The organism is Rubripirellula amarantea, assembly GCF_007859865.1.
GTDB lineage: Bacteria > Planctomycetota > Planctomycetia > Pirellulales > Pirellulaceae > Rubripirellula > Rubripirellula amarantea.
Genome location: NZ_SJPI01000001.1, coordinates 2,306,858 through 2,422,200 on the forward strand (window position 1 = coordinate 2,306,858; position 115,343 = coordinate 2,422,200).

80 protein-coding genes and 1 riboswitch (2 of these 81 running past the window's edge) are annotated in these 115,343 nt (G+C 53.6%); of the genes, 38 read left to right on the forward strand and 42 right to left on the reverse strand.

All coding sequences use genetic code 11. The features are described 5' to 3' along the window. The 5 genes from Pla22_RS08415 to truB form a co-directional block, all read right to left on the reverse strand. A protein-coding gene (locus tag Pla22_RS08415; protein ID WP_146514219.1) for a type II and III secretion system protein family protein crosses the window boundary here: on the reverse strand, positions 1-157 show its 5' end (the start). 1,433 nt of this gene lie to the left of the window's left edge; only the first 157 of its 1,590 coding nucleotides appear in the window; the start codon lies at positions 155-157; its stop codon lies off the left edge, out of view. 207 nt (positions 158-364) lie between these two features. Next, positions 365-1,450 (reverse strand): Flp pilus assembly protein CpaB, encoded by a 1,086-nt coding sequence (gene cpaB / locus Pla22_RS08420; protein WP_146514220.1) that lies wholly within the window; start codon positions 1,448-1,450, stop codon positions 365-367. Between the two features lie 339 nt (positions 1,451-1,789). Continuing rightward, a complete protein-coding gene (locus tag Pla22_RS08425; protein WP_146514221.1) occupies positions 1,790-2,356 on the reverse strand; it encodes an A24 family peptidase in 567 nt (188 codons plus the stop codon). Between the two features lie 441 nt (positions 2,357-2,797). Beyond that, positions 2,798-2,977: a Flp family type IVb pilin gene (locus Pla22_RS08430; RefSeq protein WP_146514222.1), complete on the reverse strand. Its 180-nt coding sequence runs from the start codon at positions 2,975-2,977 to the stop codon at positions 2,798-2,800. 159 nt (positions 2,978-3,136) lie between these two features. Continuing rightward, positions 3,137-3,235: riboswitch (cyclic di-GMP riboswitch) on the reverse strand. Positions 3,236-3,540: 305 nt separating this feature from the next. Next, the gene (truB, locus tag Pla22_RS08435) at positions 3,541-4,557 is read right to left on the reverse strand and encodes a tRNA pseudouridine(55) synthase TruB (protein WP_261343134.1); all 1,017 of its coding nucleotides are present in this window, start codon (positions 4,555-4,557) and stop codon (positions 3,541-3,543) included. A 241-nt stretch (positions 4,558-4,798) separates the two neighbouring features. On the opposite strand from truB, the gene Pla22_RS08440 reads away from it, so the two are divergent. Both Pla22_RS08440 and Pla22_RS08445 read left to right on the forward strand, forming a co-directional pair. Continuing rightward, entirely contained in the window at positions 4,799-5,335 is a 537-nt protein-coding gene (locus Pla22_RS08440; RefSeq protein WP_146514224.1) for an NUDIX hydrolase, read from the forward strand. Further along, positions 5,335-6,024 carry an MIP/aquaporin family protein gene (locus Pla22_RS08445; protein ID WP_146514225.1) on the forward strand — a complete coding sequence of 230 codons (690 nt, stop codon included), beginning with the start codon at positions 5,335-5,337 and terminating at the stop codon, positions 6,022-6,024. The genes Pla22_RS08440 and Pla22_RS08445 overlap by 1 nt, the downstream gene beginning before the upstream one ends. On the opposite strand, the gene Pla22_RS08450 is transcribed toward Pla22_RS08445, so the two are convergent. Then, positions 6,008-6,364, reverse strand: coding sequence for a nucleotide pyrophosphohydrolase (locus Pla22_RS08450; protein WP_146514226.1), 357 nt, complete (start codon positions 6,362-6,364; stop codon positions 6,008-6,010). The two genes, Pla22_RS08445 and Pla22_RS08450, sit on opposite strands and share 17 nt — an antisense overlap. Continuing rightward, complete coding sequence (locus tag Pla22_RS08455) at positions 6,361-7,617, reverse strand: FG-GAP repeat domain-containing protein (RefSeq protein ID WP_146514227.1); 1,257 nt, start codon at positions 7,615-7,617, stop codon at positions 6,361-6,363. The genes Pla22_RS08450 and Pla22_RS08455 overlap by 4 nt, the downstream gene beginning before the upstream one ends. A 322-nt stretch (positions 7,618-7,939) precedes the next feature. Between Pla22_RS08455 and Pla22_RS08460 the strand changes: the two genes are divergently transcribed. The 3 genes from Pla22_RS08460 (at position 7,940) to Pla22_RS08470 (ending at position 10,295) form a co-directional block, all read left to right on the forward strand. Next, positions 7,940-8,533, forward strand: coding sequence for a MaoC family dehydratase (locus Pla22_RS08460; RefSeq protein WP_242631881.1), 594 nt, complete (start codon positions 7,940-7,942; stop codon positions 8,531-8,533). A gap of 39 nt (positions 8,534-8,572) precedes the next feature. Beyond that, the gene (locus Pla22_RS08465; RefSeq protein WP_146514228.1) at positions 8,573-9,529 is read left to right on the forward strand and encodes a hypothetical protein; all 957 of its coding nucleotides are present in this window, start codon (positions 8,573-8,575) and stop codon (positions 9,527-9,529) included. Between the two features lie 178 nt (positions 9,530-9,707). Continuing rightward, complete coding sequence (locus Pla22_RS08470) at positions 9,708-10,295, forward strand: cytochrome c oxidase subunit 3 (RefSeq protein ID WP_146514229.1); 588 nt, start codon at positions 9,708-9,710, stop codon at positions 10,293-10,295. An 18-nt stretch (positions 10,296-10,313) separates the two neighbouring features. Here the strand turns inward: Pla22_RS08470 and eda are convergent, their stop codons facing one another. The 3 genes from eda to Pla22_RS08485 form a co-directional block, all read right to left on the reverse strand. After that, the gene (gene eda / locus Pla22_RS08475) at positions 10,314-10,982 is read right to left on the reverse strand and encodes a bifunctional 4-hydroxy-2-oxoglutarate aldolase/2-dehydro-3-deoxy-phosphogluconate aldolase (RefSeq protein ID WP_146514230.1); all 669 of its coding nucleotides are present in this window, start codon (positions 10,980-10,982) and stop codon (positions 10,314-10,316) included. Positions 10,983-11,084: 102 nt separating this feature from the next. Beyond that, on the reverse strand, positions 11,085-12,371 hold the full coding sequence (locus tag Pla22_RS08480; RefSeq protein WP_146514231.1) for a nickel pincer cofactor-dependent isomerase, group 22: 1,287 nt from the start codon (positions 12,369-12,371) through the stop codon (positions 11,085-11,087). Beyond that, positions 12,368-14,173: a DUF1570 domain-containing protein gene (locus Pla22_RS08485; RefSeq protein WP_146514232.1), complete on the reverse strand. Its 1,806-nt coding sequence runs from the start codon at positions 14,171-14,173 to the stop codon at positions 12,368-12,370. Before Pla22_RS08485 ends, Pla22_RS08480 begins: the two co-directional genes overlap by 4 nt. 451 nt (positions 14,174-14,624) lie before the next feature. Between Pla22_RS08485 and rpe the strand changes: the two genes are divergently transcribed. Together rpe and Pla22_RS08495 are read left to right on the forward strand one after the other, a co-directional pair. Further along, the gene (gene rpe / locus Pla22_RS08490; protein WP_146514233.1) at positions 14,625-15,323 is read left to right on the forward strand and encodes a ribulose-phosphate 3-epimerase; all 699 of its coding nucleotides are present in this window, start codon (positions 14,625-14,627) and stop codon (positions 15,321-15,323) included. Then, positions 15,320-15,904 (forward strand): histidine phosphatase family protein, encoded by a 585-nt coding sequence (locus Pla22_RS08495; protein WP_146514234.1) that lies wholly within the window; start codon positions 15,320-15,322, stop codon positions 15,902-15,904. The genes rpe and Pla22_RS08495 overlap by 4 nt, the downstream gene beginning before the upstream one ends. A 158-nt stretch (positions 15,905-16,062) precedes the next feature. Here the strand turns inward: Pla22_RS08495 and wbaP are convergent, their stop codons facing one another. Beyond that, entirely contained in the window at positions 16,063-17,694 is a 1,632-nt protein-coding gene (gene wbaP / locus Pla22_RS08500; protein ID WP_146514235.1) for an undecaprenyl-phosphate galactose phosphotransferase WbaP, read from the reverse strand. Between the two features lie 555 nt (positions 17,695-18,249). Here wbaP and Pla22_RS08505 point away from each other — a divergent pair. Then, positions 18,250-20,067 (forward strand): right-handed parallel beta-helix repeat-containing protein, encoded by a 1,818-nt coding sequence (locus Pla22_RS08505; protein ID WP_146514236.1) that lies wholly within the window; start codon positions 18,250-18,252, stop codon positions 20,065-20,067. A 93-nt stretch (positions 20,068-20,160) separates the two neighbouring features. Here the strand turns inward: Pla22_RS08505 and Pla22_RS08510 are convergent, their stop codons facing one another. Then, positions 20,161-21,552 carry a lipopolysaccharide biosynthesis protein gene (locus Pla22_RS08510; RefSeq protein WP_146514237.1) on the reverse strand — a complete coding sequence of 464 codons (1,392 nt, stop codon included), beginning with the start codon at positions 21,550-21,552 and terminating at the stop codon, positions 20,161-20,163. Between the two features lie 262 nt (positions 21,553-21,814). Here Pla22_RS08510 and Pla22_RS08515 point away from each other — a divergent pair, with 262 nt between their 5' ends. Next, positions 21,815-24,253 (forward strand): polysaccharide biosynthesis tyrosine autokinase, encoded by a 2,439-nt coding sequence (locus Pla22_RS08515; protein WP_146514238.1) that lies wholly within the window; start codon positions 21,815-21,817, stop codon positions 24,251-24,253. On the opposite strand, the gene Pla22_RS08520 is transcribed toward Pla22_RS08515, so the two are convergent. Both Pla22_RS08520 and Pla22_RS08525 read right to left on the reverse strand, forming a co-directional pair. Then, a complete protein-coding gene (locus Pla22_RS08520) occupies positions 24,246-25,499 on the reverse strand; it encodes a hypothetical protein (protein WP_146514239.1) in 1,254 nt (417 codons plus the stop codon). The two genes, Pla22_RS08515 and Pla22_RS08520, sit on opposite strands and share 8 nt — an antisense overlap. Further along, positions 25,499-26,410: a sulfotransferase domain-containing protein gene (locus tag Pla22_RS08525; protein WP_146514240.1), complete on the reverse strand. Its 912-nt coding sequence runs from the start codon at positions 26,408-26,410 to the stop codon at positions 25,499-25,501. The genes Pla22_RS08520 and Pla22_RS08525 overlap by 1 nt, the downstream gene beginning before the upstream one ends. Positions 26,411-26,819: 409 nt before the next feature. Between Pla22_RS08525 and Pla22_RS08530 the strand changes: the two genes are divergently transcribed. Continuing rightward, positions 26,820-28,001, forward strand: coding sequence for a glycosyltransferase family 4 protein (locus Pla22_RS08530; RefSeq protein WP_165440565.1), 1,182 nt, complete (start codon positions 26,820-26,822; stop codon positions 27,999-28,001). A 306-nt stretch (positions 28,002-28,307) separates the two neighbouring features. On the opposite strand, the gene Pla22_RS08535 is transcribed toward Pla22_RS08530, so the two are convergent. Next, entirely contained in the window at positions 28,308-28,982 is a 675-nt protein-coding gene (locus Pla22_RS08535) for a PEP-CTERM sorting domain-containing protein (protein ID WP_165440566.1), read from the reverse strand. A gap of 436 nt (positions 28,983-29,418) precedes the next feature. On the opposite strand from Pla22_RS08535, the gene Pla22_RS08540 reads away from it, so the two are divergent. From Pla22_RS08540 to Pla22_RS08560, 5 genes are all read left to right on the forward strand, one after another. Further along, entirely contained in the window at positions 29,419-31,092 is a 1,674-nt protein-coding gene (locus Pla22_RS08540; RefSeq protein WP_146514243.1) for a DUF1549 domain-containing protein, read from the forward strand. A gap of 149 nt (positions 31,093-31,241) precedes the next feature. Next, the gene (locus tag Pla22_RS08545; protein WP_390620248.1) at positions 31,242-32,486 is read left to right on the forward strand and encodes a DUF1501 domain-containing protein; all 1,245 of its coding nucleotides are present in this window, start codon (positions 31,242-31,244) and stop codon (positions 32,484-32,486) included. Positions 32,487-32,498: 12 nt separating this feature from the next. After that, entirely contained in the window at positions 32,499-33,062 is a 564-nt protein-coding gene (locus tag Pla22_RS08550; protein WP_242631882.1) for an RNA polymerase sigma factor, read from the forward strand. A 6-nt stretch (positions 33,063-33,068) separates the two neighbouring features. Then, positions 33,069-35,045, forward strand: coding sequence for a hypothetical protein (locus tag Pla22_RS08555; protein WP_146514245.1), 1,977 nt, complete (start codon positions 33,069-33,071; stop codon positions 35,043-35,045). 185 nt (positions 35,046-35,230) lie between these two features. After that, positions 35,231-36,094, forward strand: a complete 864-nt coding sequence (locus Pla22_RS08560) for a glycosyltransferase family 2 protein (protein WP_146514246.1) — start codon at positions 35,231-35,233, stop codon at positions 36,092-36,094. Positions 36,095-36,153: 59 nt separating this feature from the next. Here Pla22_RS08560 and Pla22_RS08565 read toward each other — a convergent pair whose 3' ends face one another. The 3 genes from Pla22_RS08565 to Pla22_RS08575 all read right to left on the reverse strand — a co-directional run bounded on the left by Pla22_RS08565 (position 36,154) and on the right by Pla22_RS08575 (position 39,117). Further along, complete coding sequence (locus Pla22_RS08565) at positions 36,154-36,702, reverse strand: hypothetical protein (protein WP_146514247.1); 549 nt, start codon at positions 36,700-36,702, stop codon at positions 36,154-36,156. 251 nt (positions 36,703-36,953) lie between these two features. After that, entirely contained in the window at positions 36,954-38,258 is a 1,305-nt protein-coding gene (locus Pla22_RS08570; RefSeq protein WP_146514248.1) for a lactate racemase domain-containing protein, read from the reverse strand. Between the two features lie 79 nt (positions 38,259-38,337). Beyond that, a complete protein-coding gene (locus Pla22_RS08575; RefSeq protein ID WP_146515321.1) occupies positions 38,338-39,117 on the reverse strand; it encodes a LamG domain-containing protein in 780 nt (259 codons plus the stop codon). Between the two features lie 210 nt (positions 39,118-39,327). On the opposite strand from Pla22_RS08575, the gene Pla22_RS08580 reads away from it, so the two are divergent. Further along, a complete protein-coding gene (locus tag Pla22_RS08580) occupies positions 39,328-40,701 on the forward strand; it encodes a hypothetical protein (protein ID WP_146514249.1) in 1,374 nt (457 codons plus the stop codon). 59 nt (positions 40,702-40,760) lie between these two features. On the opposite strand, the gene Pla22_RS08585 is transcribed toward Pla22_RS08580, so the two are convergent. After that, entirely contained in the window at positions 40,761-42,302 is a 1,542-nt protein-coding gene (locus tag Pla22_RS08585) for a Do family serine endopeptidase (RefSeq protein ID WP_146514250.1), read from the reverse strand. Positions 42,303-42,560: 258 nt separating this feature from the next. On the opposite strand from Pla22_RS08585, the gene Pla22_RS08590 reads away from it, so the two are divergent. Next, complete coding sequence (locus Pla22_RS08590; protein WP_146514251.1) at positions 42,561-43,241, forward strand: lysophospholipid acyltransferase family protein; 681 nt, start codon at positions 42,561-42,563, stop codon at positions 43,239-43,241. 168 nt (positions 43,242-43,409) lie between these two features. Continuing rightward, the gene (locus tag Pla22_RS08595; protein ID WP_146514252.1) at positions 43,410-45,959 is read left to right on the forward strand and encodes a DUF3656 domain-containing U32 family peptidase; all 2,550 of its coding nucleotides are present in this window, start codon (positions 43,410-43,412) and stop codon (positions 45,957-45,959) included. 10 nt (positions 45,960-45,969) lie between these two features. Here the strand turns inward: Pla22_RS08595 and Pla22_RS08600 are convergent, their stop codons facing one another. From Pla22_RS08600 to Pla22_RS08615, 4 genes are all read right to left on the reverse strand, one after another. After that, a complete protein-coding gene (locus Pla22_RS08600; protein WP_146514253.1) occupies positions 45,970-47,970 on the reverse strand; it encodes a GGDEF/EAL domain-containing response regulator in 2,001 nt (666 codons plus the stop codon). Between the two features lie 5 nt (positions 47,971-47,975). After that, positions 47,976-49,253 (reverse strand): sensor histidine kinase, encoded by a 1,278-nt coding sequence (locus Pla22_RS08605; protein WP_146514254.1) that lies wholly within the window; start codon positions 49,251-49,253, stop codon positions 47,976-47,978. A gap of 185 nt (positions 49,254-49,438) precedes the next feature. Beyond that, positions 49,439-51,718, reverse strand: coding sequence for a serine/threonine-protein kinase (locus Pla22_RS08610; protein WP_146514255.1), 2,280 nt, complete (start codon positions 51,716-51,718; stop codon positions 49,439-49,441). A gap of 17 nt (positions 51,719-51,735) precedes the next feature. Then, complete coding sequence (locus Pla22_RS08615) at positions 51,736-52,353, reverse strand: sigma-70 family RNA polymerase sigma factor (protein ID WP_146514256.1); 618 nt, start codon at positions 52,351-52,353, stop codon at positions 51,736-51,738. A 209-nt stretch (positions 52,354-52,562) separates the two neighbouring features. Here Pla22_RS08615 and Pla22_RS08620 point away from each other — a divergent pair, with 209 nt between their 5' ends. Beyond that, a complete protein-coding gene (locus Pla22_RS08620) occupies positions 52,563-53,348 on the forward strand; it encodes a TlpA family protein disulfide reductase (RefSeq protein ID WP_146514257.1) in 786 nt (261 codons plus the stop codon). Here the strand turns inward: Pla22_RS08620 and Pla22_RS08625 are convergent. Beyond that, positions 53,345-54,541, reverse strand: a complete 1,197-nt coding sequence (locus Pla22_RS08625) for a glycosyltransferase (RefSeq protein WP_242631883.1) — start codon at positions 54,539-54,541, stop codon at positions 53,345-53,347. The genes Pla22_RS08620 and Pla22_RS08625 overlap by 4 nt on opposite strands. Beyond that, a complete protein-coding gene (locus tag Pla22_RS08630) occupies positions 54,538-55,713 on the reverse strand; it encodes an endonuclease/exonuclease/phosphatase family protein (protein WP_146514258.1) in 1,176 nt (391 codons plus the stop codon). The genes Pla22_RS08625 and Pla22_RS08630 overlap by 4 nt, the downstream gene beginning before the upstream one ends. Before the next feature lie 82 nt (positions 55,714-55,795). Here Pla22_RS08630 and treZ point away from each other — a divergent pair, with 82 nt between their 5' ends. Further along, on the forward strand, positions 55,796-57,610 hold the full coding sequence (gene treZ, locus Pla22_RS08635) for a malto-oligosyltrehalose trehalohydrolase (RefSeq protein ID WP_146514259.1): 1,815 nt from the start codon (positions 55,796-55,798) through the stop codon (positions 57,608-57,610). Here the strand turns inward: treZ and Pla22_RS08640 are convergent. Both Pla22_RS08640 and Pla22_RS08645 read right to left on the reverse strand, forming a co-directional pair. Beyond that, positions 57,607-58,065: a superoxide dismutase [Ni] gene (locus Pla22_RS08640; RefSeq protein WP_146514260.1), complete on the reverse strand. Its 459-nt coding sequence runs from the start codon at positions 58,063-58,065 to the stop codon at positions 57,607-57,609. The genes treZ and Pla22_RS08640 overlap by 4 nt on opposite strands. A 150-nt stretch (positions 58,066-58,215) precedes the next feature. Further along, complete coding sequence (locus Pla22_RS08645; RefSeq protein ID WP_146514261.1) at positions 58,216-59,451, reverse strand: DUF1559 domain-containing protein; 1,236 nt, start codon at positions 59,449-59,451, stop codon at positions 58,216-58,218. Between the two features lie 371 nt (positions 59,452-59,822). Between Pla22_RS08645 and Pla22_RS08650 the strand changes: the two genes are divergently transcribed. Further along, positions 59,823-60,821 carry an adenosine kinase gene (locus Pla22_RS08650; protein WP_146514262.1) on the forward strand — a complete coding sequence of 333 codons (999 nt, stop codon included), beginning with the start codon at positions 59,823-59,825 and terminating at the stop codon, positions 60,819-60,821. Positions 60,822-60,944: 123 nt separating this feature from the next. Here the strand turns inward: Pla22_RS08650 and Pla22_RS08655 are convergent, their stop codons facing one another. Beyond that, entirely contained in the window at positions 60,945-62,771 is a 1,827-nt protein-coding gene (locus Pla22_RS08655) for a phospho-sugar mutase (RefSeq protein WP_146514263.1), read from the reverse strand. Between the two features lie 185 nt (positions 62,772-62,956). Between Pla22_RS08655 and glmM the strand changes: the two genes are divergently transcribed. The 7 genes from glmM to tyrS all read left to right on the forward strand — a co-directional run bounded on the left by glmM (position 62,957) and on the right by tyrS (position 71,671). Then, a complete protein-coding gene (gene glmM, locus Pla22_RS08660) occupies positions 62,957-64,297 on the forward strand; it encodes a phosphoglucosamine mutase (RefSeq protein WP_146514264.1) in 1,341 nt (446 codons plus the stop codon). 141 nt (positions 64,298-64,438) lie between these two features. After that, the gene (locus Pla22_RS08665) at positions 64,439-65,542 is read left to right on the forward strand and encodes a hypothetical protein (protein WP_146514265.1); all 1,104 of its coding nucleotides are present in this window, start codon (positions 64,439-64,441) and stop codon (positions 65,540-65,542) included. A gap of 37 nt (positions 65,543-65,579) precedes the next feature. Beyond that, positions 65,580-66,419 carry a glycosyltransferase family 2 protein gene (locus Pla22_RS08670; RefSeq protein ID WP_146514266.1) on the forward strand — a complete coding sequence of 280 codons (840 nt, stop codon included), beginning with the start codon at positions 65,580-65,582 and terminating at the stop codon, positions 66,417-66,419. Between the two features lie 277 nt (positions 66,420-66,696). Next, positions 66,697-67,905, forward strand: a complete 1,209-nt coding sequence (locus Pla22_RS08675) for a type IV pilus twitching motility protein PilT (RefSeq protein ID WP_146514267.1) — start codon at positions 66,697-66,699, stop codon at positions 67,903-67,905. Positions 67,906-68,225: 320 nt separating this feature from the next. Further along, positions 68,226-69,557 (forward strand): ATPase, T2SS/T4P/T4SS family, encoded by a 1,332-nt coding sequence (locus tag Pla22_RS08680; protein ID WP_146514268.1) that lies wholly within the window; start codon positions 68,226-68,228, stop codon positions 69,555-69,557. A 39-nt stretch (positions 69,558-69,596) separates the two neighbouring features. Continuing rightward, on the forward strand, positions 69,597-70,334 hold the full coding sequence (ispD, locus tag Pla22_RS08685) for a 2-C-methyl-D-erythritol 4-phosphate cytidylyltransferase (protein ID WP_242631884.1): 738 nt from the start codon (positions 69,597-69,599) through the stop codon (positions 70,332-70,334). 35 nt (positions 70,335-70,369) lie between these two features. Continuing rightward, on the forward strand, positions 70,370-71,671 hold the full coding sequence (gene tyrS / locus Pla22_RS08690) for a tyrosine--tRNA ligase (protein ID WP_146514269.1): 1,302 nt from the start codon (positions 70,370-70,372) through the stop codon (positions 71,669-71,671). A gap of 11 nt (positions 71,672-71,682) precedes the next feature. On the opposite strand, the gene Pla22_RS08695 is transcribed toward tyrS, so the two are convergent. Then, positions 71,683-73,080 (reverse strand): DUF58 domain-containing protein, encoded by a 1,398-nt coding sequence (locus Pla22_RS08695; RefSeq protein ID WP_242631885.1) that lies wholly within the window; start codon positions 73,078-73,080, stop codon positions 71,683-71,685. Between the two features lie 11 nt (positions 73,081-73,091). Next, the gene (locus Pla22_RS08700; RefSeq protein ID WP_146515324.1) at positions 73,092-74,033 is read right to left on the reverse strand and encodes an AAA family ATPase; all 942 of its coding nucleotides are present in this window, start codon (positions 74,031-74,033) and stop codon (positions 73,092-73,094) included. A gap of 231 nt (positions 74,034-74,264) precedes the next feature. On the opposite strand from Pla22_RS08700, the gene Pla22_RS08705 reads away from it, so the two are divergent. Continuing rightward, the gene (locus Pla22_RS08705) at positions 74,265-74,684 is read left to right on the forward strand and encodes a response regulator (RefSeq protein ID WP_242631886.1); all 420 of its coding nucleotides are present in this window, start codon (positions 74,265-74,267) and stop codon (positions 74,682-74,684) included. Positions 74,685-74,718: 34 nt separating this feature from the next. On the opposite strand, the gene Pla22_RS08710 is transcribed toward Pla22_RS08705, so the two are convergent. Further along, positions 74,719-76,278, reverse strand: a complete 1,560-nt coding sequence (locus tag Pla22_RS08710; protein ID WP_165440567.1) for a Mur ligase family protein — start codon at positions 76,276-76,278, stop codon at positions 74,719-74,721. Positions 76,279-76,523: 245 nt separating this feature from the next. After that, a complete protein-coding gene (locus tag Pla22_RS08715) occupies positions 76,524-77,459 on the reverse strand; it encodes a uracil-DNA glycosylase (RefSeq protein ID WP_146514272.1) in 936 nt (311 codons plus the stop codon). A 187-nt stretch (positions 77,460-77,646) separates the two neighbouring features. Between Pla22_RS08715 and der the strand changes: the two genes are divergently transcribed. After that, positions 77,647-78,993 (forward strand): ribosome biogenesis GTPase Der, encoded by a 1,347-nt coding sequence (der, locus tag Pla22_RS08720; protein WP_146514273.1) that lies wholly within the window; start codon positions 77,647-77,649, stop codon positions 78,991-78,993. A gap of 65 nt (positions 78,994-79,058) precedes the next feature. On the opposite strand, the gene Pla22_RS08725 is transcribed toward der, so the two are convergent. After that, positions 79,059-80,270 (reverse strand): amidohydrolase family protein, encoded by a 1,212-nt coding sequence (locus tag Pla22_RS08725; RefSeq protein ID WP_146514274.1) that lies wholly within the window; start codon positions 80,268-80,270, stop codon positions 79,059-79,061. On the opposite strand from Pla22_RS08725, the gene Pla22_RS08730 reads away from it, so the two are divergent. Beyond that, positions 80,269-80,877 (forward strand): DNA-3-methyladenine glycosylase, encoded by a 609-nt coding sequence (locus Pla22_RS08730; protein WP_146514275.1) that lies wholly within the window; start codon positions 80,269-80,271, stop codon positions 80,875-80,877. The two genes, Pla22_RS08725 and Pla22_RS08730, sit on opposite strands and share 2 nt — an antisense overlap. A 33-nt stretch (positions 80,878-80,910) precedes the next feature. On the opposite strand, the gene Pla22_RS08735 is transcribed toward Pla22_RS08730, so the two are convergent. After that, positions 80,911-81,918, reverse strand: coding sequence for a hypothetical protein (locus Pla22_RS08735; protein ID WP_165440568.1), 1,008 nt, complete (start codon positions 81,916-81,918; stop codon positions 80,911-80,913). Between the two features lie 272 nt (positions 81,919-82,190). Here Pla22_RS08735 and Pla22_RS25190 point away from each other — a divergent pair, with 272 nt between their 5' ends. Further along, the gene (locus tag Pla22_RS25190; RefSeq protein ID WP_165440569.1) at positions 82,191-83,045 is read left to right on the forward strand and encodes a hypothetical protein; all 855 of its coding nucleotides are present in this window, start codon (positions 82,191-82,193) and stop codon (positions 83,043-83,045) included. 101 nt (positions 83,046-83,146) lie between these two features. Here the strand turns inward: Pla22_RS25190 and Pla22_RS08745 are convergent, their stop codons facing one another. Beyond that, positions 83,147-84,472 (reverse strand): 3-deoxy-D-manno-octulosonic acid transferase, encoded by a 1,326-nt coding sequence (locus Pla22_RS08745; RefSeq protein ID WP_146514277.1) that lies wholly within the window; start codon positions 84,470-84,472, stop codon positions 83,147-83,149. 31 nt (positions 84,473-84,503) lie between these two features. Further along, complete coding sequence (locus Pla22_RS08750; RefSeq protein WP_146514278.1) at positions 84,504-88,208, reverse strand: preprotein translocase subunit SecA; 3,705 nt, start codon at positions 88,206-88,208, stop codon at positions 84,504-84,506. Between the two features lie 658 nt (positions 88,209-88,866). On the opposite strand from Pla22_RS08750, the gene Pla22_RS08755 reads away from it, so the two are divergent. From Pla22_RS08755 to Pla22_RS08765, 3 genes are all read left to right on the forward strand, one after another. After that, positions 88,867-92,001 carry a hypothetical protein gene (locus Pla22_RS08755; RefSeq protein ID WP_146514279.1) on the forward strand — a complete coding sequence of 1,045 codons (3,135 nt, stop codon included), beginning with the start codon at positions 88,867-88,869 and terminating at the stop codon, positions 91,999-92,001. A 470-nt stretch (positions 92,002-92,471) separates the two neighbouring features. Next, a complete protein-coding gene (locus Pla22_RS08760) occupies positions 92,472-97,613 on the forward strand; it encodes a DUF1549 domain-containing protein (RefSeq protein ID WP_242631887.1) in 5,142 nt (1,713 codons plus the stop codon). Between the two features lie 101 nt (positions 97,614-97,714). Next, complete coding sequence (locus Pla22_RS08765; RefSeq protein WP_146514280.1) at positions 97,715-99,184, forward strand: DUF1501 domain-containing protein; 1,470 nt, start codon at positions 97,715-97,717, stop codon at positions 99,182-99,184. Positions 99,185-99,311: 127 nt separating this feature from the next. Here Pla22_RS08765 and Pla22_RS08770 read toward each other — a convergent pair whose 3' ends face one another. Further along, positions 99,312-99,959 carry an RNA polymerase sigma factor gene (locus Pla22_RS08770; protein WP_146514281.1) on the reverse strand — a complete coding sequence of 216 codons (648 nt, stop codon included), beginning with the start codon at positions 99,957-99,959 and terminating at the stop codon, positions 99,312-99,314. Positions 99,960-100,208: 249 nt separating this feature from the next. On the opposite strand from Pla22_RS08770, the gene Pla22_RS08775 reads away from it, so the two are divergent. Beyond that, complete coding sequence (locus tag Pla22_RS08775) at positions 100,209-101,336, forward strand: hypothetical protein (protein WP_146514282.1); 1,128 nt, start codon at positions 100,209-100,211, stop codon at positions 101,334-101,336. A 45-nt stretch (positions 101,337-101,381) separates the two neighbouring features. Here Pla22_RS08775 and Pla22_RS08780 read toward each other — a convergent pair whose 3' ends face one another. Together Pla22_RS08780 and Pla22_RS08785 are read right to left on the reverse strand one after the other, a co-directional pair. Further along, positions 101,382-103,991, reverse strand: a complete 2,610-nt coding sequence (locus tag Pla22_RS08780) for a hypothetical protein (RefSeq protein WP_146514283.1) — start codon at positions 103,989-103,991, stop codon at positions 101,382-101,384. Between the two features lie 107 nt (positions 103,992-104,098). Then, positions 104,099-105,175, reverse strand: a complete 1,077-nt coding sequence (locus tag Pla22_RS08785; protein WP_242631888.1) for a TIGR03032 family protein — start codon at positions 105,173-105,175, stop codon at positions 104,099-104,101. A gap of 164 nt (positions 105,176-105,339) precedes the next feature. On the opposite strand from Pla22_RS08785, the gene Pla22_RS08790 reads away from it, so the two are divergent. Next, positions 105,340-106,287 (forward strand): sugar phosphate isomerase/epimerase family protein, encoded by a 948-nt coding sequence (locus tag Pla22_RS08790; protein ID WP_146514285.1) that lies wholly within the window; start codon positions 105,340-105,342, stop codon positions 106,285-106,287. 52 nt (positions 106,288-106,339) lie between these two features. On the opposite strand, the gene Pla22_RS08795 is transcribed toward Pla22_RS08790, so the two are convergent. Then, a complete protein-coding gene (locus Pla22_RS08795) occupies positions 106,340-107,347 on the reverse strand; it encodes a ThuA domain-containing protein (protein ID WP_146514286.1) in 1,008 nt (335 codons plus the stop codon). A gap of 48 nt (positions 107,348-107,395) precedes the next feature. Next, the gene (locus Pla22_RS08800; protein WP_146514287.1) at positions 107,396-109,915 is read right to left on the reverse strand and encodes a c-type cytochrome; all 2,520 of its coding nucleotides are present in this window, start codon (positions 109,913-109,915) and stop codon (positions 107,396-107,398) included. A gap of 349 nt (positions 109,916-110,264) precedes the next feature. Between Pla22_RS08800 and Pla22_RS08805 the strand changes: the two genes are divergently transcribed. Beyond that, the gene (locus Pla22_RS08805; RefSeq protein WP_146514288.1) at positions 110,265-113,792 is read left to right on the forward strand and encodes a hypothetical protein; all 3,528 of its coding nucleotides are present in this window, start codon (positions 110,265-110,267) and stop codon (positions 113,790-113,792) included. Positions 113,793-113,941: 149 nt separating this feature from the next. On the opposite strand, the gene Pla22_RS08810 is transcribed toward Pla22_RS08805, so the two are convergent. Further along, positions 113,942-115,343 carry the 3' portion of a glycoside hydrolase family 16 protein gene (locus Pla22_RS08810; RefSeq protein ID WP_146514289.1) on the reverse strand. 347 nt of this gene lie beyond the right edge of the window, so 1,402 of the gene's 1,749 nt are visible here — the last part of the coding sequence; its start codon lies off the right edge, out of view; the stop codon is at positions 113,942-113,944.

Below are 115,343 nucleotides of genomic sequence, written 5' to 3' on the forward strand. Positions count from 1 at the left end.
CAACAGTCTGCGAAATACTGCGGTTGACCGCTGACTCCGCTGACGTGAGTTGGACCGGTTGCTGTTGCGCCGAGGCTGAATTGGGAGTGATCCCAGCGGTGCCTAATAGCAACAGTGCCGAGGCTGCCAACGAGATCTTAAAACGAGATGTTTCCATCGCAAATGCATCCTTGCGTGACCGATGACGTTCCCAAGCCTACGAAGGCTTGAGGCAGCTTCTCATTCGCTCATCGACGACAATCCATTGTCTAGACGAGCGAATCAGTCCGTGCGGGTAAAAACAGTAGTGTAAAAGTCGTGAACGTTAGATGTGAGTGACGTGGCTGCCGATGAGGCCGCCTTCTTCTTGCACTCAAACCTTGAATTAGTAGCTTGATTGACGCGGTTGTTCGTTGATCGAACCACTGCGCTCAGGTGGTGGTTGAAACAGAGGGCTGTCTTCGCCATTGAGGTAGCTGTACTCGCCTTCATCCTTCGTGTCACGCGGTTGGGATCGCGACGTTGAACTATCAGTACTGGACGAATTCATGGACCCAGTGTCATCGCCGCCAACTTCGCCGATCTTAACCGGCAGTTTTCCGGGGACGATCCAGTACTCGACCATGCGGCCTTCCACCATCTTGATCATGGAGAAGCCATCTTCCTCTTCTTTTTTCTCTTCCTTCGGCTTCGGCATCATGGTGACGCGTGAGCGATTTCGCGAAGCGTCTTTGTCTCGTTTTGCCTGGTTCGCCGCTTGCTGCTGGGCTTCGCGATAGTCGTCAAGCCATCCCAGGAATTCCGCAGCGGCTTGATTCGAGCCATCTTCGGTGCTGTAGTCGGCGTCGCTTCCCAAGGCCAATTGGATCTTGCCGAGTTCGCCGGCGTAGGCCCAAGCTTGTTGGTCTTTCTTGTGAATCAGAAGCTGGATGTTTTGAATTCGTTTGGGCCGGTCATCGCCAGCTCGTCGTTCGGTATCACCATCAAGGGCGTAGACTCGAACGCCCATCAGCACGGTCTTCAGCATGCTTTGCGGAACCAGTTCGCTCTTTTCAAAGAACGCCAACACGTCCACCCGGTCGCCTGGTTGAATCAAGTTGGCGATGCTGACGTCGGATGCCTTCATTGCAACCACACTGAAGTTCTTAGGAACCGTAGTCCAGTTGTCGTCCATTAACTTCAGCGGCATGATCGGTTCGCCGGTATAGAAGCGTTGCTTCGCGTATTTCTCTTCGAGTCCTTCAAAGTCACCGGTGGAACCTTCGGGGATCTTGTCGATCGGCCATTGTTCCAAGCGGACTTTCTCGGGCGTGATTTCTTCGCCGATATCAATCGCCACGGACGCCACGAAAATTTCGGCGACCTGCTGATCGGCTTCGCCACCTGTGTTCGCGGTCAGGATTTGATTGGCGACCACGGTGACGATGGTGCCAACAAACAGCGCGATGAGGAGAAAAGCTGACTTTTTCATAGCGATCCAGGAGCCTTAAAGGCACGAGGTAAGGAGAGTCGGGTAAATTCGGAAGTTCCGAATGTCAAAACGAGGCGACTCAACATGGATGTTCGGTGGTTGGATGCTTCTCACTGCACCCCACACGATCCCGGGGGAATGACCATTACGATCATTCAAGTTCGCGCAGGCTCGGTAGCCTACGCAGTCGCTAAGGTTTGACAGGGACTTTGTCGTCCGAGCGTTGATAGGTTCCCCATCGGTTGGCTGCACTCACTTTGACGACGAAAAAAAGGGTGGCCAAGAAATCATTTCCGGACCACCCCCGCATTATTCGTTGATGACTGATTAGTCAGCCGCTTACATCAGCATGCCAGCCAAGGCGAAGTAGGCGATGGAGCCGATAGCCATTGGGATTCCGTAAGGCAGCAAGTACATGTTTGGCTTGCGTTCACGAGCGATCTCGGCGAGCTTCTTCGGTTGGCGAACATCTTTCCATTCGGCCAAGATTCGGTGAGCCATCGCGAAGTGATGTTCCCAGTTACCGCTCTTCCAGATCATGTAAGCCGCCATGACACCGCCGACAACGGCTGTCGCTGCGAAAGCATACAGTGTGATCACGGTGCCAAGCCAAGCTCCGACACCAGCGAGCAGTTTCACATCGCCAGCGCCCATGCCGCCTACGTTGCGAAGCACAAGCAACAGCATCATGCCGACTACGGTTCCAGCAAGACTGAACAACAAACCGTCGGAGCCGAAGCCACCTTGAACGGTCCAGTGAATCCAGCCCGAGATAATGAATGGGAAGGTCAGCCAGTTTGGCACCTTCAAGATTTTGCCGTCGATGACAGCGGCCACGACCAATACGATCGAAACGAACCAGACGACCCAGGTTTCAGCGGCGATGGATGCAGTGGATTGAAACATGATTGTTCCCCGTGATGTTTTGTTAATGCGGTAGGTTGGTGCTGCGCGAGACAACGCTTCCGTGGTCGGTAGGCAGCGGGTGGGAGGCGACGCGAGCGTGTGCGATGCTCTGCGAAGCCGGTTGGGTAGGTGGGGACGGTTTCAACAGGTTGTTGATAGGTCGCCAAGGTTGCCGGAATGAATTCAGCGGCGAGGTTATCGAGGTCCGATCATCCAATTGAGAATCGCGAATACCAAAGTCACGACACAGCAGGACAATTGCCACGCATAGGCAGCGGCGTCAACTGGTAGCAGAGGGTAATTCATAGTGCGAAATCCTAGACATGACGATCAACCGATGTTCACAGCGTCAGCACGCATCCCATGGAAGAGATGCGTGCCAAGACGCATAGAACGTTTGTAGGAAACGATGGCAGGCCTGCCAGCATTTCCAGATCGCAATTAGTTGGTGGCGATCTTGTCAGCAACTTCTTGGAACTTGGCGTTGGCGTTTTGGCCAACCAAGCTGATCGTTCCAAGACAGAAGATAACGATCAGAGCAAGCATAACTGCGTACTCAACTGCAGTTGGGCCATCTTCTTCTTTAAGGAATTCTACGACGCTGGTTGCGAAATTCTTCATGTGTCTCTCTCCGGAGTGAGATGCACGCCTAGGGCGTGCGATGACTAAGGTAGTGGGGCAGTTCTACATGAACCAACTCCCGGCTTAGGCAGCCCGTCTTTCGACTTTCGTCCGACTAGCCTTGGCTGATCAACAACGAGAACTCGTCGTTAACCGTTCCGTGGCAGCCCGGCTATCCTGAGGTTCTCACCAAACGGTGTTACCCACGGATCCGTAGCTTTGCGCCCCGTTTTCTCAAACGGTTTGCCTTTGTCTTGGAAAGCAAGGCTGACCGAACGATCTGGCCAACGGTTGTCACACCACTGGAAGAACACTCGGCAGCAGATCGAACACCGATCCGCTCACTTCTACAGGAAACCTATGACATTCCTAAGCAGAGTCAAAAAACTCCGGCCGAGGAAACCTTAACGATCAGCGAAACTATCCACCTGTGCCGTTTCTGACGGTTACGCAGGGGGTTGGGCCGTTTTTCAAATCAGAAGTCAATCTTTCAATCCAGTTGCTCGGCCCTTTTAACGACAAGCGTAGAGCGACGTCTGTCACCGGAGATCGACGTTGGCGGCTTAACGATCATCGTCCTTAGCGTCCAAATGTGGACGTTGTTCCTTACTTGGCCACTGGTCTGACCTTGGGAAAACACGAAACGGCCACCATGCTCCTTCGCGACGTTTGACAATCGCCAGCAACTCGTTCTGCCAAATGGCAGCCACCTCGGTTTCGTCCATTACCGTATCCAGGCTTGCTGGCCTCGAATCACCAGCCCGAGTGTCCGAATCATAATGCTGGTTCGACGGCAACTCACCCACGATCTCGAGGCCATGCAATAGCCGCACTGCATCGCCATCATTTACCGTTAGCTTGGGCAACGTCGCGGCCCCCTCGACCGCCAGTTTTAGTTTCGTGCGAGGATCACACTGTCGGATTTCTTCCACGCTCAATGCATCTTCTTCCGAAAATACCCCAATCCGATAGCGACGCAGGTACTTCATCACGCCTACCGAGCCAACGGCCTTAGCTAGGTCCATACCAAGGGTGCGGATGTACGTTCCCGATCCGCACACAATATCCAGATCCACTTCGGGAAATTCGTATCGCGTTACCTCGAACCGGTAAACGTCGACATCCCGCGAGGGCATCTTCACTTCTTCGCCAGCTCGGATGCGTTGGTAAGCTCGCCGACCATCGACTCGGATGGCCGAGTGCGCGGGGGGGATCTGGGATATACGTCCCGTCAGATCGCGGGCAGCCGATTCGAGCTGGGCAAGCGAGGGAACCGGCAGATCAGGTCGCGAGATCACCTCGCCCTCTAAATCACCCGAAACACTTGTCTGTCCCAACAAGAACGTGGATCGGTAGTGTTTTCTTTGTTCCTGAACATAGGGAACCAATCGCACCGCTCGGCCAACCCCAAGTACCATGACCCCTTCGGCCAACGGATCAAGTGTCCCCGCGTGGCCGAGTTTGATTTTTGGTTCGTTGCTATCCCTAGTCTCGCGGAATCGTTTTGCCACAATGTTGACAAGATCGCGAGAAGTCATCCCCACCGGTTTGTTGCAATTTAGGAATCCGAACGCGGTCACTGAGTTACTAAGGGGTCATTTGGTGGCGGCTGAACGGCAACTAGGTCAATTTTCAACCATCGAAATGCCGGGCTCAATCAAAGGCGCTTGGATCAAGAGTACGAGTAGGACGATTCGTTCATCGACGGTCTCTTGATCGGTGGTGCTGAATTGGCCTGCGAATGCCTGACATTTTGACGGCCCTTTGACATCCTCGATAGACCCTTCACTTCAAACCATCCAACCAGTAGCTGGCACGACCATGAAACCAGAATCCGAAGAGATCGTTTTGCGAGGTGAGCGATTCGATGTGTATCGCATGACACTCGCCGGAAGCGACGGGCAATCCTACCAACGCGAAGTGATTCGACATCCTGGCGCGGTTGTCTTGCTGCCGCTCATCGATGCCGATACCGTGGTCATGATCAATAACGGCCGACCCACGGTGGGGGAAACGTTATTGGAACTGCCCGCCGGAACTCGCGACCCCAACGAGTCGCCCGACGTCACGGCGCATCGAGAGTTGATCGAGGAAACCGGTTATCGCGCCGGATCCATCGAGTGCATCGCTGAATTTTTCTCGGCGCCCGGCATCAGTGACGAACTAATGTCGCTGTATGTCGCTCGCGACTTGACGCAAGGTCAGCATGCCCGCGAGGCCGTTGAGCAAATCGAGAATCGCGTAGTGCACCGAGACGAAGTCGCTCGACTTTTGCACGATGGGGAAATTCGTGACGGCAAAACTTTGATCGGACTCTATGCCTTTCTCTACTCGCCTCGTTTGAACCCAACAACGTAATGAAGACACCACTTATCAATCGTTCGTTGGCCGAATTCCTTAGCACTTACTGCTTGGTGCTGATCGGTTGTGGTGCGATGGTCGTCAATGGCGAAACGCAGGCGCTCACTCACGTGGGCGTGGCGACGGTGTGGGGGTTAATTGTGATGGTGATGATCTACGCGGTTGGACCAGTCAGCGGTGCGCACATGAATCCCGCCGTTACCATCGCGTTCACTGTCGCCAGGCGTTTGCCGCTCAAAGACGCGATTGCCTATGTGCCGTCGCAGTGTGCCGGCGCGATCGCCGGTGCAGCGTCACTAGCGATCGTTTTTGGTAGCCAGGCGTCATTCCTGGGCGCCACGCTAGTCCAACTCGAATTGACGCCACAGGCCGGCTTTGCAATCGAAGCAATGATGACGGCAATTTTGATGTTTGTCGTGATGGGCGTTTCCACAGGTGCCAAAGAAGAAACGATTACCGCTGGCCTTGCCGTGGGGGCCACGATCGCGATGGAAGCCTTCGTCGCCGGACCCTTGACCAATGCGTCCATGAATCCAGCGCGAAGTTTGGGGCCCGCGATCGTGTCGGGAATGACCACTGATCTATGGCTCTACATCGCGGCACCCATCGCCGGCGCGTTGATCGGTTGCGGCCTGCACCGGTTAATCAAACCTGGCTCAACAGACTTAACTATTCTTGAAGTTTAGGATTGTCACGGTGACGTGTTAAGTCTCGTCGGGTCTTCTTTTCTAAATTGCGTTTGAGCGCTTCGGAAAGATCGATGCCTGACTGGTTGGCCAAGCAAATCGTAACGAACATAACGTCGGCAAGTTCGTCGCTGAGTTCACCTAGCGTTGAACCTTCGCGTGTGGATTGCTCACCGACGGTTCGCGACAAAATGCGAGCGACCTCACCAACCTCTTCGACCAATTGCGCCAAGTTGGTGAGTTCCCCAAAGTAACGCACGCCAATCGTTTGGATCCAATCATCCACGATTGCTTGAGCTTGACGAACGGTTAGATCCTGGGTGGGGTCTGTTTTGCTCATCGAGACCGAATCAGGTAAGTGCCACTCTTGCCAGCAACTGCGATGTCCGCTCGGCCGTCGCCGTTGAAATCTTCAGTTACGATCTGCAGCCCAACACCAACGTGTCCTTCGTCAATGGTGTACCGAGTGAACTTATTGGTGGATGGATCCCATTGATAGTAGTAAAGGCATGGCATGTCCATTCCTCCGGGGTCATTGCCGTTGTGGGCAAAGTAGCGTTTGCCGGCGATCAAGTCCGGGCGTTGGTCGCCATCGATGTCGGCCCAAGCAAGTGAGTGAGGTTGGCTAAAGCTGCTGTCAATTTCATGTTCAGTCCAACTGATTTTACCAGTCTCATCAGCCCCATCATTTTGCCACCAATACAAACCGTAGTCGTGGCCATTGCCAATCACCAAGTCATGGTCGCCGTCTTCGTCGAGATCGACGACTAACATCGGCAGACTCGAATGAAGATCCCAATCGGGATGAAACGCCCATGGTTGCGTCCACGGTTGTGAAGCTGGTTGCTCGTACCACCCCTGTCCAACCAAGACGTCATATCTGCCGTCGCCACTGATATCGCCAACGGCGAGCCCGTGGCCATTCCCCTTGGGTCCAAGTTCGTGGCCCACCATTTTGTAGGCAGCCGGTTTTGATGCATCGGCTTGGCTTGGTTTCGCTGAAGCACCAGATGAACTTCCATCCGACGCACCTCCATCCGATTTGGCTTCACCGGATTCGATCGGCTCCAGTCGCCAAACCATCATGGGCACGTCTTTGGTCCAGCTATTGACGATCCATTCCGGTCGGCCATCGCCATCGACATCTTCTAACAGTTGCCCTTCGTTCGTTTTTCTTTCGGTATCGACAAGCACATGCTTGGGCCAGAGTTGCCCCAATCGCAAGCCTTCGTCGCCTGGATTCTCGAACCAATGCACTTCGGAACCCATGAAAGATCCTGCGATCACATCGAGGCGTCCGTCTTGATTGATATCCATCACGTAGTCGCCGTTGCTTTCGACGTAGCCGTTCCAGTCCTCGATCAATCGCAGCGGTCGCGGAGCCCAGTCGCCACCGCGAAACCATGATCGGCCAGCGACCAAGTCCGTGATTCCGTCGCCGTCAACATCGCCAGCGGCAATGCCTTCGTTGGAATCGAGCGCCAACAACTTGATCTCAAAGGAACAAGGTTTGCACGTATCCTTGGGTCCAGAGCTGCCATCGGCATGTGATTCCTGCGACCCCGCCTGAGGCTCTTGGGCACAGATTGGCATGCTCATTAGGGCGGGAAATGTCAAAAAAACTAGGAAAATCGTGTTTTTCATTTCGAGAAGTCTCGGTGGCGGGCGGTGGTGGGTAATTATTCTGGTGGGGCTAGAAAAGCAAACGGGGATGGGAGCAACGATTGCGGGGCGAGCGTTGCCAGCAACGTCAACCCGATCGGATTAACGATTCGCTTGAGGTCTTAGTTTTTAACTTTCACGAGGAAGTGATCTTTTGATTATCGAGTAAACCGGGCATGATGTCCGCGCAAACTATTCGCAAGTGAGTTTGGTTTGTCTCTCACAAGACTGCACTATATCCGTTGAGATCGCCTTGGAAATTTCGCAGACACCCGTTTCATCGAGAACTCATTCTCCGCTCGCCTCTACCGAAACCGGCGGTTCCGATGCGGCTCAGGTCCAGCCATTGTATCTGGAGGACATGAACGTTGGTGACCGCTGGATGAGTGAAAGTCGCGAGATTACCGCCGACGATGTTGCCGACTTCGCTATTTTAACCGGCGATAACGATCCGCTGCACACCGAGGCTGGGGCTAGTTCGCCCTTCGGTGAACCCGTCGCTCACGGATTGTTGGGTTTGAGCGTCCTTGCGGGGCTGAGCTCTCAGAAACCTAAAGTCGCAACGTTGGCCTTGGTCAGTATTGCCGAGTGGCAGTTTGAAGCTCCTATTTTCTTTGGTGACGTTGTCCGCGTTTGCACAGAGATTGAAGAAATTGGTCAACATGGTCGACGAGCCGGGCGTGTGACGTGGGTGCGATCGCTAATCAATCAACATGGACGCGTTGTTCAACGTGGCCGGTTCGTTTCTCTGGTTTCTACCCGAGCTCGAGCTCGGCGATTGTCAAACATTGAGAACGAGGCACCGACCGACGACACCTCTTCGCGTGGAACGCTTCCTGCAAGGTAAGTCCGAAGTCGCCGGGCCATACGCCGCCTCGTTCAAATCATGTTTATCATCGCCACCGACGAAGCGGGCTACGGACCCAAGCTTGGTCCGCTCGTCATCGCGGCCTCGACTTGGCAAGTTCAGCTGCCATCAAATCAGCCCAATGACGAAGCGGCTTTGTCCTTGGCGTTTGCCCCGCTCACGCAACCGGTAGCGATCGGCAAACTCAAAGTCCGAATCGACGATTCCAAAGCCATCTTCAAATCCGGTAGCGGGTTGGATGGATTGCACGCCATTGTTTGCGCAAGCCACATGGCTTGCGGGAAACGTTTTGGCAGCGGACGCGAGATGATCGAGTACGTTGCGGATACCGACTTCGAAGAAATTTTCGCCACGCCTTGGCTCAATCGCGATTGTTCGAGCCCGTTATTGGATGACGCCTCAACCGCCAACGCTATTGCCCAGTGGCAATCCACCGGTTGCCTTTTGTTAGATGTGAAAGCGCGAGTCATTACGGCCAAACGGTTTAATCAATTTTGCAACGAAGGAGCCAACAAGGCAGATTTGCTCTCTCGGTCTACTTTGCAACTAGTCCGCAACTCGGTTGAGGCTACCTCGGAAACGGACATTCGAGTGTTTTGCGATCGGCACGGCGGTCGGCGATACTACGCAGGTGTCATTGCGCACATTTTTCATGAGGGTAGTGTCGCTGTTGTATCGGAATCGCAATCAGAGAGTGTCTATCGTTGCGATTGGCAAGGAAAACAAATTCGCTTGGCTTTCACCGTAAAGGGTGACCGTTTCACTCCTGTGGCAATGTCGTCACTGCACGCCAAGTATCTGCGAGAACGAATGATGGCGTCTTTCAATCTTTACTTCGCGGAAAACTATGTCGGCGAGAGTCCTCTGAAGCCAACGGCCGGTTATCCCGTGGACGCGGATCGTTTCCTCACTCAAACAGCAGCACTACGCCAGCAGTTGAAGATCATTGATCTGGACCTCGTGCGGCAACGGTAAGGAAGTCGCTTACGAAGCGATCCGGTTGCGAAAGCCAGGGGCTCGGAACGCTCTGCTTACTATTGGGCTCATTCGCATCGCATTCTTGCGGGCGTCAGTCCAATTCGAAAGCCTCATTAACGTGGATTCCCAAGACGATACAATGATTCAACTACCGTCACTCCTCGTCTGATTAATCATGTCCACCTACAGGCTTCCCGACGATCGACGATTTCAGCTAGGTGGAGCGTTGTTCTTAGGATCACTGTTCGTTTTCTTCGTCAGCAGTATTCTGCTCTATGGGTTCTACGCGTATTCCCGACGCGATGATCCTCAAAGCAGTGCAACGTTGCCGAGCAGCTTTTTGATCAGCACGGTCTGTTTGTTGGTCATCAGCATTCTGGTTCATCTGGCCACACGAGCGGTTCGTCGCGATCGAATGAACGCAACTTGCGGACTGCTGGCCGTTAGCGGTCTTGCTGCAACTATCTTCATGGGAGTGCAGTTCTTTGCCATGAGCGAAATGCTCGGTGGGCCAGCGATGCGAGAGGGAACTGGGAAAGGGGTTGCCGGCATGGTGGCCGTTCTGGCTTTCCTGCATGCACTGCACGTTGCTGGCGGAGTCATCTCGCTAGGAATCGTCTCGGTACGTTCCTGGCAGGGCAAGTACGATCATGAACGTCATTGGCCGGTCGACTTCGCTGCGCAGTATTGGCACTTTCTTGATGGCGTGTGGCTATGCATGCTCGCAGCATTCTGGTTCACGACGGGCGGGTTCGCCTGGTAGCGGCGTTTGATTCAAGACTTACTGTTTTGAGCTCAAATCTTTCAAAATGCTCGTTACTTCCGTCGCGTTATCAATCACGGCGGACCAGTTCTGATTTTGAATGATTCGTCGCGGAGCAATCCATTCGCCGGCAATGCAAAGCACATCGTCGTGGCTTAAGTAGCGTCGCAGGTGCATCAATGACATCCCGCCACCGATCATGAACTTCACGCCCAGGTGACTGTACGCATCTCGGATTGAGCGGAAGTAGTCGATTCCGCCGATAGGCTCCATCGGAAACAAATGCAGATGGCGGCACCCTAACGAGACGGCGGATTGGATCTCGCTGGGAGTCATCACCCCTGGAATGAACGGGAAGTTCAGATGATCTGCTGCTTCGATGACCGCTCTGTCGGTTCCAAAGGATGAACCGTAAGAAGCCCCCGCCTCTTTCGCTTGACGAAGCTGATCTTCAAAGACCACTCCTGCGGCCCCTACCAAGCATTCCGGAACATTGGCGCGAAGCTTCGCAATCGCTTCAGACGCGGCTTTGGATTGAAAGGAAACCTCTATCGCTTTGATCCCGCAGGCGAGCAAAGCTTTTCCAAGCGGAATCGCATCGTCGGGACGGTCGATCGTGACCATCGCCGTTACCTTCGTGTCGGACAGCCGTTCTTCAAGGTCAGTAGGAAATACAAATGTGCTCATGGCAATCGATAGCAGGAAAAAACAGGCCGTGGAACACCAGCGAGTTTAGAGATATGCGAACTCGGACCGAAGTCACGAAGGACTTTGCGAATCAGGGATGCCTTAGTCTAGCAGTCTCGCATCACCTTCGTCGTTGAACGAAAGAGGATAAAGAGGCGTGATCGGATCCAGTTGACTGGACTGTTGAGCCTGTTCCAACAAAGCTTCGCTGCAGATCATTTCGCCAAGTGACAGTGTGTCTCGAATCGACACCCATTTGATTTCGCTTGGTGGCCTTGAGTTCATCTGAGATACCGCGGCTTCGAAAACTTCCAGGTCACTGTCGAACGTGAGCGGAATGCGACCGGCGGTGACATGATCGCTGGTAATGCAGTTGATTCGAGTCTTGTTTTCGTCCAGTTCATTCACGACACGACGATGGCAGTATTCTGCGATTCCGATGCCGGCCGCGTTACCCGCCGTCTTGGGACTCAACGACCGGACATAGATCTGTTTAACCTTGGGCCATTCGTTCGCGTCGGCGATGTTGTCGTTTGACTTTCGTCCGATCACATTGGTGTCCATTCCGGTACCGCTGATTTCTTTGCCAATTCGATCGATGATTAGCAGGTCGATTTCGTCGAATGGCAGCCGAGGCATTTGCATGGTTGCCATCGCTAAGAGTTCCGGTTCTCTTGCGAGCCAGTCTTTGCCCGCGACCGCCTCGACGTGCGAAGTTTGGTCGGCGGCATCCTCGATGACGGCTAAACCCATCAGGATTGGCAATTCACGAACAATGTGTTTGACAATGGGGACCGCCATGTTTTCCAGACGGTAGTGATAGCGACCCATCACTTCGTGGTAGGCACTCGCACCGGCTTGTTTCCCCAGACCAATCAACAACATTTTGACCAGTCCGCTTTGCAGAGTTCCGGTTATCCGCGTATGTGGCTTAACTCGGTTGACGACGATGATTTGGTCCGCATTCGCCGCAAACTCGTCGAAGCGAATATCGAAGCCTTCGTCCGTTTGTCCCAGCGAGATGGTTTCCATCGACGAATGGATCTCGCAGTTCATCGTTTGTGGGTTGATGCTAAGCGAGTTCAGTATTTCCGTTTGTCCTTGGGCCGTTGCCCCGCCATGGCTCCCCATCGCCGGAACGATAAACGGAGTTCCGCCAGCGGCAACGACGCAATCGACAACTTGGCGAACAATCTGGGGCAAATTCGCGATTCCGCGGCTACCTACCGCTATCGCGACCCGTTGCCCTGGCTTGATAGCTTCAAGTAATTGCGATTGTTCGATGGTGTCGGCAACTGATTTTGGGACGTCAGGTAATGGCCGCTCAAACAAGTCTTGACGAACGCGAAAGACTTTTGGGAATCGAATCGTTGCATCCGAGGTGTTCATTGCGGCTCTCGCAGTTCCAAAGGATTGATCGCCAATCTAGGCCGCAGTTCCTTCAGCCGAGTGAGCCCTTGATGGCTGACGCTTGTCCGTTGCACGTCAACGCTTTCTAGCTTCTTCATCTTTGCAATTTTTTCGATTGAATCATCGGTGACTTTGGATCCTGTTAGCCATAGCGTTTCGATTGGCGCATCATCATTGATGGCTCGCACCGTTTCGTCTCCGATCCTTGTCCAGCTTAGGTCGAGTTCGTGAAGGTTGTTAAGCTTGGTCAGCCATGAAGCGACGGCGTCATCGATTTGAGTGGCTTCCAAATTAAGCTGTTCGAGTTCAGCAGGACGCGGAGCTAAACGCATCACCGCCGCCGAGTCAATCTTCGATCGTGACAGGTCGAGCCATTGCAGATGATCGAGTCTTTCGAGCGTTCGCAGACCGGATGATGTTATCTCGCAACCAGCAAAACAAATTTGTCGAAGGCTTCGTTGCGATGGATTTCGAATCAAGTGATCGTCATCCACCGACAAGAATGATTGCATCGCATCAGGGTCATGGACCAGTGGCGAGGCTTCAGCCCGGGGCTCAGCAAAGTCAGTTCTTAGTTGGTAAAGCGTGGCCAATTGATCGTAGATCCATTGACGAGTGTCTTGATCGCCTCCATCGAGCAAGCGATGGGTGTTGGCGATCGCGTGCGCGTACCACCTTGGCAGGTCCGTTCGCATCTGAGCCGTTTCGCGGCTATCACGACGCAGTTCAGCCATTGGCATCCGATCGCCACTGGCGAGAATCCGATAGCGGGCAAATTGTAGTCTTGGCGAATCCCAACCTCCGAGCGTGACACACCCGTTGATGCTTACCATCGATTCAAAGTAGCCAGCAATTCCCTCCACTAACCAGAAGTCCTGATCGTTGCCTGGGGAATTCGCTGACTTATTGGTCGTCGCTTCACGAAAGAGTTGATGAACGACCTCATGTCGGAGCGTTGCAAGCACCTCATCCGAATTGCCCGGGTCATTCGCTGACAACTTCGGAGCAAACAGGAACGTTATTTTTCTTTCGTCGTTATAAAATCCCGTCGATCGTTCGATGCCTGGGATATCAACTCTGAGCGACTGGGCATATTCCGTTGCATCTCGAAACAAAACGACCTTCATGCGTTTCTTTGTGGTGACTCGCTTATTGATCGTTCGTAAGTAGTCGGTGATAGATTGCACGTTGTCAGGGGACGCTAGTTCCGAACCGGGAAATGCATCGAAGTGTGATGAGACTTGCGGTGCGGCTTCCCAAAAAGGAAAGCACAACTGAGTCCATACCCAGTAACACTGCTCAAGCGTCTCGGCGACTTGTGTGCTGGTTTCGCGGTCACCTCGGCTGTAAATCACAAAGTGATTGGACTGGATTTCGGCGTAAGAACCTCGCTTCCATTTCAATTCGGCGGGCGCTGAGCGTCCGCGACGAATGTCGAGACGATAGTTTTGATTCGGATCCCGATCGTTAGTCGCGAAACCGAAGTATCGCCGTATGTCTTTGTCATCGGGGGCGTGGTAGTGGGATCGCCATAACATCATGTACCGATGCCATGCCGAACCTTTTCCCGCGTGAGGGAACGAAGCAAGCAATTCGTCCGGGGTGGCATAGGAGGGCAAGGGAGTCGCCGGAGCAGTGTCAGTTTCGCCCTCGACTGACTGCGGAATAAAACAAAGTACTCGGTCGCCGCGGGTGGGTTGCGAAGCGACGATGACAGTCGGTTGCCCAAGGACAAAGAGCAAGCCAATCGCGACAATCACGGTTTGAACAGACAATGGCATGAATCACGAGAGAGTATTGGTCAAGCTTGCGAAATAGCGAGAATCAAGGACTGCTATCTAGTAGTAGCGTACGCACTTTTGTTCGTGCGCGACGTGTTTGCGACGCTCATAACTTCACATTGATTCGTTATGGTCGTGGTAACCGGTCGAATCGCGTTAAGCCGTTGGTGGTCATTTGTTTAGTTGCGATAATTTCGGAAGGTTTTAGTGGCGAATTGGTCGCCCTTGTGACCGGGTTTCGTGCACGAGTATGTAGGAATTGCCGGTAAAATCGGTTCTCTAACCCCCTGAAGGTGCTGTCGTGTTATGGATCTGAGCGATTGACAACAGTGCCCTGAGGCAGCCAATCTGAGCGTCTGAAATGGATGCCCGCGCAGGTGATTTTGATTTGGCAGTGATGCCACGATTGAAATTCGGCGTCGGGCTTTTTTGACTCAATGAGATTCAATGCATGTCGAGAGCTTCACTCGAAGCGATACGTTCAGCGACACCGGCAGTTTTGCCGAGTCTGCTGTTGTGCGATTTTGGAGACCTCAAGGGCGAAGTTGCTCGGCTGGCTGACGCTGGTACGAAGGTTTTGCACCTTGACGTCATGGATGGCCACTTCGTTCCTAATATGACCTACGCGATGCCAATCGTCGAAGGGCTGCGGCGTCACACGGACATGCCTTTGGATGTCCATTTGATGATCAGCGATCCATTGGCCTATGCCAAAGCGATGGTGGACGCGGGCGCGGACATGCTGACGTTTCATGTCGAAGCAGTCAAAGACGCCGCCGCGGTCGCTCAAGAGATCTCAGATCTCGGCGTCAATGTCGGGATCGCTTTAAATCCTGAAACGCCTTTGGCATTGCTTCGTGAATCGTTGCCGCACGTCGACATGGTTTTGGTGATGAGCGTCGAAGCGGGATTCGGCGGCCAGAAATTCAATCCAGTAGCGTTGGAAAAGCTGCAGGTCCTTCGTAAGGAATTTCCAGACCTTCTGCTTCAAATTGATGGTGGAATTGACACCAGCACGATTGGACCTGCTCGCGAGGCAGGTTGTGACCTGTTTGTCGTAGGGTCGGCTATTTTCAAGAAGGACGATTACAAGGCCGCGATCGCAGAACTAGATGACGCGATTGCCAAAGCAGAAGGAACTGCATCATGATTGCGCTAAAATCACTCGCCAATGCACCGGTGCTGTTGATCCGTCCTGGTTGCACCGAATTCGACGAGCAGCGTCGCATCAAAGGGTCGCTTGATATGCCCCTTAGTGAAGCCGGTCATCGTCAAGTCGAATCCATGACTGGCATGATCAGCGACTTTAGGCCCAAGATCATCTACACCGCACCTTGTGAGTCGGCTGTTCAAACTGCCGAACGCTTGGCGAAGGTTGGGCGATCCAAGGTAAAGATCGTCGACGCTCTTCGAAACGTCGACCATGGACTATGGCACGGCAAGCTGATCGAAGAGCTTAAGCGGAACAATCCCAAGCTCTATCGGCGTGGGCAAGAGTCACCTGATGATATTTGTCCGCCCGGTGGCGAATCATTCTTGGACGCTCGATTGCGCATTGAAAAAGCTGTTCGCAAACTGCTGAAGAAGTCAGGCGGTCAGTTGGTGGCAATTGTTGTCCCAGACCCACTCGCGCAGATTGTTCAGAACCTGCTCAGCGGCGAAGACATGTTTGACCTTTGGCAGGCCGAAACCGACTCGGGTCGCTGGGATCTTATCGAACCGGTGACCTAAGATCTCCGGCATCTCAACAAGAGGATCCATCGGCATCGCCGAAGTTCGAGTGGTCGCGGATGGCACCCAGGTCCTTAGACGCGACGAGGTCCATCGGCGAACGTTACGTAGCGAAGGATCGCGTAGTCGAACTTCGTATAGCCAGACGCTACGTACGTTTAGTAGGCACCTTCTCGCATCAGAAGTGTCCGCACGGTTCGCAATGCAATGTAGGCGTCTAGCCAGATTGACCAGTTAGTCACGTAGTAGCAATCCAGATGTACCCTCTGGTTATAGCTGGTGTCGTTCCGCCCGCTGACCTGCCAAAGACCTGTGATTCCTGGCGTGACTCGTAGGTAGAACGAGTACATGTCGCCGTAACGAGCCACTTCGCTTTGCACGATCGGGCGTGGACCCACCAAGCTCATTTCACCAACCAGGACATTCCACAACTGAGGCAACTCATCCAGGCTCGACTTACGAAGAAAGCCTCCTATACCGGGAATGATGCGTGGGTCGTTCTTCAGCTTTTGGTCCTCGATCCACTCATGGCGGGCATCGGGGTTCGATTCCAAATAGTCGTCTAAGACACGATCTGCGTTCACCACCATCGTTCGCAATTTCCACGCTTTGAAACGCCGGCCACCCCGCCCAATTCGCGTGTGGCCATAAAACGCAGGTCCCGGGCTGTTTTTCTTGATTAGCACCACGAACAGGGCAATTAATGGCGAAAGAAGAAGCAGCGCGAGTGCGGCAATGATGGTGTCCGCGAACAACTTGAACAATCTCGCGAAGGGCCGACGTAAGTGATCGGTAATGTGGACTCCGAGTACGCCCGCGCAGTCTTTGGAGTGCGACCACAGCGAAGGAATTAGCAACGGCGACGGAAGCACAATCAGGTTTCCAATGCGCGAGCAACATCGCATCACATCATCCATTTGAATTTCTTCGCCGTTTGCTGGTGCGACAACACCCCAACGAAGGTCGTAGTTGACGGAAAGCTGTCCCACATCTTGCAACGTCCCAAGCAACGGAACGTCTGAATTCGTAGCCGCGAAATGACTGGTAGCGAAAGTGTCTGTTGGTTCGGCTTGGTGATTCCCTGGTTCATCAGATTGGGGTCTTTGCAGGTCTATCACACCGATGGGTCGGAAGCCTCGGCCAGCAGCACGTCGATAGTACGAATAAATCGCTCGGGCTCGGCTGCCACTTCCAATGATTAACCCCCGTTCACCCCACCACGCGCAGCGTCCGAGGTGATACCGACCGAGTGACCGAGCCAGTGGCAACACCACCGCTGCGACCGCCGTGCAGGCAAGACCGACAATTGCCTCTCCCAGGCTCAGGTTGGCTACCAAGCGGTTTGACAGCAGGATTAACAGAAACGCCATCGTTGATGATCGCACCAACTGGCGAACTTCGAGGACCGGTGACATCATCGTTCCCGGAAACAACCCCAACAATTGGCCAATTCCCACGTAGGCAATCAACACTGCTATCGCCTGAACCCACATTCGACTGTGAGCGGGAACACCGATCGCAACGAGCAATGTCGTTGCGATAGAGATACTAAGCAAGATCGCCAAGCAATCAATGATGACCAGCGGAATCACCGTGTTAAGCAATTGCTGCTGTGATGATCGAACTGGGAATTTCGGAAGCGGTCCGGCGAATGACGAACGAGATGGCTCGATCGCAGTTTCATCTTTGGTCCAGCCGACGGACTCGCGAGCGTGTAACGGATGTTTTGCGGGAGGAGCAAAATGCTCGATAACGTCCGCTGAAACAACACCTACTGGAATCTGAGACATAGGATGGTCGTGGGGAATGCCGGTCTTGAGACGAAGCGATTCACAAGAGCACAGCGATGTCAGAGCACCTAGTCACTCCGACACACCTGAAGCTTCCCATGGCAATCGCAAAATGCAGAATCACAAAGAAAGCCGCCATGGACATGACGCAAGGACGTCGTAGCCCATCTTCCTATTAGCGGAATAGTAATCGTACGGCGGAACCAAGCAATTCCGATTTTGCTGTAAATTTCATGTCGGCAAACTATGCGGCTTTGTCATCTACTAAGGTCAGGATTCCAAGCCATCGCGGCGATAAAAATTTCAATAAGCCGTTTGGGAAATTGCCCCCCACTTAACGTCCGTTTCTTTGCTCGGGTGTAAGCAAAATGTATTTTTCTGCGTGCAATGGCAGCGATTCAGACGCTACGCGGAACTAGCGATGGATCCGACGACCCGAATGCGATTTCATCGCTCGTATTTGCCGTTACCACGCCGTTCGTTGAGCATGGCTACAGATCGAATGCACACTTGTGGGCTGTGGTACTCTCGTGGTTGTGACTTTTCGATCCCACGATGAGTGCTGCAAATATGTTCAATAGAAGGTTTGGTTTTTTACGGACTTGCCTTGGGCCGGTTGCCGCGGTCGCGATTGCAGGCTTGGCTCAGTCGCAGAATCTTGAGCTTTCTCAATCTTATGCGGATCGCACGCTTTCCGATGGTCAGCATGAAGACTACATCGCTAGGGTTGGAGTGGACGCCGTTTCACCGGCATGGCCCGTCCACGATGACGATGACGTTGTTATCCGATCTGCGTTAGTCAAACCTGCCGAAACGATCACAGTGGTTCGTCGTCCACCTGTATCGCAAATAGGCAAATCAGAATTCCCGGGTCCAAGTGAGACGCAAAGTGGTGACCTCGATCGTGATTACAACTTGACTCGCGAGATCCAACAATGGTTTCAAATGGCGAGCGAAGGAAACCTCCGAAACATCTGTTTACCTGCGAATCGGAACTACCACCTTCGACCTAAGCAACCAGGCGGACGCCATCTGTTGATTGAGGGGTTACGCGACTGCGTTGTTGATCTGAACGGTTCCACTCTTTTTTTCAGCAGTGTCGGTCCAGGACTTGTCCTGAAAGACTGTCAACGTGTTCTCATTCGCGGTGGCGAAATCCAGGGAGCATCCACGTTGGCTACGATCGCTCAGGTAGTGAAAAACCATAACGGCTCAGGTAGGTCGCTGAAGGTCTTGCCTGAGTTCGTCAATGCACTGCAAGCAGACTTTCCTGATGGCAAAGTTCCGTTATGGACTATTGCAGCGATTCAAAAACAAACGGGGAGTAGTCCAGGATGGCGATTGTCTCAGCCTGTTTATCAAGACTGGTTCGTGAATCGAAGGACACGTCAGTGGGTGTTTAATGCCGAAACGCAGTCGTTCGTACCCACGAAGTTTCACTCAGTTGATGCGTCCTTGTTATTGGACGACTACGTGATGTTGGTGCATCACAACAACGAAGGCCATGCCATCATGCTCGACAATCGAGATGGGCAGGGACTAGAAGACATCACCTTTGAAGATATGACGTTTCGCAACATCCCCGGCATGATGATCGCGGGTGAACTCAACCGAGGGCTTCATTTGCGTCGGGTTCAAACACAATTGCGGTCCAATGGTTCACCAGGGCTTCTTTCGGTCGCGTCGGATACTGTTCACATCAATTCGGTTCGCGGCGACATCATCATCGAGGATTGCAGTTTCAACGCTAGCTTCGATGACAAGATAAACATCAAGTCGAATTATTGGCGAATCGCTGAAGTCGCTGGCAATGAAGTGACGGTTCATCCGGCTGGACGACCAGTCAGTGTCAAATCTTGGGGAAAGAAGAACGATCGAATCTTGGTCGTGGGCGATGATCTAGAAGAGATTTCGCAGTCCCGTTTGGTTGTTGATTCCGAGCGACTCAAAGGTAAGCAGCATCTGCTGCGGTTGGATAAATTCGATGCATCATTGAAGGCGGGGCAGTTAATTTTCAATGCCGACACTGCGGGCGGAAGAGTAGTGATTCAGAACAACCGGTTCTTGTCCACGCGGGCGCAGGGTGTGTTGGTGCAAACGAGTCACGTGTTAATCCGAGGCAATATCTTTGACGAAATTGCGGGACCGGCAATCTCGGTTCGATTTGGGCTGAACGACTGGTACGAGTCGATTGCACCGAGCAATATCGTCATCGAGCAAAATCGTTTCGGAGCGGTTGGGTTCGACCGCGATAAGGCAAACGCTGCGATCGAGATCAAACAAAAAGGAAGCGGCGGTAGCCCGGTTTCCATCATCAGCAACGTTCGAATACGCGATAACGAGCTGCTTTCACCGCCTGTTGATGGCCAGTAGCTATAGCGGATTATCGCCGTAGTGCTCTGGTGCCCCGGTGCTCTGGTGCTCTGGTGCTCTGGTGCTCTGGTGCTCCGGTCCAAGCCAGAGCCATCACTGCGACGCTTGGGCGTGGTTTCGCATGTCAAAGATCCAAAAACCTAGTCGCTTCTTCACAGCGCTTACTGCTAGCGCGTTTTGCAAAGTAAGGGCGATCGCGGTAGCCGCCGCGGCGCCTGGTGCGCCCCATTGCCAAGTCAGCACAGCAGAAAGCAGCACCGCCGTCGTCGCAGAAAGAAAGCAGATGTGTCGAAGTGTCCGTTCGTCGTCGCTCATGGTCATTAGTTGATTGACCGCACCGGTGATAACGTTGATGTACTGACCGATTGCATAAATCACAAGGATCATTGCTCCACCGGTGAAGTTGCTTCCAAACACCCCCATGATTTTTTCCGACAAGATCAATACAGCGATTAGCAGTGCCGTCCCCAGACCCACCAGAAGCCTCGAGCATCGGGCAACCGAGTTGCGAAGTTCGTCCACTCGGTTGGCTGCCCAATGCTTTCGGAACTTAGGCGCGAATGTAAACGCCACGACGATCAGCAGGAAGTTGATCAGGTTGCCAGCCCGCTGCGCGACGTTAAGCTCAGCCAAGTCCGATGGGATCAAAATCGCACCGGCGACAATGATGGGTGCCCAGTTCATCACTAGTTGAAAGCCATTGAGAGACCAAAGATCGATGCAGACGCGCCGCACGTCACGGTCTCGGAAAAACGCAAATGGTGATGGTCGGGCGAACTGGTTCTGATCAGGCTTCACTGGGCCATTAGAGGCTGGTGGAAATCGCATGGGGCGAAAGTAAGCGAGCCAAACAAGCAGTGAAATCGCGGCGGTGATGACGGTGGCCAGCGTGTGCAGTTGAATCACCGTCGCGACGGTCTTCGTTTCAACCGTGAACAACATCAGCACGGTCAGGCTTGGGATCGCGATGTGAGAAAAAGTGATGGACGTCGCTAGCTTTCCGGTTCCGTGAAGATGCGAGGCAACGGCTAAGCTCACGCCTGCGAACGAGGCCGCAGCAGCGAGCCAAGCGGCCTTTCCAGAAAGCACGACCACTTCATTTGAAAAGAAAAAATCGAGGCAAAGTGCAATGGCTAGCACGACACTCGCCGTGACCGCGAGTGTGCACAGGTTCATGCGTATGAGGCCCTGTCCCAACATTGCTGACTGTTGGTTGTCATCAGATCCGGCCAACTGACGCATCGCATAGACAGAAGTCCCTAGCAACAGAAGCGGCGAAATTACAGTGAACAACGTGAGGTAGAATAGAAACTCACCGGATTCACTCTTGGGTAAGTGATGCGTCACAGCCAACGCTAGAGCCACTTGGCTAATCGCCCCTAAACCGCGAGACATGGCTGTTCTCGCCAACGGTATCGCGTTTTCAAGTCGCGGCATCAAGCAACCTTTGAAGCCAAGGATCTGTTGTGAGGATCGTTCAGACATCGACGATCCCGGTTTGCAAACCGAGATGCGCTTTCAACGATCACTCCCGTGTTTTTCATCAGCAGATGCTAATCCAATTGCGAATTGGGTTCACGACGGAAGTAACGATTTTCGACTGAGTCCAAAATCTCTCCCTTGCTATAGCCTAAGGGACGGTTGTTTGCTTTCGACAAAGACATAGTGGAGTTTGTTTGACGTTCTTCGATCGGGATATCAAACTGCAGTTCGCAATGGCAGATCCCTCCCAAGATGGACGTCCAAAATGAACTCTTCCAATGGCCCTTCGAGCAAGGGTATGACGTCACGGCTTTCTAAAGTTGAAGCAGCCAAGGCCCACTATGCTGATGAATCCCCTGCGACAGCACCGCAGTCAAGACGAGGAGCATCGTATTACGGGTACGGGTATGAGCAACCGAAGTGGGGCGAAACCATCAACCCACTTTCGATAGTAAGACGTCGATGGAAATGGATCGCTGGATTTGCGTGCCTGGGGATTTTGGCAACTGCGATTTATCTTAGCCAGACACCTCCGACGTTTCGAAGTCAAGCAAAGATTCTGGTCAATCCCAATCGCGTCGAAGTCGGGGATTCTGACACGAGTAACGATGTTGTAGACGAGGACGTTCTGGCCAATCACGTCGAGCTGATCCGAAGTCGCAGGACTATCGAATCGGCCCTCAATCAAGCCGGTTTGATTGCTGAACCTTCGATTGTTGCCAAGGCTGAACCACCTGAAGATACGGTGACCTACGTCGCCAGCAACTTGCGCATCGACCGTGGTGGATTGGGGGCGGCTAAGAAGGCACGGAGTTTGACCGTCACATTTGACCACAGCGATCCAGTTGTCGCGCAGCAAGTGCTGCAGGCGGTGATTGACCAATACCTTCAGACGTTGTCTCAGAAGGTCGACGAGATTCTCGAACGATCTCATCGTGTAGTTTTGGACACCCAGCAGCAACTCGCTGCTAAAATCGGCGAATTAGAACAACGGCAGAAGCTTGCGCGCGACCAAGCTCCCATTTTGTTCGACGGCAGCAACACGACGAACGTTTACGAGGAAAGATATCGATCGCTGCAGTCCGAATTGGTTAGCGCGGATCTTGAAGTATCAAAACTTCGTTCGCGTTTGGAGCAGGTCAATAGCACCATCGAGCAGATTGCGGCCTCGGATCGTAAGTCTGATCACATCGATAAACTTGCACTCATTGATGTTGAAAGTTTGCAGCGAATGGGCGTGTTTACGGACATGCAACGAGATGCGGCCAGTTCCACCGAAGCACGAGCTGAGCTGCCTGGTGAAGTGGAGCGAGCTCGAATCGAGATTAGTCAGGTTCTAGAACTCAGTTCCGAGCGGCAACGGTTAGTTTCGGTTTTCGGTTCAAAGCACCCCAAAGTTGCGGACATCGAAAAGCAGATCACGTTGACCAAGCAATTTTTGTTCGATCAAGCTAAACGCGAAGAGGATTCAAGTCAGGCTTCGTCGCCAACGCTCGATCCCGAAGCGATGCTGAAGGCGTATGTCGGGTTTTTAAGAAATGACTTGGCATCGCATTTAGAACGCAAAACCGAGCTGCAGCGTCTGGTTGAGCTTGCCGAAGAACAGGCAAGGGAGTTCGTCGCCTTTGAACGTTCCGATCGGTTATTGCAGAACGAGATTGATCGTCAGCGGGCTTTGTTTGATGGAGTCATGGAACGCGTGGTGAACATGAACTCAGCAGGCGATACCGCCAGTTTTACTCAGGAGATACTCGAAGACCCTCGCGTAGGCGAATTAGTGTGGCCCAAGCCGCTACTGTGTTTGGCACTGGGGCTACTGGGAGGCGTCTTGGTGGGATCTGGTGTGGGCGTGTCGCGGGAATTCATGGATCAACGATTTGCATCGGTTGAGCAATTTGAAACGGCGCTAGGCTTACAAGCATTCGGCGTGATTGATGATCTTAGCGGTATCGAATTGTCCACGTCCCCGAAGGCGACGGGCAACGCCAAGGGATCACGAGAAACGTTTCGTTTGACTCGAACCATCTTGGCTCAATCTATTCAATCGCGTGGCATTCATTCGATGGGGATCACCAGCCCGACCCCAGGTGACGGGAAATCAACGATGGTGTCGCACCTGTCGACTTCATTCATTCGATCGGGAATGCGAGTTTTGCTGATTGATGCTGACCTGCGACGTCCCACCATTCATAAGCTTTTTGGTTTGCCGAATGAACTCGGCTTGTCACAATTTATCTCTGGAAGTGCAACGCTTGACGAGGTGATTCAGAGTACGAAATCGGACGACTTCAAAGTCATCACTTCCGGAGAGATCAGTCTCGATTCGCCCGAGTGGCTGCAAACTGCGGCTCTTGAGGAGTTGCTGCGTCAAACGGAAGACTTCGATTTGGTGTTGTTCGACCTGCCGCCTGTCTTGGCGGTTTCGGACGCGGCGGTCGTACTTCCACGTCTCGACGCGTCGCTCTTGGTATCTCGCGTCGCAACCAACAAACGCCATCAGGTCATCAACGCGGCAAAACGAATTGATGCCGCCGGTGGGCAATGGATTGGTGCGTTGTTAAATATCGTGCAGGCGCCTAAGGAGTTCCACGAGCAAGGTTATGGTTACCAATCTGATAGCTACCGATCGCGGATTCCGGTGAAGTCTCAACCGTCGAAGATGGCAGCGATACGCTCGTTTGCTGCCGAAGAGTCGGTCATCTAAGTTCCGGCCGTTCTTGGATAAACCGCTGGGATAGCATGCGAAGTGGGATGGCCAGTAAGGCGGGCATCATCACGATGGCGAGCTTGTCGATAGACTCAACATAGTTGCCCGCCAACGAAGCAAACCAAGTGATGCTAATCAAGTAGCACCAGTAGGATTGCGGATCACGCATCCGCCTGAGCCACTGATCGAGCAAGCCGAGCACAATGCCGTAGCCCACTGCAACGATCGCAAGGCCCCACCATCTGCCCGCGATCCAGGCTGTACCGGGGACCGTCGATCCAAACCCAACACCACGGCTGTATTCTTCGGCAAAGTAGTAGTTCATGAAGGTGTCCCGCGAGCCTCGAACGAGAACACTCGGTTTGCTTTCGCCTTCGTAGGTGTTCTGAATCAAAGTGAAGTTTGAAAAACCGTCGAAGTTTCTTCGTTCGAATACCTCAGCAGCCCCACGTCCCAAATCAACGTCCTGGTCAAACTTAACAGAATTGAGCAGTCGATCAGCGAACGCGATCACTGCGATGCAAAGGATGGCTGCACTCACATTCGTCGGCGTGAACAACCGCCTGCGGTCCGTGGACAAGTAGACGACTGCGGACATTAGCGGAAGTAGAAAGCGGCCTCTAGCACCCGTCATCATCACCGGGGCACCGAAGAAAACCAATACCGCAGCGGCGACGAAGTATCGTTTCCGCCTCAATGACTCGCCAAGCATAAAGGCGAACCCATAGGCACCAAAATACATTAGCGAGGTCAACACTTTACCGCTGGTGGTTTTTACCAACTCCGAACGCATCATGTCGCTCGAAAGATTTTGCTGGCCCAGGTAGATCACCGCCCCTGTTCCGACGATCAGGCAAATGAGAGCGTAGAGTTGGTCGCTGGTTGACAACGCGCGATCCATTTCCAGTTCGACCGTGCGATCTTGCGTTGTTGTTCCTAGGGACTGAACCAGTAGCGCCACCATCATGGTGATGCTTAAGAAGACGATTAGCGCGATTTGCGACTGAACAGCAAACTGCAAGCGAGTCTGTTGATCGTACTGCTCAAGTCCAACCAAAAAACCGTCGGAGGCTAAAAAGTAGACCTGTGGAATACCGAACCATCCGCCGTAAAAGACTGCAACCCAGGCGATCGGATGAAACCACTTGCTTCTGTACTGCGTGCGAATTGAAGTCAGCACACCGGAAACCATGGCTAGTCCTGCCGCTTGGACTAGAAGCAGAACAATGAACCAAGCCAACATCAGGACTGGTGTCCATTGACTTCGCAATCTTTGCCAATCCAGCCGTCCCCGATCTGCTGTTCAAGCCATTCTTGCTGTGGACGGAAATCGAACTGTTGAACCATTTCTTTGGCCTTGGAACGCAGGTCCGCATCGGCATTCTGTCGGTAAAGCCACTTGTTGTTGCGCACGAGCTTGCGAAGGCTGCGGGGTGTCAGTAGCCGAAAATGTTTAGTCAGGAATGCGATCACGCGGTTCCTTGGGATTGCTGAACCATAGACACGTCGATTCACTTGTTGCTCAACCCAGTCTTCCGTCAACCAATCTGGGTCGTCGTTAATAAACTTCGCAATCACGTCGCGGAACCATTTTGCGTCCCGAATTGGAAACGGCACTACGGCAAGAAAATCGGGGTTAGCAGACAACCACCGTTGTGTGTGGACGTCGTAAAGCGAGTAGCTTTCGGCATCCTCGGCTACCTGTCCCGACAGTTCGGTGTCACTGGAATCATCATTGTTGATCCAGAATCGACCTCGTCCGACGCTGTGTAATAAGTCCGATGCGGCTCGATCATAAGGATCTCGCACGAAGATGAGCACGCGAACACTGTTAGCCAAGTTTGAAAGGCGCTCGGGGCCTTCGTGGCAATTCAGGTACGAGGGAGCAATTTCGATTGGTCGCTTGCAATCGGACTGAAAAAGCTTTGCATACCAAGAAACGCCACGATGATACTCGCGATCAAGAAAGAACGTTTCCTTAACGCCGACCGGGAACCGTTCAGGCATTTGTTCACGCAATATCGCATCCAACCAAGTCGTGCCGCACTTCGGCGATCCCACGCAAACAGCGAGCGAATCAAATCTCCTCTCTGAGGTTTGAGCACCATCGGTTTGGCCGATGGGACACTCAGACGCAGTTGTCACGATGTTCATGACGCGGTTCCTTTGGCTCGATTGCAGGTCTTAACTAGTCCCAAAATAGACGACCCAAGTGTTTTGTCATCTAGGTTTGGGCTTCAAATCCTCAGCAGCGATGTCAGGGGATACCAAACTGACAATCAAGCGTTGATAGGGGCAGTCCATTTTCCAACGCTCAACGAATTATTTTCACGAATGGTAAAACGTTTTCAGACGACGAACGCGAAGCACAGCTCGACACGCTTGTGTTTCTCGCTCGATGCAAAGAAAAGTTTGCACGCAGCGGTAGCGAGACTGACCTTACCGGCAAGATGTCGTCGTCGATCGTTCCAACATCAGATTTGCGAAGTAGTTCACGATTCCATTTAGCAAAATCACGTCTAACATTTTGAAAATACAGTCTATGTGGTATTGGAGAATTCGTATGACAACGATTTGCCACATCGTAGAATCCTTCGCCTACGGAACGGCGAAAAGCGTTAATCAGCTTTGCAGATTCCTGGCGGACGATGCATGTGTTCAGGTTTATTATGGTAATCGACAAGGAACCGAATTGGATCTTGTGGATTGCGATCCGCGAGTGACTTGGGTTCCGTTACCGGGGATCGGTAAGACGGCGCACCTTCAAAACGTTTCCTTCCTCGCCCGTCGGTTGAGACGTGGGGTGGACGTTGTTCATGGGCATAGTGCCTACGGTGGCATGTATGCCAAGATTCTGCACCGGAGTACATCGGCGAGGGTTGTTTACTCGCCCAGGGGTTATGCCTTTCTTCGACGTGACTTCAAGGCATTGACTCGCCAACTGTTTTGCGCGATGGAGCGAATGACGGCGGATCATTGCCTTACGATTGGGTGCGGGCGGTTTGAATCGACGTTGGCTCATCAACTCGGTGGGTTTGCTCTTCAGATCAACAACGGATTTAGCGTCCATGATCCTGAGCCTGTGGATCGACTGGACAACGTTGTCGTTGGCGCGGGCCGAGTCTGTTTTCAGAAAGGATACGACCATTTTCTTGATGTCGCGCGTCGAATGCCACACGTATCGTTTCTTTGGGTGGGCGATGCCGAAGACGGTGAGCCGATGGCAAAGTTGCCTGTGCCTGATAACGTTCGCCGCGTTGGGTACATGCCACATTCGGAATTGCTCGACGTGATCCGGCGTAGTCGATGTGTCTTTCTGCCCTCGCGTTGGGAAGGTCTTTCTCGCTTTCTCATTGAGAGCATTGGATATGCTAAAGCGATTGTCACCAGTCAGTTTGGCGGTAACTTGGATTGTCTTGATGGTCATCCTGACAAACAAGATCTAATGCGTTTTCGCAATGGATTTGCAGCCAACTCCGTTGACGGTTGGTGCACGGCGATTGACGAGATGATGTCACACGACACGATGGTGGACGATATGCAACAGTCGAGTCATCAACTCGCAAGCGAGCACTTTGACATCGACAAGATTGCAGTTCAGTGGCAACGGCTTTATCACGAGCTTGCCAGTGGCTATTCGCTCCATTCCATGGTCAATTGCTGGAACGCGCCGTCGGACGATCCACGGTTTCGATGGGAATCCAAAGAATCTCAACCGCAGACTTCGCCGTCCGTGTCAGTTTGAACATGTTGAGTGAACACATCCTTGATGCATTCCCAAAGCAGATCCTCACACTGCCAAAAAGTAATTGTGGTAAACCCCTGAGAGTTCTCTCGTGGTTTGCCGCATGTGCACGACGTGATTGTTAAGCAAGCTGAGATTCGGCTGGCTGTTGATGCGAGACCCAACCAAATCAAAAGTAAGCTTTCCATCTGGCATTGGTGCGCGGACACAATGCAACGCCGTTAGTTAGCACACGCCCGCGTGAAGGTTTTCACCAACGATCGAACTTTTGTTTTGCTGAGAACTCGGGCTTAATTGCCGACGTACTTACTTTTTGCTCGATCGCTTGCGACGAAAGCGATAGACCGCATATCCCAACGGAAGTAGCGCCAGCGAGGTGCTTGGCTCGGGGACTGCTGACACTCGGAAGTTCAACGTGTAGCTAGACGATGGCCCGGTTTCTTGCAGGTAGACGGTGTAGTTGCCTGCATCAAGCGAGTTTTCTGATCCAATCAAGAGATCAAACAAATTCGTTCCGCTATCGGGATCACTTAACGCATCGTCTACATCATCAGGCTCTCCGATCGTTCCCCATGTCGACATGTTCGCCGTTAGGTTCGCGGACGTGACCGTTGTGTTGATTTGGGTAGACGAGTACTGAAATGTGTTCTGATCGTCGATTGCCATGAAGATCAGGTTCGAGGAACTCGTGAAGCTTCGCAAGAATATTTCGTTGATGCGCGTGCCAGCCGCTACTTCAAATGAAAAAATATCGGCACCTTGAAAGTCGACCCACGTCCCCATGAAATCCTGGCCGACCTGCGTAACGGTTCCTTGGACGGTGTTGTTACCGATTTCTAAGGTTCCAAGATTGGTGGGAACTAAGTGGTTTGATGAAAGCTCATTCCCACCGGATTCCATAAACGTAACTGGCGCAGCAAGTAAGGGTGACCCGCTAAGAACGGCGACGCAGATAGCCGAGACGAGAAACAAGGACCGCATGATTGGTGTCCAGACAGTTATAGATAAGGAAAACGCCCGATCAAGCAGCATACTTCAGTAGATATGTCGTATCTACCAGTTCTATGAGGGGGCAAAGGCACAGGGGAAGGCATAGGCGAAGGCACAGAGCGGTGGCACAGAGCGGTGGCACCAGAGCGGTGGCACAGAGCGGTGGCACCAGAGCGGTGGCACAAGGCAATCGGAATCGAGCGACGGGCCTAGTAAGTAGCCAGGACCGGCCAATAACGCTACGTACATGCGAAGTTTGTCAACTGCGTGTGTTTTTGAGATCAAACTTGGTTCCAGAGGGCTCGGTCGAATAGAATCGGGGTGTCAACACTTCCTTAGGGTACGCATGGTTCCTTGGGGTACGAATGGCCGTTGAAAGCGTTCTAATTGCATGCTCACCGCCCTATCTATGGATTTCCGTATCGTTATGCCGCGAACTCCTCTTTCTCTAGTCGCTCTTTTCGCCATCTGGGTGGTTTCGCTGGTTTCACCGCACTCTGCGTTGTCTCAGCCGCCTCGCCAGCATCCTGTCGTTGCAATGATCGACGAAAAAATCGAGCAGGGTTGGACCGACTTTGAAGTTCGGCCCGCTGCCGAGGCTGACGACCTAACTTGGTGCCGACGGGTGTTTTTGGATGTGATCGGAAGAATTCCGACAGTCGATGAGCTTAAGGAATTTGCGTCGGATCGAAGTGCGGACAAGCGGGCGATCTTGGTGGATCGTTTGCTCAACGACGATCGCTACACCGAGGAGTATGCGGGGCACTGGGCGACCATTTGGTCGAATCTTTTGATCGGCCGAGGTGACAACGATCGCCGATCGATGGTGAACCACGATGGCATGCAGAAGTACCTGCGTGATAGCTTCGCCAGCAACAAGCCCTACGACGTTATGGTTCGCGAGTTGGTGACTGCGACCGGTTCGTGCAAGCCTGGTACACCTGGGTTCAATGGTGCCGCCAATTTTCTGATTAATAAAGTCAACGAAGAGAATGCGGTCTTGGCGACCAGCAGCACGTCGCGGATTTTCTTGGGGCAACAGGTGCAATGCACGCAGTGCCACAACCATCCTTTCAATCAATGGAAGCAACAACGGTTTTGGGAGTTCAATTCGTTTTTTCGACAGACCCGTGCTCTGCGTCGATTCGTCGACGGTACCAACGACGTCGACTATGGCGAATTGGTTGACCAGGACTTCGCGGGCGAAGCGGGTGATGCCGAGAACGCAATGATTTTTTACGAACTGCGGAACGGTTTGACCAAAGCGGCCTATCCGAAGTTCACGGATGGGGAACGTGAAGTCGAGATTGGAAACAGCGGTTTCGTCAGCGACGTCAATCGTCGTCAGGAACTTGCCAAAGTGATGCTCGAAAGCGATGACTTTGATCGCATGATCGTCAATCGTATGTGGTCGTTATTTCTTGGCTACGGTTTCACCAAGCCCATCGATGACCTTGGGCCTCACAACCCATCGACTCATCCTGAATTGCACAGCGAATTAGCAAAGGCGTTTCGTGAATCGAGCTATGATCTCAAGCAGTTGATCGCGTGGGTCACAGCGAGCAAGCCCTATCAATTATCTGCGGTGCTGAGCGGTTCGAACAAGAGCGATGATCCGACCATTGGCGAAACGCCGAAGTTTTCGCGGTTCTACCTGCGGCAAATGAGTGCCGAGCAACTATATCAATCGATGATCGCCGCAACCGGTGCCAGTGGTAGCGGTAGTTACGAAGAGCAAGAGCAGCAGCGACGGCGTTGGCTACAACAATTCGTCGTTGCTTTTGGCACAGACGAAGGGGATGAAGCGACGACCTTCAATGGTTCAATTCCTCAAGCCCTAATGCTCTTTAACGGCGAGTTGACCCAAAAGGCAACCGCCACCGGACAAGGGACTTTCCTGGACAAGGTGGCTTCGACAAGTCGAAAACCAAATGATGCCCTTCAGCAATTGTTTTTGGTTGGTTTGGCTCGCAAGCCCACACGTGCAGAGACGACTGCTGCGACCGCGCTGTATCGTGCCACCGGCGGCGATCAATCCATGATGCTGCAAGACATGTGGTGGGCCATCATCAATAGCAACGAGTTCATTTTTCAACACTAAGCGAGTCAGTTTCAGGATTTTGGCGATAGGTATCAGGCGTCATTGATACATATTGCCGGCGACTTCTACGATTTCCTGTCACCTGAAACCTGTTTTCCGAAACTTATCACCCGAGATTTCTACCAATGGTTTGGCAAACTCCCCGAGGAATGTCCCGACGACACTTCATGCAGCACTTGGCTGGTTCGAGTGCTGCGGTAAGTGCATCGCTCACCATGGGCAATGCGATTTACGCCCATGCGGATGAGCTTAAGAAAAACTGGAAGTCTGCCATTTTGCTTTGGATGGGTGGTGGACCATCGACGATCGACATCTGGGACATGAAGCCCGGTGCACCTACGGGAGGTCCTTTCAAGCCAATCTCGACGACCGGCGATGGGCAAATTTGTGAACACATGCCGTTGATGGCGCAACAGATGAATCACATGTCGATCGTGCGTAGCATGTCGACGCGGGAAGCCGATCACAACCGAGGTCGCTACTACATGCACACCGGCTTTGTTCCTAATCCCAACATCGAACATCCAAGCTACGGAAGTGTGATTGCACACGAACTGATGGACCAACGTCCCGAGCTTGAAATACCGCCTTTTGTTTCTGTTGGTGGTGCCAGCGCTGGACCGGGGTTTCTAGGAATGGCGTGGAGCCCTTTCTCGGTTACCAGTAACGGTCGAATTCGCAACTTGGAAATGAAACTGGACGACATGCGACTGCGGCAACGCATGGAAGCTCTCAAGACGATCGAAACTGGTTTTGAAAAACGCACCCGTGACCTTCCAGCGATGGAACATGCCAAGGTCTTGAAGAAGACATTCGATTTGATGACCAGCGAACAGATGGAAGCATTCCGCGTTGAGAAGGAACCTCAAGCGGTGAAGGACCGGTACGGCACGGATAACTTTGGCCAGGGATGCTTGTTGGCTCGACGTTTGGTTGAAGCGGGGGTTCCGTTTGTTGAAGTCGACTTGGGTGGCTGGGATAACCACAACGGCGTTCACAACATTTTGCAGAACCAAAAACTTCCGCAACTCGACAACGCGATGAGTGCGTTGATCGAAGATCTTGCTCAGCGAGAACTGCTCGACGACACGGTGGTGATCTGGATGGGTGAGTTCGGACGCACGCCTCGAATCAACCAAAATGCTGGTCGTGATCACTTTGCCCGAGCTTGGTCATGCGTGGTTGGCGGTGGCAATTTGAAGGGTGGATTGGTGGTCGGCGAGACGTCGAGCGATGGCTCGGCGGTTGAAACCGAACCGTATAGCAGCGAAGATTTGATGTCGACGGTTTGCAAAGGTTTGGGAATTTCGACCGACAAGACCTTCACTAGTAAGAATGGACGTCCGATGAAGATTGCTGGCGGCGGGAAAATCATTACCGATTTGGTGGCTTAATTAGCGGTGTCAGTGCCGAAGACCTATAAAGAGAGTGCAACGCCGGAGCCCGATGGCGAGGAGCAACTCGGCCCGACGGCGCTGATTGAGCGTCATAGTCGGGGCGTTTGGCGGTATCTGCGGATGCTCGGGTGTGATTGTTCGACCGCCGATGATCTGACCCAGGAAACATTCTTGCGGGTCCTCAGACGCGACACCTTTGTGCAGCACAGTGAGTCGGCAACCGCGAGTTACCTCAGGCGAACCGCGTACAATCTTTTGGTGTCCGATCATCGCAAGCACAAGCGAGTGCGGACCGTTGCCGAGGCATCGGTGATCGACGAAATTTGGGATCGTTGGGCGGGTAAGGATCTAGCGGGCGATCAGGCCATCGAAGCCTTGAAAGTTTGCTTTTCTCAGTTGACTGACCGAGCACAATTAGCATTGCAGATGCGTTTCAAAGAGGAAGCCAGTCGAATAGAGATAGCGGATGCGCTGGGGATTTCTGACCATGGCGCTCGCAATTTGATGCAGCGAGCAAAGGCCACCCTGAAAGAATGCGTTGAAATCCAGGCACAGAGGATAGATTCGAAGTAAAGACCAATGAACCAGCGTGATGACGAAACGACCGAACCTTCTGGAAAGGAACTATCGCCCGCCGAATTGGTGGCGATGGATGCTTGGTTGGAGGAAATATTAGCCCAGGAGGCACCACCTGAGCTAACCAGTCGTATCCTTGATCAATATCACAAGGAATCCATCGTAACGGTCAAACGCAGTCCCCGACCAACGGCTTCACGAGCGTCAAAGAACGCTGGTGCCGATCATCGGCGATGGTGGATTGGGTTGATCGCTGTGGCAGCTTCGTTAGTCCTGATGGTGGCTGCATGGCAGTTCCGAAATCCTGGTGCCGCGAAGAACGCAACAAACAGCACTGGTGATGGCAACGCATTAATCGTTGGAAAGCCGAAGAAGAAAATTGACTCGGCTATCGTTTCAAAGTCGATCAACGATCCGGTAATGCCAACCGAATCACTCGAACCGAAGAGCGTTGATGCGGCGGATCCCACTACCCCCAAACGCAAACCGCAAGGCGTGGTGTTGAAGCTGCCCGACGACGCCGAGTTGTGGAACATGAGTGATCGTTCGGCGAACGGCCAACTCGCCGATCGCGATCGTGGTGCAACAGGACCGCTCTTGGATGTGGCTCTAGTTTCCAAGCGGATTGAAAACCATCTTCATGAGTTCTGGAACGCCTCTGACACTCAGCCAACTCCTTCATCAACTCTTGCGGAATCGGCTTCAAGACTGTCGATTCAATTGGGGGTAGACGTTCCGGTTGAAGTGCTTGAAAGTCCCAGTGCGGTTCAAGCATGGATGAAAGATGACGACATCGCGCGGGCAATTGCGAATGAGTGGCTGTATGAAATTTCGGCGAGGCGATTCAAGCAACTGAGTGATCAATCGAAAGAGGTCCTCGTTAATGCCATTGGAAAGTGCATCTCGTCATCGGATCCCATCGACGAGTTAATAGCCGATTGGTTGAGTGGACGAGGCATCGGTTCGAACGAGTTTATAACGGCGCTTGGTCCTGAAGAAAGTTCGCCGAAAGATCCCGTGAGAATCGCAAATTTGGCGTCGCTGACTTTGAGCGTCGACTTGCAGTGTGCGAGATGTCACGACGCGTTGGTCGATACGAAGCCAAGCCAACAGGAATACTGGAACTTTGCTGCATTGGTTTCAGCTAGCGTATCGAGGTATCAGGATGGGCTGCTCCGAGTGAACGAGATCAAACCCAACGGTAGCGAGGCCTTGTTTTTCGAACTGCCCGATCGTCGGCAACGCGCAGCGGTACCGAGGGTGGCGAATCAGTGGCTTAACCGTTCGGACGTGCGTTCGCTACATGATCTCGCCGACGCGCTCCGTGGCTCGCAGCCTTTGGCGAGCGGAATTGTAAACTCGCTTTGGAAGCTTGTTCACGGTCGACCTTTGCGTGGTCACGTCGGACATCCAATGAGTGCACCGATGACCGAAGAACTTGCCAAGTTGGAACAAGAGCTGATTGACGATTTGATTCGCTCGAACTTCGACTTTCGACGTACGCTCGCCATGATCATGACGTCGGCGACGACCCGTCGAAGTGTGCCGGATTCGGTGCGAGATGTTTGGGCGGCTGATACATCCGATGCTCATCGCAAGGCGATTGCGTTTGCGGGAGCTTTGCCGAGCGAAAAGCCGCTCTACCTAGCTGATCGACTGGATCAATCGCTGCGTGCGATCGGAGCCAAGTTGGAATCCTCTGATCGAGAGTTGCTGGCTCAATTGGGCGACAATTCGGAATCACTGGGCAGTGGCGGAGCGGTAAACACGCTGGCTTGGGATTTTCCTGATCGTGCAGACGGGCCACCGGTCCAATGGCTCGCTTCGTTGGATGACCTAAATAGTAAAGTCGAGCACTTGTGTTATTTAGCGGGGCACACACAGGTGCCGGCGGTTGTTGATCGATGTGTTTCTGCAATGCAGGACGCCAAGCTTAATGATGCTACGCTTCTGCATCGGGTTTGGTGGATGCTGCAGTAGCTCAAGCGGCTATCCAATACGACCACGATAATCGTCACTTTCGGTAGACCTTGTCATGGCATTTGGCGAACTCGCACCAACGCGTCGCAAGTCGATGCGTTGACCATGTCTTTTGTGATGCATGTTTGTGTATCCGGTGCAATCGTCACGTTGCGTCGGAAACCTAAACCGACTTGGGCATCACGATGAGCGTCGATTCAATAACCGATTCAAACGTCACTGACGAAATTTACGCGGCACCAGTGAGTGTCGAAGAGCTGCGACCCCAAACCGAGCATGAACGGGTCATCAGCACGATTGATCAGACGCTCGGTTTGATTGCCGAAGCTAACGATATCGCAGCGCTAAGATTGCCTGTGAAATCGTACGACATCTCGATCATCGTCCCCGTTTACAACGAGCGTGAGACGCTGCCAAAGGTATTGCAGCGAATTGAAGAAGTTATGCCGGTGGCGACTGAGATCATTGTGGTGGACGACGGCAGCACCGATGGCACCCGCGAATGGCTGAAGCAGTTACCGGAAAAAGCCGGGCTTACCGTCCTTTGTCGGCGCAAGAACCACGGCAAAGGATCGGCGGTAAGATTGGCGATCCGACACAGCCAGGGGCACGTCGTTGCGATCCAGGACGCCGATTTGGAATACGATCCAGCAGACCTGCTTCGAGTGATCTGGCCGATTCTTGATGGTGATGCCGAAGTGGTCTACGGATCGCGGTACTTGGGTGAAAGTGGCGACGGATCGTTCACGCATCGACTTGGAAATTGGGCGCTGACCACGGCATCCAATCTGCTGACCGGCTTGCGACTGACAGACATGGAAACTTGTCACAAAGCGTTTGACGGTGATTTGCTTCGATCGATCAGCTTGCGTGAATGTCGATTCGGATTTGAGCCTGAAATTACCGCTAAGATTGCGGCTCGGGATTCCATCATTTTGGAAGTTCCAACCGGGTACGACAGCCGTGGCTACGATGAAGGCAAGAAGATTGGCTGGCGTGACGCTGTTTCAGCACTCGGCTGTATCTGGCGTTACCGTCGCGGTGAATAAAAAAGGCCGGCGACCTCGATGAGATCGCCGACCTTGTTTCATTTTCGTTCGTGCCTGCTTCAGTGAGGCAAGTCGCGGCGATACTTAGGCCGCTCGCTTGGTGGCATCCTAACGTCGTGCTCTTCTTGGTAACGTCGACGTTCAACTGCATCGGCGTAATAGCGAAGCCACGTGTCGGTGTCTTCGAAGCAACGCCACTCGAGGAACTTTCCGGGGATCTCAACCTTCTTTTCGCAGCATGGCAAGATGTCGCGATAGATGATTTTGTAGAGTTCACGATTGGAAAGGTGGTCGGTGAATCGAAGCACTACCTTTTGGGAGTACAGCTTCTCGATGGTCGCCGACAACAGTTCGTTTAGCGAGTCGTCATCAAGTGAATCCGGTGGGGGTAGCTCCAAGACGGGAGTGAACCAGCTTGCGATCGGTAATGCGGGAGCCCGTTCCCAGGCCAACATCGAGGCCAAGTATTCGTTCTCGGTACGAAGGTTCATTCGTCCCGTAGAGGTGTCGATTGACTCGTCGCGGTACGGCTCAAGCTCGTCGCGCAAGCGGGCATTGGCCAACAGCAAGTCGACTTCGTCGATCGTAGGTTGACTTGTCTCGCTCATATCCATCGGTGATTCGCCTCGGTCGGCTTTGGAGGGTCCTGGGTTGGTGGCGGGCAAACGGAACGCCCGCGGCTGAATTAGCCTTCAACCACCATGCATCCGATCCTATCCGTCGCCCGATTTCACTCAACGGACAATTGAGCCAAATTAGGCCTTTGCCGAGAAATTTGGCGACCTCAGCATCCCCTGATCGTTACGAGCGGAACCTTTTATCAGGATTTGCGCCGATGCTGGCTTTGCGTGTTTCCCGCCTAGCCGTTTTGAGGGGTCAAAGGTGCCAGGAACTGGGCTCCGCCAAGCACCAAGCACTCGTCGAATGATCCGCTGAGCCGAGTCCATTGCTCGATGGACTCAATCACGCCAAAACCCGTGTTTTCCACCACTTCGGCGTCCAATTTACTGCGGAGCATCAGTCGGTAATCAGCCGCGATTTGCGCCAGCGTTTCTCTAGGAGCCTGCATCAGATCGAGCTTCGGGAACTCTTCGTCGTCGGCCGTCACCAGTCCGGTTACCTCATCGCGTTGCCCGATGGTGCCATTCGTTGAACGATCGTTGGAGTCTTCGTCGAGATTGTTTTCGGGATCGTCGTCGAGGTCATCGTTCAGGTCATCGTTCAGGTCATCGTCCAGGTCATCATCGAGGTCATCGTCCGAGCGAGCCATGACTGGATCAATGCCGTGGTCGATCGACGTCCACAAGACAATGGTTGCGTCGGGGTTGGCGTGGATGGATGCTGCCTTCGCAGCACGAGCCGCATTGGCCCAGGTTTGGTTGTCATCTCCAGTCAAGCCAACAAGCACCAAGTCCGACGTCTCAGGTTCATTGGTGGGAATCATCGATTGCAAATGCCGGTCGATCGTAAAAGCCGTGCCGCAAAGCAACCCTTGAAGGTCTCCGTCGTCCGTTGGTATCGCAACAAGCATCATCTGCACACCCAGCAACCATGACGCAGGAGGGTCTTTTTCGTCGCTTGCCGATTCTCGGCGCGCGACAGTGCGTTTCATCGCTCGTTTTCGCGAAGCCGAATCTACCAACATGGGATAGATGCCAGTCGCATCAAACGAGTCCTCGGACGAACCCAGGTGACAGGCAGCAATAGGAATCACCAAATCAGCGTCGACAAGCAAACGATTCAAGTAAACGGGGTGACCACCCTCGTCGGCGGCTAGGTAGCGTACGTCGCGACGACTGGCTCCCTGGTGGCGAACGACTTTGCTTGTGGGACCGATCTCCGCTGCGATCTTTTCCGCTTGCGCATCAGAGGCCTCGTCCCAAAGCACGACGTCAACGCGTCCTGCTTCCGTCTCGCTAATCGCTCGCATGACTCCGGCAACGACTTCAACAATGCGGGGCACATTCGGGTCGATCGCCAGCACCACATGATCGCCCGGAACAACGGCATCCGTGAGTGAGGGGAAGTCAATCGGCGAAAGCAACGACGAATATGCAGCCGTCTCTACGTCTTCATTTCGGGACGCATCAAACGGTGAGACATGCACGATGGACGCAGACGCAGTGCTTGAGATTGCGGCATCAAAGGTATTAGATTCGGGCATCCGTTCAGGGCGTTTCGTAAGTAGGAAGGTCTTGGGCGAGAAAACAGTATTGCGTTCCAACCTCGAATCGCCGAGCCCCTTACGAGGGCAGTCGTCTCTTATATCGCCATGTCACCGTCGCGAGAACGCCAAGGCACAACGCAACCGTCGTGGAGGGCTCCGGAACACCGACAGCCAACGACATGATTTGGTTGCTGTTTAGCGCTTGATCGTACAACCGGACGTCGTCGATCAAGCCATTAACCTCTCGTACCGATCCGGACGAGTTTCCGCCATAAGAGGCCCCGATTCGCAATTCGCGACCAGACGCCATGGGAGTACCAGTGAGCGTCGACGAATCTTCGAAGGATCCATCGATATAAATGCTGAGGGTGTTGCCATCTAAAACCCCAGCGACATGGTGGAATTGGTCGTCATCAATAACAGTGGTTGATCCCACACCGAAAAAGCTACTACCGTTGCCATACACAAACGCGATGGTTCCGCCGGGGTCAGTTTGCAGAGCCCATCCCGCGAAATCACCAAATCCGTGGCTGCTATCGACCACCAGTCTTTGGCTTTGTCCGGTGTCGCCCATTTTGACAAACGCGGCGATGGTGATGGTTGACGGTTCTAAAGTCAAAGCATTAGGGATGGAAACGTAGTCGTTGTTGCCGTCAAACAGAAACGCATCACCGATCACTCCCGTCGCAAACGTGGTGTCATCATGCAAAGTTCCGTGGTGACCGTTTCCCGACGCATCGTTGGCAGTTCCGTCGCCGGTCCAGTGGGCAACCAAAGCGGCTTGGCAGGTCGGTGACATTGCCCCCCAGCAAAACAGAACGGCCCCCAAGCATGCCCAAATTTGTGTCGTCTTCATCACCGGTGTCACCTTGATTCTTGAGTTTGATATCAATTGCGAAGGCCCCTCCGTAGGTTGAGACTAAACGTTCATTGGGGTGGGGTCAAATCTTTATCGAGAATCTCACGCGAACCATGTACCGATGTTCATATCGTGCGAGAGCGGTGCGACGAGTCGAGCGGCCATCACCGAGATGAATCTTTCGCTCGCGGGGGACGGATCGTTACGATGCCTCGCATGAACCTCAACCGACGACACTTTTGTATCGCTACTTCCGCACTCGCCGTTGCCGGTTGCGGACCCTCAGTAACACCGGAAACTCCGGTAACATCCGAGACACCGGGAACGCCAAGACTTTCCGGTGAAGTAACTACGGCTTCCTACCGCGTCGGTGACGCCGAGGAGTTTCTGCAGGCAGTCTTTTTTCGGTACCGGGGCGCGACGTCGTACCACGATCGCGGACGCGTTCGATTGACTCAGGTTCAAGATCGCAAACCGGTAACACGAACCGCACCGATGCGAATTTGGCTGGATCGAAGCGAGTTGGACTTAGCGGTTTACGATGTGCGGATCGCGGTTGAAAGTTCTCGAGTGATGGCATGGATCATTGACGAGTCGACCCAGGACTTCGATTCGCAGGTTTTCCTTGGCACCAGTAAGGCTGAACGTCCGCAACTCAGCCAAGCTTTGGCGGATCCTATCCTGGCCGAACGAATTAGTGCGGGGCTAGCCGGGCCTCCGCCTCAGGTCGAATGGTTATTCGCGGCCGAGCCAATGAAGTCGTTATTTGATTCACCCTATCAGTTCCGTTTCTTAAATGACAAAACGGTTCAACGTCGTTTGTGCCGATGTGTCGAAGTGTCCGATGGTCGTGATTCTTACCGATTTTGGGTCGATCCCAGGGCTTCGTTGATTCGTGAAGTTAATTTGCCACCGATCGTGGTGCCTGATCCGCAAACGGGGCAACCTCAATCACTTTCGATAGCGATTGAACTCGTAGACGCGTCCTTTGATCGACCGACTCAACGCGAGCCTCGCGACTCGTTCCCCAAGACTCCTCGGTACGTAAGTGAATTCGTCCCGCTTCCTCCGCCATCACCACCTCAATCATGGGGACGACCGGCTCCACGGTTCGATGTCACCGACTCGCGGGGGCAATTCCGGTTGTCCTGGCGGGGCCATGATCGCGATGTTGCGATCGTGATGCGATTCGATGGTGACTCTGCGTCGATGAGTTCATTGGCAATGCTTGATCATTGGATCAAACAATCGCCTCAATCATTCCGCGAGCGAATTCGTGTATTGGTGGCGGTAAGCCAAGATGCGAGGCTGCCCGATGGTGTCAATCTTCCGTGGGCAATTGATTCGCGCGGTGAGATCGCCGGTGCGCTGGGGATTTCTAGCGGTGCCATCGCCATGATCGATCGGACGGGAACATTGGCTTGGACCGAACCGATGATCGGGCCGGGAAATATTGCGGCTGTATCCGCCGTCGCCACTGATGTGGCAGACGGCGTTGACGTGCCTAAACGTTTGCGAGAACAGTGGGAACAAGAAGTCGCTCGGTATCGCAAGGCCGTTCTCAAGCGAGCAGTTCGCTAATCGCCGCTCGCTAGTCGTTGCTCACTAAACGCTGCTCGCTAAACACTGCTCGCGAACTGTTATTCGTCGCTTGGAACAAACAGCAGTCGTTGGTTTCCACGCCGGACAATCATGCGAACGGCACGGCCCAAACGCGAGGCTTCACTGGCGATTGCCCCAAACTGCTCGGGCGACTTCATCGGTACTCCAGCAACGGACTCAATCACGTCGCCCACTTGCAGTTCCATTCGATCAGCGACGCCTCCATCGTCAATGCTCGTCACGATCAATCCGCTGCTGAGTCCTTCGTAGCCAAATTGGGCTGCCGTTTCGGGGGTTACGGGAACAAGCCTTGCTCCGAACGAGGTTTCCCGATTCGGCAAGAACATAGCCATGGCTTCGTCGGTTCGTTCCTTCAACTGGACCTCCACTTGCGACATCACGCCATTGCGATTGACGTCCATCTTGATGGTGGAGCCCGGTCGACGGCTAGCAATGTAGTTGCGTAGTTGAGTTCCCCCGATCACTGGTTTGCCGTCGGTGCTGACCACCACGTCGCCGGGTTGAAGGCCCGCCAAAGCTGCTGGTTGTCCCTCGAGCACGCCGCCGATTAGGCCGCCACGTTTCACCTTCAAGTCGTACTCTGAAACGGCTTTGGGTGTCACATCAACCACCGATGCGCCCAGGAAACCGCGTTTGACTTCACCAGTCTCGATGATCGAGTCGAGCACGGGCAACGCAATCGAAACTGGAATAGCAAAACCGATACCGGCGCTACCGCCGCTGCGCGACAGGATCGCGGTGTTGATACCGACAAGTTCGCCTCGCAAGTTGACCAGGGGGCCGCCTGAGTTGCCCGGATTAATAGCCGCGTCGGTCTGTAGAAAGTCTTCGAAACCATCGCCATCGTTGATGATTCGCTGCACTCGGTTCTTGCCGCTGATGATGCCAGCAGTCACGGTTTGATCGAGGCCAAAGGGACTTCCGATTGCCAGCACCCAATCACCGACTCGGATGTCGTCAGAACTACCGAAGGGGGCGGGACGCAGACCGGTTCGATCGACCTTCACTACCGCCAAGTCCGTTTGCGGATCCAATCCTACAACTTCACCGGGCAAAGTGGTCCCATCGCTCAGTTCTACTTTGACATCGTCAGCACCCTCGACCACGTGGTTGTTCGTCAGGATAAATCCATCTTGTCGAACGATCACACCGCTTCCGGTGCCTTCGGATTCGCGTTGGCGAGGTCGTCGCGTACGACCAAAGAAGTCTTCAAAGCTCGGTTGGACTTGTTGCACCGACTTCGTCGTTATCGCGACAACACTTGGACGCATGGATTCGGCCACTTGGCGAAACGCGTTCGACAATGCATCAGCGGCGATAAGGCTTCCCGGAGCAACATTCGCTGTGCCTCCACCTGCTTGTGCAGCAGTGCGGTTGGGAAAGGCATCTTGAGCGAGTGTGAGATTGTCGCTGAAAATTTGGCTTGCCAGCAGTAGCGTGACCATGATTTGAGGCATCAGCACTCGGATCAATGACGCCGGGGTAGCTGGTAACACATGGCTATTGAGTGACGCCGGGGTAACCGTGACTTGGGTAAATGGGGATCGCATTTTACTCATCTCTCGTTGTCCTATCGTCGGGTTGGGCAAATCATCCTTACGAGCGGGACCGTAGGGTTGTCCGCTCGCTGCACTGCCGCGATCAACGGCAGTGCGTATTTTAGAGTAACTGTCGATCGGGGCGATGGGAGATATGGCAAATCCGACGGGTCGATGAGTTTCACACGGATTTGACGTTCCCTGAAACGCGTTCTATCTGCTATTTCAGGGTTGATCCGTCACTTAGCAACTATCTCATTCAATATTCTTGAGCGACCTATGCGTTTTCTTTTGGCTTGGACCATCGGCCTGACGATGTATGCCATCCGTTTGACGTGCCGCCATCGAACTCACAATGACCAGCGGGCTGACCTGCTAGCTTCTGGGAAGACTTACATCTACGCCCAATTGCATGCTCATCAAATCGGTGCCGGCATGTTTGGTGAACCCGGTACTGTCGCCATGGTTTCTCGATCTGCTGACGCGAGCATGGTTGTCCCCATGCTCAAGCTATTCCGAAAGATCGTTGTCCGAGGCAGCAGCGGAAAGGCTACCAAGGGCGGTGCATCAGCGCTTCAGCAACTCATTCGTAAGGTCAAAGACGGCCATCAAGCGGTGATTGCCGTGGATGGTCCGCGGGGTCCACGGGGAAGCGTTCAAAAGGGAATCGGTTTGCTCGCCAAGAAAACGGGAATGCCAATTGTTCCGGTTGTGGTGGTACCAACCCGTCGTTGGATCTTCGCAAAAACTTGGGATCGGTTGCAGATTCCTCAGCCGTTTTGCCGGATCGACTTCTACTTCGGCGATCCCGTATTTGCGAACGAGGAAACGGACCTGCACCAGCTCGCCGAAGACCTTCAGGCCACGTTGCATGATCTCGAATCAGAACACGATCCTTCGGAAAGAGCTCCGCGAGAAGCCGAGTCAGTGTCGTCTGAGCCAGTTTTGCGAGCAGCGTAGTGTTACGCGGTCCACGGGGTGGCGTTGCGGTGTGCGGCGTTTCATCGTCGCGGCACTGTGTGATCGCCGAATAGTTCGCTTGCTGCGGGGGGACTGCCTGCTCACTTACTTTCCTCAATTCGTCCAGTCGGTCATTGACACTCGCGTAGGGTGTTCGACGATAAGGGGATGAATAAGCCCGCCACGTCAGATCGTCCACCCATTGAGCTCCTTGCACCCGCCGGGGACTGGGAATGTGTGTCGGCGGCAATCGAGAACGGGGCCGATGCGATCTACTTTGGATTGGATTGCGGCTTCAACGCACGGTTTCGTGCCCAGAACTTTGGCGTGCGAGATCTGCCTCGCCTTACCGAGACCTTGCGATCGCGAGGCGTGCGGGGCTATGTGACGATGAACACGCTTGTGTTCCCCTCTGAGATGCCGTCGCTAGTCGATACCATCGCGGCGGTTGCCGAGGCTGGCATTGATGCCGTTCTCGTGCAAGATTTCGGAGTCGCCCGGATTGTTCGTGAAGTTTGTCCGCAACTAGAAATTCACGCTTCAACTCAGATGAGTTTAACCAGCGCCGAAACCATTGAGGTTGCTAAGCAGCTTGGCATCACTCGCGCGGTGCTGGCACGCGAATTGTCTATTGCTGAAATCCGCAAGATTGCAGCGGGCACGGATATGCCATTAGAGGTTTTCATTCATGGTGCACTTTGCGTTGCGTATTCCGGGCAATGCTTGACCAGTGAATCGCTGGGCGGACGTAGTGCCAATCGTGGTCAATGTGCGCAAGCGTGTCGCTTACCCTACGAATTGATCTGCGATGGCGAAGATGTGCCGCTCGGGGAAGTTAAGTACTTGCTCAGTCCTCAAGATCTAGCTGGCTACGCTGCTATTCCGGATCTGATCGATGCCGGCGTCGCGTCGATAAAAATCGAAGGCCGTTTGAAAACTCCTGAGTACGTCGCCAACATCACGAAGCATTATCGACAGGCGATTGAACAAGCGACACAGACCGGGTTGGTCGCCATCGCGGATCGTGATCGTCAGGAAATGGAACTCTCCTTTTCTCGAGGCTTCTCTCCGGGTTGGCTCGAAGGCAACGACCACAAACGGTTGGTCCCCGGAATCCACAACGCCAAACGAGGCATCGAGCTGGGGCGTGTCTTGCAAGTTGGCCATCAACAGATTCAGGTCAAACTTAAAGCCGACGTTCAATTGGGTGATGGCCTTGCGATTCAAACTCCCGCCGACGAAAGCGAAACCGAGAATCGTGGTCAGGGTGGTCGAGTTTATGGACTTACCGATTCGCAAGGACGCTCGCAGAAGTCGTTGTCGGCGGGAACGATCGCTTGGATTGAATTCGGCCGCGGTGCGATCGATTGGACACTTGTCGATGAACACCAAACGGTTTTCAAGAATGATGACCCACAACTCAACCGGCGGTTGCGTCACAGTTTTGAGCAAAAGTCACCGGCTCAAACTCGTCCAATTGATCTATTGGTAAAGGCTTCCGTTGGGCAACCGCTCGAAGTCACCGGAGAAGTGACGGATGGGGGAGCGAGGAACGTATCCGCTAAGGTTGTTGGTCCAGAGCCGCTGTCAGCCGCCAACAATAGACCGATTACCGAAGACGTGTTGAGAGACAAACTCGGGCGAATGGGTGGCACAGCGTTTAAGCTTGGCAAATTGACCATGGACATCGATGGTGGACCAATGGTGCCGATGGCTATGCTTAACGAGACGCGGCGTCAATTGGTTTCGTTGCTCGAAGAAAAATTGCGGCATGCACCCGTTAAGGTTGTGAATGCCGAAGCTGGACGGCGCTTGCTCGACGCCATTGAATTGCCCTCGCCCAACGAGTCAGCCACGAATCCCAAGATCGCGGTCCTGTGTCGAACGTTGGAACAGGTTCGTGCAGCGTGCGAAACGAAAGCCGACTACATCTACACCGACTTCGCCGACATTCGACGCTATGGCGATGCCGTCGAGATCGCGCATGCTAAACAGTGTCCGATCGCAATTGCGACGGTGCGGATGCAAAAGCCTGGGGAAATGGGATTGATGAAGGTGCTCACTCGGCACAACCCAGACGCGATTCTGGTTCGGAACTTAGCGGCGATTGAATATTTCCGCGATAAAGCTCCTGCGATGATCGCTGACTTTTCGCTAAACATCGCGAACCACCGGTCGGCTCAATGGTTGATGAGTTTGGGAGTAAGTCGCTTCACCGCATCGTACGATCTGAACCGCAATCAATTGATGGAACTTGTGGGCTCCATTCCGTCATCATGGTTGGAGGTGGTTATCCACCAACACATGCCAATGTTTCATATGGAGCACTGCGTTTTCTGCAGCGTTCTTTCCCCAGGGACCAATAAGACCAATTGTGGTAGGCCATGCGACGACCATGTCGTGCAACTTCGCGATCGCGTGGGGGCTGAGCACACGCTGCAAGCGGATGTGGCATGTCGCAACACACTATTCAACTCGACCCCACAAAGCGGGGCTGAAATAGTCTCGGAATTGCGAGAGAACGAAGTGGGGTGGTTCCGAATTGAACTGCTCGAAGAAGATGCAGCACAAGCCAACACAACGATATCGCTTTACCGTCGTCTGCTAAACGGAGAAATCGACGGTTCGAACGTGTGGCAACAACTCAACGCATCGAACCGAGTCGGCGTAACGAGAGGAACGCTGGAAGAAAAACGAAATCCGCTGACGATCCTGTAGTTTGTTTGGATTACACGCTGACCGGAGGCGAACTATGACCGTCTGCGGTGGGCAAAGGTATCATCGGTTGGGATTGGCGAAGCAAACGCATTCCTTCGCTTCGACTGGGGTCCGCTAGAAACCTTTTCAGCTCGTCTGGACTGAGCGGAGGTGAAAAGAGGTAACCCTGAGCTGCGTCGCAGCCCCATTGTTGCAGTCGACGCAATTGTTCGACCGATTCTACGCCTTCGGCCACAATCTTGGCGTTCAGATGATGGGCCAATCCCACAATCGCTTCAGCGATGACTGCGTGACTGTGATCCGACGCGATCGAACGTGTAAAGCTGCGATCAATCTTGACTGCTTCAATCGGAAAAGTTTGGAAGCACATCAAAGACGATTGCCCTTTACCAAAGTCATCGATTTGAATGCCAACCCCTGATGCATGCAAACTTAATAACGTTCGCCGAACTTGGTCGACATGCCGAATGTCGTGCGCTTCATTCATTTCCAATTTCAATCGGCGTCGATCCAGTTTCTTCCGCAACAAGATTTCATCAAGGCGTTCGACAAAGAACGGATCGGACAGTTGTCGAGGTGAGGTGTTGAATCCGAGGTAGAAGTCATCTTGGACCACCGATGGGGCCGTGTTTTCGATGCCGCCCAGGTCGCTCATGGCGTGTTCGAATACCCATTCGCCAACCTGTTGAATCAGTCCAATCTCTTCGATCATCGGAATGAACTCGCTCGGCGAAACGTATTCGCCGCTATCATCTCGCCAACGCAGCAGCACTTCGACACCTTGAATCTTGGCCGTGTGCAGGTTGAATATGGGTTGATAGTGCAATTCGAAACGATCGTCCTCATGGGCGCGACGCAGTTGGCTTTCTCGTTCCATTCGTCGAACGACGTCGTCGTGCATCGTTCGATCGAAGACCGCAATGCGTCCCTTGCCTGCATTTTTAGCCCGGTACATCGCAGTGTCTGCATTGCGAAGCGCCACATGTGCATCGACGATTTGATCGTTGATAAAAGCGACACCGACGCTCGTACCGACGTTGACCATTCGTTCGCACAGCGAAAACGGTTCTGAAAGACGCTTGACGATTCGGTTGGCCACCTCAATCGCGTCGCAACGTTCGTTTAGGTTTTCGAGCAGAACAACAAACTCGTCACCACCAAGGCGTACCGTTTCGTTCTCGTCATCGATCATACGAGTCGCTGTGTCATGTTCACGCACGCATTGCTGCAATCGTTTGGCAACTTGGTTGAGAAGATCGTCACCCGCTTCGTGCCCAAGCGAGTCGTTGATGATTTTGAAATTGTCGAGATCGAGGAACAGCACGGCGTCTTCGATTTTCGAGTCAGGTTTTCGCGATCGAATCAGTTTCTCGAGTTTTTCTAGCAGGTAAGAGCGATTGGGCAACGAGGTGAGCGCATCGCGGTGCGCCATCTGTTTCATTTGTTTCTCTGCGCCGCGGCGACGTTGAATCTCGCGACCAAGGTCTTCCACCTTTTGCCGCTGGATTTTTGCCATGCGAGATTTCTCGCGAAGGGCAAATGCCAACTGCCGAGCTTCATCGGACTCAAATGGCTTTTTCAACAGCAGTAGCCGATCAGTGCATCCAAGGCGTTCCAGGACTTCGTTCCAACTGTGATCGCTGTACGCGGTGCAGATCACAATTTGCAAATCGGGATCGACCGTCCAAAGTGCTTCTGCGGTTTCGATTCCGTCCATTCCCGATGGCATTCGCATGTCGACAAACGCGACTGAGAATCCATTCTCTTGGTCAATTGCTCGTTGAGCTTGTTCCACGGCATCCGCACCACAGGACACGTGCGTCAACTTGTATCGACTTAGCTTTGAATTGAGTTCGAATTCGCTCGTTTGCCGCCCACCGAGAAAACGGTTTTCAAAATCGTTCAGCGCATGATCTTCACGAACAGTCTGACCAAATATTCGGTCAAAGGTGTCATGGATTTCTTGTTGGTCGTCAACGATCAAGATTTGGCTATCGTTCATCTCATTCATGGTTTTTATTCTCCGCCCGCATCCGTTGATGTCTCGCAAAGTACTGTGCGTCGAGCTTTATTGAGGGACTGCTCCATTGGCAGTCGAATGGTGATGGTCGAGCCTTGCCCCAGACCGTTACTTGATGCTGCGATGGTTCCCCCGCAGCGTTTGAGCGCAAGCGCACAGAAATGCAGACCTAAACCAGATCCCGATTCTCGAGTGGTAAAGTGTGCGTCAAAGACATGGCCGAGTGTCTCGGCGGCCATGCCGCATCCGCTGTCTTGAAAATTAACCACCACCGAATTGCCTTCGGCGTGCAATTTCACAACGATTTGTTGCGGATTGTCACTGGATGTTTTGATGGCTTGCCGGGCGTTGGTGATAACATTGATCATCGTTTGCAGCACCAGCGAGCGATCAGTTCGCGTGACGAACGTGTGTTGATGGTCCGTGACACGGCGAACGCGAATTCGATCTTCGGTCAAATTGGCTTGGCAGCACGAAATCGCTTCGTCGATTAACTCGTTTATATCGACGCGGTGGAGTGAAACGCGCTGCGATGCATGCTTGTGCTGATCACGAATCACGCTGTCAATATGACGCACATTGTCGTCTAGTGTTTCAAGAAGTTCCGAAAGATCGCGTTGATCGGATTCCAGTTGGGTTGCAAGTCCCTGCAGATAACTAGGTGTGGCGGCCAGCAGGTCGTGTTTATCGGTTCCTTGTTCAAGCTGCTTGGCAAGTTGGTGCAGCGGAGCGACACGAAGTTTTTCGACTCGTTTGTTGGCTGTGTCGATGAGGCTATTCACGTTCGTCAGTACATTGCCAACGTTGTGAATTACCGTTGCTGCTACTTCGCTGCGGCCGTTGGCTTCGGAGGCGTCGGCCAGCTTTCGTTGCGCTTCCTTCAATCGTTCACGCATGTCGTGGAACGTTTTTGCCAGATCCGCAATTTCGTCGTTGCCTGCGATCGGACGGGCCTGTTCGCCGTGGTTATTGCCTTGGAATGCGGCGATTTGATGTTTGAGGTCGGCAAGGGGTTGAACGACGATGCGGTGCAGCAACAACCACAAAACCATCAAGGCCGAGACACTGAAAAGCAGGAATGAGCGACGCTCAATCGCCTCCATTTCACTCGAAAACGAAGCCCGCTGAACGACTTCATTGATTCCCAGGAAGATCAGAAAGACGATGGCCAGCGACAATACCATTTTACTGCGAATCGAATTGTTGATAGCGCAGCAGTCACCGTTGAGATTCTCGGAGGACTCGGACGACGAAAGCTGTGAATCGGGAACCATGAAGGCTCTTTCTCGATGTTAGGGCAGACAATCAGTTGTCAAACCCTAGGTTTGCCGGTAATCGGCGGCTGCAATCGTCGTGATATGTGTACCGGTCTGCACTGATCTCATGCCGCGTTTGCGGGTTAAACCGGTTGAAGCGGTTCTTGCGAAGTCAGAAGTCGTCGTTTGACGAGACGGCGTCACTACTTGGCAACACTTTGGTAGTAGCGACGTGCGGCTGGATGAAAGGCGAGTCCCTGCCACTCAGCCGCCCTTCGGCGAGGAATTAGGTCGCTGCGGGGTGGTGGATCAGCGTACAAAGCTTCCAGCATCGCAGTCACGAGATCCGCGGGGGCATCGTCACGGACGGTCAAGAATGCGGTGGTCCCAACGGTTGCAATCGTGTCGACGCCGCCCGGTAACGTCAACGCGGAATAGTCACCCGAGGGAATGGACATTGGTCGAAGTGTGGGGTGTTGCAACGCGATTTCAACACCACTTTCGATTGGCAGCAATCGCCATTTGCCGCTGGCAAGCAAACGCGCAACCAAAGAACTTTGCCGCCCCATACAGATCATCGCGGCATCCGGGGGATCGTCAGCAAAGAGTTGTTCCCAGTCCATCGTTTGGCATTGCACTTGGGACTCGTTCAGGTTCAACGAATCAAGTACCAATTCGGCTGTTGCTCGCGAACCACTGCCCGCCGGTCCGACCGCAACACGATGACCTCGAAAGTCGTCAATCGTTTGGATCGATGCATCAACTTGCACCAATACATGCAGCACTTCATAGAACAGTGGCGCAACGACCATCAAATGGTCACCACTAATAGCGGTCGCTTGCAACGGCGCGAGGTCAATTTGCCCTGAAAGCAATTGTTGGTGGTTGTCGAGCGAACCTTCGGAAACCGTCACGCTTGTTTTGACGGAATGTTTTTCTGATAACCGTCTGGCCAACTCATTAGACAGCTCGGTGTAGATCCCTCCTTCGAGACCTCCTGCAAGTCGCACCAAGGCTGGCATTCGATCGTGATAGCTGCGAATCGTTGTCATCGCAGCGATGGTGAAGATCGGAACCAGCAGCATGATTAACAGCATTGCTGCCTGAAATCGTCGATGAGACTGCGACGAATGCAAGACTCGTCTGCCTGTTAACGCACCCACCAAGGGCACGCCTTCGATCCAATGCCAAGTCTTCATCGCTACCGATCGAGGACGAGCTTCAATCGGTCGGTCTTCAAGGAAAGCGTCCAGTTCGTCAGCAAGTTTGGCGGCGGATAGGTAACGTTTGTTTGGTTTCTTTTCAAGGCATTTTGCAACGATCGTTTCCAAGTCCACAGGTGTATCGCTACGGATCGAACGCAGACCCGGAGCGGGTTCGTGGGCGACTTTGGTAAGCGTCTGCATTACCGTTTCGCCAACCAACGGAGGGCGGCCCGCCAAGGCTGCGAACAAAACGGCACCGAGCGAATACACGTCGGTTTGGCAGGTCGCTCGATCACTTTGGCCAATGGCCTGTTCGGGGGCCATGTAGTGTGGCGTCCCCACAGCATCACCGCTGGCGGTCACACTGCTGTCGCAGTCCAGGTGTTTGGCCAATCCAAAATCCGTGACATGAATTTGGTCGTCGTTGTCAATCAAGACATTGGCGGGTTTCAAGTCGCGATGCAGCACGCCTTTCTCGTGAGCATGATGAATCGCCCGAGCGACATCGCGAACATAGGTTGCCGCTTGAATCGGATCGAGTTGCTGAGCGTTGATCTTGCGTTGCAAATCCGTTCCACGAACGTATTCCATGGAAAAGAAGTGATGTCCGGCTCGCTGCCCAAATTGAAAGACCGATACAATTCCCGGATGATGCAATCTCGCGGCCGCCTGTGCTTCGGTATAGAACCGCTTGACTTCCGCTTCGCTTGCCAACATACCACTGCGAATCATCTTGACCGCGACCTCGCGGTCAAGTTCGTTTTGGAACGCTCGGTAAACTACGCCCATCCCGCCTCGGCCGATCACGTCTAAAAGCAGGTAGTCACCGAGGTCGTAGGGAAGCGTTGGGCCGGGGTCTCCTTTGGCACGGTTGGCCATCGGTAGAGTGACGGCGGGATCCTCGTTTTGTTCTTCGTGTGCACCGGGAACGTTCAGCCCAATGGTTTCAGCGCTGGGGTCGTGCGACCTAGGTGCATCGTGCGATAGAACGTTGCTGCTTTGCGAGATAAAGAAGGGAGCGTCCGATGGTGAAAAGCTAACGGGGACATCGTTGACGTCGATGTTCAGCGACACGCTTTTCGCGCGGCCGAACATATCCGCGGCATCCATCAATTCTTTCAGCTCGGACGCGATTTCTGGAAATTGAGCGAGGAACTCCTCGCGGGTGCTGAACTCCCCACTATCGCACGACTTTAGATAGGCAGCGAATGCACGATCGACGGCTTGATCGTCTTTCAAACCGTCGTCATTAACATTTGGGTTTGCATCGTCTGCCATGAAAATCTATCCCTCGCTTACGCCCAAGGGCTATTGTCAACGTCCATAATCGTACGCAGTTTTTGCAAGCCTCGCTTCAGCAAACCGGCAACTGCGGTATCGCTTTTACCCATCCGTTCGACAATTTCCGATAGCGGCAGGCCTTCCATGTAGCGAAGCCGAATCGCTTCGGCTTGGTTTTCGGGCAATTGGTGAAGTGCTTCCACCAAAGCGAGTGTCGCTTCGTCACGAATTGCCACACCGCTGGGACTGGTCGTGCTGCCAGGCAATTGAGCAATCCAAAGGTTTCCCGAAGCATCGCCTGCTGGAGCCTGAGCAACACTAACTTCGCGATTGAGCGATCGTTTCTTGGTAGAAATGTGACGAGTAACGGCGGTAGCTACGTTATTTTTGAGCATTCCTCGCAGCCAACCGGCAAACTCAGCCGGGGAATTCCCTCGAAAAGCCGGCAAATCTCGCTTAGCCTCTAAGTACGTTAGTTGAACAATGTCCGCTGGGTCGACTCGCTGGCGTAATCGCTCTGATAAATAGCGATGAGCGAGCATCAGCAAGTACCCACGATATTGTTCGAGTAACTCACCAAACGCATCGTTGTCGCCCTCTTTCGAGGCTAACAGCAAACGGGTTGTGGACATGTCTCCACTCACGAAAAGTCCTCAATCCTGATTATCACTGGGCGTAGGATTTGTATTGAAACGTTGGTCGTTCAATTCCGAAGGATACGACTTGCCTCACGATAGGCGAATCACCAAGAATACAATTTAGTCAATTGGCGGACGCTCGGACTGTTAAACTCGTTCTGGATAGCCGCAGATTCCCATTTACTGACACGAGAACACAATCCGTGGACAAACATCCTCCTCATGCCACTCGGAAATTAGCTTCGTGGGACGTTCCTACCGTGCCGGTGCTGATGACCGCGTTTTTGTCAGCGTTTTTGTCAATCGGGTGCGGAAGCTCTAGCAAAGACGATGCCAGCGTCGTTCCGCCGCCTAGTTCCCGCACCAACAGTGGTTCGGTCGATGGAAATCCAGAAGCGACGTTGGTTCCGCCGGGCAGTATGGAATTGCCACCTGATTTTGATCCCAGCGACGTCGACCACGAGCCGCAGAAGCAGCCCGCGTTCGAATTGCCCGATTCTCCCGACGACACAACTCAGTCCAATAACGAAGCGATTCGCGTAGAGTTTGCAACTTGGAATGACATCATGTCGGTTCCTAGGCAAACCGGCAAAATTACGGTCGTGGATTTATGGTCGCTTTCCTGCGAACCCTGCATGAGGGAGTTTCCCGGGCTTGTCAAAGTGCACCGCGAATTCGGCGAAAAGGTCGCATGCGTTTCAGCAAACGTGGACTTCGATGGCCGCAAACGTCGACCGCCGGAATACTACGAATCGAAAGTGGAAGCGTTCCTAGAACAAGTCAATGCGTTTGGGATGTCCGCATTCATTTGCAGTACGCCAAGCGAAGACGTTTACACGGATGCCAACATCGCATCCATTCCCGCAGTGTTGATTTATGACCGCGAGGGAACACCGGTGCGAGTGTTTGTGGACGCAGGTGAAACGCAAGGTTTCACTTATGAGGAAGATGTCATACCTCTGGTCGAGCAACTAGCGATGGTGGATTAGGTTCGTCGCAGATTCGCCGCATCCTTCATGATGGTCTCAATTCGATTGACGTTCTTTGAAATATTGTGGTGCTCGTCGATGAGCCGTTTTGCTGCGTCGACGTGTTGCTCAATAAGTTCCGGGTTATCGCAGTACGTTCTGATAGCGGCGGCAATTGACGTCGGATTCCCAGGTTCGGCCATGAACATCGTTGGTTCATCGCGTTGAAGTTCCACCGTTCCGCCCGCACGTGTCGCGATCACTGGCTTGCCGATCGCCATCGCTTCCAACACCACGTTCGGCATGCCTTCAAAAAGCGATGGCAGTATTAAAGCGTCGGCCGAAGCAATCCACGCGGGGGCGTTGTCTTGATGTCCAAGAAAGCGAACTTGATGCCGAGATAGCGTTCTGCGGGCCAAATTTTCCACGTCAACTCGCAACGGGCCGTCTCCGACAAACCAGACTTCGAGAGAGGGAACGTTCGTATCGGATTCAAGCAGCGACAAAGCTTCGATCAGATTGCGTTGCCCTTTCTCGGCTGTCATACGACCGACGCATATGAACGTGATTGCATTAGCCGATCTGGAAACTGAAACCGACGCGGCACTTTGTGACGTCACTTCGTCAACGTCGACGGGATTGGCAACAACGACAACGTCTTCCGGTGAAAGACCGTAGTAGTGGACCGCCGAGGCTGCGGCTTGTTGGCTAACTGCGATAACGGAAGTCGATTGGCGATACGCTTTGGCAAGCCTGCGTTTTTTGATTTGTACAAAACGTTTCTCCACCATCGGTACCGCTCGTTCCGGAGGGCTGACAATGGTTGATACGCGTGGGATGGAACGCGAAGTTGCCGCGGATCCTGCCAGCATGGTCATGTGAAACGTGCGATCGTAGATCACGTCGATTCGAGCGGCATCAAGAACGCTAAGCAAGTGTCGTGTTTGGTCTCGCAGGATGCGTCCAGGAAAGTAGAAGCCGCTTGCGGCGTCACTTGGCTGATAGGAATGTATCACCACGTCCTGCGGGACTTCAGCAAGCAGACAACCCTCGGCTTCGGTCATGTACAGGTGGGGTTCGAATACTTGACGATCCAAGTGCTTAAGCAATAGCAGAGTTTGCCGCTCGCTGCCGCCACCACGCATCGAGCTGATCATTAGCAGGACACGAATGCGTTGGCTAGAAGACGGCGAACCTGAGGGTGCATGGGTCAAGGAATCGCGACCTCTACCCAAACCAAACGGTGATCAGTGGCGTCAACCAATCGATTGTCCGGGGAAAACTGTTTTGGCCAAAAAACACCGCTTTCGACAACGCGAAACTGAGAGGAAGGTATCACGTAATCAATTCGCATCATGCGATCACGACCGAACAATGCGGTTTGGGTTTTAGCGGGATCCTTTTGGCCTAGCCAACGAGGCTTGCAGTCTTGCACAAGAGAATGAGCAAGCAATTTTTGCATCGCATCTTTCTGACTATCGCCCTCAATGGGATCGCTGTTCAGGTCGCCCGCAATCACAAAGTAAGCGTCCTTTTCGAGTCCGCCCGACTTGCCCTGGTCATCGACTATCCAGTCCGCGTCGGTAGCCGATAGGTAGTGTTCCCAGAACTTTATTTCATCGTGGTTGCGGCATCCATTGTGATCTTCTGGACCATCAAACACGGGCGGTGTGGGATGCGAAGCGAGTAGATGAATACGTTCGTCACCGACTTCAATCGGAACATCCACATGGTTCTTGCTGGACAATCGCAATTGTTCCCAAATGTCATCAGGAAAGTAAGGTTCGCCCGTCGTGGGATGCACGGGGCGTTTTGCGTTTGGGAAATCCCGCCAGAGGAATTTTTGAAACGTTCGCACTTCATCCGTCACGATTGGGTAACGGCTTAGCACCGCAAGAGCGTATTGGCCTTCGTACATTCCAAAGCCCCAGGCATCAACGGGATCCGTCAACTTTCCATTGCCATCTAAATCCAATCCCGATCGCAAGCCCGTGTTGGTGGGGACGGAATAAACATAGGGATAGTCCAAAGGTTGGCGATCGCCCTGGGGCACAGCCAGGAACTTTTCCGCAAACGCGTTGGCAACCGTGCCCGCTTGGTCATAGTCGACCTCGTTGAGCAAGAGAATGTCCGGGCGAACGGTTTGGATGACAGCGGCTAATTTCTCGGCCTGTTTATCTTTCCCGTCCGCCATCCGCTGGGCGACCTCACCAGCTTTGCTGCCGTAGAGCGAGACGTTGTAGGTCGCGACGCGAATGTTGGAATTGTCGAGTTGATCAATCGAAAGCTCTTCAACAGGATCTTGCGCGATGCACGCTTGAGTATGGACAATCGCAATCGCCCCTATGAAGAACGCAATAACGAGAGTGCTGAATGTTTGAAACATTTCGGGGGTTGCCTATAAGAAGGAAGACGTCAGATTGGCAGGCGTCAGTTTAACCTCTTTCCCGCAATTCATATCACCCCGCATGTCAGTTCCCTCGAAAGCCCCCATCACTGAGTTGCACCGACATCTTGGCGGACAATTTGTCCGCGGGGGGGCTGCACGCTTTTGTGTGTGGTCGCCCACTAGCAGTCAAGTTAATGTCGTGATCGTCAACCTAGACGGGCAAGTTCAGCAAACGCATGTGATGACTCCGGTCGATGGATACCACTACCTTGAACAGTCAGGGCTCGGGGTGGGCGCAAGATATTTTTACCAGTTCGATGGTGGACCGCTGCGACCCGATCCCGCGTCACGCTTTCAGCCCGACGGTGTCCATGGACCGAGCATGGTGTGCAGCGGTGACGAATCCGAATCGGCGTTCTCGTGGACGGACCAGTCGTGGTCAGGTATGCAACGGTCGGATCTAGTTATCTATGAGATGCATGTTGGAACGTTCACCGACGAAGGGACGTATGATTCGGCAATTGCGAGGCTAGATGAACTCGTCGAACTCGGTGTTACAGCTATCGAATTGCTTCCACTTGCGGATGCAGCAGGCAAATGGAATTGGGGGTACGACGGCGTGTGCTTGTTCGCACCCAACCGGAACTACGGTCACCCGGATCGACTCAAGTCCTTTGTCGATGCGGCTCATTCGAGAGGTTTGGCGGTAATTCTAGACGTTGTCTACAACCACCTTGGCCCCGAAGGCAACTACCTCGGCGAATCAGGCCCGTATTTGTCGTCGCGACATCATACCGTTTGGGGCAGCGCACCGAACTTCGACGATCCGCAGTACGGCGAGCAGGCTAGGCGTTTCTTCATTGCCAATGCCATCTACTGGCTTGACGAATTTCACTTTGACGGTCTTCGTGTTGATGCGATCCACTGCATGCTCGATGATCAAAAACCACATGTCGTTGTCGAGATGGCGCAAGCCGTCCGCGATTGGTCCGTGGAAAGTGGCCGGTTGGCAATCTTGATTGCAGAATCCAACGTCTATGATCCCGGAATGACTCAGCCCATTCATGCCGATGGTTGTGGATTTGATGCCCAGTGGGGCGATTGTTTTCTTCACAGCATGTTCGCTGTGGTGCGTCCAGGTGAACAACTTTGTCAGCGGATCTATCAGCCCGGGGACGATTTGGATCAAGTACTGCGAATGGGATATGTGTATTCCGGCACAATTCGAGAACCACGCAAACGCCATGACCTGGGCGAACGTGTAGACACGATGCCCTTGGTCTATTCCATTCAAAATCACGATTTCATAGGCAACCATCCGCTAGGAAAGCGTCTGCACCAACTGACAAGCTTAGAAACTCAACGGGCTGCCGCCGCTTTGTTGATTCTTTCACCTGCGATACCGATGTTGTTTATGGGGGAAGAGTTCGCATGCGAAAAGCCGTTCCAGTTCTTTGTTGATTTTGGTGATGAACATTTGCGACAAGCGGTTGTCGAAGGACGGCGTCGCGAGTATCCCCAGCACCAATGGAACGACGGCAATTCACCTATTGATCCTGCTGCCTTTTTTGACTCGAAGATTGGACCCGCTAGCAACGGCAACGCATCGATGCGGGCTTGGTACCAAGATCTAATTCAAATGAGGAAGCAGTTGATTTCCGATGGATTACTTTCGAGCGTGAACGTACGCATCGAAACGGATCTCGATGAAGGTCTGTTTCGACTTCGCTATGAGTCGTCGAGTCGGTGGGCCGAAGTGATCGTTCGCCTGAACGAAAAAAGCCAGATGAAAGAACCGCTAACGATTCCCGCATCTGGCCAAATTGTTTTAGATTCGCTCAACAGTGATTCTGAACGACTGGAGCCAAATCACGCGCGTGTCGTGACTTCTTAGTGCTTGTGTTCGAATTCTGGTTTTTTGCCTTCGTAGGCTTCGTAAAAGTCAAAGATGGATTTTTCGAGTGCCTTTGCGGTCTCAGGATCAGAAGACTGCTTTGCCTTCATCGCCATCACCATCACTTTGTGAGCCGCCATTAGCTTCTTTCCGTAAGCAGGGTCATCCGACTTGATTCGTTGTGCCATGAAGTACGACGCGATGATCTCTTGCACGTTCGAAGCGTGATCTTCTTTGGTGACAACCCAGCGAGTGGCTTGGTTAACCGACTGGGCATCACCTTTGCCGGCAAGCGCCGTGATTTCAATCTGGGATTTGGAAATGGTGTGCTCGTCTTCCAACATCTCTTCGAAGCGACGTTGATCTGCATAAATTCCGCATGGAACTTGGCAGTGAGCTGAGGCAATGGATGCGAATGCGAGAGCAAAAACCGTGGAAGCAAAAAATCGGTGCATGGGGAGGGGTCCTGGTTGGAAGGTGTGAAAATGGGCATCGCAGTTTCGCGAAGTCTGGATTGTAACCACTAAGCCAAGTGTTCGTGAATTCAGTGTGTTTGCGAATTTGCGGCGATTGCAAAACGTCCTAGGGGCGCCGTTTTTCCGACCCTAATGATTTAGCTGCTCTTCAATTCTTTCGTCGCTTTGTTTGGTCGCCAGTGCGCCCCACAGGCCATAGGGGCTTTTGCTGCCAGGCGCTCGAGCACCTTGTCCGCCCAGCATCACCGGCAATTCCGATGGGTCACCGGCATCTATCGAATCGGTGATGAAGACAACGGCACCATCGGCCAACAACACATGGGCTCCGCCCTGATGGCGACTCGATACCGTTAACGATCCGATGCCCGAATCGCCACCGGCCATGCAGACCTCGCGATTGGGTGGCAGTACCATGTTCACGCTTGTGTACAGCCCTGCCCCATCGGCCCAACGAAACCCTCGTTGCTGGTCACCTTGGCCGAGTCCAGGCGGTCCACCGGAAGTTAGTTTCCAATACCCGGGGCGTTTGGGATCGATAAATTCTTTGCAAAGCAGACTTTGATCGTGTATCCGTGACCAGGATTGCTGCATCAGTCCTTGCGATCGAACGTCACCGTCGCTTCGTCCTGACACAATCTCACCACACATGATCGTGTTCGTTAGACCATCAGTAAGTTGTCGAAAGAGAGTCGATTGACGAGGCACAAAAACTCCTCGTCCTGATGCTTCGATTTGCTTGTCCCGGTCAGTCACCCATTCCCTTTTGTTCACATCAAAACGCGTTGCGCCGGTGTTCATCCAGTGCAATGCATCTCCGATGCAAGCGGCATAGTTCGTACGTCCATGCGCGGGTAGACCAACGCCGGGATCCGAGGGGCAGCGATACACGGGGATCTCGGATTGCCATGGTTCGTACTGACGGGTCCATGGCGCGGGGCCCATTGATGCGTAGGAGGCATCACCATCACGGCCTGAATCTCCATTGCGGATCTGTTCCCACAATCGTTGCTGTTCGACGAACGGTAGAACCTCGACTAGGAAGCTAAGTCGATAACGATTGTTGCCCGGTCGTTCCCATCCACCGCTATCAGAATCCAATTCGTAGGTGCCTCCCATTTGCATGGGCAGCGATTTGAACGCCGCATGAAAGTTGTGAAGTCCGAGTCCTAGCTGTTTAAAGTTGTTCGAGCACGACATTCGACGAGCGGCTTCCCGCGCGCCTCGAGTAGCCGGTAGCAACAACCCGAGCAATATCGCAATGATGGCGGTGACGACCAGAACTTCCATGATCGTAAATCCCGACGGTTGATTTTCGTAATCCGGCCGTTTTCGATCAGTGCCACATTGAATGATTTTCGCATTCATTCGCTTTGGCCCTCTGACAAAAGTCGCAATTGTTCATCGTACTGGCGGTATTCGTCGGGCGACGAATTCGGGGCCGTGGCACTATCGATGACCTGGATGCCGGGTCTCGACGAGCAGCCCGAAATGAAGGCAAGGCTCACCAAGCAAAAGAAAATGTCGTGTAGGGCGACTCGATTCCCGCTCATCTACCACCTCGATGACATGCGATTTCTTCCCATATTGGGAACCAGGAATTCCACCTCACACGTCGTCAAAGTGGAACGTTTCGATTAACCTGCCACGCTTGCGAAGTCGGATCGGTACGCACTTCCCGTCTTCGCTCACCTGCATTCTACGGATTTTCACGACTCGTAACCCCCTTTTTTGATCCCATGAGAAGTTTAGATGTATTCGGCGTCGGCAACGCACTAGTGGACGTTCAGGCCCGTGTCGATGACGCGTTCCTAGATCGCTTGAAACTCGACAAAGGCATCATGACGCTGGTCGATGACGAAGCTCAGGCCAAAGTGCTGGGGGAACTATCGGGACGACCGCTTAATCGTTGTGCCGGTGGTTCGGCCGCCAACACAATTGTGGCCGTTGCCGAGTTTGGTGGTACCGCGGCATTTGTGGGCAAGGTTGGCAGCGACGACATCGGAAAGTTCTTCGTTCGTGACATGAGTGATCTTGGAATCGCAGTTGATGTCGAGCCCGCCGACGCGCCGACGGGAACTTGCGCAGTGTTGATCACCGAAGATGCCCAGCGAACAATGCTAACCAACTTGGCCGCTTCGGTGACCTTGACCGAAGCTGATATTGACGAAGAGCTCATCAAGAAGTCCAAGTACGTTTACATCGAAGGCTACTTGTTGACTGGCGAAAATACCAAGGCCGCGGCCTACCGCGCGATGGACCTTGCGAAAAAGAACAACACCAAAGTCGCGTTCACGGCTTCGGACCCCTTTTTGGTAAACATGATCCGAGATGAAATTTGGGACCTTATTAAAGGTCCGGTTGACTTGTTTTTCTGCAATGAAGAAGAAGCAAAAAGTTTGACTGGTGAGTCCGACCCAGTCATGTGCGCCAGCAAGATTCACCAGCATGCGGAAAACGTGGCTTTAACGCTTGGGAACAAGGGTTCGCTTGTTATGCACGGTGGCGAATCGTTCCCAATCGAGGGCGTCAACGTCAAAGCGATCGATACCACGGGAGCGGGCGACATGTACGCCGGCGGACTCTTATACGGAATCACCAACGGCCTGAGTTGGCGACAGGCTGGCCATCTGGCATCACACGCCGCTGGACGAATCGTGTCGCAAATGGGCGCTCGCATGGAACGCAAATTTACGGACGATGAGATCAAAGCGTTTGGCGAACTTGACGCGGTCTAACAGAACCACGGTATCACGAAGCGTGGTCTGGTTGACCGCATGATTGATTCGATGGGCGGCCAGTGGAAACTGGCCGCATGAAGTTTGATTGGCCGGTCGAAAACCGGCCCCCCACGACGCGAATTAACTGTTGGCTTTCGCGTACGCACGGACGTCGGTTTCAAGAGCGGCCAAACGCGCTTTCAACGTTTCAGAGGCTTGATCCAGGTCTTGCGATTGGTCCGCGGGCAATCTTGTGAATACATAGAGCTTGATCTTGGGTTCAGTGCCGCTGGGGCGACACGCAACGTAATTGCCCTCTTCGGCCAAGTCCAAAATAATCAAATCACCCTCGGGTCCCACAAGTTTGGAAGACTCGCCCGTCGCGGTATCGGTGATGGTACCAGCGGCATAGTCGCGCACCTTAGCGATGTTGATTCCGGCGACAGCCTTCGGTGGCGATGTACGAAAGGCTTTCATTAATCGCTGCATGGCGGCCATTCCTTCGCTGCCTTCCATTACCAAATTGATCAGGAATTCACGATGGTAGCCATGCTTGCGATGTAAGTCGCACAAATAGTCGTGCATTGATTGGCCTTTGGCTTTTAGTTCCGCCGCCAATTCGCACATCAACATGCTGGCAACCGCACCGTCTTTGTCACGGCAATATTGTCCGACAAGGTAGCCGTGCGATTCTTCGGTGCCGTAGACAAAATCGTCCGGTCCTTCTTGGTCCATCACCGCCGCGATGTGCTTGAAGCCAACGAGCAGATCACCGACGCAACGAACGTTGTAGCTCTCGGCAATCCGCCGAGTCAGTTCAGTTGTCACGAGGGTTTTGATGATGTACGAAGACGGCGTCAATGTTCCTGCTGCCGCACGCTTGCTGAGGACGTACTCGCCAAGGATCGCACCGATTTCGTTGCCATTGAATGTTCGCCATTCACCCGCGGTATCCGTCGTGATAGGAGCAGCAACACCAATGCGGTCGCAATCGGGGTCAGTAGCTAGAATCATATTCGCCCCAGTCTTTCGAGCATGCTCAATCGGGGCTTCGAAAATTACCTTGTTTTCTGGGTTGGACACATGCCCGGGGACATTGGGGAAGTCGCCGTTGGGTTCCGCGTGCGGGCCGTACACTTCGATGTCGGTGAAGCCATCTTTTTCTGCTAGCGGAACAACGGCCGCGGCACCAACACCGTGCAAAGGTGTGTAAAGAATCTTGGCATCGCGTGGGCCTTCGAATGCGCAGGCGATGGCGGCTTCGAAGTAAGCCTTGTCCACTTCGTCGGTCACAATTTCGACGCGGCCATCGGCGACAGCCTCGGCGAACGGTGTGACTTTGATTTGTTGGCAATTCATGACTCGCTCGATGATCGCCTTGTCATGAGGAGGCAGTACTTGAGCACCGCTGGACCAGTAAACCTTCACCGCGTTGTCGCTCGGTGGATTGTGGCTGGCAGTCACCATGATGCCGCAATCGCAGTTCTTGTAGCGAACCGCAAACGACAACTGGGGCGTAGCGCGGTAATCGTCTAGCAAGTACACCTTGATTCCAGCGGCGACCATGATTCCGGCGCACAGTTCAGTGAAGTGTCGTGACTTGTGGCGAGTGTCATAAGCAATCGCGCACGAGAGTTCTTTTTTTCCGCCGTGATATTGCACCACATAGTCGGCGAGTCCCTGAGCACTTTCGCCGATGGTGCGGTCGTTGATCGCATTGGATCCGATCGAATACATTCGTCCGCGGCGTCCGCCGGTTCCGAACGGAATGATCGTCCAAAAAACGTCGTCAAGTTTTTGCCATTTGCCGTCGTTGATATGAGCGATCACTTCATCGCGATACTCGGCATACCGATCCTCGGTAAGCCAAACTTGAATATTCTTGGACGCCGCTTCGCTGATCGATCCATTGGTGGCGGCCTGCTTGACCAAGGCGATTGATTTTTCGGTGGTATCGGTAGTGCTCATGTCGTTGTTCAGCGAATAAGGTGGGGGCCAAGAAGAGATATGCTTTGATTCTATTGGTTTGATCCGACCCGTGGGAGCGGGCGGGGCCCTGAGAATGGGCCGTCACACCCGACTGGCATATCTGACGCCATAATATTCGCATCTAACCCCATTCATCCCACACACCCTTCAGCTCGATTTTTTTCATGAGTGAATTGATTATCAGCGTCAGCGGCCTTCGCGGAATCGTTGGCGAAACACTGACGCCCGAAATAGCCGCTCGCTTTGTCGCGGCATTCGCATCGAAGTTGCCAGAGGGACCCATCATCATCGGTCGCGACGGACGCAGCAGTGGTCCCATGCTTAGCCGAGCCATCATCGCGTCTTTGATGGCTTGCGGTCGAACATGTGTCGATGTTGATGTTGCGGCCACGCCCACGATCGGCGTGCTCGTTCGTCAGCGCGGTGCCGCTGGGGCGGTCATGGTATCGGCCAGTCATAATCCACCGCCTTATAACGGCATCAAGTTGTTTGGAGCTAGCGGTCGCGTGCTTGATGCGAAGACAGGATCCGAAGTTCGGGACGCTTACCTTGCCGGCGAGAACGCCTATTGTCCGTTCGATCAAATCGGCCTTGTTGATCATGATTCGGACCCCCATGAACCGCACCTCGAGAAAGTGTTGGCCACCGTAGATCAGCTTGCGATTCGAGCGGCTGGCTTTCGTGTTTTGATCGATAGCAATCACGGTGCGGGAAGTCTCTTGGGCAAGCGGTTGCTGGACTCGCTAGGTTGCGAAGTCGTCGCGGTCGGTGATACGCCAGACGGAAATTTCGCTCACGTACCCGAGCCGACCGCCGAGAACCTGCAAGGCATTGCATCGCAAGTGAGGGAAGGAAAATGTGCCGTCGGTTTCTGCCAAGATCCCGATGCCGATCGTTTGGCGTTGGTCGATGAAAAAGGCGACTACGTGGGCGAGGAGTACACGTTGGCGTTGTGTGTTAAGCATGCACTCACGCAAGAAGAAACGTTTGGCCCGATAGTGATCAACGGTGCCACCAGTGGAATGAGCGAGCGACTGGCACAAGCGGCCAAAGTTGGCTGCCATCGAAGTGCCGTGGGCGAAGCGAACGTCGCTGACATGATGATCGAGGTTGGTGCAACCTACGGTGGCGAAGGCAACGGAGGTCCAATTGATCCTCGCGTTGGCTATGTCCGCGACAGTTTCGTGGGGATGGCTCAGGTTCTCGACCTGATGGCGGCGACTGGCAAACCGCTTTCGCAACTTGCCGCTGAAATTCCCAAACTGCACATTCACAAGTCCAAGGCCACGGTTACCGCTGAACGTTTGCCAGCATTGTTTGAGGCTTTAATCGCGAAGTATCCCGAGGCAGAAGCTCAAACGGGCGACGGTCTGCGGTTGTCATGGCAAGACAAATGGCTGCTCGTCCGAGGCAGCAATACCGAGCCCATTGTGCGGCTAATCGCCGAGGCTGAATCGGAATCCGAAGCCGTGTCGATGTGCGAAGCGGCTGCTGCGTTACTGTAATGTGATGAGGCGGCGGGCTTGGGATGATCCAAGGCTTGCCTATCTTTTCTTGACGCCGTGAACTGCCATCGGGTAATTCCCTAGATTCAGTGGGCTCAATGCCCACACGTTCTTTGTTTCTGGGTAATTTTCGGTGTATTCGTGACGTTCAAGAATTGGCTTCGGTATCCCATCGATATTCGTCGAGCAAGAAAAATGCTCGACGCTCGTGATGCCGACTCAACAGAGTCGCTCACGAGCCGACCGGTGGTTCTGGACTTACAGACACGCGATTTCGTGGTCGACGGAGCTCGACACTTGGCCGCGATCGCAATGAATGCCAACTTGCTCGGTTCGCCTTGTTGGTTGCGATGTTCCGACGGGATTCTCGCAACGATCAGCCGAAAGACCCACGGCCGCGAAATGTTGATGCTTCGCGGAGTAACGCATCTGCGACCGTCGCAGCGAATTCCAGACACGAGTTTGGTTTTGAGTGACGTAGAGCCCGGTGACGCCCACGCCATCTGGATGCGTTTAGGCTGCGATATCGAACTCGACTACCCCGTGATGCCCTATCCGATGCTTCCGGCAACGATCGGTCAGTATCCGCCGTCCAACCTTGCTGGACTGCGGGCCAATCGCGATCGAATTAGACTTCTATTCGCAGGGAACCAGAAGCCTTCTTACGGACAAGGAAAGATCGGTCGGCAATTCAACATCTGCGATCGCATCGAGGTGCTCGCAGCGATTCGTGAGTCATTTGAAAGTCGGATCGTCAGTTCACTCGCCGGTGCCGACCAAAACTCGATTGCTTTGTTGGATTCGAGAGAGTCATGCATCGAGGCATCGGATTGGTTGCCAACGCTTTCAACCGCAAACTTTTTCTTGTGTTGTCCCGGTTCATCTCAACCGACGTGTCATCACTTGGTCGAAGCCATGAGTGTAGGGACGATTCCCCTGCTCGAGTACGGCGATCGAGTCACGCCGCAACTTGTGGACGGTGAAACGGCGATTACGTTTCGAGGTGCCAAAGGGTTGGTCGAGGCGGTTGAGCGAATCACAGAAATGTCAGCGGACGATATTGCGACGATGAGCCAAAACGTAACTCGCTTCTTTGATCATCACTTGTGCCAACGAAGATTCTTGAAGGGCCTGCGTGATGGGGTCATCGCTGCGACTGAGCAAAGAATTAGCCTGCCGTTTCATCACGAAAACTTATACGCCTCCTCTCAACTAGCACCGCTCGCTGCAAGGCAAGCGGCTTGAACCAGCCATGTCGACAAACGCCCCTGTGAATGCCGCAATGAACGCCACCCTGAACGCTCCCAAATTGATTAGCGTGGTGCTTTCGACGTACAACCAACCTGTATGGCTGGCGAAAGTGCTGCGGGGGTATCAATCACAAACATTTCGCAATTTCGAAATCGTCATTGCAGACGACGGTTCGGGGACTCAAACACGCGAAGTGGTGAAAAGGTTTCAATCAGAAACGGACCTGACGATTCGGCACATTTGGCACGAAGACGATGGTTTCCGCAAATGCACGATTCTCAATCGTGGAATCCAGGCCTCCGAGGGCGACTATGTTTTGTTCTCGGACGGTGACTGTGTTCCGCGTGCTGACTTTGTGGGAAACCACCATGCGGCAGCCAAACGTGGTCATTTCCTATCGGGCGGCTACTACAAATTGTCCATGCCGCTAAGCGAAAAGATCAGCGAGCAAGACATCGAGTCGGGGGAAGCATTTGAGCTCGCTTGGCTAAGAAGGCAGGGCTTGCCGTTCTCCCATCGTTGGCTGCGAATCGCTGCTGGAAAGTACACGGCCCCGTTTCTCAATTCGCTAACCACGACCCGGCCTACTTGGAACGGCAACAACTCATCGGGGTGGAAGTCTGATATCGTCTCTGCGGGCGGTTTTGACGAGCGGATGCGGTACGGCGGAGAGGATCGTGAATTAGGCGAACGACTCGAAAACGCCGGGATTCATGGAATTCATATCCGTTTCGATACGCTGTTGCTGCATTTGGATCATGGTCGTGGTTACGCCAACGACGAAGATTTGAATCGGAACCTCGCGATTCGCCGGGAAACGAGGGATTCCGGGCGCACCCGGACCGATCATGGGATCGCACGAGCCGCCTAGTGATTGCACCGGCGGCAACGTCCACCATTTCCTGAACGCGTGTCGCGCGTGGCTATAATGGCTGACCGCCCCATTTTTTCGCGAGTTGGACCCAAAGTAGGTTTTCTGCAGCCCGTGAAGTTGTTTGAAGCATGATTGATGTTAAGGCGTGATCTGGGGACTCATCAGCCTCGCTCATTGAGTCATTTCCCAGTTCGCTTAGAATTATTAGGTGACAGATCAGTCGCCAGCCGAGTCTCTCTTTTTTCCTGTTCTCTAGCGTTTAGCTCTACCTCGTATGTCCCACAAAAACGGATCGGCCGCGCCAGCCCCTACTCAACTTGGTGCAGACACTTCGCCGGAAGCCATTGCAGCTCGGCTTCGCGAAAACCTTTTGCAAGAGAAAGGCGAGCTTGAGGTCGACAAGATTTTCAAGGCCTTGGTCAAGTTAGAGGGATCTGACCTTCACATGAAGGTCGGCCAGCCGCCGATGGTGCGTGTTCGAGGGGAACTGAAGCCTCTAAACCGTCCGCCGATTGAAGCTGAAGAAATGGTTCGGTTGTTGATTCCAATGATGGATCACCGAAACTTGATGATCTTCGAAGCGGAAGGTGGAGCTGACTTTTCGCACACCATGCATGTCGACGGAGTCCGGTGGCGTTTCCGTATCAATATGCTCAAGTCGCTTGGCAACATTGGTTTGGTCGCTCGGCGGATTAGCAATTTCATCCCTGACTTCAGGGGACTTTTCTTGCCCGCTTCGATTGAAGAGCTTTGTCACTATGATCAGGGAATGGTGCTGCTGGCGGGTGTGACTGGCTCGGGTAAAAGTACAACCATTGGATCGATGCTGAACTACATCAACAGCATTTATCGTAAGCACATTCTGACGTTGGAAGATCCAATCGAGTTTATCTTCACCGAAGACAAGTCGTTGATCAATCAACGTGAAATTGGCCAAGACGTCAAAGACTTTGAAATCGGAATGAAGCATGCCGTGCGGGAAGACCCCGACATCATTCTGGTGGGTGAGCTTCGTGACGAAGAAACGTTCATGACGGCGATTCACGCCGCCGAGACTGGGCACTTGGTGTTCGGAACGATTCACGCGTCGAGCGCATCGACAACGATTGGACGGATTTTGGATTTGTTCCCCGAGGAAATGCACGGGGCAATTCGGTCGGCGATCGCGTTTAATATGAAGGGCATCGTGGCTCAAAAACTTCTCAAGAGTATCCGCCCTGGCGTGCCTCGAGTGCCAACGTGCGAAGTGATGACCTTTAATCCGATTGTTCGAAAGTTGGTGCTCGAAGGTCAGGACCAAAAACTGCCCGATGCAATCCGCATGGGGGCTGATGACGGAATGCAAGACTTCACAATGAGCTTGAAGCAGTTGATTGACGATGAATTGATCGATCGACCGACTGCGTTTGCCGTCGCGCCCAACAAGGACGCGTTGAAGATGGCACTCAAGGGCATTGATGTCAGTGCGCCGGGTATTTTGTAGCACTCGCTATCGGTAGCGCCGAGTAATTTGTGCACCGGATTCTTCGGAGCACCGAGGGATTCAAGGCTTTGGAAAACTCGGGATGCTGGGCGATTTGCATCCCTGAGCGTCTGGCCGTGTCAGGTGCCGGGGGTTTTCAGGAGGGCATGGGCGGGTATTTTGCAGCATTCCTAGCCGAGTATCCTGTCGCATTTTCCCACCTCAACGGTGTCTCAGCCTCCGACCTATCGTCTTGACCTGCACCGCGTTTTCCGTTCGCAAAGTCGCGGAATGTCGCCTTTCTTCCCCTCCCCCATCCCCTTTCACAGAAACTGCCGAGCATGGCTGAACAAGAAGAAATCCAACTTTGGCAAACCGTCACCCCTGTAGAGTTCGAACCGAAGCTGCCTCGAACCGAAGCTCAGGCCCTGCTGATTTCAGCTCGCCAGGGAGCCGGCTACGCCATCGCCGCGGGCCAAACGGCGCACGCCGTGAAATCGCGGGCAACCCATATGCTGCTGGATTTCTCGCAAACCGGGTGTGCAATCCGTTACCAAATCGATGGTGCCTGGGAGCAACTACCGCCGATGGATCGCGAGACCGGCGACGCGATGCTGTATGCCTTGAAGCAGATTTGTCAGATGAATCCTGCCGACCGTCGTAGCGCTCAGTCGGGTAAATGCGGAATCAAGTTTGTCAAAGATAAGTTTGACTTGATCCTGCAATCCCAGGGTGTGCCCACTGGGGAACGAGTGTTGGTTCGCATTGACGCATTGAAGATCCCATTCGAACGAATGAGTGATTTGGGAATGCGTGACAAGATGTTCGAGAAGCTGAAAGAACGCTTGGACTCTGAATCGAACATCATCTTAATCACGTGTCCCAAAGGCGAAGGGCTAACCACAACTTGGACCGTTGCGTTGAACGCGGCGGATCGTTTGGTGCGTGACTTCCAGTCGTTTGAAGATCAGGGCAGCCCTGAACCCGAGATCATCAATATTAGCGCTAACTTTTATGGCGGCGATACCGGACACACCGAGTTGTCGATGCTAAAGAAGATGATTTTGAAGGAACCCGACGTATTGATGTTCCCGGAACTACCGGAGGCTGAAACGCTTGAGCTTGCGATTGAACAAGTCGAAAAGATCGAAAAACAGATCTACACTCGAATGGTTGCACCAGGAGCGATCGAAGGCCTGGTTGCCTTTGCAGCGAAGTATCCTGGTCTGCGAAATCGAATCGCTGATCGTATCGGAGCAGTACTCGGCCAGAAGTTGATTCGCCGATTATGCGACAACTGTAAGGTCGGGTTCGAGCCTCCGCCGCAATTGCTTCAGCAGTTGGGCATTCCGGCTGGTCGAGTCGGTGTTCTGTATCAGCCGTTCATTCCGCCACCGATTGAACAGCAGGTCGACGAACAGGGCCGACCGGCACCGATCACTCCCTGTCCCGTTTGCAATGGTCGTGGCTACTATGGACGCATCGCGATTTTTGAACTGCTTGTGCCGGGGGAAAAGTTCAAAGCCGCTTTGAAGAAGACTCAAGATGTGGCCCAGTTGACCGCAATTGCTAAATCCGAGGGGCACCGCGGTTTGCAGTCCGAGGCGGTGATGACGGTAGCTCGAGGATTAACCGGACTTGATGAGGTCAAGCGTGCGTTTGCGAAACGATAGTGTCTTGCGATATCGCTCTCTCTCTGCTGGCCCAATTTGATGTCTGAAGCTCAAGCCCCCTCGATGAACGTTGGATCGCCGGACGCCCCATCGGTAGCCGTGATTATACCGGCGGCGGGCAGCGGACAACGTTTCGGTGCGACCACGAACAAGCTGTTCGCTTTGCTCGACGGTCAACCGCTTTGGCTGCACTCGGTGAGGCGGTTAAGGCAGAACCCGATGGTCGGGTCGATTGTGATGGCGGTTTCCGATCAAGATCGCGTGCACTTCGAGAACGATCACGCTGCGGATCTTCGTACCTATGAAGTGCAGCTTGTCCGAGGCGGCACCGAACGCAGTGATAGTGTGCAATCGGCACTGGGTTATCTTGCCGATGCCAAAGAGCGGCTCGTTGCCGTTCATGATGCAGCTCGACCGTTGATTCGCCAGCGAGATTTGGATGCTGTTTTCACTGCGGCAAACCAGACTGGGGCTGCAATTTTGACCGTTCCTGTTTCGGGCACCGTGCGCCGCGATTTGGGTGAGCGAACCGAGACGGTGGATCGGCGTCACTTACATATCGCGCTGACTCCGCAGGTCTTTGAAGCTGGGTTGTTGCGAAGTGCCTATGCAAAGCACAATGGACGCCCAGCCACCGATGACGCCGAATTGGTTGAACGATGCGGTCACCCGGTCACGCTTGTTTGCGGTGGCACTGACAACCTGAAGATTACCTACCCTGAAGACCTGATCGTTGCCGAAGCGATTCTGCGTTCGCAACTGGCTCAAGACGCCTGATTCAAACCTCTCGATTCGAAACCACGACTGACGAAATGCCCGATTCAAGCTTGACCACCACCGATCTCCTCGAAGAACTGCGTTGGCGCGGACTGATCCATCAATGCACCGATGAGGACGGCCTCGCAAAGTTACTGGCTTCAGGACCGCAAACGGTCTACATCGGATTTGATCCAACGGCATCAAGCCTACATGTGGGTTCGTTGATGCAATTAATGATGCTTCGGCGATTTCAACAGGCCGGACATCACCCTATCGCACTCGTTGGTGGTGCGACCGGCATGATTGGCGACCCGAGCGGTAAGAGCGAAGAACGCAATCTATTGTCCGCCGATCAACTTCAAGAGAACGTTGACGGGGTGGCGACGCAGATGCGATCGACGCTCGACTTTGAAGGTAAGAATGCTGCCAAGCTGCTAAACAATTTCGATTGGATGAAGGGTTACTCTTACCTTGAGTTCTTGCGTGATGTCGGGAAGAATTTTCCAGTTGGCGCCATGATGGGCAAAGAATCAGTCCGATCGCGGCTCGAAAGTGAAGTCGGACTTAGCTACACCGAGTTCAGCTACATGCTGCTGCAGGCCTACGACTTTGTTTACTTGGCCAAGAACCATGGTTGCCGAATCCAAGCCGGTGGTAGTGATCAGTGGGGTAACGTGACTGCCGGAATCGACCTTGGTCGTCGCATGTTGGGGCAACAACTCTTCGGTGTTACCGCACCATTGCTAACGACCAGCGATGGCAAAAAGATGGGGAAGACCGAAAAGGGCGCGATTTGGCTTGATCCTAATCGCACGAGTCCTTACGAATTCTACCAGTACTGGCGAAACGTCGACGATGCCGACGTGATGCGCTGCATTGCCTACCTCACCGAAATCAAGCGAGACGAATACGACTCACTTGCCGAAGCTACGGCAAACGATCCTGGAAAGCGAACCGCGCAAAACCGCTTGGCCGAATGGATGACTTCGTTCATTCACGGCGATGCCGGGCTCAAAGCTGCCACGAGTGCCTCGGACATTTTGTTCGGTGGTGAGATCGGTGACGCGACGGATGCAATGCTCGACGGAATCTTTGCTGACGTGCCGAGCAGTGAGGTTGCTCGCGGTGTGCTCGATGGCGATGGCTACTGGATTGTGGAAGCCCTGCAAGCGACCGGCTTGGTCAAGTCGGGCGGCGAAGCTCGTCGAGCGATTAAAGAGGGCGGCGTGTACCTAAACAACACTCGCGTCGAAGATGAAAAAATGCGTTTAACGACGAAAGACTTAGCCAGTGAAACGGTGATGGTCTTTCGGCGGGGCAAGCGGAAATACTCGCTGTTGAAGTTTGTCGAGTAGTTGGTCCCGGGCTAGGCTCGCAGTAGCATTTCGCGGCATACGTCTGCGATTGCGTCGCGTGACGCTAGGTGGAACGTTGGAATACGAGACGCGATCAGCGGCCCGGCGATCGAAGTGTAGTCGTTGATGTCAGCGGTGTTGATAATGACCGCGACGGCACGTCCTCGGTTGGACAACCCGACCAAGGATGCAATTGATTCGGGCGTCGCCTGCTGAAGAATTACCAGCAGCGTGGTGTCGGTGGATAGTTGCGATTCGCTTTCGACCAGCATCTCTGCCAACGTCAGTCCGTCGGTCCGTTCAAGTCTTGCCAAAGTGCGATGCACCTCTTTGAACTGAACCGGCCCGCGCGACGGTTTGATGATTATCGGGCGTAGTCGGTCGTTCGATTCGTTCATCGAACCGGCCTTGGCTGCCGCATCGCGAACGCGGTGATCGCCCATCCAACCCTCGGTCCGAATACGATCGGCGGCGTCTCGACCATTCGTTGCTATACCAAACGGTTCGTTAGATTCGTGAAGCGACGAAGCGATCGATGCAGCGGCCGTAACCGCCAAGTCGCTTCGGACGGGTTCATGATGTTTGGGATTCGTCGTGACGTGCAGGTCAAGGATAATGGTTGCACCGACGATGGATGACGGTTCGTAGATCTTGCTGTGTAAAGTTCCCGTTCGTGCTGTCGCCGCCCAGTGAACGCTACGCATGGGGTCACCAATTTGCCATTGCCGAATGCCTCGCAATCGCGTGGGATCGTCCATCACGTTCTCGCGCATACGGATCTCACCGATCGGTCGCCTTGAACCGATCTCATACGAAGTTAACGCGACAACTTCGGGCAGAACAGTGACGAACTGAGGCTGCGTACCGACGCGGAAACGACGAAACAAGCCCATCATGTCGCCGGTTTCCAACACGGTGGGCCCGATTTGAACGTAGCCACGGCGATGGCATCGAACTTTGTAACTTAGTTCTTTTGTTTCCCCCGGCCAAAGCATCATCACGGCTAATCGCTCGCCTTCGATTTGCAGGGCCGGCGCATCAGCATCAAGCACTTGTCGAGCCAGTAGATCCTCGACTAACACCCACACCGTGGGCAATCGACTGGTGTTGGTGACCGTCACTGTTGCAGCAACCAACGAACCAATTTTCAGTTCTTCATCATCGGTGATTCGCTCGGCAATCGTCGATGTGGACCACAAGTTCGCTAATGCGTAGTTGGTCGCGATCAACAAACCCGCCGCGACTCCGGCAAGCACCCACAGCGAGGCTCCGAACACCATGCCCACTAGCAGTAATCCAGCGATCGCGGCGATGACGCCAAACTTCGGCACGCCCGCTGACGTCGAATTTGCTGACGTCGAACTTGCTGACGTCGGATTTGCTGAGGTCGCATTGGCTTGGGACGTCACCGCAGTCTTCATCAGGATGCGTCGATTGTGGGGACAGCGATCTCGTTCACGATCTGGTCAAGGACCCGCTCGGTTGTCACTTTGCGAAGTCGGCTCTCGGGCCTCAGGATCACTCGATGGTTCATCACTGGGGCAATGATCTTTTTCAAATCGTCTGGCAAGACATAACTACGACCGCGAATGGCCGCCATTGCTTGCGAACAACGAAACAACGCGATGCTGGCGCGCGGGCTACCGCCGAGCGCTAGGTCTTCGTGCGTCCGAGTTTGAGCCACGATCTGCAGCAGGTACTGACGCAAACGCGGATCGACGTGAACTCGTTTGATCGCAATTTGAGCGGCTGCAATTTCCGATGCTTTGGCGACCGGTTTGATCGTATCGACCGGATGAACGTGCTGCAGCATTTCCAGCATGCGAAGTTCTTCTTCCATCGTTGGATAGCCGAGCGTGAACCGCATCATGAACCGGTCTAGCTGAGCTTCCGGCAACGGGAACGTGCCTTCATGGTCCACCGGGTTTTGGGTTGCGATAACAATAAACGGTGGTTCGAGCTTATGGGTGGTACCGTCGACGGTGACGCGAGCTTCCGCCATCGCTTCGAGCAACGATGCTTGGGTTCGAGGCGTTGCACGATTGATTTCGTCAGCGAGCAGGATTTGCGTGAAGACCGGTCCGGGACGAAATTCAAACTCCGAAGTCTTTTGGTTGAAGATCGATGTGCCTGTAACATCCGTGGGCAACAAATCCGGCGTGCATTGAACGCGTTTGAACTTGCAGCCAACACTTCGAGCTAAGGCCCGAGCCAGCATGGTCTTGGCGACTCCCGGGACATCTTCGAGCAGGACATGGCCGCCCGATAACCAAGTCACCAGCGAAAGCACAAGTTGTTTGCGTTTGCCGACGATTGCGGTTTCGACGTTGGCGATGATTCGCTTGGCGAGATCGCTAACCATCGCTGCATCTTCAGCAACGGATCGGGCTGCCAAATGGGGGTCGGCGGAAGCGGCTGGCGGCGAAGGTTTGGCTGGGCTGGTCAAAGTGAGAAGTCTTTGGAACAGGCGAAGAGACGGTTTTTGCGAATCCGATATCCCAAAATCCGTTGACCCGAGATCGCAATTGGGCTCGGGCAAGGGTGAACGGCACTCCAATTGCAGCTATCATAGATTAACCGGATTTAGTCTGCCGTGTTGGCAGCCATTGTCCCGGCATTGGCGGCGAAAATGCTTATCCCCCATCTGCTCATAACGGACGACGACTCTGCTCTTCGCAGTATTTTGCGAGAGGGGCTATGCCGTCGTGGATTCAATGTTACCGAAGCCAGCGACGGGCTTGAGGCAATCGAAGTGCTTGAGCATTCCGATGTTCATATCTGTCTCGTCGATTTTCACATGCCGCGGCTCAACGGTTTAGAGGTGATTCGCCACGTTCAGACGCGACTGCAACCCACCCCATGCGTCCTGATGAGCGCCGATCTGAACGAACAGATTCGCGCCGAAGCCAGCGCCATGCGAGCGTATGGAGTACTCGCCAAACCACTGCGGTTGTCGCAGGTTAGCGATTTGGTCTGCGGAGCTTTAGCGGATGTCTATAACTGGCGACCGTAGTTCGGTTCAGCCAGAAACGTTCAGCCAGAAACGTTTAGCCAAAGACTTTTAGCTTTGGACGAGGGTCGCTGGCTTCTTTCTCGTCCCAGGCCGTTTCGACCATCTTTTTAATCGCCTCGATTTTCGTGCGAGCTTGATGAGCCGTCAGGGATGGTTCGTTGAGCATGACCAGGATAGTGTCCGCCGGCTTGGCCTCGGCCATCGCCCACTGCAACGCACGCGTGGAATCGGCGACCAATCGCATCGCCGCGCATTCCTTGACCCCGTCAAGAACAGCGTGTGATGCCGTCAAGAACGACTTCTTTTGGTCCGGCATCGAAGTCACGATTGCATGATCGGCGAAGCGTTCAAGTAGCCCACCCAACCGAGCAAGTGAGAGTGAGTCCTGAGTGGCGTCGATTGCCGTGATGCACCACAATCGTCCGCCCGCCTTCATCGCTCGCGCCGTACGCATCGCTGCCGAGCAACGATCGGAATTACCAGCCAAGTCAATGGTCACACTTGCATGGCCGTATCGTGAAATGCGGTCTTGGCGTCCCGGCACGACTCGCAATTTGCCGAGCAATTCGCAAATTTCATAGAGTGGCCAATCGACAAGGAGTCCGACTGCAATCGCTGCTGCGTGGTTGGCAGCCATCGCACCGCCACAGAGTGAAGTCTCCATCACCGCGGACTCGTCTTCGTGAGACACCAACAAGGTCGACATTCCATCGGCCTGTTCAATCATCTTTGCGGTGATGTCAGCCGACTTTCGCACGCCGTAGGTGAAGCTGCGAACGCCCGCATCACCAATCACTCGCATGGCTCGAGTGTCATCCACGGGTGCCACCACGATACCTTCGGGTGTGAGTCGATCGAGCACGCACGAAAGTGATGATGGGCCGAAGTCGTCGTTGTTCAATGTCGAACCGGTCACGATGATCATGTCGAACTGCACGCAGTCATAGCGACCATGCCGAGCGTCATCGTCGCGGAGTTCGACAACGGCGACTTGGCTTTCGCAATCCACCGCGTCGCTCATCCAGTCGACCAATTCTCGAGCTGAGGGAAGGTTTGAATCTTCTGTTGATTGAAGCACACCATCGGACGAACCGAGATCCGTTTGGAAAGCGGTGCGAATTTTTTGGGATCGAAACAGGTTCGCAATCAGCAACGAGGTGGTGGTTTTGCCTGCTGAACCAACCACGCCAATCGTCAATAGCTTTTGATCGGGTCGGTCTCGCAAACTCGAGAAGACCGACGCCATTGCCAAGTCCAGTTCGCCGACAATGCACTGGGGCAAAGGACAAGGCAGAACTTGTTCGGTTAGGATGCCGGCGGCGCCGCGAGCGAGTGCGTCGGCGACAAGTCGCGCCGGATCAACTTCACCGATTCGATAGACAACCAATTCGCCGGGACTGACTTCGCTCGGCTTCTCGCAAACGCCATGAAAGCGAACGTCGTCGCCGGCATGGAATCGCGAGTTGGGCAAAATTTGCCGCAAAGACATTGCCCCCGAACGATCCGATGTTTGGGGTTGGGAATCGAAGTTGGATTCCGAATTGGTGGTCGCGTGACCGTGAACAGATAGCTTGCCTGAGATTGGCTGACGCATGATGGCCTCCCTGCACATCGACGTGATCAACGTTCTTAACCGAAGGGTTTCGGTCAAAAGTTTCACGTTTAAGTTCCGTGTTGCGTTGCAAATAGATGCGGCGAACTCGTTGGCTTAAACGTTCGATAGAAGCATCCTCGCTTCACCGATGCGGCAATTGTTCCCATCGAGCTAAGACGGTCAATAGGAAAAAATGGGCACGATTTGCTAGCAATTAGCGAGTTTGGGCGAGGCCCTTCGCCAAATTAGACGCTGATTCCTGCATCGGAGAGCATCAATCGCAGGTCATCCCAAGCGGCTTTTTTGGCTGCCGGATTTCTCAATAAATAGGCGGGGTGATAGGTCACCAGAACTTTGCTGGTGTGATATTGATGGATCTTTCCTCGCAGCCTTCCGACGGACAGTTTGGATTTCAAGAGTTCCTGAGCCGCGATCGCGCCGAGGCAAACGATGTACTCAGGCCGGATAATAGAGAGTTGTTGTTGGTAGTAGCTTCGACAGTTGGCGATCTCGTCGAGTTCAGGATTGCGGTTTCCGGGTGGTCGACATTTGACGGTGTTAAGGATGTAGGTTTCTTCCCGGGATAGCGTGCACGCACTGATCATCTTCGTGAGCAACTGTCCGGCCTTACCGACGAACGGCCGACCGGTGCGATCCTCGTCGGCTCCGGGACCTTCACCAAAAAAGACAAAACGCGCGTTGGGGTTGCCCTCGCCAAATACCGTTTGATTTCGACAACTCGAAAGAATCGGACACTTGGTGCAACCACTGACTTCGGCTTGAAGTGTCGCGAGGATCGACCCCCGCTCGGCCGGTTCAAGACGGGGGCCCACATAGTCACCCTCGGCAACGGTGACAGCGGTTACACTTCGCGAGGGTGCCTGAACCGAGGATGAAGCGGGCGAGACGGGCCCTGGGGTTGGGCCAGAAGATGCGGGCTTCGTTGGAGCCGACTTCGCATCATTCGGCTTCACAGTCGACGTCGCCGGTGAAACGGATGATGCCGCCTGAGCATCAACGCCGTCCTCGATGCTCGCGAAGTGCGACATCAGCTCTCCGACGCGGTCGGGATTTTCCGCTGGCAGAAACTGCACACCCATTCGCTGCAGATGTGCCGCAAGGGCTGATGCTTGTGCCAAAACGAGGTCCGGATCGAGCGTTTGAGTCGGATCGGAAGTCATAGGAAGCAGGTTCGTTGCGAATTTTCGGGGGCGGTCGCCATCAGTATATCGCTTGATCGCCATCGGGCGACCGCCGCGAAAAGACGCCGTTTAGCTGCTAGGCCTGTCTGAAAACCGTTTGCCCGACTAGGATACCCGATCGTTTTTCCCGCATCGTACCTGTCAAAAAATACTCCTGTTTCTCGTCATGCCTGTTCCTCAAGTCGCCATCATCGGCCGTCCCAATGTCGGCAAAAGCAGCCTGTTCAATTGGCTTGCTCGCCGTCGGTTGGCGATCGTCGACGATTATTCGGGCGTGACCCGCGATCGCATGACCACACTGATCGAGAGCAATGAGCGTTTCTTTGAGCTTATTGATACCGGTGGGATGGGAGTGGTTGACGATGATGACCTTACCGACGACGTGGTTCGCCAAATTGAACATGCGATCAATTCGGCGGATGTGATTGTGTTTGTGGTCGATGTGCAAACGGGGTTGATGCCCCTAGATGAGGAGGTCGTCGAACGTCTACGTGGTGTCGAACGACCGGTGATTTTGGTTGCCAATAAAGCCGATCAAACTCACCAAGACATCGGGGCAGAAGAGTTTCATAAGCTCGGCCGGGGACACATGATCTGTGTTAGCACAACGCAGAATCGGAACCGCGACGAGTTGTTAGAGCTGATTGTCGATCGACTTCCTGAAGCCGGCGCTGAAACGATCGAAGAGGCTTTGATGAAGGTCACGATCGTTGGCCGTCGCAACGTGGGTAAGAGTACGTTCGTCAACACGCTCGCCGAATCGGATCGAATGATCGTCAGCGAAGTACCCGGAACAACGCGTGACAGCGTCGACGTTCACTTTGAAATGGACGGGCAAACGTTCATCGCTATCGACACGCCTGGTCTGCGTAAACGCAAGAGCCAGCGAACCGACTTAGAATGGTACGGCACTCACCGTGCGCAGCGCAGCGTCCGACGTGCCGATGTGGTCTTGATGTTCTTTGATGCCAGTGAGACGGTCAGCAAGGTCGACAAGCAACTGCTCGGTTATGTAATGGAGCACCACAAGCCTTGCATCTTTGTGATCAACAAATGGGACAAACTGCACGGTACGGTCCCCACCGATCGTTGGGTGCGTTACCTGCGGGGGCAATTTCCCACGCTCTCTTACGCACCGATCGCGTTCATCACCGGCCAGACGGGCAAGAACGTCAAGACGTTGGTCAATCACTGCACGATGTTGTTTAAGCAAGCTCGTGAACGAGTATCAACGGGAGTTCTGAACCGAGTCCTACGGGCCGCTTTGGAAGCGCACGAACCGCCGCTTTATCAAAACCGGCGACCCAAGATCTATTACGCTACTCAAGTTGCAACTGAACCGCCGACGATTGTGTTGGTGTGCAATGATCCCAATGCTTTCGGCAAAGACTACCGACGTTACTTGTTGGGCGTCTTGCGGGATCACCTGTCCTTTGGTGAAGTTCCGATCAAGTTGTACTTGCACAAACGACATCGCAACGATGAAGGTCCGGGTGAAGACCAAGCGGTCTAGCTTCCCGAGGCACTGAAAATCAGTAAGGTCGGCCGGTCATGATGACGTGGCCAGACTTCGCTTGGCTAGGCTTCGCTTGACTGGTTTCGCCCCAGAACAATGGGCATTCCTTCGGACAAATCGCGATAGAGGTTCGGTTCGGAGGACGCGGTGGTGGGGACCCCGATCAAGCCGGGACGAGTCCCCGGCGCGATCCTGCCAAGGTCTGGTCGCCCCAACGCATCCGCACCATTCGCGGTCGCCATCTTTAGGACCTCAGCGGGCTGAAGGTCCATCCGATGCCGCAGTAGAAATCGCACCTCGTTCCAAAGATGGAGGTCCGGATTGCTGGCACGAGAATCGGTACCCAACGCCACGTTCACGCCAGCAGCCAACAGTTTTTCGACCGGATGACGTGCGAACTGAAAGAAGTCATGCGTTCTTGGGCAAAACACAACGCTGATATGAGAGTGCGTGGAGATTAGGTCAATCTCGTGTTCTCGCAGATCATTTCCGTGAATCAGCAGGACGGACGAAGCCTTGGAAAGTTGATCAATCAGTTCGATGAACGGCTGGTCGCATCGTGGAAATAAAGCATCGTTGAAGACTCCCATCGCCTTGAGCGCATCAGCAATGGGGCCTGTGCCAGACACCAAGAGTTCTCGTTCGCCAGGTGATTCTGCAACGTGCATCGCGAGCGGTCGTGCGAACCGGGATGACCAATTCACGCAGCGCTGGATTGTCTTGGGCAAAGTCGAATAGGGTGCGTGCGGGCTGACGCCGGGATAAGTCACTCGGGATGCCAGGTCGTTCATCGCGGCGAAGCGTTCCGAGGCCCGTTCGACGTTAAGTCCTAGCACTTCCGCGAAGGTCACCATGTCCAAACCATCGACCGGTGGTGGGTAAACGACTGGTGGTGGGTTAACGGTGGACGGTGTGGCGATTTCACCGATCAACCGCACGCCGCTGTCTAACGATTCACGAATCCCTTGCGAGATCGCAGTCGCAACGTCCCCTTGTTGTCCTCGCGATTGCACGACCTTGGCGATCCACTGATCAAATGCGATGCCGCGATGGCCAACGGGTTGCTTGAAGTCCGAGAATTCGAGGTGAGTGTGTGCGTTGACGAGGCCGGGTAAGATCGCCACATCCCCCAGGTCATCGACCTTTCCAGGTGGATTGTTCTTGCCTAGGGCGACAATATCTTGACCCCGACACTCGATCCATCCGCCTCGGATCGGCTTGCCGTTAACCGGTAAAATCCAGCGAGCCGCGATCAATCTTGATGCTTCATTCATGACGAACCTGTTCGAATCTAGCGAGCGTCTTTCTCGCGACTTCTATAACCGCCCCACAGAAATCGTTGCCCAAGACTTGATTGGCAAAGCTCTCGTTCGTTGGATCGACGGAGCCATGTTGGGTGGAATCATTGTAGAGACGGAGGCCTATTTGCCAGAGGGCGATCTGGCGAGCCATAGTTCTCGAGGTAAAACTCGCAGCAACGCGGCGATGTTCGGACCACCGGGCTTGCTGTATGTGTATCCGATCCACGCAAAGTATTGTCTCAACGCAGTCACCCAGGCGACTGGCGAAGGGGCGGCCGTCCTGATACGCGCGATCAAGCCTGTTTGGGGAATTGACCAAATGAAGTCGCATCGCCGTCAATCGGAACTCAATAAACTCACTCGAGGTCCGGCTATGTTGTGCCAAGCTCTCGACGTTACTCGCTCGCTTGATGGTATCGATTTGACTCAGGATCAACGCATTGGGATTTTTCATCACCTCTCGGACTCATCGACACGAATCGTCTCGGACCGTCGGGTGGGAATCTCAAAGTCCGAGCATTTGTCGCTACGGTTTTTGGACGGTGATTCACGGTATGTCAGTCGCCGGTGCAGAACATAGCCATGGTCTAACACGCGTTCCGCAGTTGCCCGTTCAGGGCTGGATTACGACCTTGGGGGTTAGCACGACCATGGTGTGTTGATCGACCGAGGTTTCTTCCAAGCTGGTAAAGGCTTTTCCCAGCAGCGGCACCCGGCCGATAACAGGCATCGCTTTTTCTCGTTGAATACGAATGGGAAGATTGACAAGAGGATCAATCAAAATGGATTGACCGGAGTCTACAACCGAGGAAACGACGACGGACTTGGTCGTTTGCTTAGGTGCCGCTATCTCTACGAATGTGTCTTTATCGATCAATACATTTTCGGTGTCTGAGGAATCGAGACGACTGAATTGCAGTTCGGCGACCACTCGTAAAGGAGACGATTCGCTTTGTCCGACAGAAGTCGGTTGGCGGTGAGCGAAAATACGTAGCTGAGTTCCCTCAACGAGAAATTCGACCTGTTGCTGTTGTGATTCGTCCACACCGATCGCAAACGGTCGCTCAGTAAGGTTATTCATTTCGGCTTGGTTGCCTTCGATTAATATCACCGCTGGTGAACGTTCCACTCGCGAGTGTTCGTCGACCTGCACCTGGTCGAAGAGGTCCGGCAGCAGGCTGCTGGCGAAAACGACACGCGAGCATCGTTGGACCGATCTTACCGCCGAATGCGACTCGATTTGGCCAGCAAACTTCGACAGGTCCGTAACGGGCGGTTTCGGTGTGGTTGAGGTTTGGGTCAGGTGCGGTTGATCGCCCAGTTGCTCATAGAGCATCCGACGCTGTTCCCCCGTCAAGACGAGATAGTGCACCTTGATGTGGATCTGCGTTTCGACGGGCCGGGGAGCGGTGGAATAGGGTTGGCTGGCGGACGCCAAAGCGATTGGCCAGGGATTGCTGTCGACCGACCCCATGGGACTTTCGGCAGAATCGTGGCCCAAATCGTCTAGCGGCCCTGAGATACTTAGTTGGCCCTGGGCTGGTCCAGCCGCAAAAACGCAGGCGAGCAGGAACACCCGAGCCACGATCCATCGGTAATTGCGAGGTTGCGGGTTGGGCATGATGAGACAACTACGGGAAAGGGCAACTTGCATGATCCGATCGAAAAACGGGGCAGCAACCAGCGTTGGAGCTACCAAAGGGGGATGTACGGCGTCAATTGAGCCTGGGAAAGGCAAGATTTTGGCAAAATCTTCGACTCCGGACCGGTGCAACGAAACTTGGTTGCTCGAATGTGGTTTGATGAATAGGTCTAGAAGATGATTTGGTGAGCGAACAAATCCTCCCTTTTCAATCAGCACTACTCATCCCGAATCTATTTGGAAACACTTTGATGAAGTTCACGCACAAGTTCGTTATGGCAGCCCTGGTTGCCGTCGTCTCGATCAGTTTGGCAAGTTTCTCCGTTGCTCAGGAAGGTCGTCAGGGGCGTGGAGGTAGACCGGGCGGTGGCGGCCCGGGCGGCCCTGGTGGTTGGGGCGGTGGACGCGGCGGACCTGGTGCACAGGCGGGCGATCCAGTTATCGGCCTGCTTCGTGTCGAGGAAGTCCGAGAGGAACTAAAGATCACGCCGAAGCAAGTCGAAGCCATCACCAAGATGTCCGAGGCCAACCGCGGTGAGCGGCCCGACTTCGCAGCGTTTGGACAAATGTCCGATGAAGAACGCAAGGAAGCATTTGCGAAAATGCAAAAGGAACAAGCCGCTCGTGCTGCCGAGATGAAGGAACAACTTTACGAAGTTCTGCTGCCGCAACAAATGGAGCGTCTTGAGCAAATCGCGTTGCAACAACAAGGCACCCGAGCGTTAATGAATCCCGAGTACGCCAAAGAGCTTGGTTTGAGTGACGAGCAAAACAAAAAGCTTGTTGAAGTTCAAGAGTCGCTAATGGAAGAAATGCGAGGCAAGATGCGAGAGATGTTCGCGGGCGGCGGAGCAGGCGGTGGCGATCCTCGCGAAAAGATGAAAGAAATGCGCAAGGAAATGGATGACAAGGTCCTTGCAGTGCTTACCAGCGAGCAAAAGCAGAAGTTTGAAGATATGAAAGGTGTTGCCTTCGAAATGCCCGAGCAAGAAGGCTGGGGCGGCCGCGGTGGTGCTCGCGGAGGCCGCGGTGGTGATCGTGGTGGACGAGGTGGCGACCGTGGTGGTCGCGCTCGTGGCGAAGGACGTCCTCAAATCGAAGAGTAGTCCTGGCCTTGGGGTTCGATCGCTGGGCTATGCGTCGTTTCGCCTACTGACGACGCCGCATAGTAATCACAGGCAATCGAACGCGAAGATCTGATAGACCGTTAAGCCGCTCGCAGGATTTCATCGGAATCTTGTTGAGCGGTTTTTTCGTGCAGAAGGTGGTCGACGGTTTGTTTGATTGCACCGCGATGCTTTGCAACTACCGCTTTCGCATTCTCGCCAAGCGAGTCGGCGGCCGGGATATCAGACAAGCAACGTCTCACAAATCGCTCGAGTGATTGCTCGTCGACGACGCGGACGGCGGCGTCGGCTTCAATCAGGCTATCCGCTATCGTCGCAAAGTTCTTCGTGTTGGGACCGAACGAAACGGGGACGCCGTATCCAGCCGGTTCAAGCATGTTCTGGCCGCCACGGCTACCAAAGCTACCGCCGACGGTGGCGATATTGGCGACTCCCCACCAATTTCGAAGTTCGCCTATCGTGTCGACCAAAACGACAGTATCCACGTCCCAAGAACGACTAAAGAGCGATCCATCGCACGAACGACGATGGACGTTCAAGCCAGACTTTTTTAACAGTGACGCCACGGTGTCAAATCGTTCGGCGTGGCGTGGAACCAAAATCAGACGAAGTTCAGGATTTAGGACGCGAAGGCGTTGGTAGATCTCAATCGCCATTGACTCTTCGCCGTCTTGCGTGCTGCCAACGACCCAAACGCGATGCCAAGGATCGACGCCCGACCATTGAACAAGTTCCTGGACTTCGGGTGTGTCCTTTTCCATTGGAGCGTTATCGAACTTGATCGAACCGGTAACGGAAAGTCGGCTCGGGGCAACGCCGCACGCTTCAAATCTCGCTAACGCAGCTTCGTCCTGGCAACCGACCCAGTGTAAACGTTCAAAGGATGGTCGCGTGAGAAACCCAAATTGTTGGTAGCGTTCCGAACTCCGGCTGCTCAATCGCCCATTGATCACCTTCACTCGATGGCCAGCTTTCGAGGCCAGCCGAATCAAGTTGGGCCAAAGTTCCAGTTCGGTCAGGATCACCTGCTTGGGCTTCAAGTGGCGAAGCGTCCGCGAAACGGCCCAGGTGAAATCCAATGGGCAAAAGAACACTCGCTCTGCACCGAACCGTTGTACAGCCAGGTCATATCCGGTGTCGGTGGAACTGCTGATCACGATCGATGCATCGGGGACGAGCGATTCGATCTGCTTCACCACCGAAGGCAGCAAATTGACTTCGCCAACGCTGACCGCATGGATCCATAGGCACTCTTTGCCGGCTCGAAGCTGCTTCGCCCGCGTTTTGGACAAGCCCAGCAGCTTTTCGCCGAGTCCGCGGCGGTAACGGCCGTGCCGAACCATGCGATATGCGACGATCGGCGAGACGGCGGCCAATAGGGCCGCGTATAGCAGGTTAAATAACATCGGAATCCTTCCCGAGTTTTCAGTGCAGGAACTAGACGACGTTCTTACGCATGTGACACTGTTTAAACTTCTTGCCACTTCCACATGGGCAAGGATCATTTCGTCCAACGCGAGGGGCCTCGTGTCGAACGGGCTCACGACGACTTTCTTCGTCCGAGCTGCTGTTGGCTGAACTGCGGGCTGCGGCCTGGGCCGGTGACTCTTCGGCTTCGGCCATCCCGTGAGCTTCATCGTGACGTTCTTCGCCGCCAATGTAAGTGCTGCGAATGAACTCTTCGTTGAGTGATTCCATTCGGAAAATCAGATCGGTTACTCGGTCACCAATGTTTTCCCACATGGAGTCGAACAATCGCATGCCTTCGCGTTTGTATTCGACCTTGGGGTCCATCTGGGCATAGCCCTTTAACCCAACGCTACTTCGCAGGTGGTCCATGGTGAGCAAGTGATTCTTCCAAGCGTCATCAACGATATTGAGCAACACTTGACGTTCCATACGACGCATTTCAGGGTGGAAACGATCGTCCACGGCACCATCGAGTGCTAATGCGAGTTGGTCACGGTTCATCCGCGAGATGTCTTCTTTGGCACCGCGGAAGTTCAATTCGTTGTGAAGCCAATCGGCAAAACTATCAAGTGAGCCATTGCCACCACTTGCGACTGCCGCAGTGGTTTCAGAATCGGCGTCGCCAAACAGTTCGCGAAGCTTCAATTCAGCCGCAGCTTGTTTTTCCTCTGCTGCGTCGCCAGTGTCGCGGCTGTATTCGAGAATTTGGCTCTTCAATTCGTCACGGTTCAAGCGGACGTCTTCAACATCAAGCACCACACCAAAGCGTCGGTTGATCCATTGAACGAGCCCTTCGCGATCGAGTGAAACTTGGGCACCTTGTTTGTCGGTGAACTTGGAAAGTCCAGTGAGCACCGGGTATTCGGCTTCCTTCAGCGTGTAAGCGTCTTCGGCGCGAGCGAACAACGAGTCGACAACCTGATCAAGGTCTTCGACGTCGCGGAATTCGTCTGGAGTAGTCTCGATACCGAACCGATGCTTCATCCACGCTGAAAGTGTGCGAAGGCCGAAGTCAGCGTCGAGAGTAGCTTCGCCTTCGGATAAATCCACTGTTGCAATTCGTCGATGGGCGCTCTTCACGAGCTCTTCCATCATCTCATTGCGTTCCATGTTCTGAAGCTGGTGTTCCTGGTAATTCGTTCCCAACCGTGTGTTGGCCCAGTTAACAAGTGCCTTCCAGTTCCATTCGTCTTCCATGCCGCTTGGCAGGTTCTCTTCGACGATTTCAGCGACCGTTACTTCGGCTGCGCGTTCGGCTTGATCCTTGGCGTAAGAATCCGCCATCTCGAAGTCCATGTTGACGAAGTCACGTGGTTCAAGTTGGCAATCCAAGTGCGAACCAGCAAACCCTGCGAATGATTCAACGCCATAGTTGGGTTCCAGGAATGTTTGCACATACTTTTCGATTTGGCCTCGGATGAGTTCCAGGACCATCGCGCGGCTGCTGTGTCCGTCCAAGAGAGCTTGGCGATATCGGTAAACGCGTTTGCGTTGTTCGTCCATGACTTCGTCATAGTCGAGCAAGCTTTTGCGAATTTCGTAGTTGCGTTCTTCGACCTTCTTTTGTGCCGCAGCGATACGACGGCTAACCATGTTCGACTCGATTGCGTCGCCTTCTTTCATGCCCAGACGTTCCATCATGCTCTTGACGAAATCGCCAGCGAAAATTCGCATCAGATCGTCTTCAAGCGACAAAAAGAATCGGCTCGAACCCGGGTCACCCTGTCGTCCACAACGACCGCGAAGTTGAAGGTCAATACGGCGGGATTCGTGGCGTTCGGTACCTAGGACATACAATCCGCCGATATCGCGAACGATGTGCCCCTCTTCGCTCATCTTTTCTCGTTCGTCGATTTCCTCGACCAACTTGTTCCAAACCTCGTCTGGGACTTCCAAACGCGTCGGGTACTCGTGTTGCAGTTGAGCCCACGCCATCGTTTCGGGATTACCACCCAAGATAATGTCGGTACCGCGACCTGCCATGTTCGTTGCGATTGTGACCGCGCCAAGTCGACCGGCCTGAGCAACAATGTCGGCTTCGCGACCGTGCTGTTTCGCGTTGAGGACGTCATGCTTGATACCACGACGTTCGAGCAATTCGGAAAGGCGTTCACTCTTCTCGATGCTGACCGTACCGATCAGCACGGGACGATCCTTTCGCTCGATCGAATCAACCTTTTCCAAGGCGACTGTTTCAGCAGTTTTTTCGCCCTTGGGGATGATCGTGACGGTCGATTCGTCTTCTTTTTGAATCAGACCCCAAACTTCGTCGCCGTCCTTTAGGTTCAACACATCCCATTTGTGAGTGCGTTCGACTTCGTTAGCCAGGGCGTTGAACTTGTCTTTTTCAGTCAGGTAGATTTGGTCGGGGAATTCAATCCGCTTCATCACTCGGTGAGTCGGAATGGCAACCACGTCGAGTCCGTAAATCTTCATGAACTCGGTGGCTTCGGTCATGGCCGTACCGGTCATCCCCGACAATTTCTTATACATCTTGAAGATGTTCTGCAGAGACGCAGTCGCAAAGGTTTGCGTTTCCGCCTTGATTTTAACGCCCTCTTTGGCCTCCACAGCTTGGTGCAGTCCATCGCTCCATTGACGACCTTCCATCAACCGTCCGGTGAACTCGTCGACGATAATGATCTCGCCTTCCTTGACAACGTAGTTCACGTCAACTCGATACAAGTAGCGAGCCTTCAACGCGTTGTCGATCAAGTGCGGCCATTCCATATTGCCGGCTGTGTAGAAACTCTCAACGCCAGCAAGACGTTCCGCTTCGCGTACGCCTTCGTCCGTCAGGGTGACGTTGTGTTGTTTCTCATCGACCGTGAAGTGAATTTCTTTGGTCAACTGCTTGGCTACGCGATCCGCTTCTTGATAACGACCCAAATCAAGGTCGGCCGGGCCACTGATGATCAGAGGCGTACGAGCTTCGTCGATCAGAATGTTATCAACTTCGTCAATGATGGCGTAATTAAGCGGACCCTGGCACTGCTGCATTTCAGCCGGGAACCGATCATCACCCTTCGCGGCGGGACGCATGTTATCGCGAAGGTAATCAAAGCCAAATTCGTTGTTGGTTCCATACGTGATGTCGCACGCGTAGGCGGCTTGCTTTTCCGCTGTCGACATACCGGACTGGATCGCATTCACGGTCAAACCGAGGTTCATGTAAAGCGGAGCCATCCATTCCATGTCGCGACGGGCCAGGTAATCATTCACAGTAATAACGTGAACGCCCTTACCTTCGATCGCATTTAAGTATGCCGGCAGCGTCGCGACGAGTGTTTTGCCTTCTCCGGTCACCATTTCGGCGATGTTGCCATTGTGCAGAACCATGCCCCCGACCAATTGGACATCGTAGTGACGCATGCCCATGAACCGCTTGCCACCTTCGCGGCAAATCGCGAAGGCATCTTCTAAGATGTCATCGAGCGTTTCACCGTCGCGGATTCGTTTGCGTAGAATCTCGGTTTGTTGTTTCAGTTCCTCGTCGCTCATCGCCGCGTACTTGGGCTCAAGCGAAGTGATCAACTCTGCTCGGGCTTGCAGTTTGGCAACGTGGCGTGCGTTCGCGGATCCGAAGACGGCGGTGACGGCACGTTCAAATGAACCAAAGGCACCGCCGAAAACGACGCCCAAGGTATCCCAGATTTGTTCAAGCACTGGCATGGTTTATCGAAAATATCTTGTGATGAAGTTCGCTGGAGAACCGAACTTGTGAAGGGTTAAATGATCAAGTGAATTTGCGCGAACCATTCAGCACAACCGGGGTGTTGCTGCAAGGTTGCAAAGGGTGTGTAACATGACCGACTTCGGGATGGCTAATTCGCCAACCCGTAAGTTTAGGGCAATAGGACACATTATTTTATGGGGAGAGTCGCTGAGGCATCAGCGTCCGTGACAATTCTGGCGACGGCGTTTGCATGAGCGAGAAAGATGGCGAGTCCTCCTGACCGCAGACAAGTGGCGCAACCACCCTAAATCGTTTTCAGAGCTAAAGTTACGGGTTTAGGAAAAATGGGTCAACTGCGATTGAACTGGGGTTTCTCATTCGACCCCCCTTCAAACTCACTCTAAGATGGGGAAATGCGGCCGATTTGGGAAGTGAGCAACCCATCATTGGCGTATCCGCACAACCCGATAAACGCCGCTCAGCTAACGACTTGGGGCCTCAAGGATGGTTCGATGGGCGCTCACAGTAAACTTTTCTTCATCTGCGGTTCGGTTCCTCTTCTTCTAATTTCTTCTCTTTTTGCGTTTGGCCTCTGAAATGCGATTCCATCGGAGTTCTATCGAGAATTCGTCGTCCGCGGTGAAAACTTGGTATGTGTTTCTTCAATCCCTGCCACGCGATAAGGCGCATCGAGTTACCTCGGTTTCGCCGCCGATCAGTAACTTGGCTGACATCCAGGCTAGCAAGCTGGTTAACAATCTGGCCAATAAGCTGGTTAACAACTTGGCCAATAATCGGTGCAACACCATGGCTGGCACTCTGACTCATGTCCTCGCCAGCACGCTATTTCTAGTGGTGGGCTTTTTTACAGTCCTGCCTGCGGCAAATGCCCAGACCGGCACCCCAACGACTAATCAGGGTGCAGTGAATTTGGGAACGGGGCTGATGGGTGGGGTAGAGCCGTCAGGGCAATATCCTTCTCAACAATACTACTTGGGACTGCAAACCTACCGCAGCGGCGATCTTGATCAGGCGGTCGATGTGCTTGAATCAGCCCTGCGTAGTTCTCGTCGAGACATCAACGGACGATGGATTGATGCCATCCCCTCATTGGCCATGCTGGGCGAATGCTACTGGCACTTGGGAGATCTCGAAACATCGAAGCAGTATGTTGACCAAGTCGGTCAGATCGCAATCCGCTACGAAGGCTGGCTCAGCAGCACCGATTTTCAATCCGCCTTGCAGCAAAACACGTTGCGGACGAAGCCGCGTTGGTTGTGGGCAGATGCCACAGCCGTCAGCGTCTTATCGACCGCCAGCAAACTGAGTCTGCGATCCGGACAGCAGGTCACGGAAAACTCGCTGCGTGCTGGCGGCATCATTGAAGAACCTTCGTTGCGCTCGATGGACATCATCGAGATCATGCGAACCCTTGCCGTGGCGTCGCACCGTCGCCGCGTGATCTTAGGCCCCTTGTCCAAGAACGAACCGATGGCCGAAGGGGTTCTACAGGCGACGAAGTTTCCGGCCAACCTGCAGATTCCGATTGCTAGATCTTTGATCGGTTCAATGAGAACGGCGGGCTACTTCGCGTCGCTCAACGATAAGCGTGTCGTCGAGGAAGCCAATCGTTCGGCTTCCCTACCCGGCGGCGTCCACCCAATCACACCGATTGCGATGCACTGCAAAGCTTGGACGTTGGCAAGTCAGGACAAGCCCGAAGAGGCATTCGTGGTCTCTGGACAAATGGCCAACATTGCGGCGGCATTGGAACAACCCGAGTGGGTCGGCGAAGCAATGCAACTTGCCGCGGGGTGCGCCGTCGACGCAAAGTCCGCCTCGATGGTGGCTCAGCTTTCAGGAATGGCGGCCAATGCGATGATGCGAGAATCACGGTTGGGGGCGTTGCATTGTTTAATCGCCGCGGCAGACGCCTCTTTAACCGCTGGGGATTCGGGTTCGGCGAGGCAGTTTCTTTCCCAAGCAAGTACGCTGTCTTCGCGGCGAGATGTCTTGCTGCCACGTTTAGACGCTTACGGAGCTTACGTAGCGGCAAGGTTAGCATCGAGCTCCGGTGCATCGGTAGGGTCGGGTAACGCAACGGATGCGGATAAAGCCATTCAAAGTATTCGCGACTTTGCCTTCCAACATCGTAATCGCAAGCGTTCACTCGTTTCGATGCCGCGATTGTTTCAGTTAAGCGTGATTCGCTTGGCCTTAGGTTCCTCTTTGGGCGGACGCACTGGCGGCGAGTTCTTGCGGTCTTATTGCGATGATCCACCGGTGTCGTTGTGGCGTCAGGATCCGGTAGATGCCATCAGTATTACGCTGGCGGATAAGTCATCGGCGCACACCGCCCAAGTTGCCATGTTGGCGGAGTCCGGATATGCCGAAGAACTGCTGGTTGCAGCGGATTCGATGTTGGCGAGCCGGTTTCTGCAACGCATGCCGCTCGGTGGACGACTGGTCAACTTGCGAGCGCTGGTGTCGATGGATGCGAATCTGTTGCCTGCTGATGCGGCCCAAATGCGACTCAAGGGCGGTCCAATGATGAACGATCTGGCGGTAGGAGCGGGGGCTGCCAACGCCGGTATGTCCGCCGATGCGATCGAATCGCTAGAAGCCAAAGCCACCACGATCGCTTTGCAACGACTACAAATTCCTAATGTGGCGATGCCCCGTTTGGATACGGAAAAACCCATCGCTATGCTGCCTTCACGGACCGCAATGTTGATGTTCGTTGCCGTTGGTAATAAGGTCAACGCGGTCCTTGCAGCCGATGGGAAAGTGATCGCGTGGGAAGTGAAAGGGGCGAATCGTTTGCCTGGTGAAATCGGCGCGGTCCTTAGAGGAATGGGGGTCGGTAAGCCTCGTGGCAAACGCATCGACCCTGATGATCGCTGGCGACAAGCTGCGGTGTCATTGCGGCAACGACTTTTGCCGGACGACAATGCCATCTCGGAAGATCGGTTTGACCACTTGATCATCATTCCCGACGGACCGTTGTGGTATCTGCCATTTGAAGCGTTGCCCCTCACTGAGAAAGATTCGTCACTGCTGGGCGAAAAGATCTTCGTGAGTTACGCGCCGACTCCTGGAATGGGGCTGCATCACAACGTTGCGCCCGCCACCAACACTGCGATTGGTTTGGCGACTCAGAAGTTCTTTTCGCCGCGCGATCCTGTTGCCGAGCAAACGGCAGTCGATTCGATCGTTGGTGCAATTGAAAATGTAATTCGATTACCTGAAGACAAGAATTTGCCCACGTCGTTGCTGGGCGATGATATGGGGTCTCTTGTGGTAGCGTCGGCGCAAGGTGCCAACATCAAGAGTCCATTGCTGACGCAAGTTGCTTCTTACGATCAAGGATCACCGGCAGGCACGCTTGCGGCATGGTTGCGATTTCCAACGGTGTCGCCACGCAACGTGGTAGCCATGGGAATGCGAACTGCGATCGACTACGGGCAAATGGGCGATGGCAGTGAAATTTTCACGACCTTGTGTGCGTTACATGTATCCGGTGTTCGCAACATCTTGATGGCTCGATGGGCGGTTGGTGGCGAGTCCTCGGCGATCTTACTTCGAGAACTGGTGCAAGAGATTCCTTACATTGGACTCGATGATTCTTGGTCGCGGGCAATTGCGGTATTGCGTGATTCAACGCTTGATCCGACCGCCGAGCCGCTACTGACAAAGGCTGAGCAAGATCTCGTTGAACTGAAAGGTTCTGAGCCGCTGTTCTGGGCGGGTTATTTACTTTCGTCGCCGTTGAAGCACGATCTCCCCTGACGAGTCGGTAAGTGAGTGGAATGAAGCTGCGCTTTGACGCGCGGCTTCACTGGCTTGAACGATGTTGCGTTTCCGCCATTTCAGTTGCATCCATTTCAGTTGCATCCAGTTCAGTTGCATCCAGTTCAGTTGCTGGAACTTGACGATCTCGTTCGCGAATTCTGCTCGTTCAATCGGATCGCTCTTTTCGGTTGACGGAGGGTTTCTCCGCCACTATTCTTGTTCTGTGCCGATGGATGTTCCTGTAATGTCTGTTGTGCATCCCGCCTGCCCCCTCTGGGCTACCGCATTGGTTTGAACTCATCACCGGTGCTGGATTGGCGTTGTCAGACCACCTGTTACTTGAACGTTCAAGAGATCAATTGGTGTTGAATGCAACGTTACAGCCGTTCACCGAGCCAACCTCACCGAGGTCGGCCTGGTCGGCTACTAGACGCCCTTTCTTTGCCGCTGTGTTGAGGAATTCGTTCGTGAAAACTCTTGCCGCTCACACTTGGGCAATCGTCGCCGTTTTGGCAATCGCATTCGATACGTCTGCAACTCTGGCTAGTGAGGGGGCAACGCTCGATCAACGATCGGTGAGTTACCACCAAGATATAGAACCGATTTTCCGGCAGCATTGTTTTGGCTGTCACCAGGGTGCCAAGCAAATGGGCACCTATCTGATGACTGATTTTGCTCGCATGATCACGGGCGGCGAATCTGAAAACCTGGCGATTGTTCCAGGCAATCCCAGTGAAAGCTATTTGATTGACCAGATCCGCATCGTCGACGGTCATGCCGAGATGCCCAAGCCGCCAGCGAAGCCATTGAGCGAAGTTGAGGTTGAACTGATCAGCCGATGGATTGCCGAAGGTGCCAAGAATGATTCGCCCGCGGGAAAAGGGCCGCGGTTTTCTCGTGATGCACCGCCGGTCTACACGGGGCCACCATCATTGCCATCCATCGATGTTTCGACTGACGGAAGACTTATCGCCGTCGCGGGTTTCCACGAAGTCGTTTTGCTAAACGTCGACGACGGAAAAATTCTATCACGGTTAGTTGGCATGAGCCCAAGGATCAACACCGTTCGCTTTTCACCTGACGGAAAACAACTTGTTGCGGTCGGCGGCACGCCGGCTGTGAGCGGAGAGCTGCAAATATGGGACGTCGAATCGGCTGACTTGATCCTTTCGCTGCCGATGACCTACGACACGCTTAGTGGTGCGAGTTGGTCACCCGACGGAACAAAGATCGCCTTTGGGGCCGCCGACAATACGCTTCGCGCCGTCGATTCCAAGACCGGTGAACAGGTTCTGTTTCAAGGCGCCCATGATGATTGGGTGCGTGACACGGCGTTCACACCCGATAGCACGCATGTGGTTTCGGTGGCGCGTGATATGACCACCAAGTTGACCGAAGTCGCAACGGAACGGTTTATCGACAACATCACATCGATCACACCGGGAGCGCTTTCGGGCGGCCTTAGCAGCGTGGTTTCGCATCCATCACGCAACGAAATACTTGTCGGTGGCGCTGACGGAGTGCCCAAGCTCTACCGCGTCTTTCGGGAAACGGAACGCAAGATTGGCGACGACGCGAATCTAATCCGTTCGATGCCAAAGATGCCCGGCCGTATCGGTAGCGTTGATATCAGCCCGGATGGTTCTCGGATCGCAGCGGCTGCAACGATCGACGGAAGGAGCGAGGTTCGCGTTTGGGAGTACGATTTCGATGGTGAACTTTCGGACGATCTAAAGAAGATTTTGGCGAAACGCGTTGCCGATCGCGATGCCGAAGAGAAGAAGCGAGTCGATCAATACCGCAGCCAACCTACCGATGAAGTGTTTAAAGTTTCGGTGGATGAGGCGGCCGTCTACGCTGTTTGCTTTGCCGCAGACAACTCTGTCTGCTTTGCTGGCAACGACGGATTGATTCGACACTTAGATGCCGATGGAACCGAGCTTAGGCGATTCGCGGCGGCCAATTTTAACGACGAGGCTAAGTCGGCGAAGCTTGCGTTTGACGCCAAAGCTTGGACTCAACGCGTCGCTTCGCAGCAACCTACCGCTGGTGAACCCGAGCCAGTTGATCTGGGAACGATTGAGGAAATTGTTGTCCAGCCTCGTTCGATTCTGCTTAATTCGCCTTATTCCTATGCTCAGTTAGTGGTCACCGCCGTTGCCCCTGATGGCCAAACAAGCGATGTGACCAGGCGAGTCACTTTGGATGTCCCCGCCTGCGGTACCGCTTCACCTCATGGATTGATACGCCCGACGCAAGATGGCAAAGGCATCATCAAGGTATCACTTGGAAAGCATTCCGCGAACATTGATTTCGAAGTCGTCGATGTCAGCGGTGATGATGAATCGATCGGAGCGGTCGACTTTATTCGAGATGTCAATCCCGTGCTTAGTCGGCTGGGATGTAATCAGGGGACCTGTCACGGTGCCCAGAAAGGCAAGAACGGATTCCGACTGTCGTTGCGCGGATACGATCCTGTGTTTGATTTGCGTGCCCTGACTGATGACCTTGCTGCTCGGCGAATCAACCCCGCAGCACCAAATGAATCAATCATGCTTCGCAAACCGCTTGGTCTAAGTCCACATCAAGGCGGCACACTGATGACGTCAGGCGATCCCAACCATGTCATTCTTCATCGCTGGATTGCCGATGGCAGTCACTTGAATTTGAAGACGGCAAAGGTCAAACGTTTGGAAGTCTTTCCTGTGAACCCGATTGTAGAATCCACAAAGGCTCAGCAGCAGGTTCGCGTCGTGGCGTATTACCCCGACGGGGCTAGTCGCGATGTCACTCAGGACGCATTCATCGAAAGCGGCAACACTGAAGTGGCCACGGCGGCCGATGGCGGAATGTTGTCCGCACTACGTCGTGGCGAGGCTCCGATTCTAGCAAGGTACGAAGGAACCTATGCAGCAACGACGTTGACCGTCATGGGTGACCGATCCGACTACCAAGAGGTCGCCACTGAATCTTGGGGAAAGGTCGATGAATTGGTTGCCAAGAAATGGCAACGCGTGAAAGTCGTACCCAGTGAACTATGTGACGACGCTACCTTCCTGCGCCGTGTGCACCTGGACTTAACCGGATTGCCGCCATCGAGTGACGACGTTCGTGAGTTCTTGGCGGACGAGACATCGAATCGTGACAAGCGGGCACGTGTGATCGACTCGCTCCTAGGGAGCGAAGCCTATGTGGATTTTTGGACCAACAAGTGGGCTGATTTGCTTCAAGTGAACCGGAAGTTCTTGGGCGTCGAGGGAAGCACCAAGTTTCGTGATTGGATTCGCAGTGCGGTTGCAGAAAACCGTCCTTACGACAAATTTGCGAAGCAGATTTTGACCGCAAGCGGATCGAATCATGACAACCCAGCAGCGTCTTACTTCAAAGTGTTGCGAGATCCCGACGCGACAATGGAAAACACGACCCACTTGTTCTTGGGAATTCGATTCAATTGCAACAAGTGCCACGACCATCCCTTTGAACGTTGGACGCAGGACCAATACTACGAGATGTCCGCATTCTTCGCTCAGGTCAAGCTGGAGAACGATCCTGTTTCAGGCGAACGCAAAGTGGGAGGAACCGCCGTCGAAGGAGCCAAACCGTTGTTTGAAAAGGTTGTCGACGGAACAGGCGAAATTCAACACCCTTCGACCAACCAGGACGTCGTCCCGGAATTTCCATTTCCGGTCCCGCATGATGAACCCGACGAACCAACCCGACGGCAAAGATTGGCTCACTGGATGACGGCTGCTGATAATCCCTACTTTGCCAAGAGCTATGTCAATCGTTTGTGGGGCTATTTGATGGGAGTCGGTCTCATTGAGCCGATCGATGACATCCGTGCTGGCAATCCAGCGACGAATCCGGAACTGCTCGATCATCTCACCAGATCATTTGTGCAATCGGGATTCGACATTCAAGACATGCTGCGACGAATCTGCAATAGCCGAACGTATCAACTAGATGTTCAGACCAACGCTTTGAATGAAGACGACTTGATCAATTATTCGCATGCACTACCTCGTCGGTTGCCGGCCGAAGTCATTTACGATTGTGTCCACGCCGTCACGGGGGCCGTCAGCGATATTCCCGGCATGCCACGCGGAACGCGAGCTGCTGCCTTAACCGATTCGGGCGTCCAATTGGCCGATGGTTTTCTTCAGAACCTTGGTCGTCCAGCACGCGAAAGTGCGTGCGAATGTGAACGCAGTTCCGATTTGCAATTAGGTCCAGTCATGGCGCTAATCAGCGGGCCTACCATCGGGACGGCAATCTCAGATCCAAAGAACGAACTACAAAGCCTCGTAAGCGAACTACCGGATGACGAAGATTTGGCCGAAGAGATTTTCTTGCGAGCCCTAGGGCGGTTACCGAGCGAAAGTGAATTGAGCGCGTGCGGGCAGATGTCCGAACTGATTAAGCAGGATCACGTCGCCATCGTCGAGCAATTGCGGGTATCGGAAGAAGCGTGGAAAACAAAGCGGTTGCAGTTGGAAACGCAGCGTGAAGCAAAGCTGGCTACGGTCAAACAACAAATCGTTGACCGAACGTTGGCGATCAAAGACGAACGCGAAAGATTATTAGCCGAACGAGAAGAGCGAATTCGTATTGCCAACGCTGCACTCGAAAACGCTCAAGGGCAGATCGGTGAGCAAGTAGATAGGATGACGGAAGAATACGCGAAGAACTCCGCCGCCAAAGACACTGTTGAATGGGTGCCGCTACGTCCCTTGACTGCGACATCCACCAACAAAGCAGTTCTTAAGACGCTTGCAGATCGTTCGATACTCGTCAGCGGTAGTAAGGACAAAGGCGTGTACCATTTGCAGTTCAAGACAGGCCTGCAAAACATCACCGGCGTTCGCATTGAAGCATTAACTGATCCAAGTTTGCCCAACCAAGGTCCCGGGCTTCCATCCAATGGGAACTTTGTTGTGACCGAATTGGAAATCAAGGTAGGTTCCTCTTCAAACCCGAAGGAATCAACACCCGTAAAGATCGCAAGTGCTCATGCGGACTACTTGCAAAACGGCTTCGCTATCGAGCAGACTTTCGATGGCAATGCTAAGAACCAAAAGGGTTGGGCGGTTTCACCCGAGACTGGGAAAGAACACTGGGCAACATTCAAGTTTGAAAAGCCCATTGTTAATCGTGACGATGATGTAATTCACCTTGCATTGCATCAATTTCACAATGCGAACGAACACCGGTTGGGGCGGTTCCGGATTAGTGTCACCAATGCCGGCGGCGACATTCCGCTGGGCTATTCCGAATCCGTTGCTTCGGCGCTTTCCATTCCGCGATCACAACGCAGCGATATCGAATCAAAAGTGCTGATGGATTTCGTCAGTGCAAACGATGAAGCCGTCATCAAAGCGAAAGCGAACCTAGCGGTAGCCAACCAAGCTGTTCCGCCCGATGAGACTCTTGTCGCGTTGCAAAATCGCCAACAATTTCTAGAGACGCCCACCCCCGACGATCCGGAACTGGTTCAATTGCGTGATGATGCCAAGCAAAGCATTGAGCAGGTCGCGAAGTTGCGACTGACGGCGGCCGAGGACTTAACTTGGGCTCTGATTAATAGCCCAGCATTCTTGTTCAACCACTAACGCTTGCCCTCACCCTTGCTGTCGCAAACCACTGGTGCACCCTTTGGTTTGTGCTTTGACTTTAAGCGACGTTCACTTTTCACTCTTTGGGAAACCCAGCCATGCTGTCCATTAAAGGCTACAAAGCTAAAGATCTTTGCGATCCCCACTTGGCACCATCGCGGCGTTCTTTTTTGCGAGTGGGCAGTGCTGGCATGTTGGGATTGTCACTGCCCAATTTGCTGCAACTGCAGTCGGCCAACGCAACGGCGAAGTCCGGCGGTGGTCCTGGCTGGGGCAAAGCCAAAAGCATCATTCTGGTTTACCTGCAAGGCGGGCCCAGCCATTTGGACCTTTGGGATCCCAAAGAGAATGTGCCCGACAACGTAAAAAGCATCTTCAAACCGATCAGCACCAAGTTGCCCGGGATCAAGTTTACAGAGAATTTGCCGAAACTAAGTCAAATCAATGATCGGTTCACGACCATTCGATCGATGTCGTACACGCCCAATGGTTTGTTCAACCACACCGCGGCGATTTATCAAATGATGACCGGCTACACGACCGATAAGGTCAGTCCGTCGGGACAATTGGAACCACCTTCACCGAAGGACTTTCCAAACTTTGGCAGCAATATCATCAATTTGCTACCCGTGGATGAACCGATGCTTCCCTTCGTCATGTTGCCACGGCCGTTGCAAGAATCCAACGTAGTCGGCAAGGGTGGAACGGCTGGTTTCTTGGGTAAGTCGTTCGATCCTTACACACTGTACCCTTCCGGCGATGACCTGGACATGGGAAAGATGGATCGCATCAAGATTGACGATCTGAAACTACGGCCTGAAGTTTTCAGCGTACGATTGCAACGCCGTGCGTCATTGCGAACGCTGTTGAACGAACAAATGCCAGCCATCAACAAGGCGGTTGAGTCTTACGAACTAGATGAATATTACGACCGGGCATTGTCGCTGATCGTTTCGGGACGAGCTCGCGACGCGTTCAACCTGGGGGCTGAGTCCAACGACACTCGCGACAAGTACGGTCGCAACACGTTTGGGCAAAGCTGCTTGTTGGCGAGGCGACTTGTTGAGGCAGGAACGCGAGTTGTCGAAGTTATCTGGCCGAAAGTTGCCAACAGCGACAATCATTCATGGGATCATCACGCGGGTCTTAGCAAACGGATGAAGGAGCAGTCGGCACCCATGCTAGATAACGGTTTGTCGGCGCTAATCGAAGACTTGGACGATCGCGGAATGCTGGACGAAACGCTTGTGGTTGCCGTTGGCGAGTTCGGTCGTAGTCCACAGCGTGGGGTTAGCACCAGCGGGAACAACAATTCCGATGACGGACGTGATCATTGGCCGTACTGCTATACCGCCGTCATGGCGGGTGCAGGAACAAAACGCGGGTATGTGCATGGCAAGAGTGATAAGACAGCGTCTGCACCGCTTGAAGATCCCGTGCATCCCGCCGAGTTGTTAGCGACGATCTATCACAGTTTTGGCATCGCTCCCGAAACGATCGTCTACAACCACCTCAAACAGCCACGTGAATTGGTCAAAGCCGAAGCCCTAACGCAGTTGTTGACGTAGAGAAGACGAAGGTGCGATCGTCGACGGGCTGCGGTAGCAGACAAAAAGCTCGGGATCAGGATTGTCCCTGCGCGGTCCCGAAGTTCGTCCGCGTCTTGATCCGTCTTCTCGTTTCAACTTGCGATGGTTAGTTGTTGGCAAGTTCGGGGAACACGCCTTCATCAAGTTCCATTCGATCAATGATTGAACGCAACCGAATTTGAAAATCGCTTTTGTAGTTGGCGACTTGCTGCTCACTGAGTTGAGTTTTCTCGGCGACTTCTTTGTTGCCCATTCCGCGAACGAACAGTAACTCGATAGCTTTAAGTTTGGCGAATGCGTTGCTTGATTTCCATCGCTCGATCTGTTCCGAAATGGCTTCGGTGATGGCAGATTCTTCGATTCGTTTTCGTTCGACACTTCGCGCGATAGAACTGGCAACTCGATCGACGCCCACCGGTTCGAGCATCCCACCGCCACCGTCGCTGCTGCGGTGGTGCATTTGGACTGACGGACGCCTTCCTTCGCGACGGAGATGGTCCGTTAGCTTGTACGCACAAATCGAAAACAGGTAGCTCTCCAACGGTCGCGATCCATCGTAGTTGGGTAGGCTGATCAAGAACCCGACAAACGCTTCTTGGACGATATCTTCACTGGTGGCTCGATTTCGGATGCGGCTGTCCGTGTACGCAAGCAGTCGACCTTCATAGCGATCGATCAATGATTGCCACGCATCGGAGTCTCCTTGGCGAATTCGCTCTACGAGCTCAATGTCGACTTTGCTGTGTTCTTTCATGCGTGCGGTTCAGGGAACGAGGTAGCGGGGCGGCAGAGGGCAACCTAACAAGGAACTGGGTGAAAAGCAGTGTGTTGAGATAGTTGGACAGCGATGATTTCGCCGCACTTGGCTGCAGAAACTTCACAGGCTAGGCTTCAACGCGACGCGTTCTAGGCGCTACATTGTTGCAAATTAACTACGTTTCACCCATCTTACACGTTCCGACCTCAAGAAATTGAGGTCCGGTCACCCTGGGAACCGATGACAGTGGACTCTTCCCATCTAGCCGACGAAAATCGCAGCGAGATGCAAGGCGAAATACATCAAGGCCACGATTTTGAATCTGGCATGCTGATGCGCGTCAGGGCGTGGACAGATGTGATGGGGTGGTTGCGTTTGGTACGCATCCTGAGATTGTCGGCTTCACCACCCGCGATCGGTTTGGTGGCGGCGGTTTATTCCGTCTGGAATTTCGCTGTGGTTCGTTTCGCACCACCAGGTGTGATTGTCATGAAGTCGCAGTATGGCGACGTTTCCAGCTTGCCTCGCGACCTGGAAGCATTGTTGTTGACCGTGAATCCGGGATCATGGTGGATCATGCCCGGTCAGCAAACCGGCGGATTATGGCTGCTGGTGATCAGTTGGTCGTTGCTGATATGGACACCCGTCATTCTGATTTTGTCGCGTCAAGGCGCGCTGCTCGCAGCGGACCGTAGTTTGGAAAGTTTGCCGACGGTGGGATCGCGCTCGCTTCGAAGAACACCTTCAGCGTGGATCGCGTCAATCGTCCCTTCCGTGTGCGTGCTGGGATTCTGTTTTGTGATACTAGTGTCGGGCTGGATCTCGCGATTGGATTGGCTAGCGATACCGATGAGTGTCGTGATTTGTTTGGCAACGATTCCCGCCGGCATTTTGCTTTTCGGCGGTTGCTTCGCCGTCCCGCTTAGTTTTGCGGCCATCGCCAACGAATCGCAGCCTGATCCTCTTGATTCACTTAGTCGCGGGTACGAAGCCATTTATCGACGGCCGCTTCACTTGTTGATTTATCTATTTGTCGCTTTCGTACTTGTGACGGTTGCATGGGCGATAGCGATGGGAGTCGCTGAGTTTTCGGCCGCCGTGATGGAAGGAACTCTTTCGCTCGCGGGAGTTCACCCCGAATCCATCGGCCGCCCCTATCGTTTGATCTTTCACCTACCGATCATTGTCGCCATCACAACCTTGTGGGGAATGATCGGCGGAGTCTACCTGTTGTCTCGTGAGTCTACAGGTGAGCAACAAGTCGAAGACCTCTGGTCTCCACTGACACACGCCGATCCGCCGTTGCCCGTGCCGGAATCCGTGCCGGACTCCGTTGCAGCACCGTCGGTTGAAACAACCTCTGCAGAAGCCTAGTGCTGCCTCAACGAGGCTCGTCTTAGGTCGCCGGTCGTTTGTGTCCTAATCTTGGGACGCCGAAACTTCGTACCACTGAGTTTCGTAGCTGGAGTGAATTTGGAACTTAGCGATACCGTCGGCGATTTGCGTCGGAACTTCGTCGGTTCGGTTGCCTCTACCGTCCAACGCATAGACTTTGACGTCCTGCGTGGTGGTAAGTTCGATGGCCGCTTCGATACCGACAACTGTGGTGGGGCCATTACCCCAGTTCCTTCCAACGCTGGTGCGATCTTCGTTCCAACTCATGTCCTGGTTTTCAGTATGCGTGGTGGCTAGCAGCAGGATCTTCTGTGACTGCTCGAGTGGTCGGTTGTCCTGCGAGGTCGCGATCAGTGTGCCGTAATCCAACGCAAGTTCGGAAACGTCGGCGGTGAGTCCGTCCGTTTCATAGCGTCCGCCACCGATCGTACCCCAAACGCCTTGTGTCTTGGGAGTGTTGATTTTTAGGTGCCCTTCACGTTCGCCGTCGGACTTCCACGTTAGGCTTCCCGTTGGTGTGGATAAGTTCCTTGGATCAACTTCGGAAAGTGACGGCGATTCGTCTACGCTATGCGACGTTGCCAGCCGATATTGAAAGGCTTGAGTGCCGTCGATTGGCTTGTCGGTCGGTGCAAGCTTGAGTTGCTCGAGCGGTGCCAAGTCGCCGCGTGCGAACACGTTTGCGAATGCCATGAAGTTCGCAAGCTTGACAGGTTGGCCGTTAAAGCTGAAGAAATTCTTCGTGTAGTCGCGTGTCCATGCCTCGGTATCTTTAGCGTCCGCTTCGTAGTCGAAAAAGAACACGGCATCCCAGTCCTGCAAAGCTCCCAGTACAGCAGCCATGGGGATACAGCCTGACGAATAGGGGCTTGGTTCAGGGTAGTTCCATTCGCTCAACGTGAACGGTTTGTTCGCGATCCGCCAGCTCGTTCGCATCAACAACGAATTTGCTGGCCAAGACGATCGCGTGGGGTCCGCTTCCATCGGATCATTGCCAACTGTCCATCGTTCCGGATTCCAGTCACCGCCTGAGGGAAACATCGGATGGTGCCAATAGTTGTGCAGGTCGATAAAATCGTTCAGTCGGTTATTGACTTCCGGTGTGTGGTAGTTGATTTGACTGGCCGTGATGGGAACTTTGACGCCAAGGTCCTCTTGCAGGAAACGCTTGAGCTCTTCGACCCACGCGATTTCGGTTTCGACCATGAACTGTTTCATATCCTCATGAGCGGCCACCGGGGATTCCGCTACAGGGATTGCGACAGTGCCGGCTTCGATTTTTTGCGAATCAGGTAATGGTTCGCCCTTGCCACCTCGTTGCAGCGTCACGCCAGCAAACTCAATGGGAATGGCAGAACTTCCAAAGCTGAACTGAAAACCAACTTCGTTTTCAATCGTTTCCTTCGGCAGAATGATCCGCGTCACCTTCGTCCATTCTGGGCCGGCCTCAAGCATTTCAAATAGTCCGACGTCTCTCCATTCACCGCCCAGCGAACTGCTTAGTTCCACTTGATACGAACGAGGCTCGTCGGCGCGAACCCAATAAGTAAGCGTAAGCGGTTGGCCAGCTTGAGTGGATAGTTCCTTAAACCTAAGTTGCAGATGATGGTTCTGTTCAGTTGCTTGCAGCGGTTCAAAGCGAATGCCACGATCTTTTCCATCGAGTTCACTTGGCCCTGCAACCGAAAGACTTCGTGGCAATTCGTCGGGATTCTTGGAGACCTGCCAATCGCCCAGGTCTTCGTTCCAACTGTTCATTGCGATCACATGCTCACCCATCTCTGGCGTTCGCTGCTGCCAAGATTTCGTCATGGATTCGGTGTCGCCGTATCGTCCGACCAGCCATTGATTCCACGCTGCGGTAAAGGAGTCCTGGAACCGTTCGGGCAACCGCCGATAGAGCGAGTAACCTTGTTGGCTGAAATAGTTCTCGTTAAGCATTTCGACCAAAGCGATTCCGGGATCATCGACCCTCGCTAAGCCATCGCGGTAGGGGTTTTGGTGAGTTAGCATTGCTTCGCAGTACTCTTTTACCTTGGCCTGTACCGATGCGTCGTAATACATCACCCATTTGTTGGAACTCGCCCACCAAGGCGCGCCCGGTCCGAGTTGAGGAAAGCCCTCCTCTGAGGTCAATTGACGGCTGACATGCAAGTTGATGTCGGCATAGATGCCGTTCTCGTGCAACCGAGCCAAGAGATAATCGAGCCGGTCGACCATCTCGGGGTCGAGTTGGCGTTTGCCATCTTTGAATTCGGCGGACCAGATTCCACTGGGGGCACTCTGGCTGTCCATATGATGAAATCGGACCGCGTTGACGCCCAGTTTCGCGAGGTGCGGTGCAAGCACGTCGGCATTCTTATGGTCAGGAAAGTTTCCCGAAAAGCAAAGGTTCACACCCCAAAACTTGATTCGTTTGTCACCGACAACGAATTGCCCATCTTGGACGCGAACAAAACCTTCCTTTCCGGCGGGGGCGTCAAGCAAATTTGCGCGACTGGTGACGTTTTCAACAACGTCATCTCCGGGGACAACAAAGTCAAATCGTTGGGCAGTCAAGACGGTCGGTGCGACCACAAGACACGCCAATGCAAACAGGTGTCGAAAGGCGGAAAGACTGAATGAGGTCATCACGACGTAAATGGGTATGAGGAAAGCAAAGCGTCGATTGAGAAGCATCAATTGAATTGCATCAGAGAAAAGGCCCCAGCAAGAATGAATAGCATTTAAAAACATGGGGGCTAAACCGAACGGTGATCTGCTGGAACATCTTGCAACGCGTGATCAGGAAGTTCGAATGAACCAGCCAATAACTCACGGTCTTCGTTGACGAGTTCGGGAAATCTTGCGGGTAGTACTTCGACGGCGAAGATTTCCTGAACCGCATCTTCGAATTTAACAAAACCAATCGTTTGGCCCGTTTCAATGTTAATCACCCAAACGCCACAGTCACGCTCTTCAATGGCGCGTTCTGCGATTGGAATGCCTCCGAATACCGCGGATTCACGAACTTGCGACAATCCGACAAACGCTAGTGGGCCTGCAAAGGAAAGTCCGCGAGTGAAGCCGCCTAGCGTCGCGATGCTCTCAAACTTTCCGGTGTCCAAATTGACATAGCCAAAACTGCCGGTTCCCGATTCGAGCAACCACAATTTCCCGCGATACCAACGAGGGCTGTGCGGCATCGATAAACCCCGAGCAACAATTTCGTTGCTTGCGATATCGATCAGGATTCCGCCATCGCGTTTGTTGTCCCTCCATCCGCCAGCAGTGTTAGTCTCGCCGAGTGCCGTGACATGGGAGACTCGACCGTCAAGCGTAGCCAACCCGTTGACGTGACAGACATCCGTCGGCACGTAACTGGATACGAACGAAGGACGCCAAACGGGATCAAAGCAATACGTGTCGCTGCGGCGACAAAGGCACGAGAACCTCGTGTTGACGAACCACAGTTCAGATTGAGTGGGATTGGTCGAGTCACCCACCCATGCCATTTCGTGGATCTGAATGTCACCGGTCCAATGCGTAGTGCGAGGCAAGAAGCATGCATCATGCTGGTTAGCACCACTCTCTTCCTTTTGATTGACCTTAGCGCAAACGGCCGGCAGATTGTGGAACTCCCAAATGCTAGTGCCCGCACCGACGGCGATGCGATTGGGCTGCACCGCCACGCCCATCGGTTTATCGAACAGCCGAAAGTGGGTATTCAGTACGTCGCCCTGCCCTCGCAGCATCACCAACCGACCGGCTTGGTAGGTGCTGACCAAGACCGAAATTCCCAAGGATGCAAAAATGTCCGGCAAGTTTGACGTGTGCACGCTGCGCAGCGGTGGTGGATCAGGAGAAACGTCGATGGGAATACTCGCCTTGAATGTGGATTAGAATTCTGGGGTAGAATACCGAGTCTTTAGTCTAGCGGACGTCGTTCGCCGCTGCCTTCCCTCCCCTGCCCTTCTTTTTCGCTATTCCCTCACGCACCATCATGAAAAACATGCTTAACCGCCGCACGATGATCGCCGCGTCCGTTGCTACCTCGATCGCCATGACCCGCATTGCGAGCGCTGAAAATTCGCAACGGCGTAAGTTCACGCTTGACTTGCGATGTGGGTCTATCGGAGTTCAGGCGAATCAGAAGGAAGCGATTGAGTTAGCCGGAAAATACGGTTTTGAATCAGTCACTCCTGATGCCATCTCCCTGGCTGGTATGTCAGTTGATCAGCAAGAGGAAGTGTTGGACCTGATGAAGGAAAAGAATGTTGTTTGGGGATCGGCCGGGTTGCCGGTTGAGTTCCGCAAAGATCAGGCAAAGTTCGAAGACGATTTGGCTCAGCTGCCGGAACGAGCTGCCGCTTTGCAAAAACTTGGGGGCAAGCGCATGGGGACCTACATCATGCCTTGTCATGACGAACTAACGTATGTGCAAAATTTTCGGCTGCACGCTGATCGTCTACGCAAGTGCACCAAGGTCTTGAATGATCACGGCCTGCGGTTTGGGATGGAGTACGTGGGGCCAAAAACCCTTTGGACATCCAAGCGATATAGCTTCTTGCATTCACTGGCAGGGCTTCGTGATCTCATCGACGAAATCAATGTCGACAACGTCGGTGTGATTCTTGACAGCTGGCACTGGTACACCGCAGGTGAATCAATCGACGACATCAAGTCGCTATCCAATCAAGACGTCGTGGGTTGCGACTTAAACGATGCACCCAAGGGAATCGCCGTTGATCAACAACTCGATAACCAACGTGAACTGCCGATGGCAACGGGCGTGATCAACGTCAAGAGTTTTTTAGAAGGCTTAATCGCGATTGGCTACGATGGTCCAGTCCGCGCCGAACCATTCAACGCGGCACTGAACTCAATGGACAATGACGCGGCCACCAAGGCGACCGCTGAAGCCATGAAGTCGGCGTTCGCGTTGATCTAGTACTCAAGTAAGCGGTAACTGCGTTGATGCAACTACGCTTGCCTAGTTGCCACTACTTCGTGGTGGCTTCTTCGTGCAAGTCGTAGTCCGCAGGTTTGCGGCCGGGGACATAGGTGTTAAAGCCAAACTTCGTTGGTTCGTACTCGCCCACGATCGACACGTCACTGTCTCCGTCGATTTTGTCTTCCATGCCCATGCACCAGTACGCCGCGTTGACCAACATTCGCCGCACGCCTTCGTTGGGCAGGTCGTCGGCGGAGCCCATGGTCGTCGTGAACACTCGTCCGCCTTTGTAGGTACGGGTCCAAGCGATTGGCATCATCGGATCGTTGCGGTCATCCGTGATTGGTTCGTCGTTCTCGTTCATGCCCGTCAAAATCTGGCCTTTGACCACTGCATGTCCGTCGCCCGAAAGGGGCAACGTCACTCGATAGACATCCGTCGGCCCCCATATTTCGCCATCTTCAATTCCTCGAACGATCGGGTGATCTGTATCGGCAATGATGCCGCGAGTCGATTCAAAGGCATGTTTGCCGTGGTGAGCGACCCAGGTTTCACCGAACACACGTCGTCCAAATCCGCCCGCGTTCGCTTCGTCTTTGTTATTCCAGCTTTCTGCGGAATACTTGCGGTCGGCCGGGATATCGAACGGATGAGTCGATGTTCTTAGTCCCATCAACGGACGACCGGCTTCGACATAGTCCATGATCATTTTCATTTGATCATCCACCAAATTGCGAAAGCGAAGACCCATGATGACAAGGTCAGCGGACTCAAGTGCTTCGAGTCCCGGAATGTTCTCGACGTTCTTTGGGTTGATGATTCCGGTGTCCTCGTCGATCGCGAAAAGCACGGTGCATTTAAATCCGTGATGAACTGATAAGATTTTTCCAAGCTGAGGGAACGCCTCTTCGCTTCGGTATTCGTGATCGCCGGAAACAAGGACAATGTGTTTGCCAGCCCCCGGGCCATCACCGCCCGGAAACTCGAGCCAACGATCGTCGGCATGAGTGACGGCAACGAGGGAACAGAATGCGAAGCACGCAAAGAAACGATACATAGAGGTTCTACCTAAAGTGTGAATGTTGGAAGTGAGGTGGAGTGTCAATCAGTTGCCGTTGGATGCAGCAACGGCATCTTTGTAAATTGGGTGCTCTCGGCGCCCACCGGCACGCAGGTAGGCAATAAGGTCCGCGATTTCAGCGGCTGTGAATGTATCGACAAGGTTAGACGGCATCATGCTAACTTTCGATTCGCGGGTTTCTTCGATGGAATCGCGATTGATCACCGCTAGAGATGATGGGTCAAGCATGTTTGTCAGCACGTTAATGTTCTTCTCGTTCATGTTGATCACACGGCCCTGAACGACCTCGCCGTCGTCGGTCAAGAACATCGTCGCACCATATTGATCGCTAATCACCTGACTGGGATTGATGATCGAGGTCAGCAAGTCCTTCACACCGAAACGTCCACCGGCGGACGTTAAATCTGGACCGAGGATACCGCCCTCGATGCCCATCCGGTGACACTTGTAACACGTTGCTGCTGCAAAGACGGACTTTCCACGATCAAAGTCGGGCTTATCGGAGTGCTCGGAAACCAAAGTGGCCAACTCGTCGACTGTCCATTGTTTGACCAATGGACGCGATGGTGCTGGTTCAGCGGAGGCTTTTTCGGATTCCGCAATGATCGCTTCGATCTCAGCCTTGATGTCCCCGGGAACATTCGCGAGAGCTTCGTTCTTGATATTCTCGATGAAGCCACCAAACGACATGCCGCCACGCGACTTTTGCAGTTCTGCAAACCAGCTGAAGTAAGTCTTGCGATCTTTGTCGTTCCATCCTGCCGACGCTGAACGCAATGTCATCGCGTAGTGCATTTGGCTTTCTTGGCTCGGCGAAGACTTCATTAGCGAAACGATCTTGCCGGTCGCTGTTTGTGATTCTAGATACACAAGCACTTGAGCCAATTCGCGGTCGACCGAATCATCGCCGGTCGGAAATTGGTTATCGAGTTGCGCGAGGATAGTTTTGCGTTGATCAGTGTTGAATTGTCCAAGACGCATGGCCACTAACCCATAGGCACGCAACAACGCGATTCGCTGATCGGAATCAAGCTCGTTCCAATCGATCGACGTTAACGCTTTCGTTGCGGTAGCTTGGTCCGCCGCTTCCCCGTGGCGTGCCAGAGCGATGACGGCATGAATTCGTGCTGTCGCGGAATCAATTGACGATACTCGTTGACGCCACTGATCAACGTCGACGTGTTCCAACGCAATGCGGGCGGCAAAGCGAATCGCACGGTCTTCGTGGGAAAGCGAATCTAAAATGAAATCCAAGTTGTTGGCGGGCGCATCAGCGACGTGCAAAGCTTCCAGTTTCTGGCGGAGTTCGCGAAGTGCCTGGCCTTGATCCGTCGCTCCCGTCGCTTCTTCTTCGTTGATGTCGCCGGTGTAGGTGATTCGGTACAAACCGCTTTGGGTGCGTCGACCACCAATGGTGAAGTACATCGCACCGTCGTTTGGCCGGATGACGATGTCGGTTACTGGCAACGGCGCCGCAGTGGCGAACGTTTCGTAAGTGCCGCCATAAGTCGATCCGTCTTCGGTCAGGTGAACAGCATGAATGTTTCCGTAGCTCCAATCACAGATGAACAGAGCGTCTTGGTACTTCTTGGGAAACTTGGCATCGTAGCCAAAGCAGATGCCCGTTGGTGAACCGGGACCAATGTTGACGGCTGCGCCAAACGAATCGGGATAGTGAGCAGGCCATTTTCCAGTGCCGTTTCGCCAGCCAAACTCGGCACCGCTGATGACGTGGTTGATTCGCGTGGGGCGATACCAAGGCGTGCCGACATCCCATTCCATATCAGCATCGTAAGCAAATAGTTCGCCATCTTTGTTCAGTGCAATGTCGTACTCGTTGCGAAAGCCGGTCGCGATCAATTCTACGTTATTTCCGTCGGGATCAAACGAAGCGATGAAGCCACCCGGTGCGAGTCGGTTCGCATTGTGTCCTCTCGCGTCGGGCATACGGCCAAGCAAGTGATCTTCATCCCAAACCCGAGGCACGCGACTGGTGTCGATCTGCTTTGGCAGATGTGTGTTGTTTCCGGCACACATGACAATGCGTTTTCCATCAGGCGATACGATGAGCGCGTGCGGTCCGTGTTCGCCGGCAGCGTTGAGTTCGATTAAGTGTTCTTGCTTGTCGTATTGATCATCGCCGTCGGTGTCGGTCAAACGCCAAACACCGGCGGGGATTTGGTCGGAGTTGACGTTGGCATAGAGCGAACCGAACGCACATAGCAAACCTTGAGCTCCTTGAATCTGGCTTTCAAGTTTCTCGACGTTGGCGTTTCCTGCATCGTCGATGGCAATGCGAAAGAGACCGCCGTATTGATCGCACGCAATCAAACGACCTTGGGGGTCCGTCGTGAGGCTCACCCAAGATCCTTCGCTAACTTCGTGGATCAGGTCGACTTCAAAGCCATCAGCAAGTTTGAATTGATTGGGGGTGGGGACGCCAAGGCCATCGGCGTTAGCAGGGTGGCAAGGCAGGCAAAGTGTGAATGACAAAAGCATCACTGCGAATGTGGTGTGAATCCATTCGAGACATCGATACGGCATTGAGAAATTTCCTGAGGGGGGGCGTCACCTCGGGCTAAATTCGAAGGTTAACAGCCGAGGTTCGCTATTGGCGAGATAACGACCAATGATAGTCCGATAGAGGTCGCTACTTCAACGCACCGCAGGCATTTGAGGGATGAAGTTGAGGCGAGCTGGGCAGTTCATGCCGACGATCACGCAAATTGCGGTGAATTAGCAATTAAGAATCGTGGCTCACATCAACGCAATCTGAGGCGGGTTTGTTATCTTGTCGGTTCGGTGACTTACCGGGAGATCAAAACGACAGGCGTAAATTTGTCCATGGTCTCTGATGTTTTCGCGTTCTCGCTTTCTTGGAGTAACTGATCTCATGCCTTTGACGACACAACCCTCGGCGAATTTGCAACGTTTGGTGGGCTGGGACCGGGACGCGGCCAGTGACCCAGCCGAGCAGCAACGGCTCAGAAGCTATATCGCTTTTCAACTTGCCGCTGCCGGATTGTCGCCACCGGACACCGAAGCCGAAAACGACCTGATGACGGCTTTTTCAACCGGCATTTTTGAAAGTCTCAAGGAAAAGAATCGTTTGCTTTCGGAGCACCGCGCGCCGATCGACCAACGCATTGAAAACTTTTTGAATCGTTATCTCGAAAACCAGCTCAACGGCGATCAATTGCGATTGCCGGGGGAATCATTGACTCTTGATCGCCACGGCATGGCGCGAGAATTGAGTCTTCCCGCTGGTGGCCACAAGTACGAAACCGACTTGGTCCGCTCGTACCGATGCCGTAACGGCGTGCTTAACAATCCAAGAGCCGATCGTCGCACAACAGCAGGCACGTTCCATGTCGTGCAAGGTGGATTGCCGATCCCAGGTGACAAACGCGCCGTTCCCGAAAATGTGTTCGTCAATCTGTTCCGGGCCGCGATGAATCCGCCAAGTGAACTTACCGAGCTGCCCTACTTGTCTCAGTCCACTGGCAACGCCAACACATGGGTATCGCTGTTGCTGCGTCCTTTGGTGTGTCCAGAAGTACCTGGTTTTTGTGAATCGAAGTCACTTGAGGTTCGCTTCTTCGCACCTGGCGGTTTGGTGAGCAACTTGGACTTTGTGGAGTCCATTTTTGGCAACGCTGGCGACCCGCTAATCGCGGCCAACGACGCATCGTTGGACGTTCACCACTGGAGCGGACATACGGGCTGCGTGATTCTGGCTACGCACCTGACCAATTGCACCAAGAAGGAACTCGGGCTGCCGCACTACGATGATGCCACCGACCGCCAGCGGCATGATTCGATGTGTTGGAAAGATGAAAACGAGAAGTACAACGATGGGGGCGCTTTCAAAATCACATGTCGCGATGCCAGTGGTGTGATGGTCACGTTGATCGCGGACAACTACTACGGATATTGCAAGAAAGAAGTGAAAACCCAAATTAGCTATGCAGCTAACTTGATGGGCAATGTCGAAGAGGAGCATGCCGGCGGCGCGTTGGCGTTTGCATCTTATTCCCTAGGCGACGACTTTCAGGTCAATAGCCGCCGATACAATGGTCAGTCTTTTGAGAAAGTGGCCGAGCGATGCGCTTCCTTTATTGATGTAAAACCCGAGGGATACGGAATCGATAAAAACGATCCGACGGTGATCTACATCCCAGAATCGGCTCGTGCGACGCTTTCCGACCGCTGCGTGAAATGGACCAAGGATGGAAAGGAACACCGGATTCCACTTTCACCGAAGAACGTTTACATCGCGCCGAGCGGTTACAAAATCGAACTCGAAAAGCATCCGAATGCTCCTTCATGGCGATTGATTGGAACGGTTGGTGAGGGCATCTTCTGTCATAAACCATGCACGGTTAGCGGTGGTGGCAAAAGCGAAATCAGTAAGAGCCTTCGCGACTATATGTTGTATGGGCCCATCTTCGTGGCCGACCATGAAGAGGATTTTGCGAAGCTGGATGAAATTTTCAGCCGCGATTACCACGATCGTTGGCGATCTGACACTGACGATAAACCTTCCTACGACGAACGCCCCAGTCGCAGTGTGCTCGATCCAACGCGTAGCCTCGGTAGCGTGATTCAGTTGCTCACACCGCAACCGAACTTTAGCGACGAGTATGTCCAATGGCTCAAGACGATTCCCGATCACGTCTACGCTCTCGTCCTGATCATCAAACGCTTCATTGGACCAGGGATGGAAAAGGATTGGCGACGACACTTTGGTGTCGATATCGTTAACGGTTCGCCGGGCCACGAATTGAAGATGGGAGACCGATCGTTGGTTGGTACCTATTTGCGAGTAGGTTTGGACGACAATCGTTGGCGGACATTCAAGTTGCGCCAAGATTTCATCGCGGCTGCGAAGGTACAACGCGAAGACGACATCAGTTGCAGTGTGGTCGCGCCAGCGAATCAATTAATTGAAGTCGGTCCATCGTTGATCGAAGCGGGCAGCTACAAGTTTGTTGAGAACTGCGAATTCCGGTTGTTCCAGCGACCTGACGATGCGATTCACCGTGGTCTCGATAAGCAAACCGAGTGGGACTTATCACGACCTGGTAATTTCCTAAGCAACTTCGAGCCGCTTACGGTCGAAGACGCAAAGGAGATTGTTGACGATGCCATCGACTTCGACAAATTTACGGAACCAATGGCGAAATTGCTTCGTGGTGCCGCCAAGCAGAGCGAAGGTTATGTCGTTAGCTCTGCTCATCCGCGAATCAACGACGATGGCAAACGAACCACGAATCCTCGCTATCTGCAGGATCGTCCTGACATGGTTTACGCCCGCGACACCTATGTCGCGATGCGTGGAATGCAATTGCATCGCGGATTAGGTGCGGACGATCCCGTCAATGCTCCCGTAGGTTCGGTGCTTAGTGGTCGGCGAAACAACGCACCTGATCGCAAAGCAGGAATCCGATCCTTGGCAGTGTATTCACCGCTGCACTACCAGGAACTTCCTGAGTTGGTGATGGACTACGTTTGTTCGTTAACTGGCAAGAGTCCTAGTACCACGGGCGCGGGTAGCGAAGGGGCGCTGACCAAAGGCCCGTTCAATGCCTTGATGCCGTCGATCGATCTGAACTCGATGGTGGTCTCGATGATCTTGACTGAGCTTGCAGGATTCAGCACTCCAGCCGGTAGCATTGGTCCAAAATTTGAAGTCGGTCATGATATCTCGATCTTGATTCCGGAAGTCTGGTGCCGAATGGGACCTGAAGAACGAAATCCCAAGAACTTGATCGCGTCGAAGATGATGCAGAAGATCGAGGACTTTGAAAAAGACGGAGTCACGATTCCCGCTAGTCGATTGGGATATCGAATCACCAACAAGTTCGTCCGAACGTACTTGGGCCGTATCTTTGACAATCCATCGAAGGTTTTCTCAGAGGAAATTCTTAAGCCGGAATTGCAAGATCCTGATTCTTTCGCCGATGGAATTCTGCACATCGCCGAAGCTCAGCAACGCGTTGCCAAGCGTTACTTTGAAGATGGCGGATACGAATTAGCTTGCCCTCCCCTGCAAGCGGTGCTCAGCATCATGGCGTACGGGGAATACGAAGGCAAAACGATTGACGATCCGGCGGTTCGAAGTCTCTTCACACGAGAATCGCTGCTTAGTAGCGATTGGTATCAGCGACGATTGCGGACCAAGCGTGATCGCGATCTGCAACACTGGAAGGATTTTGAAGCTCGGTTGATCGAGGCGGGGGCCAACCATGAGTTGGACTCGACTTTTGATCTCGACAATCGTTTGGCTTACGTTCGCGACCAAATCGCCAACGTCGAATCGCCAAACTATGAAGAGTCGCTCATCGGAACCTTGGGAGCTGATCCGATGGTTCCCTCAACAAGCGACAAGTCGATGCTCAGTAAGCTGGCGGGCGTATAAAGATCGTTTGCATTGTTTCTAAGGTTGCTTGCGACCGTAGATAGGAATCACCGCGAAGCTTGACTTCGCGGCCACTCCACGAGCTGACGCCGTTTGGGCTCAGCTCGCGGAGAAAACCCGCGACAGTAAGAGAACCTTTCGGGTGAGCCTTATTGAGCTCGCCAAATTCGGACGTAGTCGACCTGGGCTCGGCTCATGACCCGGTAATTGGCATCTTCTTCAAGAGGCGTTCCTTGGAATCTGCCATCACCCTGGTCATCCAGTGTCTTGTCGACCCAAGCGTCTTTCTCGAACTCGAGTGTCAACATCATCATCATGTCCGACGGGTTCGCTGGAATCGCCGGGACTGGATTTCCCGGTGGATTGTCGGGGAAGGTGAAGGTTTCGACTCCATTGACGTAAGTGGTCATTGAATCGGCGGACCATCGAAGACCGTAGGTGTGGTATTCGTCAGCGGTCACGTCCGCCAAGCTTTCGGCGATCACACCGCTGTATTGAAGCGATTCGCTGAACTTGATGCCAGCATTCAATTCCGCCTGCGTGGGTACTCCCCAGTGGTGAGCCACGTTGAAAACACCATCCATCCAAGCTGGTTCACCGATGGGAATTTCGATGATGTCGATTTCAGTTCCGGTAGCGGGGACCCGATCATAGGCTTGGGTTTGAGTGAATAACCAGAACGCGAACCAAGTCGAGTAGCCGACCATCTCATTCGTCTTCACCCTGGTCGAGATGTAGATTTCACCATCACCGGGACTCACCAAAGTACCCTCCCATCTCACTCCCGTTCCCGGAACCGAGTCGTCCCATGCAACCGGTTGCCCCGACATCAAGTACGCCGATTCAACCTTCTTGCCATGAGCCAGGTCCACGTTCAGGTCCGCTCGAATTTGCAGTTGAAGATTGCCCGATCCGTCGAGCCAATGGTTTCCGTAGCCGGTGCTGAACATCCAAGCATTGTTTCCGTCATAAGGACCATAACGCAGCGGATATTCGGGGATGCGATTTTCCGCGGCCGCAGCGGCAATCTCGTTACTGACTTCTTCGGGATTGGTACCAAGGTGGGGATACCAGTTTTCGGGAAGTCCCGTGCCTTCAAACTCGTCTTGCCATTCCAGCGCCCAAGAATTGCCGGGCGGCAACCATTCGAGGTTGGGTCCGCCCATGTTTCCGACAATTGCTATTCCCTCGGCGATAATTTCGTCAAGTTTTGTCCAGGTGTTAGGGTCTTGGCGGTACAGCATGATTTGCCAAATGCTGTCGTCGGCTAGCGGTTGGTCGATGGGGACATCGATTGTCACTGTCGCAGATTCGCTTCCGGAGTCGACTGAGGTCCAGTCTTGGTCGATCACGTTCCAAGATGAATCGAGCAACTGAACTTGCACGATTCCATCAACTGAAATTTCGTATTCCACAGTAACATCGTAGCTTTCATTCGTCTGAACTTCCGGGGGCGCATTCGATCCCGTAATCACGTCAGGTGCGTTGGCGGAAACGGTGATGGGATAGAAGATTTCCTCGTCTAACTTTTCCCAGTCGCTTCCGTTGTAA

Excerpts from the sequence above, each read along its gene's own strand:
- Pla22_RS08525 (WP_146514240.1), bottom strand. The coding sequence starts at position 26,410 with ATGAACATCGTGACAACTGCGTCTGAGTGTCCCATCGGCCAAACCGAT.
- Pla22_RS08645 (WP_146514261.1), bottom strand. The coding sequence starts at position 59,451 with ATGAATGCGAAAATCATTCAATGTGGCACTGATCGAAAACGGCCGGAT.
- Pla22_RS08630 (WP_146514258.1), bottom strand. The coding sequence starts at position 55,713 with ATGTTTCAAACATTCAGCACTCTCGTTATTGCGTTCTTCATAGGGGCG.
- Pla22_RS08445 (WP_146514225.1), top strand. The coding sequence starts at position 5,335 with ATGAAGACACCACTTATCAATCGTTCGTTGGCCGAATTCCTTAGCACT.
- Pla22_RS08595 (WP_146514252.1), top strand. The coding sequence starts at position 43,410 with ATGAATAAGCCCGCCACGTCAGATCGTCCACCCATTGAGCTCCTTGCA.
- Pla22_RS08470 (WP_146514229.1), top strand. The coding sequence starts at position 9,708 with ATGTCCACCTACAGGCTTCCCGACGATCGACGATTTCAGCTAGGTGGA.
- Pla22_RS08615 (WP_146514256.1), bottom strand. The coding sequence starts at position 52,353 with ATGTCCACAACCCGTTTGCTGTTAGCCTCGAAAGAGGGCGACAACGAT.
- Pla22_RS08505 (WP_146514236.1), top strand. The coding sequence starts at position 18,250 with ATGAGTGCTGCAAATATGTTCAATAGAAGGTTTGGTTTTTTACGGACT.
- Pla22_RS08805 (WP_146514288.1), top strand. The coding sequence starts at position 110,265 with ATGCCTTTGACGACACAACCCTCGGCGAATTTGCAACGTTTGGTGGGC.
- Pla22_RS08730 (WP_146514275.1), top strand. The coding sequence starts at position 80,269 with ATGACGAACCTGTTCGAATCTAGCGAGCGTCTTTCTCGCGACTTCTAT.
- Pla22_RS08535 (WP_165440566.1), bottom strand. The coding sequence starts at position 28,982 with ATGCGGTCCTTGTTTCTCGTCTCGGCTATCTGCGTCGCCGTTCTTAGC.
- Pla22_RS08485 (WP_146514232.1), bottom strand. The coding sequence starts at position 14,173 with ATGCCATTGTCTGTTCAAACCGTGATTGTCGCGATTGGCTTGCTCTTT.
- Pla22_RS08795 (WP_146514286.1), bottom strand. The coding sequence starts at position 107,347 with ATGTATCGTTTCTTTGCGTGCTTCGCATTCTGTTCCCTCGTTGCCGTC.
- Pla22_RS08700 (WP_146515324.1), bottom strand. The coding sequence starts at position 74,033 with ATGGTTAGCGATCTCGCCAAGCGAATCATCGCCAACGTCGAAACCGCA.
- Pla22_RS08440 (WP_146514224.1), top strand. The coding sequence starts at position 4,799 with ATGAAACCAGAATCCGAAGAGATCGTTTTGCGAGGTGAGCGATTCGAT.
- Pla22_RS08675 (WP_146514267.1), top strand. The coding sequence starts at position 66,697 with ATGTCCCACAAAAACGGATCGGCCGCGCCAGCCCCTACTCAACTTGGT.
- Pla22_RS08790 (WP_146514285.1), top strand. The coding sequence starts at position 105,340 with ATGAAAAACATGCTTAACCGCCGCACGATGATCGCCGCGTCCGTTGCT.
- Pla22_RS08530 (WP_165440565.1), top strand. The coding sequence starts at position 26,820 with ATGACAACGATTTGCCACATCGTAGAATCCTTCGCCTACGGAACGGCG.
- Pla22_RS08430 (WP_146514222.1), bottom strand. The coding sequence starts at position 2,977 with ATGAAGAATTTCGCAACCAGCGTCGTAGAATTCCTTAAAGAAGAAGAT.
- rpe (WP_146514233.1), top strand. The coding sequence starts at position 14,625 with ATGTCGAGAGCTTCACTCGAAGCGATACGTTCAGCGACACCGGCAGTT.
- Pla22_RS08655 (WP_146514263.1), bottom strand. The coding sequence starts at position 62,771 with ATGAGCACTACCGATACCACCGAAAAATCAATCGCCTTGGTCAAGCAG.
- Pla22_RS08590 (WP_146514251.1), top strand. The coding sequence starts at position 42,561 with ATGCGTTTTCTTTTGGCTTGGACCATCGGCCTGACGATGTATGCCATC.
- Pla22_RS08450 (WP_146514226.1), bottom strand. The coding sequence starts at position 6,364 with ATGAGCAAAACAGACCCCACCCAGGATCTAACCGTTCGTCAAGCTCAA.
- Pla22_RS08565 (WP_146514247.1), bottom strand. The coding sequence starts at position 36,702 with ATGAGCGAGACAAGTCAACCTACGATCGACGAAGTCGACTTGCTGTTG.
- Pla22_RS08600 (WP_146514253.1), bottom strand. The coding sequence starts at position 47,970 with ATGAATGAGATGAACGATAGCCAAATCTTGATCGTTGACGACCAACAA.
- Pla22_RS08515 (WP_146514238.1), top strand. The coding sequence starts at position 21,815 with ATGAACTCTTCCAATGGCCCTTCGAGCAAGGGTATGACGTCACGGCTT.
- Pla22_RS25190 (WP_165440569.1), top strand. The coding sequence starts at position 82,191 with ATGAAGTTCACGCACAAGTTCGTTATGGCAGCCCTGGTTGCCGTCGTC.
- Pla22_RS08605 (WP_146514254.1), bottom strand. The coding sequence starts at position 49,253 with ATGGTTCCCGATTCACAGCTTTCGTCGTCCGAGTCCTCCGAGAATCTC.
- glmM (WP_146514264.1), top strand. The coding sequence starts at position 62,957 with ATGAGTGAATTGATTATCAGCGTCAGCGGCCTTCGCGGAATCGTTGGC.
- Pla22_RS08555 (WP_146514245.1), top strand. The coding sequence starts at position 33,069 with ATGAACCAGCGTGATGACGAAACGACCGAACCTTCTGGAAAGGAACTA.
- Pla22_RS08540 (WP_146514243.1), top strand. The coding sequence starts at position 29,419 with ATGCCGCGAACTCCTCTTTCTCTAGTCGCTCTTTTCGCCATCTGGGTG.
- Pla22_RS08480 (WP_146514231.1), bottom strand. The coding sequence starts at position 12,371 with ATGAACACCTCGGATGCAACGATTCGATTCCCAAAAGTCTTTCGCGTT.
- Pla22_RS08670 (WP_146514266.1), top strand. The coding sequence starts at position 65,580 with ATGAACGCCACCCTGAACGCTCCCAAATTGATTAGCGTGGTGCTTTCG.
- Pla22_RS08455 (WP_146514227.1), bottom strand. The coding sequence starts at position 7,617 with ATGCCAATCTGTGCCCAAGAGCCTCAGGCGGGGTCGCAGGAATCACAT.
- Pla22_RS08725 (WP_146514274.1), bottom strand. The coding sequence starts at position 80,270 with ATGAATGAAGCATCAAGATTGATCGCGGCTCGCTGGATTTTACCGGTT.
- tyrS (WP_146514269.1), top strand. The coding sequence starts at position 70,370 with ATGCCCGATTCAAGCTTGACCACCACCGATCTCCTCGAAGAACTGCGT.
- Pla22_RS08575 (WP_146515321.1), bottom strand. The coding sequence starts at position 39,117 with ATGAAGACGACACAAATTTGGGCATGCTTGGGGGCCGTTCTGTTTTGC.
- cpaB (WP_146514220.1), bottom strand. The coding sequence starts at position 1,450 with ATGAAAAAGTCAGCTTTTCTCCTCATCGCGCTGTTTGTTGGCACCATC.
- Pla22_RS08710 (WP_165440567.1), bottom strand. The coding sequence starts at position 76,278 with ATGCGTCAGCCAATCTCAGGCAAGCTATCTGTTCACGGTCACGCGACC.
- Pla22_RS08640 (WP_146514260.1), bottom strand. The coding sequence starts at position 58,065 with ATGCACCGATTTTTTGCTTCCACGGTTTTTGCTCTCGCATTCGCATCC.
- Pla22_RS08495 (WP_146514234.1), top strand. The coding sequence starts at position 15,320 with ATGATTGCGCTAAAATCACTCGCCAATGCACCGGTGCTGTTGATCCGT.
- wbaP (WP_146514235.1), bottom strand. The coding sequence starts at position 17,694 with ATGTCTCAGATTCCAGTAGGTGTTGTTTCAGCGGACGTTATCGAGCAT.
- Pla22_RS08770 (WP_146514281.1), bottom strand. The coding sequence starts at position 99,959 with ATGAAAGAACACAGCAAAGTCGACATTGAGCTCGTAGAGCGAATTCGC.
- Pla22_RS08680 (WP_146514268.1), top strand. The coding sequence starts at position 68,226 with ATGGCTGAACAAGAAGAAATCCAACTTTGGCAAACCGTCACCCCTGTA.
- Pla22_RS08520 (WP_146514239.1), bottom strand. The coding sequence starts at position 25,499 with ATGTTGGCTTGGTTCATTGTTCTGCTTCTAGTCCAAGCGGCAGGACTA.
- eda (WP_146514230.1), bottom strand. The coding sequence starts at position 10,982 with ATGAGCACATTTGTATTTCCTACTGACCTTGAAGAACGGCTGTCCGAC.
- ispD (WP_242631884.1), top strand. The coding sequence starts at position 69,597 with ATGTCTGAAGCTCAAGCCCCCTCGATGAACGTTGGATCGCCGGACGCC.
- Pla22_RS08570 (WP_146514248.1), bottom strand. The coding sequence starts at position 38,258 with ATGCCCGAATCTAATACCTTTGATGCCGCAATCTCAAGCACTGCGTCT.
- Pla22_RS08750 (WP_146514278.1), bottom strand. The coding sequence starts at position 88,208 with ATGCCAGTGCTTGAACAAATCTGGGATACCTTGGGCGTCGTTTTCGGC.
- Pla22_RS08465 (WP_146514228.1), top strand. The coding sequence starts at position 8,573 with ATGTTTATCATCGCCACCGACGAAGCGGGCTACGGACCCAAGCTTGGT.
- Pla22_RS08425 (WP_146514221.1), bottom strand. The coding sequence starts at position 2,356 with ATGTTTCAATCCACTGCATCCATCGCCGCTGAAACCTGGGTCGTCTGG.
- Pla22_RS08580 (WP_146514249.1), top strand. The coding sequence starts at position 39,328 with ATGCCTCGCATGAACCTCAACCGACGACACTTTTGTATCGCTACTTCC.
- Pla22_RS08585 (WP_146514250.1), bottom strand. The coding sequence starts at position 42,302 with ATGAGTAAAATGCGATCCCCATTTACCCAAGTCACGGTTACCCCGGCG.
- Pla22_RS08800 (WP_146514287.1), bottom strand. The coding sequence starts at position 109,915 with ATGCCGTATCGATGTCTCGAATGGATTCACACCACATTCGCAGTGATG.
- Pla22_RS08765 (WP_146514280.1), top strand. The coding sequence starts at position 97,715 with ATGCTGTCCATTAAAGGCTACAAAGCTAAAGATCTTTGCGATCCCCAC.
- Pla22_RS08745 (WP_146514277.1), bottom strand. The coding sequence starts at position 84,472 with ATGTTATTTAACCTGCTATACGCGGCCCTATTGGCCGCCGTCTCGCCG.
- Pla22_RS08545 (WP_390620248.1), top strand. The coding sequence starts at position 31,242 with ATGTCCCGACGACACTTCATGCAGCACTTGGCTGGTTCGAGTGCTGCG.
- Pla22_RS08610 (WP_146514255.1), bottom strand. The coding sequence starts at position 51,718 with ATGGCAGACGATGCAAACCCAAATGTTAATGACGACGGTTTGAAAGAC.
- Pla22_RS08650 (WP_146514262.1), top strand. The coding sequence starts at position 59,823 with ATGAGAAGTTTAGATGTATTCGGCGTCGGCAACGCACTAGTGGACGTT.
- Pla22_RS08735 (WP_165440568.1), bottom strand. The coding sequence starts at position 81,918 with ATGCCCAACCCGCAACCTCGCAATTACCGATGGATCGTGGCTCGGGTG.
- Pla22_RS08560 (WP_146514246.1), top strand. The coding sequence starts at position 35,231 with ATGAGCGTCGATTCAATAACCGATTCAAACGTCACTGACGAAATTTAC.
- treZ (WP_146514259.1), top strand. The coding sequence starts at position 55,796 with ATGTCAGTTCCCTCGAAAGCCCCCATCACTGAGTTGCACCGACATCTT.
- der (WP_146514273.1), top strand. The coding sequence starts at position 77,647 with ATGCCTGTTCCTCAAGTCGCCATCATCGGCCGTCCCAATGTCGGCAAA.
- Pla22_RS08510 (WP_146514237.1), bottom strand. The coding sequence starts at position 21,552 with ATGTCTGAACGATCCTCACAACAGATCCTTGGCTTCAAAGGTTGCTTG.
- Pla22_RS08715 (WP_146514272.1), bottom strand. The coding sequence starts at position 77,459 with ATGACTTCCGATCCGACTCAAACGCTCGATCCGGACCTCGTTTTGGCA.